At 70.7% G+C, this 113,625-nt stretch carries 104 protein-coding genes and 3 tRNA genes (1 of these 107 only partly in view); 57 read left to right on the top strand and 50 right to left on the bottom strand.

All coding sequences use genetic code 11. The features are described 5' to 3' along the window. The 8 genes from Q5762_RS21510 to rpmH all read right to left on the bottom strand — a co-directional run. On the bottom strand, positions 1-700 hold the 5' portion of the coding sequence (locus Q5762_RS21510) for a ParB/RepB/Spo0J family partition protein (RefSeq protein WP_315893808.1). Its footprint begins 410 nt before the window's first position; 700 of the gene's 1,110 nt are visible here — the first part of the coding sequence; the start codon lies at positions 698-700; its stop codon lies beyond the left edge, outside the window. Continuing rightward, entirely contained in the window at positions 697-1,773 is a 1,077-nt protein-coding gene (locus Q5762_RS21505) for a ParA family protein (RefSeq protein ID WP_315893835.1), read from the bottom strand. The genes Q5762_RS21510 and Q5762_RS21505 overlap by 4 nt, the downstream gene beginning before the upstream one ends. A 289-nt stretch (positions 1,774-2,062) precedes the next feature. Beyond that, positions 2,063-2,779, bottom strand: coding sequence for a 16S rRNA (guanine(527)-N(7))-methyltransferase RsmG (gene rsmG, locus Q5762_RS21500; RefSeq protein ID WP_315893807.1), 717 nt, complete (start codon positions 2,777-2,779; stop codon positions 2,063-2,065). A gap of 115 nt (positions 2,780-2,894) precedes the next feature. Further along, entirely contained in the window at positions 2,895-3,410 is a 516-nt protein-coding gene (locus tag Q5762_RS21495; protein ID WP_315893806.1) for a R3H domain-containing nucleic acid-binding protein, read from the bottom strand. Between the two features lie 13 nt (positions 3,411-3,423). Continuing rightward, positions 3,424-4,767 carry a membrane protein insertase YidC gene (gene yidC / locus Q5762_RS21490; protein ID WP_315893805.1) on the bottom strand — a complete coding sequence of 448 codons (1,344 nt, stop codon included), beginning with the start codon at positions 4,765-4,767 and terminating at the stop codon, positions 3,424-3,426. Between the two features lie 3 nt (positions 4,768-4,770). Further along, positions 4,771-5,097, bottom strand: a complete 327-nt coding sequence (gene yidD / locus Q5762_RS21485) for a membrane protein insertion efficiency factor YidD (protein WP_315893804.1) — start codon at positions 5,095-5,097, stop codon at positions 4,771-4,773. Next, positions 5,094-5,465: a ribonuclease P protein component gene (rnpA, locus tag Q5762_RS21480; RefSeq protein ID WP_315893803.1), complete on the bottom strand. Its 372-nt coding sequence runs from the start codon at positions 5,463-5,465 to the stop codon at positions 5,094-5,096. The genes yidD and rnpA overlap by 4 nt, the downstream gene beginning before the upstream one ends. Positions 5,466-5,486: 21 nt before the next feature. Next, positions 5,487-5,624 carry a 50S ribosomal protein L34 gene (gene rpmH / locus Q5762_RS21475; protein WP_060891143.1) on the bottom strand — a complete coding sequence of 46 codons (138 nt, stop codon included), beginning with the start codon at positions 5,622-5,624 and terminating at the stop codon, positions 5,487-5,489. A 382-nt stretch (positions 5,625-6,006) separates the two neighbouring features. Between rpmH and dnaA the strand changes: the two genes are divergently transcribed. From dnaA to Q5762_RS21415, 12 genes are all read left to right on the top strand, one after another. Then, the gene (dnaA, locus tag Q5762_RS21470; protein ID WP_315893802.1) at positions 6,007-7,803 is read left to right on the top strand and encodes a chromosomal replication initiator protein DnaA; all 1,797 of its coding nucleotides are present in this window, start codon (positions 6,007-6,009) and stop codon (positions 7,801-7,803) included. A gap of 945 nt (positions 7,804-8,748) precedes the next feature. After that, on the top strand, positions 8,749-9,879 hold the full coding sequence (dnaN, locus tag Q5762_RS21465) for a DNA polymerase III subunit beta (RefSeq protein ID WP_315893801.1): 1,131 nt from the start codon (positions 8,749-8,751) through the stop codon (positions 9,877-9,879). A gap of 184 nt (positions 9,880-10,063) precedes the next feature. After that, on the top strand, positions 10,064-10,942 hold the full coding sequence (gnd, locus tag Q5762_RS21460; protein WP_315893800.1) for a phosphogluconate dehydrogenase (NAD(+)-dependent, decarboxylating): 879 nt from the start codon (positions 10,064-10,066) through the stop codon (positions 10,940-10,942). A gap of 55 nt (positions 10,943-10,997) precedes the next feature. Then, entirely contained in the window at positions 10,998-12,119 is a 1,122-nt protein-coding gene (gene recF, locus Q5762_RS21455; protein WP_315893799.1) for a DNA replication/repair protein RecF, read from the top strand. A 4-nt stretch (positions 12,120-12,123) separates the two neighbouring features. Further along, positions 12,124-12,678 carry a DciA family protein gene (locus tag Q5762_RS21450; RefSeq protein ID WP_315893798.1) on the top strand — a complete coding sequence of 185 codons (555 nt, stop codon included), beginning with the start codon at positions 12,124-12,126 and terminating at the stop codon, positions 12,676-12,678. A gap of 434 nt (positions 12,679-13,112) precedes the next feature. Beyond that, positions 13,113-15,158 (top strand): DNA topoisomerase (ATP-hydrolyzing) subunit B, encoded by a 2,046-nt coding sequence (gene gyrB, locus Q5762_RS21445; protein ID WP_315893797.1) that lies wholly within the window; start codon positions 13,113-13,115, stop codon positions 15,156-15,158. A 41-nt stretch (positions 15,159-15,199) separates the two neighbouring features. Next, on the top strand, positions 15,200-17,821 hold the full coding sequence (gene gyrA / locus Q5762_RS21440; protein ID WP_315893796.1) for a DNA gyrase subunit A: 2,622 nt from the start codon (positions 15,200-15,202) through the stop codon (positions 17,819-17,821). A gap of 105 nt (positions 17,822-17,926) precedes the next feature. Then, positions 17,927-18,544 (top strand): DUF3566 domain-containing protein, encoded by a 618-nt coding sequence (locus Q5762_RS21435; protein ID WP_315893795.1) that lies wholly within the window; start codon positions 17,927-17,929, stop codon positions 18,542-18,544. Between the two features lie 107 nt (positions 18,545-18,651). Then, positions 18,652-18,725 (top strand) — tRNA-Ile (locus tag Q5762_RS21430). 145 nt (positions 18,726-18,870) lie between these two features. Continuing rightward, complete coding sequence (locus Q5762_RS21425) at positions 18,871-19,005, top strand: DLW-39 family protein (RefSeq protein ID WP_003958712.1); 135 nt, start codon at positions 18,871-18,873, stop codon at positions 19,003-19,005. Between the two features lie 214 nt (positions 19,006-19,219). Further along, on the top strand, positions 19,220-21,169 hold the full coding sequence (locus Q5762_RS21420) for a VWA domain-containing protein (protein WP_399495221.1): 1,950 nt from the start codon (positions 19,220-19,222) through the stop codon (positions 21,167-21,169). Between the two features lie 41 nt (positions 21,170-21,210). Continuing rightward, positions 21,211-22,584 (top strand): hypothetical protein, encoded by a 1,374-nt coding sequence (locus tag Q5762_RS21415; RefSeq protein WP_399495224.1) that lies wholly within the window; start codon positions 21,211-21,213, stop codon positions 22,582-22,584. A 16-nt stretch (positions 22,585-22,600) separates the two neighbouring features. Here Q5762_RS21415 and Q5762_RS21410 read toward each other — a convergent pair whose 3' ends face one another. Together Q5762_RS21410 and Q5762_RS21405 are read right to left on the bottom strand one after the other, a co-directional pair. Then, positions 22,601-23,890, bottom strand: a complete 1,290-nt coding sequence (locus Q5762_RS21410) for a serine/threonine-protein kinase (protein WP_315893793.1) — start codon at positions 23,888-23,890, stop codon at positions 22,601-22,603. Between the two features lie 67 nt (positions 23,891-23,957). After that, positions 23,958-24,506, bottom strand: a complete 549-nt coding sequence (locus tag Q5762_RS21405; protein ID WP_315893792.1) for a DNA-binding protein — start codon at positions 24,504-24,506, stop codon at positions 23,958-23,960. 130 nt (positions 24,507-24,636) lie between these two features. Here Q5762_RS21405 and Q5762_RS21400 point away from each other — a divergent pair. Together Q5762_RS21400 and Q5762_RS21395 are read left to right on the top strand one after the other, a co-directional pair. Continuing rightward, positions 24,637-24,709: transfer RNA gene (locus Q5762_RS21400), tRNA-Ala, on the top strand. Between the two features lie 357 nt (positions 24,710-25,066). Further along, positions 25,067-25,447, top strand: coding sequence for a DUF6344 domain-containing protein (locus Q5762_RS21395; RefSeq protein WP_315893791.1), 381 nt, complete (start codon positions 25,067-25,069; stop codon positions 25,445-25,447). A 159-nt stretch (positions 25,448-25,606) separates the two neighbouring features. Here the strand turns inward: Q5762_RS21395 and Q5762_RS21390 are convergent, their stop codons facing one another. After that, a complete protein-coding gene (locus Q5762_RS21390; protein ID WP_315893790.1) occupies positions 25,607-26,377 on the bottom strand; it encodes a DUF5324 family protein in 771 nt (256 codons plus the stop codon). Positions 26,378-26,554: 177 nt separating this feature from the next. On the opposite strand from Q5762_RS21390, the gene Q5762_RS21385 reads away from it, so the two are divergent. Continuing rightward, positions 26,555-27,082 carry a peptidylprolyl isomerase gene (locus Q5762_RS21385; RefSeq protein WP_315893789.1) on the top strand — a complete coding sequence of 176 codons (528 nt, stop codon included), beginning with the start codon at positions 26,555-26,557 and terminating at the stop codon, positions 27,080-27,082. A gap of 209 nt (positions 27,083-27,291) precedes the next feature. After that, positions 27,292-28,158, top strand: a complete 867-nt coding sequence (locus tag Q5762_RS21380; protein WP_315893788.1) for a rhomboid family intramembrane serine protease — start codon at positions 27,292-27,294, stop codon at positions 28,156-28,158. Between the two features lie 253 nt (positions 28,159-28,411). Here the strand turns inward: Q5762_RS21380 and crgA are convergent, their stop codons facing one another. Next, positions 28,412-28,666: a cell division protein CrgA gene (crgA, locus tag Q5762_RS21375; protein WP_315893787.1), complete on the bottom strand. Its 255-nt coding sequence runs from the start codon at positions 28,664-28,666 to the stop codon at positions 28,412-28,414. 151 nt (positions 28,667-28,817) lie between these two features. Between crgA and Q5762_RS21370 the strand changes: the two genes are divergently transcribed. From Q5762_RS21370 to Q5762_RS21345, 6 genes are read left to right on the top strand one after another with little or no spacing between them, the layout of a single operon-like run. Further along, positions 28,818-29,585 carry a DUF881 domain-containing protein gene (locus tag Q5762_RS21370; protein ID WP_315893786.1) on the top strand — a complete coding sequence of 256 codons (768 nt, stop codon included), beginning with the start codon at positions 28,818-28,820 and terminating at the stop codon, positions 29,583-29,585. A 42-nt stretch (positions 29,586-29,627) separates the two neighbouring features. Continuing rightward, positions 29,628-30,299 carry a class E sortase gene (locus Q5762_RS21365; protein ID WP_315893785.1) on the top strand — a complete coding sequence of 224 codons (672 nt, stop codon included), beginning with the start codon at positions 29,628-29,630 and terminating at the stop codon, positions 30,297-30,299. 55 nt (positions 30,300-30,354) lie between these two features. Next, positions 30,355-30,525, top strand: coding sequence for a hypothetical protein (locus Q5762_RS21360; RefSeq protein ID WP_315893836.1), 171 nt, complete (start codon positions 30,355-30,357; stop codon positions 30,523-30,525). Continuing rightward, entirely contained in the window at positions 30,522-31,160 is a 639-nt protein-coding gene (locus Q5762_RS21355) for an aminodeoxychorismate/anthranilate synthase component II (RefSeq protein WP_315893784.1), read from the top strand. Before Q5762_RS21360 ends, Q5762_RS21355 begins: the two co-directional genes overlap by 4 nt. Next, positions 31,157-32,332 carry a class E sortase gene (locus Q5762_RS21350; protein WP_315893783.1) on the top strand — a complete coding sequence of 392 codons (1,176 nt, stop codon included), beginning with the start codon at positions 31,157-31,159 and terminating at the stop codon, positions 32,330-32,332. The genes Q5762_RS21355 and Q5762_RS21350 overlap by 4 nt, the downstream gene beginning before the upstream one ends. A gap of 45 nt (positions 32,333-32,377) precedes the next feature. Further along, a complete protein-coding gene (locus tag Q5762_RS21345; RefSeq protein WP_315893782.1) occupies positions 32,378-33,052 on the top strand; it encodes a class E sortase in 675 nt (224 codons plus the stop codon). Positions 33,053-33,158: 106 nt separating this feature from the next. Here the strand turns inward: Q5762_RS21345 and Q5762_RS21340 are convergent, their stop codons facing one another. From Q5762_RS21340 to Q5762_RS21305, 8 genes are all read right to left on the bottom strand, one after another. Beyond that, positions 33,159-33,542: a restriction endonuclease gene (locus Q5762_RS21340; protein ID WP_315893781.1), complete on the bottom strand. Its 384-nt coding sequence runs from the start codon at positions 33,540-33,542 to the stop codon at positions 33,159-33,161. Then, a complete protein-coding gene (locus Q5762_RS21335) occupies positions 33,521-34,171 on the bottom strand; it encodes a restriction endonuclease (protein WP_315893780.1) in 651 nt (216 codons plus the stop codon). The genes Q5762_RS21340 and Q5762_RS21335 overlap by 22 nt, the downstream gene beginning before the upstream one ends. A 180-nt stretch (positions 34,172-34,351) precedes the next feature. Next, positions 34,352-36,370 (bottom strand): Stk1 family PASTA domain-containing Ser/Thr kinase, encoded by a 2,019-nt coding sequence (gene pknB / locus Q5762_RS21330; protein ID WP_315893779.1) that lies wholly within the window; start codon positions 36,368-36,370, stop codon positions 34,352-34,354. Positions 36,371-36,523: 153 nt separating this feature from the next. Continuing rightward, positions 36,524-37,990: a penicillin-binding transpeptidase domain-containing protein gene (locus Q5762_RS21325; RefSeq protein WP_315893778.1), complete on the bottom strand. Its 1,467-nt coding sequence runs from the start codon at positions 37,988-37,990 to the stop codon at positions 36,524-36,526. Then, positions 37,987-39,396: an FtsW/RodA/SpoVE family cell cycle protein gene (locus Q5762_RS21320; RefSeq protein WP_315893777.1), complete on the bottom strand. Its 1,410-nt coding sequence runs from the start codon at positions 39,394-39,396 to the stop codon at positions 37,987-37,989. The genes Q5762_RS21325 and Q5762_RS21320 overlap by 4 nt, the downstream gene beginning before the upstream one ends. Positions 39,397-39,422: 26 nt before the next feature. Next, on the bottom strand, positions 39,423-40,934 hold the full coding sequence (locus tag Q5762_RS21315) for a Stp1/IreP family PP2C-type Ser/Thr phosphatase (protein ID WP_315893776.1): 1,512 nt from the start codon (positions 40,932-40,934) through the stop codon (positions 39,423-39,425). Positions 40,935-41,110: 176 nt separating this feature from the next. Continuing rightward, positions 41,111-41,632 (bottom strand): FHA domain-containing protein, encoded by a 522-nt coding sequence (locus Q5762_RS21310; protein ID WP_315893775.1) that lies wholly within the window; start codon positions 41,630-41,632, stop codon positions 41,111-41,113. Between the two features lie 10 nt (positions 41,633-41,642). Next, complete coding sequence (locus Q5762_RS21305) at positions 41,643-42,530, bottom strand: DUF3662 and FHA domain-containing protein (RefSeq protein ID WP_315893774.1); 888 nt, start codon at positions 42,528-42,530, stop codon at positions 41,643-41,645. A gap of 487 nt (positions 42,531-43,017) precedes the next feature. Here Q5762_RS21305 and Q5762_RS21300 point away from each other — a divergent pair. The 3 genes from Q5762_RS21300 to Q5762_RS21290 all read left to right on the top strand — a co-directional run bounded on the left by Q5762_RS21300 (position 43,018) and on the right by Q5762_RS21290 (position 45,681). Continuing rightward, positions 43,018-43,104 (top strand) — tRNA-Leu (locus Q5762_RS21300). Positions 43,105-43,239: 135 nt separating this feature from the next. Then, a complete protein-coding gene (locus Q5762_RS21295) occupies positions 43,240-44,982 on the top strand; it encodes a sensor histidine kinase (RefSeq protein ID WP_399495220.1) in 1,743 nt (580 codons plus the stop codon). Positions 44,983-45,021: 39 nt separating this feature from the next. Beyond that, a complete protein-coding gene (locus Q5762_RS21290) occupies positions 45,022-45,681 on the top strand; it encodes a response regulator transcription factor (RefSeq protein ID WP_315893773.1) in 660 nt (219 codons plus the stop codon). A 54-nt stretch (positions 45,682-45,735) separates the two neighbouring features. Here Q5762_RS21290 and Q5762_RS21285 read toward each other — a convergent pair whose 3' ends face one another. Then, positions 45,736-46,218 (bottom strand): MarR family winged helix-turn-helix transcriptional regulator, encoded by a 483-nt coding sequence (locus Q5762_RS21285; RefSeq protein WP_315893772.1) that lies wholly within the window; start codon positions 46,216-46,218, stop codon positions 45,736-45,738. Positions 46,219-46,422: 204 nt separating this feature from the next. Between Q5762_RS21285 and Q5762_RS21280 the strand changes: the two genes are divergently transcribed. The 4 genes from Q5762_RS21280 (at position 46,423) to Q5762_RS21265 (ending at position 50,543) form a co-directional block, all read left to right on the top strand. After that, positions 46,423-47,427: a hypothetical protein gene (locus tag Q5762_RS21280; RefSeq protein WP_399495223.1), complete on the top strand. Its 1,005-nt coding sequence runs from the start codon at positions 46,423-46,425 to the stop codon at positions 47,425-47,427. 114 nt (positions 47,428-47,541) lie between these two features. After that, the gene (locus tag Q5762_RS21275) at positions 47,542-48,990 is read left to right on the top strand and encodes a DUF2252 domain-containing protein (protein WP_315893770.1); all 1,449 of its coding nucleotides are present in this window, start codon (positions 47,542-47,544) and stop codon (positions 48,988-48,990) included. A 308-nt stretch (positions 48,991-49,298) separates the two neighbouring features. Continuing rightward, the gene (locus Q5762_RS21270; protein WP_315893832.1) at positions 49,299-50,138 is read left to right on the top strand and encodes a hypothetical protein; all 840 of its coding nucleotides are present in this window, start codon (positions 49,299-49,301) and stop codon (positions 50,136-50,138) included. Between the two features lie 60 nt (positions 50,139-50,198). Further along, complete coding sequence (locus Q5762_RS21265; protein ID WP_315893769.1) at positions 50,199-50,543, top strand: rhodanese-like domain-containing protein; 345 nt, start codon at positions 50,199-50,201, stop codon at positions 50,541-50,543. A 36-nt stretch (positions 50,544-50,579) separates the two neighbouring features. Here Q5762_RS21265 and Q5762_RS21260 read toward each other — a convergent pair whose 3' ends face one another. From Q5762_RS21260 to paaA, 6 genes are all read right to left on the bottom strand, one after another. Then, positions 50,580-51,713 (bottom strand): acyl-CoA dehydrogenase family protein, encoded by a 1,134-nt coding sequence (locus Q5762_RS21260; RefSeq protein ID WP_315893831.1) that lies wholly within the window; start codon positions 51,711-51,713, stop codon positions 50,580-50,582. A gap of 89 nt (positions 51,714-51,802) precedes the next feature. Continuing rightward, entirely contained in the window at positions 51,803-52,891 is a 1,089-nt protein-coding gene (locus tag Q5762_RS21255; RefSeq protein WP_315893768.1) for a 2Fe-2S iron-sulfur cluster-binding protein, read from the bottom strand. Next, complete coding sequence (gene paaD / locus Q5762_RS21250; RefSeq protein ID WP_399495219.1) at positions 52,892-53,425, bottom strand: 1,2-phenylacetyl-CoA epoxidase subunit PaaD; 534 nt, start codon at positions 53,423-53,425, stop codon at positions 52,892-52,894. Continuing rightward, positions 53,419-54,138 carry a 1,2-phenylacetyl-CoA epoxidase subunit PaaC gene (gene paaC, locus Q5762_RS21245; RefSeq protein ID WP_315893829.1) on the bottom strand — a complete coding sequence of 240 codons (720 nt, stop codon included), beginning with the start codon at positions 54,136-54,138 and terminating at the stop codon, positions 53,419-53,421. The genes paaD and paaC overlap by 7 nt, the downstream gene beginning before the upstream one ends. Before the next feature lie 35 nt (positions 54,139-54,173). Further along, complete coding sequence (gene paaB, locus Q5762_RS21240; RefSeq protein ID WP_315893767.1) at positions 54,174-54,461, bottom strand: 1,2-phenylacetyl-CoA epoxidase subunit PaaB; 288 nt, start codon at positions 54,459-54,461, stop codon at positions 54,174-54,176. After that, entirely contained in the window at positions 54,458-55,522 is a 1,065-nt protein-coding gene (gene paaA / locus Q5762_RS21235) for a 1,2-phenylacetyl-CoA epoxidase subunit PaaA (RefSeq protein ID WP_315893766.1), read from the bottom strand. Before paaA ends, paaB begins: the two co-directional genes overlap by 4 nt. A gap of 113 nt (positions 55,523-55,635) precedes the next feature. Between paaA and Q5762_RS21230 the strand changes: the two genes are divergently transcribed. From Q5762_RS21230 to Q5762_RS21220, 3 genes are read left to right on the top strand one after another with little or no spacing between them, the layout of a single operon-like run. Further along, the gene (locus tag Q5762_RS21230) at positions 55,636-56,412 is read left to right on the top strand and encodes a DUF5819 family protein (protein WP_315893765.1); all 777 of its coding nucleotides are present in this window, start codon (positions 55,636-55,638) and stop codon (positions 56,410-56,412) included. Further along, positions 56,409-57,665, top strand: a complete 1,257-nt coding sequence (locus Q5762_RS21225; RefSeq protein ID WP_399495218.1) for an HTTM domain-containing protein — start codon at positions 56,409-56,411, stop codon at positions 57,663-57,665. Before Q5762_RS21230 ends, Q5762_RS21225 begins: the two co-directional genes overlap by 4 nt. Continuing rightward, on the top strand, positions 57,662-58,315 hold the full coding sequence (locus Q5762_RS21220) for a TrmH family RNA methyltransferase (RefSeq protein ID WP_315893764.1): 654 nt from the start codon (positions 57,662-57,664) through the stop codon (positions 58,313-58,315). The genes Q5762_RS21225 and Q5762_RS21220 overlap by 4 nt, the downstream gene beginning before the upstream one ends. 57 nt (positions 58,316-58,372) lie before the next feature. Here the strand turns inward: Q5762_RS21220 and paaN are convergent, their stop codons facing one another. Further along, entirely contained in the window at positions 58,373-60,067 is a 1,695-nt protein-coding gene (gene paaN / locus Q5762_RS21215; protein ID WP_315893763.1) for a phenylacetic acid degradation protein PaaN, read from the bottom strand. Positions 60,068-60,256: 189 nt separating this feature from the next. Here paaN and Q5762_RS21210 point away from each other — a divergent pair, with 189 nt between their 5' ends. Together Q5762_RS21210 and Q5762_RS21205 are read left to right on the top strand one after the other, a co-directional pair. Further along, complete coding sequence (locus Q5762_RS21210) at positions 60,257-61,909, top strand: 3-hydroxyacyl-CoA dehydrogenase (protein ID WP_315893762.1); 1,653 nt, start codon at positions 60,257-60,259, stop codon at positions 61,907-61,909. After that, positions 61,906-62,499, top strand: coding sequence for a TetR/AcrR family transcriptional regulator (locus Q5762_RS21205; RefSeq protein WP_315893761.1), 594 nt, complete (start codon positions 61,906-61,908; stop codon positions 62,497-62,499). Before Q5762_RS21210 ends, Q5762_RS21205 begins: the two co-directional genes overlap by 4 nt. A 33-nt stretch (positions 62,500-62,532) precedes the next feature. Here Q5762_RS21205 and Q5762_RS21200 read toward each other — a convergent pair whose 3' ends face one another. Beyond that, on the bottom strand, positions 62,533-63,057 hold the full coding sequence (locus tag Q5762_RS21200) for an Lrp/AsnC family transcriptional regulator (RefSeq protein WP_399495217.1): 525 nt from the start codon (positions 63,055-63,057) through the stop codon (positions 62,533-62,535). A 178-nt stretch (positions 63,058-63,235) separates the two neighbouring features. Here Q5762_RS21200 and pdhA (Q5762_RS21195) point away from each other — a divergent pair, with 178 nt between their 5' ends. From pdhA (Q5762_RS21195) to Q5762_RS21165, 7 genes are all read left to right on the top strand, one after another. Beyond that, positions 63,236-64,396 (top strand): pyruvate dehydrogenase (acetyl-transferring) E1 component subunit alpha, encoded by a 1,161-nt coding sequence (gene pdhA / locus Q5762_RS21195; RefSeq protein WP_315893760.1) that lies wholly within the window; start codon positions 63,236-63,238, stop codon positions 64,394-64,396. Beyond that, positions 64,396-65,421, top strand: coding sequence for an alpha-ketoacid dehydrogenase subunit beta (locus Q5762_RS21190; protein WP_315893759.1), 1,026 nt, complete (start codon positions 64,396-64,398; stop codon positions 65,419-65,421). Before pdhA (Q5762_RS21195) ends, Q5762_RS21190 begins: the two co-directional genes overlap by 1 nt. After that, positions 65,421-66,797 carry a dihydrolipoamide acetyltransferase family protein gene (locus tag Q5762_RS21185; protein ID WP_315893758.1) on the top strand — a complete coding sequence of 459 codons (1,377 nt, stop codon included), beginning with the start codon at positions 65,421-65,423 and terminating at the stop codon, positions 66,795-66,797. The genes Q5762_RS21190 and Q5762_RS21185 overlap by 1 nt, the downstream gene beginning before the upstream one ends. A 326-nt stretch (positions 66,798-67,123) precedes the next feature. Next, a complete protein-coding gene (locus Q5762_RS21180; protein ID WP_315893757.1) occupies positions 67,124-68,050 on the top strand; it encodes an NTP transferase domain-containing protein in 927 nt (308 codons plus the stop codon). After that, positions 68,047-69,486, top strand: coding sequence for a molybdopterin molybdotransferase MoeA (locus Q5762_RS21175; protein WP_315893756.1), 1,440 nt, complete (start codon positions 68,047-68,049; stop codon positions 69,484-69,486). Before Q5762_RS21180 ends, Q5762_RS21175 begins: the two co-directional genes overlap by 4 nt. Positions 69,487-69,490: 4 nt before the next feature. Further along, positions 69,491-70,549, top strand: a complete 1,059-nt coding sequence (locus tag Q5762_RS21170) for a potassium channel family protein (RefSeq protein WP_315893826.1) — start codon at positions 69,491-69,493, stop codon at positions 70,547-70,549. A gap of 10 nt (positions 70,550-70,559) precedes the next feature. Continuing rightward, positions 70,560-71,549, top strand: coding sequence for an NAD(P)H-quinone oxidoreductase (locus Q5762_RS21165; RefSeq protein WP_315893755.1), 990 nt, complete (start codon positions 70,560-70,562; stop codon positions 71,547-71,549). A 179-nt stretch (positions 71,550-71,728) separates the two neighbouring features. Here Q5762_RS21165 and Q5762_RS21160 read toward each other — a convergent pair whose 3' ends face one another. The 4 genes from Q5762_RS21160 to Q5762_RS21145 form a co-directional block, all read right to left on the bottom strand. Continuing rightward, positions 71,729-72,274: a bacterial proteasome activator family protein gene (locus Q5762_RS21160; RefSeq protein ID WP_315893754.1), complete on the bottom strand. Its 546-nt coding sequence runs from the start codon at positions 72,272-72,274 to the stop codon at positions 71,729-71,731. Between the two features lie 101 nt (positions 72,275-72,375). After that, complete coding sequence (locus Q5762_RS21155) at positions 72,376-75,243, bottom strand: FtsX-like permease family protein (protein WP_315893753.1); 2,868 nt, start codon at positions 75,241-75,243, stop codon at positions 72,376-72,378. Further along, positions 75,240-75,974 (bottom strand): ABC transporter ATP-binding protein, encoded by a 735-nt coding sequence (locus Q5762_RS21150; RefSeq protein ID WP_315893752.1) that lies wholly within the window; start codon positions 75,972-75,974, stop codon positions 75,240-75,242. Before Q5762_RS21150 ends, Q5762_RS21155 begins: the two co-directional genes overlap by 4 nt. A gap of 166 nt (positions 75,975-76,140) precedes the next feature. After that, complete coding sequence (locus Q5762_RS21145) at positions 76,141-76,788, bottom strand: PadR family transcriptional regulator (protein WP_315893751.1); 648 nt, start codon at positions 76,786-76,788, stop codon at positions 76,141-76,143. Positions 76,789-76,963: 175 nt separating this feature from the next. Between Q5762_RS21145 and Q5762_RS21140 the strand changes: the two genes are divergently transcribed. Then, complete coding sequence (locus Q5762_RS21140; protein WP_315893750.1) at positions 76,964-77,653, top strand: hypothetical protein; 690 nt, start codon at positions 76,964-76,966, stop codon at positions 77,651-77,653. 116 nt (positions 77,654-77,769) lie between these two features. On the opposite strand, the gene Q5762_RS21135 is transcribed toward Q5762_RS21140, so the two are convergent. Next, positions 77,770-79,419, bottom strand: coding sequence for a protein kinase domain-containing protein (locus tag Q5762_RS21135; protein WP_315893749.1), 1,650 nt, complete (start codon positions 79,417-79,419; stop codon positions 77,770-77,772). Positions 79,420-79,702: 283 nt separating this feature from the next. Between Q5762_RS21135 and Q5762_RS21130 the strand changes: the two genes are divergently transcribed. Further along, a complete protein-coding gene (locus Q5762_RS21130; protein WP_315893748.1) occupies positions 79,703-81,289 on the top strand; it encodes a protein kinase domain-containing protein in 1,587 nt (528 codons plus the stop codon). Between the two features lie 12 nt (positions 81,290-81,301). Here the strand turns inward: Q5762_RS21130 and Q5762_RS21125 are convergent, their stop codons facing one another. From Q5762_RS21125 to Q5762_RS21115, 3 genes are all read right to left on the bottom strand, one after another. After that, on the bottom strand, positions 81,302-82,318 hold the full coding sequence (locus tag Q5762_RS21125; RefSeq protein ID WP_315893747.1) for a phosphotransferase: 1,017 nt from the start codon (positions 82,316-82,318) through the stop codon (positions 81,302-81,304). A gap of 15 nt (positions 82,319-82,333) precedes the next feature. Continuing rightward, positions 82,334-82,795, bottom strand: coding sequence for a pyridoxamine 5'-phosphate oxidase family protein (locus Q5762_RS21120; RefSeq protein WP_315893746.1), 462 nt, complete (start codon positions 82,793-82,795; stop codon positions 82,334-82,336). 108 nt (positions 82,796-82,903) lie between these two features. Next, positions 82,904-83,572, bottom strand: a complete 669-nt coding sequence (locus Q5762_RS21115) for a response regulator transcription factor (RefSeq protein WP_315893745.1) — start codon at positions 83,570-83,572, stop codon at positions 82,904-82,906. Positions 83,573-83,909: 337 nt separating this feature from the next. On the opposite strand from Q5762_RS21115, the gene pdhA (Q5762_RS21110) reads away from it, so the two are divergent. From pdhA (Q5762_RS21110) to Q5762_RS21100, 3 genes are read left to right on the top strand one after another with little or no spacing between them, the layout of a single operon-like run. Beyond that, entirely contained in the window at positions 83,910-85,085 is a 1,176-nt protein-coding gene (gene pdhA, locus Q5762_RS21110; protein ID WP_315893744.1) for a pyruvate dehydrogenase (acetyl-transferring) E1 component subunit alpha, read from the top strand. A 2-nt stretch (positions 85,086-85,087) separates the two neighbouring features. Beyond that, positions 85,088-86,068, top strand: coding sequence for an alpha-ketoacid dehydrogenase subunit beta (locus tag Q5762_RS21105; RefSeq protein ID WP_315893743.1), 981 nt, complete (start codon positions 85,088-85,090; stop codon positions 86,066-86,068). A gap of 40 nt (positions 86,069-86,108) precedes the next feature. Further along, positions 86,109-87,518, top strand: coding sequence for a dihydrolipoamide acetyltransferase family protein (locus Q5762_RS21100; protein ID WP_315893825.1), 1,410 nt, complete (start codon positions 86,109-86,111; stop codon positions 87,516-87,518). Between the two features lie 110 nt (positions 87,519-87,628). Here Q5762_RS21100 and Q5762_RS21095 read toward each other — a convergent pair whose 3' ends face one another. Further along, the gene (locus Q5762_RS21095; protein ID WP_315893742.1) at positions 87,629-88,018 is read right to left on the bottom strand and encodes a VOC family protein; all 390 of its coding nucleotides are present in this window, start codon (positions 88,016-88,018) and stop codon (positions 87,629-87,631) included. Positions 88,019-88,071: 53 nt separating this feature from the next. Beyond that, on the bottom strand, positions 88,072-88,917 hold the full coding sequence (locus Q5762_RS21090) for an NAD(P)H-binding protein (RefSeq protein WP_315893741.1): 846 nt from the start codon (positions 88,915-88,917) through the stop codon (positions 88,072-88,074). A gap of 153 nt (positions 88,918-89,070) precedes the next feature. On the opposite strand from Q5762_RS21090, the gene Q5762_RS21085 reads away from it, so the two are divergent. Further along, a complete protein-coding gene (locus Q5762_RS21085; RefSeq protein ID WP_399495222.1) occupies positions 89,071-89,448 on the top strand; it encodes a winged helix-turn-helix transcriptional regulator in 378 nt (125 codons plus the stop codon). On the opposite strand, the gene Q5762_RS21080 is transcribed toward Q5762_RS21085, so the two are convergent. Then, positions 89,424-89,663, bottom strand: coding sequence for a helix-turn-helix domain-containing protein (locus tag Q5762_RS21080; RefSeq protein ID WP_315893740.1), 240 nt, complete (start codon positions 89,661-89,663; stop codon positions 89,424-89,426). The two genes, Q5762_RS21085 and Q5762_RS21080, sit on opposite strands and share 25 nt — an antisense overlap. Positions 89,664-89,890: 227 nt before the next feature. On the opposite strand from Q5762_RS21080, the gene Q5762_RS21075 reads away from it, so the two are divergent. From Q5762_RS21075 to Q5762_RS21065, 3 genes are all read left to right on the top strand, one after another. Beyond that, on the top strand, positions 89,891-90,343 hold the full coding sequence (locus Q5762_RS21075; RefSeq protein WP_315893739.1) for a hypothetical protein: 453 nt from the start codon (positions 89,891-89,893) through the stop codon (positions 90,341-90,343). 79 nt (positions 90,344-90,422) lie between these two features. Then, positions 90,423-91,064, top strand: a complete 642-nt coding sequence (locus Q5762_RS21070; RefSeq protein ID WP_315893738.1) for a GntR family transcriptional regulator — start codon at positions 90,423-90,425, stop codon at positions 91,062-91,064. Continuing rightward, positions 91,061-92,440: an MFS transporter gene (locus Q5762_RS21065; protein WP_315893737.1), complete on the top strand. Its 1,380-nt coding sequence runs from the start codon at positions 91,061-91,063 to the stop codon at positions 92,438-92,440. The genes Q5762_RS21070 and Q5762_RS21065 overlap by 4 nt, the downstream gene beginning before the upstream one ends. Positions 92,441-92,461: 21 nt before the next feature. Here Q5762_RS21065 and Q5762_RS21060 read toward each other — a convergent pair whose 3' ends face one another. Then, positions 92,462-93,286, bottom strand: a complete 825-nt coding sequence (locus tag Q5762_RS21060; protein ID WP_315893736.1) for a maleylpyruvate isomerase family mycothiol-dependent enzyme — start codon at positions 93,284-93,286, stop codon at positions 92,462-92,464. 179 nt (positions 93,287-93,465) lie between these two features. Between Q5762_RS21060 and Q5762_RS21055 the strand changes: the two genes are divergently transcribed. After that, positions 93,466-94,245 (top strand): carbon-nitrogen family hydrolase, encoded by a 780-nt coding sequence (locus Q5762_RS21055; RefSeq protein WP_315893735.1) that lies wholly within the window; start codon positions 93,466-93,468, stop codon positions 94,243-94,245. 22 nt (positions 94,246-94,267) lie between these two features. Here the strand turns inward: Q5762_RS21055 and Q5762_RS21050 are convergent, their stop codons facing one another. Next, on the bottom strand, positions 94,268-94,759 hold the full coding sequence (locus Q5762_RS21050) for an LURP-one-related family protein (RefSeq protein WP_315893734.1): 492 nt from the start codon (positions 94,757-94,759) through the stop codon (positions 94,268-94,270). A 133-nt stretch (positions 94,760-94,892) separates the two neighbouring features. Further along, positions 94,893-96,434, bottom strand: a complete 1,542-nt coding sequence (locus tag Q5762_RS21045) for a choice-of-anchor I family protein (protein ID WP_315893733.1) — start codon at positions 96,432-96,434, stop codon at positions 94,893-94,895. Positions 96,435-96,541: 107 nt separating this feature from the next. Between Q5762_RS21045 and Q5762_RS21040 the strand changes: the two genes are divergently transcribed. Further along, positions 96,542-98,392, top strand: a complete 1,851-nt coding sequence (locus tag Q5762_RS21040) for an NHL domain-containing thioredoxin family protein (protein ID WP_315893732.1) — start codon at positions 96,542-96,544, stop codon at positions 98,390-98,392. 18 nt (positions 98,393-98,410) lie between these two features. Here Q5762_RS21040 and Q5762_RS21035 read toward each other — a convergent pair whose 3' ends face one another. From Q5762_RS21035 to Q5762_RS21025, 3 genes are all read right to left on the bottom strand, one after another. Next, positions 98,411-98,743, bottom strand: coding sequence for a hypothetical protein (locus tag Q5762_RS21035; RefSeq protein WP_315893731.1), 333 nt, complete (start codon positions 98,741-98,743; stop codon positions 98,411-98,413). Positions 98,744-98,805: 62 nt separating this feature from the next. Then, a complete protein-coding gene (locus Q5762_RS21030) occupies positions 98,806-100,095 on the bottom strand; it encodes a M18 family aminopeptidase (protein ID WP_315893730.1) in 1,290 nt (429 codons plus the stop codon). Positions 100,096-100,269: 174 nt separating this feature from the next. Further along, positions 100,270-102,099 (bottom strand): acyl-CoA dehydrogenase, encoded by a 1,830-nt coding sequence (locus tag Q5762_RS21025; protein WP_315893729.1) that lies wholly within the window; start codon positions 102,097-102,099, stop codon positions 100,270-100,272. A gap of 777 nt (positions 102,100-102,876) precedes the next feature. Here Q5762_RS21025 and Q5762_RS21020 point away from each other — a divergent pair. From Q5762_RS21020 to Q5762_RS21010, 3 genes are all read left to right on the top strand, one after another. After that, positions 102,877-103,395: an SseB family protein gene (locus tag Q5762_RS21020; protein WP_315893823.1), complete on the top strand. Its 519-nt coding sequence runs from the start codon at positions 102,877-102,879 to the stop codon at positions 103,393-103,395. A 113-nt stretch (positions 103,396-103,508) separates the two neighbouring features. Continuing rightward, a complete protein-coding gene (locus Q5762_RS21015) occupies positions 103,509-104,471 on the top strand; it encodes a pirin family protein (RefSeq protein ID WP_315893728.1) in 963 nt (320 codons plus the stop codon). Positions 104,472-104,624: 153 nt separating this feature from the next. Continuing rightward, positions 104,625-105,689 (top strand): AI-2E family transporter, encoded by a 1,065-nt coding sequence (locus Q5762_RS21010; RefSeq protein WP_315893727.1) that lies wholly within the window; start codon positions 104,625-104,627, stop codon positions 105,687-105,689. Positions 105,690-105,751: 62 nt separating this feature from the next. Here the strand turns inward: Q5762_RS21010 and Q5762_RS21005 are convergent, their stop codons facing one another. Further along, the gene (locus Q5762_RS21005) at positions 105,752-106,570 is read right to left on the bottom strand and encodes an MBL fold metallo-hydrolase (protein WP_315893726.1); all 819 of its coding nucleotides are present in this window, start codon (positions 106,568-106,570) and stop codon (positions 105,752-105,754) included. 181 nt (positions 106,571-106,751) lie between these two features. After that, entirely contained in the window at positions 106,752-108,878 is a 2,127-nt protein-coding gene (locus Q5762_RS21000) for a SpoIIE family protein phosphatase (RefSeq protein WP_315893725.1), read from the bottom strand. Between the two features lie 184 nt (positions 108,879-109,062). On the opposite strand from Q5762_RS21000, the gene aspS reads away from it, so the two are divergent. Further along, positions 109,063-110,925, top strand: coding sequence for an aspartate--tRNA ligase (gene aspS / locus Q5762_RS20995; protein ID WP_315893724.1), 1,863 nt, complete (start codon positions 109,063-109,065; stop codon positions 110,923-110,925). A 234-nt stretch (positions 110,926-111,159) separates the two neighbouring features. On the opposite strand, the gene Q5762_RS20990 is transcribed toward aspS, so the two are convergent. Together Q5762_RS20990 and Q5762_RS20985 are read right to left on the bottom strand one after the other, a co-directional pair. Next, entirely contained in the window at positions 111,160-112,005 is an 846-nt protein-coding gene (locus tag Q5762_RS20990) for a helix-turn-helix domain-containing protein (protein WP_315893723.1), read from the bottom strand. Between the two features lie 292 nt (positions 112,006-112,297). Then, entirely contained in the window at positions 112,298-112,471 is a 174-nt protein-coding gene (locus Q5762_RS20985; RefSeq protein ID WP_399495216.1) for a hypothetical protein, read from the bottom strand. Positions 112,472-112,591: 120 nt separating this feature from the next. Here Q5762_RS20985 and Q5762_RS20980 point away from each other — a divergent pair, with 120 nt between their 5' ends. Beyond that, a complete protein-coding gene (locus Q5762_RS20980) occupies positions 112,592-112,792 on the top strand; it encodes a DUF397 domain-containing protein (protein ID WP_315893722.1) in 201 nt (66 codons plus the stop codon). Positions 112,793-113,625 lie beyond the last annotated feature (833 nt).

Genomic DNA, 113,625 nt, shown 5'->3' with positions numbered 1-113,625 from the left:
GCCGCTGGACCGGCGGGGAGAGACGCAGCAGACGCAGCGTGTTGGAGACCTGCGGACGTGACCGTCCGATCCGGTCGGCCAGCTGGTCATGGGTGCAGTTGAAGTCCTTGAGGAGCTGGTCGTAGGCCGCAGCCTCCTCCAGCGGGTTCAGCTGCGCCCGGTGGAGGTTCTCCAGGAGCGCGTCCAGGAGAAGCTTGTCGTCCTCCGTGGCCCGGACGATCGCGGGGATGCGCTCCAGGCCGGCCTCACGGCAGGCCCGCCAGCGGCGCTCACCCATGATCAGTTCATAGCGCTCGGCTGCCAGCTGCCGTACGACGACGGGCTGCAGCAGACCGACCTCCTTGATGGAGGTGACCAGCTCCGCCAGAGCGTCCTCGTCGAAGACCTCACGCGGCTGCCGCGGGTTGGGCGTGATGAAGTCCAGCGGCAGCTCGGCGAAGTGCGCACCGGCCGGAGACTCGGTCTCCACCACCACCTCGGCCTCGACCACCGGCACCACGGAGTCCGGGGACTGCGGGCTCTGCGGAAGGGTCGCCACCTTCGCGGCGGCCACCCCTCGGTCCGACGACAGCGCCGGGATGGCCCCGGGCGAGGCGGACCCCGCCCCCACACCGACGGCGGGTGCTGCCTGTCGCTCCTGGGGAGCAGCCGGGATCAGCGCACCGAGCCCACGCCCCAATCCCCTACGTCGCTCGCTCACTGGATCCCCTCCGACATGCTGTGCTGGCTGTTCTGGTGGCCCACAGGGCCGTGCTGCGGGTCGTAGTGGATACCGACGCCCCGCAGTGCGATCTCCCGGGCCGCCTCCAGATACGACAGCGAACCGCTGGAACCCGGGTCGTACGTGAGGACCGTCTGTCCGTAGCTCGGCGCCTCCGAGATCCGCACGGACCTCGGGATGCTCGTCCGCAGGACCTCCTCGACGAAGTGGCTGCGCACCTCGTCGGCGACCTGCGAGGCAAGCCTCGTCCGGCCGTCGTACATGGTGAGCAGGATCGTCGAGACATGGAGCGCGGGGTTCAGGTGCCCGCGCACCAGGTCGACGTTCCGCAGGAGCTGGCCCAGGCCCTCCAGCGCGTAATACTCGCACTGGATCGGAATCAGCACCTCGGCGCCTGCCACCATGGCGTTGACCGTGAGCAGTCCCAGCGAGGGCGGGCAGTCGATCAGGATGTAGTCCAGGGGCTGCTCATACGCCTGGATCGCTCGCTGGAGCCGGCTCTCCCGCGCCACCAGGGACACGAGCTCGATCTCCGCACCGGCGAGATCGATGGTGGCCGGAGCACAGAAGAGGCCTTCGACATCCCGGACGGGCTGCACCACGTCGGAGAGCGGCTTGCTCTCCACGAGGACGTCATAGATCGAAGGAACTTCGGCGTGGTGGTCGATACCGAGGGCCGTCGAGGCGTTGCCCTGCGGGTCGAGGTCGATGACCAGGACACGGGCACCGTGCAGCGCCAGGGAAGCAGCAAGATTGACCGTCGTGGTCGTCTTGCCCACTCCGCCCTTCTGATTCGCCACCACCATCACGCGTGTCTGGGCAGGCCGGGGAAGACCCTCGCCGGCACGCCCCAGCGTCTCTACTGCCAGCTGGGCAGCACGACCAATGGGGGTGTCGTCCATCGGGGGCGGTGTTTCACGTGAAACATCCTCCCCCGCCGATTCGGTTCGGGGACCGGGGACCGGATCGGTCATCGGTCCCGCGATGTTGGCGTCGGACCGCAAGGATTCACTCTCCTCGGCTTCAGGCTCGCGATGAACAGAGCCTGCCATGCTTTCGGGGTCGTGAACCAGCGAGGCCCGTGGTTCTGTGGATGAATCCACCTCTGTGGACAATCCCGTCCCCCTCGCGAGGGGTTTCGTGAGGGGTTTGCGGTCCCTGGGCGCGGCAGCCGCGCGACCGCGGCTGATGATCCCCTGCAGCAGTGAGCGACGTTTCACGTGAAACACGATGCACTCGCCGCCGACCCAGGACCGCTCGACACTCCGAAATACGTACGTATGGCAGCTTTTACGGATCAATTACGCAGCGTTGACAGCTCACCCGCGCCGCGTTGACGGCTCAGCGACGGCGGTGGGCCCGGCTGGGGCGGGCGGCCTTGGCCCGCTTTGCGGCGAACCTCACACCACCCGGGCTCTCACCGACCTCCACCCGGACGACAGTCGACAGCGGATCCACGATGCCCTCACCGACCTGGAGCACGGAGGTCTCCACCACACCGAGCTTGGAGAGCGCGGCGCGTGCGCCGTCGATCTCCTCCGCGGCCGTGTCTCCCTTGAGCGCCAGCATCTCGCCGTAGGGACGCAGCAGCGGTACGCCCCAGCCGGCCAGCCGGTCCAGCGGCGCCACGGCGCGCGCCGTCACGACGTGCACCGGAGGGAGCTTGCCGAGCATCTCCTCGGCACGGCCACGGACCACGGTCACATGGTCCAGGCCCAGCAGCTCCACGACCTCCTGGAGGAAGTTCGTCCGGCGCAGCAGCGGCTCCAGGAGGGTGATCTTCAGATCCCGGCGCACCAGGGCCAGCGGGATACCCGGCAGCCCGGCCCCTGAGCCGACGTCGCACACGGTGACGCCCTCGGGCACCACCTCGGAGAGCACGGCACAGTTCAACAGGTGCCGCTCCCACAGACGGGGAACCTCACGCGGGCCGATCAGCCCACGCTTCACGCCCGCGTCCGCGAGGAGCTCCGCGTACCGGACGGCCTCCGGGAAGTACTCGCCGAAAACCGTCCGCGCCTGTTCGGGCGCAGGGGGGAGCTCCGCTGCCTCCGTCACGGGAACCGTCCTTCCGCACCGCACCCGTGGGTGCGCGCACACTGTGGTGGCTGACTATCAGGCTGACAAGATCGGCCCCGCCTGCGAGCAGACGGGGCCGACACTGCGAGAGAGGTCAGGCAGGGAGTACGACGACGAAGCGCTGCGGCTCCTCGCCCTCGGACTCGCTGCGCAGACCGGCGGCGGCAACCGCGTCGTGCACGACCTTGCGCTCGAACGGCGTCATCGGGTCCAGCTTGACCGGGGCACCGGTCGACTTCACGTCGGACGCGGCCTTGGCACCGATCTCGGCGAGCTCGGTGCGCTTCTGGGCGCGGAAACCGTCGATGTCGAGCATCAGCCGGCTGCGGTCACCGGTCTCCCGGTGCACGGCCAGCCGGGTCAGTTCCTGGAGCGCCTCCAGCACCTCGCCGTCGCGGCCGACAAGCTTCTGCAGGTCACGGCTGCTCGAGTCGCTGACGATCGAGACCGCTGCCCGGTCGGCCTCGACGTCCATGTCGATGTCGCCGTCGAGGTCGGCGATGTCGAGCAGACCTTCGAGGTAGTCGGCCGCGATCTCACCCTCCTGCTCCAGGCGGGTCAGGGTGTCGCCACCCTCGGCGGCGGCCGCGGAGGTGGTGCCTTCCGTCACGGATGGACTCCTTCTACTTCTTGGACGACGGGTGCTTCGGGCGCTGCTGGCCCTTGCGCTGACCGGACTTGCCCTGGCCGGACTTGGCCTGGCGGGAACCCCCGGAGTTGGCCCTCGGCCGCGCGGGCTTGTCGCCCTGCTCCGAATCCTTGGCCTCTTCCTTGGCCTCGCCCTGCGGCTTCTTCTCCAGCGAGGTGGTGGGCTTCTCACCGGACTCGTCGGTGTCCGAGGTGTCGCCGGTGTCGGCGGAGTCCTCGGCGCTCTTGGCCGCTGAGTGCTGGGCCGCGGCGTGGCGCTTCGCCTTGGTCTGGCGCTTGGGCTGCTGACGCTTGGCGGCGGCGCCGCCCTCCACCTCGGCGGCGACGGTGTCGCTCTTGATCACGGTGCCGTCGGCCTGGGCGGCGAAGCCGGCCTTGGCCAGGCCCGAGAAGAAGCGGCGCTCGTTCTCGTTACGGTCCGCGCCCTTGGCGACGATGGCCTTGACCACGTTCTTCCGGCGGCGGCCGCGGACCTCGTCGTGCGACCCGACGCTCTTCAGCAGGCGCTGGAGGTAGGCGTCCTGGGCCTTGCTGCCCGGGGTGGGGTTCTGGCTGATCACGTACATCTGCTGGCCCATGGTCCACACGTTGGTGGTCAGCCAGTAGACGAGGACACCGACGGGGAAGTTGATGCCCATGACGGCGAAGATCAGCGGGAAGATGTACATGAGCATCTTCTGCTGCTGCATGTACGGCGTCTTCACCGAGAGGTCGACGTTCTTCATCATCAGCTGGCGCTGCGTGTAGAACTGCGAGGCCGACATCATGACGATCATGATCGCGGTCACGATGCGGACCGACGTGATCGAGGCGTCGAGAGCGGCGACCTCGGCGGCGCTGTCCGTGAACGTGGACGCCAGCGGGGCACCGAAGATGTGCGCCTGACGGGCGCTGTCGAGCAGCGACTGGTTGATGACACCGATCGTCTTGCCCTCGGCGATGCTGGAGAGCACCGAGTACAGGGCGAAGAAGAACGGCGACTGCGCCAGGATGGGAAGGCACGAGGAGAGCGGGTTGGTGCCCGTCTCCTTGTACAGCTTCATCATCTCTTCGGACTGACGCTGCTTGTCGCTCTTGTAGCGCTCCTGGATCGCCTTCATCTTCGGCTGGAGCGCCTGCATGTTCCGCGTCGACTTGATCTGCTTCACGAAGAGCGGGATCAGACAGATGCGGATCAGGACCACGAGGGACACGATCGACAGGCCCCAGGCCCAGCCCGTGTCAGGGCCGAAAATCTCCCCGTACAGCTTGTGGAACTGGACGATCACCCATGAGACAGGTGTGGTGATGAAGCTGAAAAAATTGGCAATCGTGTCCACTAATCAGGCTCCTTGAGCATTGGGCGGGGTCTCTGCGGCCGGGCTCGTCTCGGCGGGGGACCCGCCCTTGTCGCCGCGCAGGGCGTTCCGCAGCAGTTCATGCCAGCGCGGACGCTTGCGCGGAGGAACGTGGTCCACGCCGCCGGGCGACCACGGGTTGCACCGCAGAATGCGCCAGGCGGTCAGGGCAGTGCCCTTGATCGCGCCATGCCGGTCGATGGCCGTGAATCCATAGTGGGAACACGACGGGTAGTACCGGCAGACGGGCCCGAGAAGCGGGCTGATCGTCCACTGGTACAGCTTGATGAGAGCCAGCAGCGGGTACTTCATCGCGCGCCCCCTCCCAGGAGCCGCTGAAGAGCGGCGTCAAGGTCTCGGGCCAGCTGTGCGTGATCGGCGTCACCGGCTCCGGGCAACGCCCGTACGACCACCAGGCTACCGGGGGGCAGCTCGGACAGTCGTTCGCGGACGAGATGGCGCAGTCGTCGCTTCACCTGGTTGCGTACGACGGCACCGCCCACGGCCTTGCTCACGACGAAACCCGCACGCGTCGGGGAAGCGCTCTCCCCAGGCGCGTGCGGGTCCGGTGCACCGCTGTGTAGGTGGACGACGAGGAGCGGGCGACCGGCCCGGCGCCCTCGGCGTACCGCGGTTGCGAAGTCCTCGCGCCGCCTCAGCCGATTCTCGGTAGGCAGCACGTCATGACCTGTTTAAGCGGATCAGGCGGACAGGCTCGAACGACCCTTGGAACGGCGGTTCGCCAGGATGGCGCGACCGGCGCGCGTACGCATCCGCAGGCGGAAGCCGTGGGTCTTGGCGCGACGACGGTTGTTCGGCTGGAAGGTGCGCTTGCTCACTCGGGGGCTCCAGAAATGATTCGTAGATGGCGGGACATCGCCTGGCTGTCACCGTGCGCCCACGAGTAGCTCGCAATACGCCCGAGTGCACCGCTACACGATCACTGACCGTGATCTTTGCCCATCGGAGGCAGGCGGCAGCAGCCATCGACAACTCGACCACGTTACGGTACGCGCGGCTACGCCATCCGGTCAAACCGACCGATCACCAGGGTCCATTGTGCACAGGCTGTGGACAACGACTTGAACGAGGTCAGCTGCCACGACTACCGTGGCTGGACTCCTAAAACTTTTTTCCGTTCTGTCCTTACCTGTCCTGACGGACTTCGACCAACCGTCCCGAGAACCACACATTCGTGGGACCTGCGAGGAAGCGTGCCCTGTGGCTGACGTACCTGCCGATCTTGCCGCAGTGTGGCCACGCGTGCTCGAGCAACTCCTCGGCGAAGGCCAGCAGGGCATCGAGCCCAAGGACAAGCAGTGGATCGAGCGCTGCCAGCCTCTCGCACTGGTGGCCGACACCGCACTGCTCGCCGTACCCAACGAGTGGGGCAAGCGCGTCCTCGAAGGGCGCCTGGCCCCGCTCATCAGCGAGACCCTCAGCCATGAGTGCGGCCGCCCGATCCGGATCGCGATCACCGTCGACGACTCCGTCGGCGAGCCGACCCCGCCCGCCCCCCCGGTGCAGCAGCAGCCCCGCTACGACGAGCGGCCGCCGGCGGACTCGTACGACAAGTACGACGGCTACGGCCACCGGCCCCTGCCGGACGACGGCATGCCCACCGCGCGCCCCGCGTACCCGGACTACCAGCAGCAGCGCCCCGACCCGGGCGCCTGGCCGCGCAGCCAGGACGACCTCTCCTGGCAGCAGCCGCGCCTCGGGTCCTTCCAGGAGCGCGACCCGTACACCGGCCCGCGTCCGCAGCAGCCCCAGCAGCCCCGCTACGACGAGCGCCCGTCGGCCTACGACCAGCCGCAGCGGCCGGAACGGGCCGAGCTGCCCGACCCGCCGCGGCCGGGCCCCGGTCACGGTCCCCGCCCCGGCGGTCCTGGCGGACCCGGAGGACACGGCGGTCCCATGCCGGGTCACACCGGCGGCGGCACCGGCCCGGCCTCCGGGCAGGGGTCCGGCGCGCCCGGCGAGCAGCACGCGCGCCTGAACCCCAAGTACCTCTTCGACACCTTCGTCATCGGTTCCTCGAACCGGTTCGCGCACGCCGCCGCCGTCGCGGTGGCCGAGGCGCCGGCCAAGGCGTACAACCCACTCTTCATCTACGGGGAGTCGGGCCTCGGCAAGACGCATCTGCTGCACGCCATCGGGCACTACGCGCGGAGCCTCTACCCCGGCACGCGCGTGCGGTACGTGAGCTCGGAGGAGTTCACCAACGAGTTCATCAACTCCATCCGCGACGGCAAGGGCGACACCTTCCGCAAGCGCTACCGCGATGTGGACATCCTGCTCGTCGACGACATCCAGTTCCTCGCGAGCAAGGAGTCGACGCAGGAGGAGTTCTTCCACACCTTCAACACGCTCCACAACGCGAACAAGCAGATCGTGCTCTCCTCGGACCGGCCGCCCAAGCAGCTGATGACCCTGGAGGACCGGCTCCGCAACCGCTTCGAGTGGGGTCTGACCACCGATGTGCAGCCGCCCGAGCTGGAGACGCGGATTGCGATCCTCCGGAAGAAGGCGGTGCAGGAGCAGCTCAACGCCCCGCCGGAGGTACTGGAGTTCATCGCCTCCCGCATCTCGCGGAACATCCGTGAGCTGGAGGGCGCGCTGATCCGCGTGACGGCCTTCGCGAGCCTCAACCGGCAGCCGGTGGACCTCGGCCTGACCGAGATCGTCCTCAAGGACCTGATCCCCGGCGGCGAGGACTCGGCACCGGAGATCACCGCGCCGGCGATCATGGCGGCCACCGCCGACTACTTCGGCCTGACGGTCGAGGACCTCTGCGGATCCTCGCGCAGTCGCGTCCTGGTGACGGCCCGGCAGATCGCCATGTACCTGTGCCGCGAGCTCACCGACCTGTCCCTGCCGAAGATCGGCGCGCAGTTCGGCGGCCGCGACCACACGACCGTGATGCACGCGGACCGGAAGATCCGCGCGCTGATGGCCGAGCGCCGCTCCATCTACAACCAGGTCACCGAGCTCACCAACCGCATCAAGAACGGCTGACGGGCTCACTCAGCACCGCACGAAGGGCGCTCCGGGACACCTCCCCGGGGCGCCCTTCGCCGTCTGCGGGCGGGGATGTGCCTGGAGCGGGTCTTGAGCGGGTCTTGAGCGGGTTACGGGGCGCTCCGGGCGGGCTTCCTGGGGGGCCATGGCCGCCTTCCGGGGCGGCCTTGGACGTCCTTCCGGGCTGCCGGCGGCGTCGTCCACACGCCTGTGCGCGGCGGGGCTGTTCGATTACGGCGCCGCAGTAGCGCGTTCTCCACAGATTGGGGGATGATCTTCCGTCCACAGGGTGGGGAATCTCGAGTTATCCGGATCGCATCCACAGGTGGGCCGGGCCAGAGATCGACATCCCAGGTCAGAGGGGTGTGGATTTGTTGGCAACCTTGATCCACAGGTTGTGGATGAAATTTTCGTCCACAGGGCGCCCCGCATGTTGTCCACCGGCAACCCACAGGGCGCGGTCCGTTGCCCACAAGTTCTCCACACCCCTGTCCACTGTTCGGCAACGAAACGCCCGGCGTCACCGCGTCGAGTGAAAGCGGTCACACCAAGGGGGACGGTTGGGCTGTGGGGAACGTGGGTAAAGCTGGGGACAGCGCTGGGGAGAAGTCCCCTTGGCCTGTGCATCGGGTGTGCAGAACTTTCGGGTGTCCACAGAAACCCTGAGTTGTCCACCGGGTCCACCCACAGGGGCAGTGGACAAAAAACAGCTGCTGACCTGCGCAGATGGCGTTATCCACGGTTTCCACAGGCCCTACTACTACTGCCACATAGAGTTAGCCCGGAATCCGCTTCGAAGTGGGTCCTGTGCACAACTCGGGGCCGGAGCCTTCTCGAGCTCTTGTCGCGACTTGACCCCGAGCCGCACCGAGTGTCGGTGGCGTACGTCAGACTGGTTCCCGCAGTCGACGAAGAGCCAGCAACAAGCAGGAGGCGGTTCCGGTGAAGATCCGGGTGGAGCGCGATGTACTCGCGGAGGCGGTGGCCTGGGTGGCCCGCAGCCTCCCGGCCCGTCCGCCGGCGCCCGTACTCGCGGGCCTTCTGCTGAAGGCCGAGGACGGCGCGCTGAGCTTCTCGAGCTTCGACTACGAGGTCTCGGCCCGTGTCTCCGTCGAGGCGGAGGTCGAGGAGGACGGCACCGTCCTGGTCTCCGGCCGCCTGCTCGCCGACATCTGCCGCGCCCTGCCCAACCGCCCCGTCGAGATTTCCACAGACGGTGTACGGGCGACCGTGGTCTGCGGCTCCTCCCGCTTCACCCTCCACACCCTGCCTGTGGAGGAGTACCCGGCCCTGCCGGAGATGCCCACCGCGACCGGCACCGTGCCCGGTGAGGTCTTCGCCTCCGCCGCCGCGCAGGTCGCCATCGCCGCCGGCCGTGACGACACGCTGCCGGTGCTCACCGGTGTGCGCATCGAGATCGAGGGCGACACGGTCACCCTGGCCTCCACCGACCGCTACCGCTTCGCGGTCCGCGAGTTCCTGTGGAAGCCGGAGTCCCCCGACGCCTCCGCGGTCGCCCTGGTGCCCGCGAAGACGCTGCTGGACACCGCCAAGGCGCTCACCAGCGGCGACACGGTCACCCTGGCGCTCTCGGGCTCAGGCAAGGGCGAGGGCCTGATCGGCTTCGAGGGCGCGGGCCGCCGCACCACGACCCGGCTGCTCGAAGGCGACCTGCCGAAGTACCGGACGCTCTTCCCCACCGAGTTCAACTCGATCGCGGTGATCGAGACCGCCCCGTTCGTCGAGGCCGTCAAGCGTGTGGCCCTGGTGGCCGAGCGCAACACCCCGGTGCGGCTCAGCTTCGAGCAGGGCGTGCTGATCCTGGAGGCCGGCTCCAGCGACGACGCACAGGCTGTGGAGCGCGTGGACGCGCAGCTGGACGGCGACGACATCTCGATCGCCTTCAACCCGACGTTCCTGCTGGACGGCCTGAGCGCGATCGACTCCCCGGTCGCCCAGCTCTCCTTCACCACCTCCACCAAGCCCGCGCTGCTGAGCGGCAGGCCGGCCGTGGACGCGGAGGCGGACGAGGCGTACAAGTACTTGATCATGCCGGTGAGGCTCAGCGGCTGACGCCCGGGGTTCCTGCCGGGGGTCCGGGGGTCGCCCCCCGGGAAGACGCAGTATGCCGGTGAGGCTCTCTGGATGACCCGTCGGAGCAGGCGTCGGCTGAGCGGCCGACCCCACAGGTGTGCAACCGGGCCCGGGCGTAGGCTCGGACCCGGGTACACCGCACACGACGCTTAAGGAATCTCTGATGGAGCTCGGTCTCGTCGGTCTCGGCAAGATGGGCGGCAACATGCGTGAGCGCATCCGCCGCGCAGGCCACACCGTCATCGGATACGACCGCAACCCGGACCTCGCCGATGTCCACAGCCTGGAAGAGCTTGTGGGCAAGCTGAAGGGTCCGCGCGTCGTGTGGGTCATGGTTCCGGCCGGTGCCGCGACCCAGTCCACCGTCGACGAGCTCGCGAACCTGCTCTCCCCCGGCGACATCGTCGTGGACGGCGGCAACTCCCGCTGGACCGACGACGAGAAGCACGCCGAGGAGCTCGCCGCCAAGGGCATCGGCTTCGTCGACTGCGGAGTCTCCGGCGGTGTGTGGGGCCTGGAGAACGGCTACGCGCTGATGTACGGCGGCTCCGCCGAGGACGTCGCGAAGGTCCAGCCGATCTTCGACGCGCTCAAGCCCGAGGGTGAGTTCGGCTCGGTCCACGCGGGCAAGGTCGGCGCCGGCCACTTCGCCAAGATGGTTCACAACGGCATCGAGTACGCGATGATGCAGGCGTACGCCGAGGGCTGGGAGCTCCTGGAGAAGGTCGACTCCGTCACCGACGTGCGTGAGGTCTTCCGCTCCTGGCAGGAGGGCACGGTCATCCGTTCCTGGCTGCTGGACCTGGCGGTCAACGCGCTGGACGAGGACGAGCATCTGGACCAGCTGCGCGGGTTCGCCGCGGACTCCGGCGAGGGCCGGTGGACCGTCGAGGCCGCCATCGACAACGCCGTGCCGCTGCCCGCGATCACCGCCTCGCTGTTCGCGCGGTTCGCGTCGCGCCAGGACGACTCCCCGCAGATGAAGATGATCGCCGCGCTGCGCAACCAGTTCGGTGGCCACGCGGTCGAGTCCAAGAAGTAATCCACAGGCTGTGCACCCCACGGTGCACGGCAGCCGGGGGAAGGTCGGCGCCACCATGCATGTCACGCATCTCTCGCTGGCCGACTTCCGCTCCTACGCCCGGGTCGAGGTCCCGCTCGATCCGGGCGTCACCGCGTTCGTGGGCGCCAACGGCCAGGGCAAGACCAATCTGGTCGAGGCCGTCGGCTATCTCGCCACCCTCGGCAGCCACCGCGTCGCCTCCGACGCGCCGCTGGTCCGGATGGGGGCGGACCGGGCGATCATCCGCGCCGCCGTCACCCAGGGCGAGCGTTCCCAGCTGGTCGAGCTGGAGCTGAACCCGGGGCGGGCCAACCGCGCCCGTATCAACAGGTCCTCGCAGGTCAAACCCCGTGACGTGCTGGGAATCGTACGGACCGTGCTGTTCGCGCCCGAGGACCTGGCCCTGGTGAAGGGCGACCCCGGCGAGCGCCGGTGCTTCCTCGACGAACTGATCACGGCGCGCGCGCCGCGCATGGCGGGTGTGCGCTCCGACTACGAGCGGGTGCTCAAGCAGCGCAACACGCTGCTGAAGTCCGCGGCGATGGCGCGACGGCACGGCGGGCGTGGCATGGACCTGTCGACGTTGGACGTCTGGGACCAGCATCTGGCGCGCGCGGGTGCGGAGCTGCTCGCGCAGCGGCTGGATCTGATCGGTGTGCTGCAGCCGCTGGCCGACAAGGCGTACGAGCAGCTGGCGCCGGGCGGCGGACCGATTCTGCTGGAGTACCGGCCGTCCGCGCCGGGCCCCGGGCAGACGCGCGAGGAGCTGTACGAGCAGCTGATCGCCGCGCTGGCGGAGGTGCGCAAGCAGGAGATCGAGCGCGGGGTGACCCTGGTCGGGCCGCACCGGGACGAGCTGCTGCTCAAGCTGGGCGACCTGCCGGCGAAGGGGTACGCGAGTCACGGGGAGTCCTGGTCGTACGCGCTGGCGCTGCGGCTGGCCTCGTACGACCTGCTGCGGGCGGAGGGCAACGAGCCGGTTCTGGTCCTCGACGACGTCTTCGCCGAGCTGGACGCGCGGCGCCGGGAACGGCTCGCGGAGCTGGTGGCGCCCGGTGAGCAGGTGCTCGTGACGGCGGCGGTGGACGACGACGTGCCGGGGGTGCTCGCGGGGGTTCGGTACGAGGTCGCCGGGGGTTCGGTGGAGAGGCTGTGAGGTTGTGACCCAGAACGAAGCCGGTCCCGGCGACCCCGCCCCCAAGGCGCCCGAGCCCTCGGGCGTGGACCTCGCCCGGGTCGCGCTGCGCGCCGCCAAGGAGCAGGCGAAGGCGCGGGGCGCGGCCGCCCAGCAGAAGAAGCAGGCGCGGCGGGGCGGCGGCCTGCGGTCGGGCGCGCACGCCGACGGGCGGGACCCGATCGGTCTCGGCGCCGCGATCAACCGGCTCATCACCGAGCGCGGCTGGGAGACGCCGGCGGCGGTGGGCGGCGTCATGGGGCGCTGGCCGCAGATCGTGGGCGAGGACCTGGCGAAGCACTGCGTGCCGCTGAAGTACGACGACGAGCCGGAGCAGCGGGTACTGACGGTTCAGTGCGATTCGACGGCCTGGGCGACGCAGCTGAGGTTGTTGGCGCCGCGGTTGGTCGCGCGGCTGAACGAGGACCTTGGGCACGGGACGGTGCGGGTGATCAAGGTCCTGGGGCCCGGGGGGCCGCGGAAGGGGTACGGGCCGTTGCGGGCGCCGGGGTCTGTGGGGCCCGGGGACACGTACGGCTGACGCTGCCTGTGGGCTGAGGGCGCGCCCCGGGGTGCCGTGGTGCGGGCCTGGCCAGGGGTGCCCTGAGCCGTGAGGGCCGGGCACCGGTTGTGCGGGCGCCCGTGGGTGCCGTGGTGCGGGGCCCTGGCGCGGGGAGCGGCGTTCGTGGGCTGTGCCCACCCGTTCCGCCCTGCGGAACGATTGCCCACAGCGCGGTGCGGGCCGTTGCCCACAACGGGTCACAGCCCGAAGCGCTAGGTGGCCGTCAGGGGCGTTTGGGGGGCCTGCCTGGATATGGGGAGTCGTCTCGCTCCCGCTCAGGGCGGCACATGCGGACTCAGGTACCGGCAAACCCCCATTCATGTCGGCGCTACCGGTAGACTGGTGGACAATCCCGCCACCCTGCGGAACAAGTCGAACGACGCAGCCGCTCCCGTATGCCCGGAGAACGGCTTGTGCTGTGCCAGAAAGGGCGCTTCGTGGCCGATTCCGGCAACCCCAACGAGAACACTCCGTCCGCCAACGCTGCGTCGTACGACGCCAGCGCGATCACCGTCCTCGAGGGTCTGGACGCGGTCCGCAAGCGACCCGGCATGTACATCGGCTCGACCGGTGAGCGCGGACTCCACCACCTCGTGCAGGAGGTCGTCGACAACTCCGTCGACGAGGCCCTCGCCGGGCACGCGGACACGATCGACGTCACGATCCTGGCCGACGGCGGCGTGCGCGTCGTCGACAACGGTCGCGGTATCCCGGTCGACATGCACCCCGTGGAGAAGAAGCCGGCCGTCGAGGTCGTGCTGACGGTCCTGCACGCGGGCGGCAAGTTCGGCGGCGGTGGCTACGCCGTGTCCGGCGGTCTCCACGGCGTGGGTGTGTCCGTGGTCAACGCGCTGTCCACCAAGGTCTCCGTGGACATCAAGCGGGACGGCTACCGCTGGACGCAGGACTACAAGCTCGGTGTGCCGACCGCGCCCCTCGCCAAGCACGAGGAGGTCTCGGACTCCGGCACGACCGTGACGTTCTGGGCCGACCCGGACGTCTTCGAGACCACCGAGTACTCCTTCGAGACGCTCGCGCGCCGTTTCCAGGAGATGGCCTTCCTCAACAAGGGCCTCACCCTGACGCTGACGGACGAGCGCGAGTCCGCGAAGGCCACGGTCGGCGCCGACGACCCGGACGCGGAGGCCGCCGAGCCGGCCGCGCGCACGGTGCAGTACCACTACGAGGGCGGCATCGTCGACTTCGTGAAGTACCTCAACTCGCGCAAGGGTGAGCTGATCCACCCGACCGTCATCGACGTCGAGGCCGAGGACAAGGAGCGGATGCTCTCGGTCGAGATCGCGATGCAGTGGAACTCGCAGTACAGCGAGGGCGTGTACTCGTTCGCGAACACGATCCACACCCACGAGGGCGGCACGCACGAAGAGGGTTTCCGCGCCGCGCTGACGGGCCTGGTGAACCGCTACGCCCGCGACAAGAAGCTGCTGCGCGAGAAGGACGACAACCTCACGGGTGAGGACATCCGCGAGGGTCTGACGGCGATCATCTCGGTCAAGCTGGGCGAGCCGCAGTTCGAGGGCCAGACGAAGACCAAGCTGGGCAACACGGAGGCCAAGACCTTCGTGCAGAAGATCGTCCACGAGCACCTCAACGACTGGTTCGACCGTAACCCCGTCGAGGCCGCGGACATCATCCGTAAGTCGATCCAGGCGGCCACCGCGCGCGTGGCGGCCCGCAAGGCGCGTGACCTGACCCGCCGCAAGGGTCTGCTCGAGTCGGCGTCCCTGCCGGGCAAGCTGAGCGACTGCCAGTCGAACGACCCCACCAAGTGCGAGATCTTCATCGTCGAGGGTGACTCCGCCGGTGGTTCGGCGAAGTCCGGCCGTAACCCGATGTACCAGGCCATCCTGCCGATCCGCGGCAAGATCCTGAACGTCGAGAAGGCCCGGATCGACAAGATCCTGCAGAACACCGAGGTCCAGGCGCTGATCTCGGCCTTCGGCACCGGAGTCCACGAGGACTTCGACATCGAGAAGCTCCGCTATCACAAGATCATCCTGATGGCGGACGCCGACGTCGACGGCCAGCACATCAACACCCTGCTGCTGACCTTCCTCTTCCGCTTCATGCGTCCGCTGGTCGAGGCCGGTCACGTCTACCTCTCGCGCCCGCCGCTCTACAAGATCAAGTGGGGCCGGGACGACTTCGAGTACGCGTACTCGGACCGTGAGCGCGACGCGCTGGTCGAGCTGGGCAAGCAGAACGGCAAGCGGATCAGGGAAGACTCGATCCAGCGCTTCAAGGGTCTGGGCGAGATGAACGCCGAGGAGCTGCGCGTCACCACCATGGACCAGGACCACCGTGTCCTCGGCCAGGTGACCCTGGACGACGCGGCCCAGGCGGACGACCTGTTCTCGGTGCTGATGGGTGAGGACGTCGAGGCCCGGCGCTCGTTCATCCAGCGCAACGCCAAGGACGTTCGCTTCCTCGACATCTGAGTCGGTCTCAGCTGACCGTACGAAAGGACTGACGACCAGCAATGGCCGACGAGAACCCCCCTGTGACCACTGACGACGAAGAGATGCAGGTGCTGCGGATCGAGCCCGTCGGGCTCGAGACCGAGATGCAGCGCTCGTACCTCGACTACGCGATGTCCGTCATCGTGTCGCGTGCGCTGCCCGACGTCCGGGACGGCCTCAAGCCCGTCCACCGGCGCGTGCTGTACGCGATGTACGACGGCGGCTACCGGCCCGAGAAGGGCTTCTACAAGTGCGCCCGCGTCGTCGGTGACGTCATGGGTACGTACCACCCGCACGGCGACTCCTCCATCTACGACGCGCTCGTCCGCCTCGCCCAGCCCTGGTCGATGCGGATGCCGCTGGTGGACTCCAACGGCAACTTCGGTTCCCCGGGCAACGACCCGGCCGCCGCCATGCGGTACACCGAGTGCAAGATGATGCCGCTGGCCATGGAGATGCTCCGGGACATCGACGAGGAGACCGTCGACTTCCAGGACAACTACGACGGCCGGAACCAGGAGCCGACGGTCCTGCCGGCGCGCTTCCCGAACCTGCTGGTCAACGGCTCCGCCGGCATCGCCGTCGGTATGGCGACCAACATCCCGCCGCACAACCTGCGCGAGGTCGCGGCCGGTGCCCAGTGGGCGCTGGAGCACCCCGAGGCCACGCACGAGGAGCTGCTCGACGCGCTCATCGAGCGGATCAAGGGCCCGGACTTCCCGACCGGCGCGCTGGTCGTCGGCCGTAAGGGCATCGAGGAGGCGTACCGCACCGGTCGCGGCTCCATCACGATGCGCGCGGTCGTCGAGGTCGAGGAGATCCAGAACCGCCAGTGCCTGGTGGTCACGGAGCTGCCGTACCAGACCAATCCGGACAACCTCGCGCAGAAGATCGCCGACCTGGTGAAGGACGGCAAGATCGGCGGCATCGCCGACGTCCGCGACGAGACCTCGTCCCGGACCGGCCAGCGCCTCGTCATCGTGCTCAAGCGCGACGCCGTCGCCAAGGTCGTGCTCAACAACCTGTACAAGCACACCGACCTGCAGACGAACTTCGGCGCGAACATGCTGGCGCTCGTCGACGGTGTGCCGCGCACGCTCTCGCTGGACGCGTTCATCCGCCACTGGGTGACGCACCAGATCGAGGTCATCGTGCGCCGGACCCGCTTCCGGCTGCGCAAGGCCGAGGAGCGCGCCCACATCCTGCGCGGTCTGCTCAAGGCGCTCGACGCGATCGACGAGGTCATCGCGCTGATCCGGCGCAGCGACACGGTCGAGGTCGCGCGCGAGGGCCTGATGGGCCTGCTGCAGATCGACGAGATCCAGGCCAACGCCATCCTCGAGATGCAGCTGCGCCGACTCGCCGCCCTGGAGCGCCAGAAGATCGTCGCCGAGCACGACGAACTCCAGGCCAAGATCAACGAGTACAACGCGATCCTCGCCTCCGAGGAGCGGCAGCGGCAGATCGTCAGCGAGGAGCTGGCGCTGATCGTCGACAAGTTCGGCGACGACCGCCGTTCCAAGCTGGTGCCCTTCGACGGTGACATGTCCATCGAGGACCTGATCGCCGAGGAGGACATCGTCGTCACGATCACGCGTGGCGGCTATGTGAAGCGGACCAAGACCGAGGACTACCGCTCGCAGAAGCGCGGCGGCAAGGGCGTGCGCGGCACGAAGCTGAAGCAGGACGACATCGTCGACCACTTCTTCGTCTCCACCACCCACCACTGGCTGCTCTTCTTCACCAACAAGGGCCGGGTCTACCGGGCGAAGGCGTACGAACTGCCGGACGCCGGCCGGGACGCCCGCGGCCAGCACGTCGCCAACCTGCTGGCCTTCCAGCCGGACGAGCAGATCGCCGAGATCCTCGCGATCCGCGACTACGAGGCCGCGCCGTACCTGGTGCTCGCCACCAAGGGCGGTCTGGTCAAGAAGACCGCGCTAAAGGACTACGACTCCCCGCGCGCGGGCGGCGTCATCGCCATCAACCTCCGGGAGACGGAGGCCGGCGGCGACGACGAGCTGATCGGCGCCGAGCTGGTCTCGGCGGAGGACGATCTGCTGCTCATCAGCAAGAAGGCGCAGTCGATCCGGTTCACCGCGACGGACGACGCGCTGCGTCCGATGGGACGAGCCACGTCCGGCGTCAAGGGGATGAGTTTCCGCGAGGGCGACGAGCTGCTCTCGATGAATGTCGTCCGGCCGGGTACGTTCGTCTTCACCGCCACCGACGGTGGGTACGCGAAGCGGACCAACGTCGACGAATACCGCGTTCAGGGTCGCGGTGGCCTCGGAATCAAGGCCGCCAAGATCGTGGAGGACCGCGGTTCGCTCGTGGGGGCGCTGGTGGTCGAGGAGACGGATGAGATCCTCGCCATCACGCTGTCCGGCGGTGTGATTCGTACGCGAGTCAACGAAGTCAGGGAGACCGGCCGTGACACCATGGGCGTCCAGCTGATCAACCTGGGGAAGCGGGATGCCGTCGTCGGCATCGCGCGGAACGCCGAGGCGGGCAGCGAGGCCGAAGAGGTCGTCGAGGCCGACGCCGAGGCCGAGATCGGCGAAGGCGTCGAGGTCGCGACCGCGGCCGAGGCCGAGGGAGCCGAGGGCAACGAGTCCTCGGCCGGGGAGCACGAGGAGTAGAGCGTGAGTGGAGCCACGGGCGCCGATTCGGCGGCTGCCGGAGCTTCTGCTGGTGCTGGAGCGAACGGTGCCCGTGGCTCCGCCACGGACTCCCAGGGGGTTGCGGTGTCGGACAGCCGAGGGCAGGGGCCCTCGTACGAGACGTACAACGGGCCGCTGCCCGGCGAGCGCGCGGGTGCGCAGCAGCCGAGCGGGCCCTACCACCCGCCGCAGGCGTACGGCGCTCAGGCGCCGGCCGCCGGCCCGGCGGGCGGTCCGGCGGGTCCGGCGGGCGGTGTGGCCGGTGTCGGCGGTGTTGGGCAGAGCACGGGTGCCGTGCGTCGGCCGCGCACCGGGGCGCGTACCACGCCCCGTACGCGCAAGGCGCGGCTGCGGGTGGCGAAGGCCGACCCGTGGTCGGTCATGAAGGTGAGCTTCCTGCTCTCCATCGCGCTCGGCATCTGCACGATCGTGGCGGCTTCGGTGCTGTGGATGGTCATGGACGCCATGGGCGTCTTCTCGACCGTCGGCGGCACGATCAGCGAGGCGACGGGCTCGAACGAGTCCAACGGCTTCGATCTGCAGTCGTTCCTGTCGCTGCCGCGGGTCCTGATGTTCACCTCGGTGATCGCCGTGATCGACGTGGTGCTCATGACCGCGCTGGCGACGCTGGGCGCGTTCATCTACAACCTGTCGGCCGGTTTCGTGGGCGGTGTGGAGCTCACGCTGGCCGAGGACGAGTGACCTGCGGAAGGCCTGTGGGGGGCCGGTAGGAACCGATTTTGGGACTGGCCCCCACGTGCGCTAATCTTCAGGAGTCAGCGCGCGGGACACACTCCGCAGAGCGCGGCGGGGCTATAGCTCAGTTGGTTAGAGCGCATCCCTGATAAGGATGAGGCCACAGGTTCAAATCCTGTTAGCCCCACATCGAAGATCGGCCCGGACGGTTCACCCGTTCGGGCCGATTGCTTTTGGTGGGACCTGCCCGGCCTAGGTCACCGATCGGTATCGGTCGGTGTGTAGAGTGGGCGTCAGAAGTCTCCTACGTCAACGAAAGACGAGGTCGCGCGGTGAAGAAGCTTCTCCTGGTCGCACTGGCCGCCATCGGCGGGCTCCTCGTGTACCGCCAGATCCAGGCGGATCGCGCCGAGCAGGATCTGTGGACGGAGGCGACCGACTCCGTGCCCGCAGGTTCGGGTGTCTGAGTCGCAGATTGTCTGAGGGCGAAGCCCCGGCCGCGTTCGAGCGGCCGGGGCTTCGCGCTGTCCTGACCCCTGTCCTGGGCGCTGTCCTGACCACTGTCCTGAGGCTTCCGGGTGTGCTGTTTCAGGACCGTGACGCCACCCCTCTTGAGTTCGCTTGAGCAAATCACTAAGTTGCGAGAGCAAAGTTGAGTGATCGCGGTCAAGGGGGCGGGGCGTGAGCGTGCTGAGCGTGCTGAGAGTGCGACGAGTGGCGGCCGGGTGGGTGGTCGGGGCGTTGCCCGCCCTACTGCTCGCGCCGGCACAGGGAGCGGCCGCTGCCGACGGGGCGGGCCCGGGCGGCGGCAGCCTGGTGATGGTGCTCGACTCCTCCGGTTCCATGGGCGACGACGACGGTTCGGGCCGTACGCGGATGGAATCGGCCCGTACGGCCGTCGGCACCGTCGTCGACGGCCTCCCCGACGGTCATCCCACCGGCCTTCGGGTCTACGGCGCCGACCGGCCCCGGGGCTGCACGGACACCCGGCTCGTCCGCCCGGTCGCGCCGCTGGACCGGGCGGGGATCAAGTCCGCCGTGGCGGCCCTGAAACCCACCGGGGACACCCCCATCGGCCTCTCCCTCCAGAAGGCCGCCCAGGACCTTCCCCGGGCCGCCGGCGGGACGATCGGGACCCGCACGATCCTGCTCATCTCCGACGGCGAGGACAACTGCGGTGACCCCGCGCCCTGTGAGGTGGCCGCGCGGCTCGCCAAGGGCGGGATCGGCCTGCGGATCGACACGGTCGGCTTCCAGGTGAAGGGCGCCGCGCGCGGGCAGCTGGAGTGCATCGCCGAGGCGGGCAACGGCCGTTACTACGACGCGCCCGACGCCGACGCGCTGGCCCGGCAGCTCCAGCGGGCCGCGCAGCTCTCCGCCGACGGCTACCGGCTGCGCGGCGAACGGATCGCCGGTACGCCGACGAGCGACCGGGCGCCCGCGCTCGTACCGGGGCAGTACCTGGACTCCATCGGGCCCGGTGAGCGGCGGTACTACGCGGCCGACCTGGACGACGTCTCCACGGTGGACTTCGCGGCGACGGCCGTGCCGCAGCCCGGCGCGGCCGTCGACACCGTCGACGCGCTGGCCACCCGCCTCGTGTACGCCTCCGCCGGCGGCGAGGGCAGCTGCGCGACCAGCAGCGAGATGTTCCACCAGAACGAGGGCGCCGTGCCGCTGACCTCCGCCGTCGCCCGCGTCCCGACCGAGAAGCGGTACTCGACCTGCGACAAGGCGGGCCGCTACTGGTTCGTGGTCGAGCGCAGGAGCAAGCCCGATTCCGACGCGGCCCGCTGGCCGCTGGAGCTGGTCCTCGGCGTCGAGACACCGCTGCCGGCCGGAACGACCCCGGCGCAGTCCCAGCCGGAGTACGGCGCCGGCGGCAAGGACGCCGTCCTGCCCACCGGCGACCCGAAGGACGTCCGGGGCGGGACCGGCTTCAACGACGCCCGGGAGCTGGGGCGCGGCGTCTGGCGGGACCGTCTGCTGCCCTCCCAGACGCTCTGGTACAAGGTGCCGGTGGGCTGGGGACAGCAGCTGCGCTACGGCGTCGAGTTCGCCAACGAGCCGACCGGCGAGGGCTCTTCGTCGACGATCTCGTACGGCGGTACGCAGGTCTACACGCCCGCCCGGCACCCCGTGGGCGGCGGTACGGGCGAGTTCAGCTCCCGGACCTCGTACACCGGGCGGCCCGCCGCGCTCGGCATGGGGACGGTGCCGGTCGCCTGGACCAACCGGTACGAGAGCCACCCCGACGTCGTACCCGTGCACACCACGGGCGGTTTCTACATCGCCGTCACCCTGGGCGCGCAGGCGGCGGAGATCGCGGAGAACCCGCGGATCGCGATGGTGCTGCGGATCGCGGTCATCGGCGAGGAACTGTCGGGGCCCGCACACGGCGCGGCGTCGGTGGCGGCGGCCGGAAACCCCGACAAGCGGGGCGAATCGTCCGTGGCCGCAGACAGCGGTGGGACGGGCGGGGCAGGATGGACCGTCACCGAGGCCGCCGCGGCGGGTGGTGCGGCTGTCGTGCTGATCGCGGGGGTGGTGTTCCTCGTGCGGCGCGTACGGGGCGGGGCACAGGGCGGGGCACGGGGCGGGACAGCGACGGACACGAGGAGAGGCGCGTGAAGACGCAGCGCGTGAGGGTTCGAACGGGCATTGGCCGGGGCATGGGCTCGGGCCGGGGCCTGGCGGCGGCGCTGGGCGCGACGGTGTGCGCGGCCGTGTTCACGGCCGCGGTGCTGCCCGGCACGGCGTGGGCGGCCGGTGAGAACCCGTACGGGTTCGACGATGACGCCCAGCAGGTCAAGGGCGCCGCCTCCAGCCTGGACGCACGGCAGTTGAAGGCGGGTCAGAGCTACCGGGACGCCATCAAGAAGGACGGCAAGCTCTACTACCGGGTCGACCTCGACGACAGGCAGAACGCGTACGTCTCGGTGGTCGCCGTACCGAAGCCCGGCGGCAAGGCGGAGTACGGCGACGGCATCAAGGTGACCCTGCAGGACGGCTCCGGCACGCAGTGCGGCTACCAGGACTCCTCGTTCGAGTCGGCCACGTTCACCCGGCCCATCACCGCGTACGCCCACCGCACGATCGAGCCGGACAGCTCCTCCTGCCAGCAGGCGGGCGCGTACTACGTCCTCGTCGAGCGGACCACGAAGGCCGTCTCCACCCCCGACGACTGGGACCTGGAGATCCGGTACGTCCCCGAGCCGGGCGTGAAGAAGACCGGCCCCACCGAACTGCCCGAGAACTGGCCCTCCTCCTCGCCCCCGCCGCCGGCCGGCGGGCCGCAGAAGCGCCAGGGCGGTACGGGCTTCCACGACGCCACCTCACTGCGGCAGGGCGAGTGGCGCGCCGACATCAAGCCCGGGCAGACCCTGTTCTACCGGGTGCCCGTCGACTGGGGGCAGCAGGTCTTCGCCACGGCGGAGCTCGGCAGCAGCCCGACCGGCGCCACCGGCTACGTCCCCAACGCGCTGGTGCTCTCGCTCGACAACCCGGCCCGCGGCCACGTCGACCAGAACACCGTCAGCTACGACGGCAAGCCGGCGACGCTGGCGCTCGACCCGCACCGGCCGGTCGCCTTCGAGAACCGTTACTCCTCCAACAGCTACACCAACGCCCTGCGGTTCGCGGGCTGGTACTACCTGTCGGCCACGCTCAGCCCCGAGATCGTCAAGGAGTACGGGGACAAGCCGGTGCCGCTGACCCTGCGGGTGAACGTGACCGGCACGGCGAAGCCGGGACCCGCGTACGACGGTGACGCAGGCCCCTTCAAGGTGACCGCCGACGACCGGGACGCGGCCGCCAGCGGTGCGAGCGGGGCCGAGGCGGGGACGGACGACAGCATGGTCCTGGTCGCGGCGGCCGGCATCGGCGCCGGAACGGTGCTGGTCGTCGGGCTCGGCGTGTGGACCCTCGCGGGGCGGCGACAGGCGGCCCGCGAGGCGGAGCCGGCGGTACCGCCGGGCAGTTCGCCGGGCGGTCCGGGGGGTCCGCCGGGCGGTCCGCCGCAGTTCGGGCCGCCGACGGGCTGGTAGCGGGGGCCGCTGCCGGTCAGGCCTGGGTGAGCGCCCAGATGCCGACGGCGAAGCAGATCAGCGCGACGAACAGGACCGGGATCGCCACCTTCGGGGGCGGTCCCGGTCGCCTTGCCGGGGCCGAGGCCGAGGCCGGGGCGGATGGCGCAGCCTGGGCGGGAACCTGTCCGGCCTGAGCGGTGTACTGCCGAGTGGAAGCCGGTGGGTACGACACCCCGGCCGTGGGCGCCTGGGCCAAGCCCTGCGGCGGCGTGGAGGCGGCGACGACCGGCTGCGGGGGCGGCGGGGGCAGGTGGAAGCTGCCCGTCTCGGAAGGGCTCGGAACCGGCTGCTGGGGCTGTGGCGGTACGTCCACGGGGACGGCCGGAGCCTGTGGGGCCGTGTCCTGCGGAGCCGGGGCCGGGGCCGGGGCCTTCGGGGCCGGGGTCTCCGGGCCGTTCGGGCCGAAGCCGGCGGGCAGCGGGCCGATCTGGTCGAAGACCTCGACCGGCTCCTCGCCAGGCCGCGGCTCGGGCAGCATCTCGACCGCCGTGGTCAGCGCCTTGCGCACACCCGTGGCCGTCTTGAAGCGGGCCTGCGGGTCGGGCTGGAGCAGGCCGGCGAGGATCTGCCACAGCGGCTCGGGGATCCCCTCCGGGGCCCCGGGCGTCCCGTGCGTCATGAAGTACTCGATCAGCGCGCGGGAGTCCGGCTTCTGGCCCCGGAGCAGATAGAGCGCCACCAGACCGACCGCGAAGAGGTCGGCCGGGAAGTCCGGCTCCGCGCCGAGCATCTGCTCGGGCGCGAAGTAACCGGGCGTCCCCACCACGTAGTTGGTCTCCGTCAGGCGGGGCTCGCCCTTGCGCATGGAGATGCCGAAATCGGACAGCCGCAGATGCGGCCGCCCGGTTCCGGTGACGTCGAGCAGGATGTTCGCCGGCTTGATGTCGCGGTGCACGACCCCCTCCGCGTGCACCGCGGCAAGTCCGGAGAGCAGCTGGTCCAACAGGGTGCAGACGAAGCGCGGCGGCAGCGGCCCGTAGTCGCCGATGACGTGCGCCAGCGACCCGCCGGCCACCAGATCCATGGTGAACAGGACCTTGTCGTCGTCCGCGGCCCAGCTGGCCGGGGCGAGGACATGCGGGTGGTCGATCCGGAGCGCCTGCTCCCGCACGAAGCGGAGCAGCGTGTGGGCGTCGCTCTGCTGGAGCACCTTGGCCGCCACATAGCGGCGGCGCCGGTGGTCCCAAGCACGCCAGACCGCGCCTACGCCACCCCGTCCGATCGGGTCGATCAGCTCGTACCGACCAGCGAAGACCTCACCCATTGCGCTGCGCCCGCTCCCCGTCGTTCCTCGTCGGTCCGGCCGTGGCTGCCGGACCGGCTGCTCCGCGTCAGTTCTGGTGCGACTCGTAGTGGGCGACCGCGTCCGCGGTGCGTCCGGCGCCGTACACCCGGAGGAACTCTGCCAGTTCCGGGTGGGCGGGGGCGAGAGAGTCGGCCGCATCGATGATGTCGCCGGCCGCCGCTACGGAGCGCAACAGCGACTGGATCTCGCGGACCACCCGGCGGACGGTCGGCGCGCCCGAGCTGGTGGTGGTCTGGGCGGTGCCGGTGAGCACCGAGCCGCCCTGGGACTTCTTGATCACGTCCATGCGGTCGGTGGCCTCGGCAGCGCTGATGCTGCCGTCGGCGACCTGACCCGCGAGCTCCTGCAGGGCCTGGACGCGCTGGACGACGGCCGGGTTGCCGATCTTGGCCCGCTGGCCGCTCATCAATTGGGAGAGCATGGGTGCGGACAGGCCGAGCACAGCCGCGAGTCGGGCCTGATTCAGGCCGAGGTCGTCGATCAGCCGACGGAAGAGCGCCCCCAGCGGCTCTCCGTACCAACTGCGCTGAAGCTCCCGGGCTCTAGCCGTGGCTTCTTGCTGCACTGCGTCCATTACTTCTCCCCATCCCTTAGGTTCGCCACTGCGAACCCACGATCAGCATCTTACGGAGCGTGGTCGTCCACCGGGAGTCCCAATCCTTTTGCGGGAATGAGGGGGTGACCCGGTACTCTGTTCTCGTTCCGGGGCCTTAGCTCAGTTGGTAGAGCGCTGTCTTTGCATGGCAGATGTCAGGGGTTCGACTCCCCTAGGCTCCACCGGACAAGAGCCCCTCCGACCTGCGGAAACGCAGGCCGGAGGGGCTCTTTGTGTGTTCCGGGGTGCCGGGGCGGCACGGCCGAGTCCCGCCCGCGCTGCCACCCGGGTGGGGCGCTGCTGGTGATCCGGGGACTCACCGGGCCCGCGGTGCGCCGGGTCGGCCCGCGCGCAGGCTCCCGTCCCGCGGCGCGCATTGGGCCGGACGTGTGGTGTTCATCGGAAGAACTGCGCGGTGGCGGCGTCGCTCCGGGAAATCCGGATCCGCGTCCCCATCATGAGGAAGGTACGAAAAGCGCGCAATCCGAAATGAACCATCCGAGAACATCACAGAAGCAACGTCACGAAAGTGAGGGGCCATGGCCACCGCCAAGGTCAAGCAGTTCTGGACCGCCTTCATCTCCGTACTCTTCGCCCTGCTCGCCTCCGTCGGCCTGGCGTCCACCGCCACCGCCGCGCAGGCTCCCGCCGTCCAGCAGCCGGAGGAGCCGGCCGCCGCGTCCGCCGCCGCCACCGGAGCGCGTGCCGCCACCGTCTCCGTACCGGCACAACGGGCGGCGTACCAGTGGCCCACCACGGTCCGCGAGCGCTCGCTGCCGCCCACGATCAAGCAGCGCATCGGCGCCGAGGCGCACAACTCCTCGCCCTCCGTACGCCACCTGCGCGCCGACGCCCCGACCGAGACCGCGCTCACGGACCAGACGGAGCTGTCGGACCTGGCGCTCGCCGCGGCGGCGTAGGGCGCGGGGAGTCGAGTCGCTTCACTCCTCCCCACGTCCACCGCCATCGCGGAACGTCATCGCGGTCCGTACGTCATCGCGGTCCGTACGTCATGGCGGTCCGTACGTCATGGCAGTACGCCCTCGCAGTACGCCGTCCGAACGCGGAGGCACCCACGGTCAGCGACGCTCGTCGCGATCCGTGTCCACCTCGGTTTCGGATTCGGCCTCGGTCGTGGCTTCGGCCTCCTTGGCCTCCACCTCGGGATCGAGAGCACCACTGCCGTCGACGGACGACAGCGGCGAGGTCCGGGACGACGGTTCCGAAACGGCCTCATCGACCTCGGTAGGAGCGGGCGGTTCGACCAGCCAGTCCGGGTTGGCCTGCTTGTCCCACCACTTCCACGCACAGAAGACGCCGGCGGCCACCACGCCCAGGACCGCGAGTCCCGCGGCGACACGTCCGGCCTTGGCACGACGCTCGTGCTTGCGCACGAGCTTCTCGATCTCCTTCGGTGTCACCTGTCCGCGCAGCGCGGCCCAGGCGGCCACCGAGCGTGATCCGGCCTCGTCCAGAACGGGACCGGTAGCCGCGACCGCCTGCTCGACACGCGGCACGGTGTAGTCGGCCGCCTGACGGGCGGCCTTGCGGGTCACCCGCGCGGCGCGATGCGCGGCGTCGTCGACCCGCGGCGGTACATGCGGTGCGACATGGCAGTCGTACTGCACACGAGCTTGCTTACGGGCCTGCTGAGCGGCCTGTGAGACCTTCGGCGCGAGCCGGACCCGTGCCTCGTGCGCATAGCGCGCGGCCTGGTCCTTGGCCGTGCCGGCATACTGCGCGGCCTGCTCCTTGGCCGTGTCTGCATAGGGCGCCACCACTTCCGCGGCGTGCAGCACGCTGTCCTTGGCCGAATCGGTCGCGGCGCGCACGCTGTCCATCCGGGTCACGGGATCCTCCTACTCGGTGGCGGTGTCGGTTTTTCGCCTTTCCACCCTTTTCGAAATCATGCCTGCCCGATCGCGGTCCGGCATGCGGGGCGGGCATCCGGGGCATGGCCACGACTCTTCCGTGCGAGGATGCGATGCGCGTCAGCGGAGAACAGTGGGACTTACGGAAGGCGGACCGTGGCCGAGCAGCTCTACGCCACCCTCAGGACCAGCCAGGGCGACATCGAGATTCGGCTGCTGCCGAACCACGCCCCGAAGACGGTCAGGAACTTCACCGAACTCGCCCAGGGTGAGCGGGAGTGGACGAACCCGACCACCGGCAAGGTCGCCGCGGACCGGCTGTACGACGGCACCGTCTTCCACCGGGTCATCGAGGGCTTCATGATCCAGGGCGGGGACCCGCTGGGGAACGGCACGGGCGGGCCGGGCTACGAGTTCGCCGACGAGTTCCACCCCGAGCTCTTCTTCGACCGCCCCTACCTGCTGGCCATGGCCAACGCGGGACCGGGCACCAACGGCTCCCAGTTCTTCATCACGGTCGGCGCCACGACCTGGCTGAACCGCAAGCACACGATCTTCGGCGAGGTCGCCGGCGCGGAGAGCAGGAAGGTCGTCGACGCGATCGCGGCGGCGCCGGTCAACCCGAACACCAAGCGGCCGCTGAACGACATCGTCCTGGAGTCGGTCGTCGTCGAGACCCGCTGACCGGGGTCGAGACCTGCTGACCCGGGGTCGAGACCCGCTGACCGGGGGCCGAGACCTGCTGACCCGGGGCCGAGACCCGCTGACCGGGCGGCCCGTTCCGTACAGCCCGTCCGCACAGCCCGTTCCGTAAGGGAACCTTTCCGCCCCGCCCGTCCGTATCAGGAAGGCGGGGCGCTGCCTCGTCGCCCCATCTCCTCGGGAGGGACTCCATGGAGCCGCAGTCCGGCCCGCCGCGCTGTTACCGCCATCCGGACGTCGAGACAGGCATCCGCTGCACCCGCTGCGACAAGCCGATCTGCCCCCAGTGCATGATCTCGGCGTCCGTCGGCTTCCAGTGCCCGGACTGTGTACGGAACGGCTCCGGCACCGGCCACGCGCCCGACGCCAACCAGCCTCGTACGCTCGCCGGCGGCCGGGTCGCGTCGGACGGGCGCCTCGTCACCAAGATCCTCATCGCGATCAACCTCGCCCTCTTCATCGCCGTCCAGGTGGCCGGCGACCGGCTCGTGGACGAGCTGACGCTGATCGGTTACGCCTTCAGCCCGCCGCTCGGCGAGGTGGTGGGGGTCGCGGACGGTGAGTGGTACCGGCTGCTGACCTCGACCGTCCTCCACCAGGAGGTCGCCCACTTCGTCTTCAACATGCTGGGACTCTGGGTCATCGGCGGCATCGTCGAACCGGAGCTCGGCCGGATCCGGTTCGCCACGCTCTGTCTGCTCTCCGGACTGTCCGGCTCCGCCCTCGCCTATGTGGTGGCCGCGCCGAACCAGGCCTCGCTGGGCGCCTCGGGCGTCGTCTTCGGGCTGATCGGCGCCTGGGCGGTGCTCACCCGGCGGCAGCGGTACGACATGAGACCGGTGGCCCTCTTCGTCGCCCTGTCGCTGCTGCTGACCTTCACCAGGCCCGGGATCTCCTGGGAGGCGCACATCGGCGGTCTCGTCGGCGGCGCCCTGGTGGCCTACGGACTCCTGCACGCGCCGAAGGCCCGGCGGAATCTCGTCCAGTACGGCGCCTGTGGACTGGTGCTCCTGATCGATCTGGGCATGGTCCTGGCCCGCTCGGCCACGCTCACGTAAAGCTTTCCCCAGAGTTATCCACAGTGCGTGGTGGATCTTGTGCACCTCGTGCGGAACGACTCCGCCCCTCGCTCCTGAGCTGGGCTTTCCCAGCGGGAGCGAGGGGCGGGGTGGGTGCGGGGCGACGGTGCCGCGGTCACACCGGCGTCAACCTACCCTGGAGTTATCCACAGATCGTCGTAAGTTATCCAGTGCTGTGCACAACGCTGTGGATAAGTGATGGGCAAGGCTTGACGGGCGCTGTGGGCGCCCGCTACTTCCACTGTGTGGAGACGCCGAACCCGGCCGCGATGAAGCCGAAGCCCACCACGATGTTCCAGTTGTTGAGGGACTTCACCGGCAGCGAGCCGTCGGTGACGTAGAAGACGACGATCCACACGAGCCCGATGAGGAACAGCGCCAGCATCAGCGGTGCCACCCAGCTGCGGTTGGTCAGCTTGATGTTGGTGGCCTGCTTGGCGGGCGGGGGCGTGAAGTCGGCCTTCTTGCGGATACGTGACTTCGGCACGAGGGACTCTCCTGTCGATGCGCTGCGTGACCGCGCAGGGAACTGTGGCTGGCGCCGGGGTGGGACGGCTGGGTGACGTAGGAGGACCACTGCGTCCCCCGGGCGTCCGTTAGCGTAGTGCTTCCACGGCACCGAAGGGGATCAGGGTACGTTGAGCAATTCTGCCGACTCTTCCCCCGGGCCGGGCCGACCCTCCAGGTGGCGCCCCGTCCGGGTGCTGACAGCTGCCGTTTTCGCGCTGGCCGGGCTGATCTTCGTGACCAGCTTCAACACCGCCAAGGGCACCAACATCCGGACCGACGCCTCCCTGCTCAGGCTCTCCGACCTGATCCAGGAGCGCAGCCACAAGAACGCCGGTCTGGACGAGTCCACCGCCGCCCTGCGCGACCAGGTCGACGCCCTCGCCGCCCGCGACGACGGCTCCACGAGCGCCGAGGACGCGCGGCTGCGCGCCCTGGAGACGGCCGCCGGGACCACCGAGACGTCCGGGGCGGGCCTGACGGTCACCCTCAACGACGCCCCGCCGAACGCCCAGGCCGCCCCCGGCTACCCCGAGCCGCAGGCCAACGACCTCGTCATCCACCAGCAGGACCTCCAGGCGGTCGTGAACGCGCTCTGGCAGGGTGGCGCCCAGGGCATCAAGGTCATGGACCAGCGGCTCATCTCGACCAGCGCCGTGCGCTGTGTGGGCAACACCCTGATCCTCCAGGGCCGCGTCTACTCGCCCCCGTACAAGATCACCGCCGTGGGGGACCGGGGGAAGCTGGCCAAGGCGCTCGCCGACTCGCCGGCCTTGGAGAACTACCAGCTGTACGTGAAGGCCTACGGCCTCGGCTGGAAAGTGGACGAGCACAAGGCGGTGACTCTTCCCGGCTACTCGGGCACAGTGGATCTCCAATACGCGAAGCCGGTGAGCTGACGGGGCCGACGGAGCTGACGGAGCTGACGCCTGGGGGTTCGGATGCGGCTGATCGTCAGGACGTTCAGCGAGCTGTGCATCACCGTCGGGGCCGTGATCGTCCTCTTCGTCGTGTACGTCGTGTACTGGACCGGCGTCCAGGCGCAGAGCGCGACGGCCGGGCAGATCGACACCCTGGAACGGGACTGGGTGGACCGGCCGGTGGCCGACACCACCGCGGCTCCGCCGGCCCCCGAGCCGTACACGACCGGCCGGGGCATCGCCGTCATGTACATCCCCCGGCTCGGCAGGGACTGGGAGTGGCCCGTCCTGGAGGGCACGGCCCCCGACGTCCTGAAGAAGGGCCTCGGCCACTACCCCGCCACCGCCCGCCTGGGCGAGACCGGCAACTTCTCCGTGGCGGGCCACCGGCGGACGTACGGAGATCCGTTCAAGGACTTCCCCCGGCTGCGGCCGGGTGACGCGGTCGTCCTCACCGACGGCACGACCTGGTTCACGTACCGCATCGAGCGCGCCCCGTACCGGACCGTCCCCACCGACGTCGGCGTGGTCGACCCCGTGCCGCGCAAGTCCGGCTTCGACGGTCCGGGCCGCTATCTGACCCTCACCACCTGCGAGCCGGAGTGGGGCAGCAGCCACCGGCTGATCGCCTGGGCGCACCTCGACGCCACCCAGCCTGTGACGGACGGCAAGCCGCCGGCTTTGGCAGGGTGACCCCTCGACGATCCTTCGCCCCGTACTCTGGTCCCCGTACCGATCGGAAGGGGCAGTGAACGTCATGTACGGCTGGATCTGGCGGCATCTGCCGGGCAACGCGTGGGTCCGGGGCGTCATCTCGCTCGCGCTGGTCCTGGGGGTCGTGTACGCCCTCTTCCAGTACGTGTTCCCCTGGGCGGAGCCGCTGCTTCCGTTCAACAATGTGACGGTGGACGGCCAGTGAGCGCGCGGATTCTCGTCGTCGACAACTACGACAGCTTCGTCTTCAACCTCGTCCAGTACCTCTACCAGCTCGGCGCCGAGTGCGAGGTGCTGCGCAACGACGAGGTCGAGCTGAGCCACGCCCAGGACGGCTTCGACGGCGTCCTGCTCTCGCCCGGCCCGGGCGCGCCCGAACAGGCCGGTGTCTGCATCGACATGGTGCGCCACTGCGCCGCGACCGGGGTGCCGGTCTTCGGGGTCTGCCTGGGCATGCAGTCGATGGCCGTGGCGTACGGCGGTGTCGTCGACCGCGCCCCCGAGCTGCTGCACGGCAAGACCTCGCTCGTCACGCACGAGGGCCAGGGCGTCTTCGCGGGCCTGCCGTCGCCGTTCACGGCGACGCGGTACCACTCGCTGGCCGCCGAGCCCGCGGCGCTGCCCGCGGAGCTGGAGGTCACGGCCCGCACGGAGGACGGCATCATCATGGGCCTGCGCCACCGCGAACGGGACGTCGAGGGTGTGCAGTTCCACCCCGAGTCGGTGCTCACGGAGCACGGCCACCTGATGCTCGCCAACTGGCTGGAGCGGTGCGGCGACAAGGGGGCGGTGGGCCGGTCGGCGGGGCTCGCGCCGGTGGTGGGCAAGGCTGTCGCGTGACGGCGGGGTCGCCGTGGTTCCGGGCGACGAACCAGCCGGACGGGGAGCAGGAGTCTGTTCCGCCGCAGGCGGAGGCGATACCGGGGTACGAGCAGCCGGGGTATGAGCAGCCCGGGTACGAGGAGACGGCGGCGTACCCGTACCAGCAGGAGTACGCGTACGAGCCGATACCGGAGCCCGGGCTCTCGGAGGCCGTACCGGTCCCCGAGAGCCCGTACGAGGCGTCTGAGCCCTACGAGGCCCCCTACGAGGCCCCGTACGAGCCTCGGGACGAGACGATGGCCCTGCGGTCCGTGGAGCCGTCCGGGACGGCGGAGACGCCCGTGGCGCCGCTTGCGGGCCCCGGCAGGGCCGAACGCCGGCGGGCCGCCAAGGGCAAGGGGAGAGGCGGCCGCCGTGGAGGCCCGCCGTCCGCGGCGGACGCGGACGCCTCCGGAAGCTCCGTGACCGCCGCCGCGCCGATGTCCCGCGTCGAGGCCCGGCGTGCGGCGCGCGCCGCGAAGGACAGCGTCGGTGTCGTCGCCAGCCGGGTCGTGGGCGAGCTGTTCATCACCTTCGGCGTCGTGATGCTGCTGTTCGTCGCGTACCAGGTGTGGTGGACGAACGTACGGGCCGATCAGCAGGCGAACCAGGCCAAGGGGCAGATCGAGGACGCCTGGTCCAAGGGCCGCGCACCGGGCGCGTTCGAGCCCGGAGAGGGCTTCGCGATCATGTATATCCCCAAGCTGGACGTCGTCGTCCCCGTCGCCGAGGGCATCAGCAAGCCCAAGGTCCTGGACCGGGGCATGGTGGGCCACTACAGCGAGGGCAGCCTGAAGACGGCGATGCCCGGCGACAAGCAGGGCAACTTCGCGGTGGCCGGACACCGCAACACGCACGGCGAACCGTTCCGGTACATCAACCAGTTGACGCCCGGGGACCCGATCGTCGTCGAGACCCAGGACGCCTACTACACGTACGAGATGGCGAGCATCCTGCCGCAGACGGCGCCGTCGAACGTCTCGGTGATCGATCCGGTGCCGAAGCAGTCCGGCTTCAAGGAGCCCGGGCGCTACATCACACTGACGACCTGTACGCCCGAATTCACCAGTACGTACCGCATGATCGTGTGGGGCAAGATGGTCGAGGAACGCCCGCGCAGCAAGGGGAAACCGGACGCGCTCGTAGGCTGAGTCCCTACGGAACTCACGACCCACACCTCAGGACGGGACGACGCAGTGGCACGTGCGCGCAAATGGATCGCCGGAGTCGTCAGTGTCTTCGGTGAACTCCTCATCACCGCGGGCCTGGTGCTCGGCCTCTTCGTCGTCTACTCGCTGTGGTGGACGAACGTCCTGGCCGACCGGGCCGCCGACAAGGAGGGCGACCAGGTCCGCGACCGCTGGGCGTCCGGCCCCGGCGCCCTGGACACAAAGGACGGCATCGGCTTCCTGCACGTCCCGAAGATGGGCGACGGCGAGATACTCGTCAAGAAGGGCACCGACAGCAAGACGCTGAACAACGGTGTCGCCGGCTACTACCTCGACCCGATCAAGTCGGCCCTCCCGCAGGACAAGCAGGGCAACTTCACGCTCGCGGCGCACCGCGACGGGCACGGTGCGAAGTTCCACAACATCCACAAGTTGAAGAACGGCGACTCGATCGTCTTCGAGTCGAAGGACACCTGGTACGTCTACAAGGTCTACAAGACTCTCCCCGAGACGACGAAGTTCAACGTGGACGTCCTCCAGCCGGTCCCGAAGGAATCGGGCAAGTCGAAGCCGGGCCGCTACATCACGCTGACGACGTGCACACCGATGTACACGTCGGACTTCCGGTACATCGTGTGGGGCGAGCTGGTCCGCACGGAGAAGGTGGACGGGGCGCGGACGCCACCGGCGGAGCTGGGGTGACTGACTGTAACTGAGCTCCTTTAAGGAGCTCAGTCTGAGGTCCTAAAATGACCGAGGCCCGAAGCCGCAACTTCTCCTTGCGACTTCGGGCCTTGTCGTGGCTCGACTACAGGAGGACCGGAAGCGCCACCCCGGCGCTCCACTTCTCCAGGGCCGCGCGGTCCACGACGGTCACCCCGTGCTCGTCGGCGATGGCCCGGGCGTCCGGGCTGAAGGTCGTCGAGGCGACGAAGAGGGCCAGATCGGCCTGGTGCTGGACGAACGAGGCCCCGAGGAACTTCTGCATCTCGGCGCTCCACACGGGCCGGTAGGGCGCGAAGTTCTTGCACTGCACGACGATCCGGCGGCCGTCGGCGGTCTGCCCGGTGATGTCCACACCCCGGTCTCCGGGCCCGCCGTGGACGACGATGTCGGTACAGCCGTCGCGCCGCAGCAGGATGGCGACGTGGTGCTCGAACTCGCGCCAGTTCATGCCGTCGATGGACGCCATGATCCCGGTGTAGGGACGGGGGCCCTGGGGGGGGCGTGGTCGGAGAGTTTGCGCTCGATCCTCTCGACGTCCTGGCGGAGGGAGATGAGTTCTCGCCGGTGCTCACCCGCCGTCTCGATGAGGGCGTTGAACATCGGAACGACGGTCTTGCCGAGGATGTGGGTGATGCGCTCGTCGATCTGGTCAGACAGTGACGCACTGCCACTCTCCGTCGAGTTATCCACAGGCTCCCGCGTGCGTGCCATGTACTCCATGTCGAGGAGGTACCTACGCACCTGACGTGCGACTTCGCTGTCCCGGAGCAGCATGGCGACGTTGAGTACGGTCTGCCGCGAGAACAAGGCGAGCGACGGAGCCTGTGACGGAATGTAACTGAGTTCCTTGAAGGAACTCAGTTCTGTACCTGTCAAAACGCGATAGCCGTTGGCTTCCAACTCGTCTCGATGGTCTGCAATGAGCGAGCGAATCGCGGTGATGCCCACTGCGAAGTACGCCGCGACCATCGCCGTCGTCACATGCATGCCGTCCGGCAGCAGTGACAGCGCCTTGACCCTGTCCAGAACCTCGGTCCGTTCGGCGACGCCCGCGCGCATCGCCCTCGACTCCAGCAACACCACTTCGTTGATCACGTTTCTGCCCCTCCTGGGAGATCGTCGGGGCAAGGCAGGGTCCCCACCCCACCCTGCCAACGAGTCGGGACATATGAAGACACGATCGGATATCGAGAGCTTGTGCCACAGGTCCGCATATGCACGGAGCCCCGGCATCCAGGAGGATGCCGGGGCTCCGTGTGTGGCGCGTCGGTGCGGCTAGTCGAAGAAGCCGCCGCCGCCGTCGTTCCCGCCGTTGTTTCCGCCGCCGCCCGCCGTGTAGACGATGACCGTCTGCCCGGCGGTGACCGGGCTGTTCTCCGCCGGGTTCGTGCCGAGGACCGTCGCGTCGTTCTTGTCCGAGCCCTGCTGCTGCACCACCAGGCCCAGGGCCTCGAGCTGCTGCTTCACTTCCTCGAACTTCTTGCCCGCGAGGCCGGCCGGGATCGTCGTCTGCGTCTGCTGCGGGCCCTTCGAGACCCTCAGCGTGATCTGGACGTCCTTCGGCTGGCTGGTGTTGCCGTTCGGGGTCATCCCGAGGACCGTGCCGGCCGGCTGCTGCGAGTCCTCGTCCTGGCGGCCGACGTTCTCGAAGCCGAGCGTCTTCAGGTCCTGGATGGCCTGGTCGACGTTACGGCCGGTGACGTCCGGGAGCTGCGACTTCTCCTGCTTGGCCACCGTGATCGTGACCTCGGAGTTCTGCTCCGCCTTGGCGCCGCCCTTCGGGCTCTGCTCCAGGACCGTGCCCGGGTCCTCCTGGGACTCCTCCTGCTTGACGACGACCTTGAAGCCCTTGTCCTTGAGCAGCTGCTCCGCGCTGTCCTGGGACTTCTCCAGCACGTCCGGGACCTCGATCTGCGGCGCGCCCTCGGAGACGACCACCGAGATCGTCTCGCCGATGGCCATCTTCGAGGTGTTGTCCGCCGCGGGCGTCTGCTTGCAGATTTTGCCCTTCGGCTGGTCGCACCGCTCGGAGCCCGACTGGGCGACCTTCACCTGGGCGTTCGTCGCGATGCCTTCGGCCTCCTGGAGGGTGTGACCCACCATGGAGGGGATCGTCACCTCCTGCGGAGTCTCCTCTGTGTTGAAGATCGAGCGGCCGATGAGGATCGCGCCGACCAGCACCAGGATGCCCGCGAGGGCCAGCAGGATCGTCGAGGTGTTCGACTTCTTCTGGCGGCGGCGGTCCGGGCGGTCGTCGTAGCCGTAGCCGCCGTCGTCCGGGTTGATCGGCGGGAGCATGGAGGTCTGGCCGGCCGGGTCGGTCTGGCGCAGGGCGGTTGTCGGCTGGTCGTCCGGGGCGTAGCCGCCGTAGCCGTTGCCGTAACCGCCGCCGTACGCCGCCGCGCCCATCGCGGCCGCTGCCGCGACGGGCTGGCCGTCGAGGCAGGCCTCGATGTCGGCGCGCATCTCGTCGGCGGACTGGTAGCGGTAGTCGGGGTCCTTGACCAGTGCCTTCAGGACGATGGCGTCCATCGAGGGCGTGATCTCGGGGTCGAAGTTGCTGGGCGCCTGGGGTTCTTCCCGTACGTGCTGGTACGCGACCGCGACCGGGGAGTCGCCGATGAACGGCGGCCGGACGGTCAGCAGCTCGTAGAGCAGGCAGCCGGTGGAGTACAGGTCGGAGCGGGCGTCGACCTGCTCGCCCTTGGCCTGCTCCGGGGAGAGGTACTGGGCGGTGCCGATGACCGCGGCGGTCTGTGTCATGGTCATGCCCGCGTCGCCCATGGCGCGCGCGATGCCGAAGTCCATGACCTTGACCTGGCCGGTGCGCGTCAGCATGACGTTCGCCGGCTTGATGTCGCGGTGCACGATGCCGGCCCGGTGCGAGTACTCCAGCGCCTGGAGGATGCCGACCGTCATCTCGAGCGTGCGCTCGGGCAGCAGCTTGCGCCCGGAGTGCAGCAGCTCGCGAAGGGTCGAGCCGTCGACGTACTCCATCACGATGTACGGGATGGAGACCCCGGAGCCTCCGCCGGAGCCGTTGTCGTACACCATGTCTTCGCCGGTGTCGTAGACAGCGACGATCGCCGGGTGGTTGAGCGAGGCGGCCGACTGGGCCTCACGGCGGAACCGGGCCTGGAAGGACGGGTCGCGGGCGAGGTCGGCCCGCAGCGTCTTCACGGCGACGGTGCGGCCGAGCCGGGTGTCGTGGGCGAGGTAGACCTCTGCCATGCCACCACGGCCGAGCACCGAGCCCAGCTCGTACCGGCCGCCGAGGCGACGCGGCTCTTCCATAACTGATCCAGCCCTCTCCGTCTGTCCCGACCGCACCCGTGTGTGGTCCGGCGGTGTGCTGTTCGCGCAAAGGCTACCGGCCACGGGAGGGCGATCCGCCCGTGACCGCCACCTGATACCTGACCGGTACCTGGCCGGTGCCAGGCCGCAAGGTCAGCTCTTGCTCTTCACTACCGCCTTCATCACGGCCTTGGCGATCGGGGCGGCGAGGCCGCCACCGGAGATGTCCTCGCGGCTCGTTCCTTCGGAGTCCTCGACGATGACGGCGACGGCGACCGGGGAGCCCTGGTCGGTCTTGGCGTAGGAGATGAACCAGGCGTAGGGACGCTTGGCGTTCTTCTCGCCGTGCTGGGCGGTACCCGTTTTGCCGCCGACCTTCACGCCGTCCATGTTCAGGTCGGCCTTGCGGCCGGTGCCGTTCTCGACGACGTTCTCCATCATCTGCTGGAGCTTCTGCGCGTTCTCCTGGGAGACCGGGCGGCTCATCTCCTCGGGCTCGTTCTGCTTGATCACGTCGACGTTCGGGGACTCGAGTTTGTCGATCATGTACGGCTTCATCAGCTTGCCGTCGTTGGCGATCGCGGCCGTGACCATGGCCATCTGGAGCGGCGTGGTCGCGGTGTTGAACTGGCCGATGGAGGAGAGCGCGTTTCCGCCGCGGTCGGCCTTCTTGTCGTAGACGGAGGCGGCGGAGCGGACCGGGGTGAACTGCTCGGCGTTGAAACCGAACTTCTCGGCCGTCTCGACCATCTTGTCCCGGCCGACGTCGTCGCCGAGCTTGGCGAAGACGGAGTTGCAGGAGACTTCCAGCGCCTTCTTCAGGCTGACGTTCTCACACCCGCCCTGCTGGTTGATCATGTTCTGACTGGAGAGCGGGATCTTGTACGGCTCCGGCGTGTCCGTCGGCGCGTTGATGTCGGTGACCTTGCCGTTCTCCAGCGCGGCGGCCGCCGTGACGACCTTGAAGACGGAGCCGGGCGGGTAGATCTCGCGCAGCGCGCGGTTGAGCTTCGGCTTGCTCTTGTCCTTCTCCAGGCCGACCCAGGCATTCTCGTCCTTGGCCGAGTAGCCGGCGAAGGTCGAGGGGTCGTACGAGGGGGTGGAGGCGAGCGCGAGGATCTTGCCCGTCCCCGGCTCGATGGCGACGACCGCGCCCGTCTTCTTGCCGAGGCCCTCGAAGGCGGCCTTCTGGGCGGCGCCGTTCAGCGTCGTGACGACGTTGCCGCCCTTCTTCTTCTCTCCCGTGAACATCGACAGGGTGCGGTCGAAGAAGAGCCGGTCGTCGTTGCCGGTGAGGACGCCGTCCTCGATCTTCTCGATCTGGTTGGCGTCGTACGCCTGCGAGGCGTACCCGGTCACCGGCGCCCACATCGGGCCGTCGGTGTACGTGCGCTTGAAGCGGTAGTACGGGTCCTGGGAGTCGACCGAGCGCGTGATCGGCTTGCCGTCCACGATGATGTTGCCGCGCTCGTTGGCGTACCGCTCGATCTGCACCCGCTTGTTGCGCGGGTGCGCGTTCAGCTCGTCGGCGCGGACGTACTGCAGCCAGTTGTCCCGGATCAGCAGGGCGAGGACCAGCAGGCCGCAGAAGATCGCGACCCGGCGCAGGGGCTTGTTCACGGACGGACCACCTGGGTCATCTCGGCGTCGGGGGACGGTGCGGGGGCGGGTGCCGGGCGGCGGGCGGTGTCACTGATCCGGATCAGGATGCCGATCAGGGCCCAGTTGGCGATCACGGACGAACCGCCGTACGCGAGGAACGGCATCGTCATACCGGTCAGCGGGATGAGCCCCATCACACCGCCGGCGACGACGAAAATCTGCAGCGCGAACGCGCCCGAGAGGCCCATGGCGAGCAGCTTGCCGAACGGGTCCCGGGCGGCGAGGGAGGTGCGGACACCGCGCTCGATGATCAGGCCGTACAGCAGCAGGAAGGCCATGACGCCGGTCAGACCCAGCTCCTCGCCGACGGTGGCGAAGATGAAGTCGGAGTTGGCGGCGAAGCCGATCAGGTCGGAGTTGCCCTGGCCGAGGCCGGTACCGAGGATTCCGCCGGAGCCGAAGGACATCAGCACCTGGGACATCTGGTCGCAGGCGGGGACTTCGGTGGCGCAGGCGAAGGGGTCGGCCCAGGCATCGACACGGGCCTGGACGTGGCCGGCGAAGGAGGCGACACCGACAGCGCCGGCGACGGACATCAGCAGACCCATGACGATCCAGCTGGTCCGCTCCGTCGCCACGTACAGCATGATCACGAACATGCCGAAGAACAGCAGCGACGTGCCGAGGTCGTTCTCGAAGATCAGGATGAGGAGGCTGACGGCCCAGATCGTCAGGATCGGGCCGAGGTCACGGCCGCGGGGCAGGTAGAGGCCCATGAAGCGGCGGCTGGCCAGGGCCAGTGCGTCGCGTTTCACCATGAGGTAGCCGGAGAAGAAGACCGCCAGGACGATCTTGGCGAACTCACCGGGCTGGATGGAGAAGCCGCCGACGCGGATCCAGATCTTGGCGCCGAAGACGTCCGCGCCGAGGCCCGGGACCAGCGGCAGCAGCAGGAGGACGAGCGCCGCGACCATCGAGATGTACGTGTAGCGCTGCAGGACCCGGTGGTCCTTCAGGAGCAGCAGCACGCCGACGAACATCGCGATGGCGATCGCCGAGTACAGCATCTGGTTCGGGGCGTCGGGGCTGAAGGTCTTGTACCGGGCGATGATGCGCGGCGACTGGTCCAGGCGCCAGATCAGCACCAGACCCATCCCGTTCAGCAGCGTCGCCAGCGGCAGCAGCAGCGGGTCGGCGTACGGCGCGAACTTGCGTACGACGAGGTGCGCGACGGCGGCGAGCAGGCCGAGGCCGAGGCCGTAGCCGAGCATGCCGGAGGGCACCTCGCCGTCGATCGCCAGGCCGACGTTGAGGTACGCGAAGACCGGGATGACGACGGCGAACCCGAGCAGTGCCAGCTCGGTGTTGCGGCGGCTCGGCGCCTCGATCGCGCCGATGGTGGTCGTGTTGGTGACAACGCTCATGGTGGTGAAAGGCCCCCTACGGGTGCTTACTGCTTGCCGCAGTTCGAGGCCAGCTTCTGCTCGTCCTCCGTGAGGGTGGGGCCCGGGGAGGGAGCGGCTGTGGTGGGCTTGGAGTCGGTCGGGGTCGATCCGTCGGCGGGCGGCTTGCTCGCCTGGTCGGCAGCCTTCTCGGCGGCCTCGCGGCGCTGCTCGGTCTTCTTGCAGGCCGAGGCCTGCGCGGCGAGCTCCGCGACCTTCGTCTCGGCCTTGCCGAGGCTGCCGCCGGCGATGGTCTCCTCGACCTGCTTCCGCTGGTATTCCGGAAGGTACTTGAGTTCGATCGCCGGGTAGTCGTTCTCCACGTCGGAGAGCGAGACCCACGCCAGGTCCTGGCTGATGCCCCGGTAGAGCGCGACGTGCTGGTCCTTGGCGCCGACGTAGTACTGCGTCTGCGTCCAGCGGTAGCCGCCGTACAGACCGCCGCCGACCACGCCGACCGCCAGGGCCAGGAAGAAGATCCGCTTCAGCCACTTCAGGCCGGTGCGGGGCTTCTCGAACTTCTCGTACTTGTCGAAGTCCTCGTCCGTGTACTGCCCGAACGAGCCCTGCTGCGGCATCCCGCCGTAGCCGTGGTCGTCGCCGCTGCCGGGCGGGCCGAAGCCCTGCGGCTGCTGCCCGCCGGAGGGCTGCTGGTGCGGTCCGGTGCGGCCGAGCCCGGAGGCCCGGCCGGCCGGCGTCTGCATCGCCCCGCCGTCGGACTGCTGCACCTGGTTCTCGGCGACCGCCCCGACGATGACGGGGGTGTCGCTGAGCTGCCCGGCGAGGGTGTCCCCGCCGTCGACGTCGAGGACGTCGGCGACGATCACCGTGATGTTGTCCGGGCCGCCGCCGCGCAGCGCGAGCTGGATCAGCTCCTGCACGGTCTCCTGCGGGCCCTGGTAGCTGGCGAGGGTGTCCTCCATCGTCTGGTGGGAGACGACTCCGGACAGCCCGTCGGAACAGATCAGATAGCGGTCGCCGGCCCGGACCTCACGGATCGACAGATCCGGCTCGACGTGGTCGCCGCTGCCGAGCGCGCGCATCAGGAGCGAGCGCTGCGGGTGGGTCGTGGCCTCTTCCTCGGTGATCCGGCCCTCGTCGACGAGCCGCTGCACCCAGGTGTGGTCCTGCGTGATCTGCGTCAGCACCCCGTCGCGCAGCAGGTACGCGCGGGAGTCGCCGACATGCACGAGACCGAGCCGCTGGCCCGTCCACAGCAGGGCGGTGAGCGTGGTGCCCATGCCCTCCAGCTGGGGGTCCTCCTCGACCATCAGCCGCAGCTGGTCGTTGGCGCGCTGCACCGCGGCACCGAGCGAGGTGAGGATGTCCGAGCTGGGCACGTCGTCGTCGAGGGTGACGAGGGTGGAGATCACCTCGGAGGAGGCGACCTCACCGGCGGCCTGGCCGCCCATGCCGTCGGCGATGGCGAGCAGCCGCGGGCCGGCGTAGCCGGAGTCCTCGTTGCCCTCGCGGATCATGCCCTTGTGCGACCCGGCGGCGAAGCGCAGTGACAGGCTCATGCGCACCTGCCCTGTCGACGCCGCCTCGGGGTACAGCCGGTCTCGAGCCACACTGCCCACCCTCCGGTCGGGAGCCCGTGCCGGTACGCGGCACGGTCCTGACGGTCCGCCGCGCGGTCCGTCGTGGGGACCGCCTCGGCCCGCTCGCTCCGCTCGCACTCATACATGACGTAGCACTACTTCCGCAGCTCGATGACGGTCTTGCCGATGCGGATCGGCGCGCCCAGCGGAATCGGTGTGGCGGTGGTGAGTCGGGTCCGGTCGAGATACGTGCCGTTGGTGGACCCGAGATCCTCGACGATCCACTGGCCGTCCCGGTCCGGGTAGATCCTTGCGTGCCTGCTGGACGCGTAGTCGTCGTCCAGCACGATCGTCGAGTCGTGGGCGCGGCCCAGCGTGACGGTCTGCCCCTGCAGGGCGACCGTCGTGCCGGTCAGCGTCCCCTCGGAGACGACGAGCTTCGTCGGGGCGCCGCGGCGCTGACGGCCGCCGCCCCCGCTCTGCTGTCCACGCTGCTGCGGCGGCGAGGCCGCCTGGCGTGCGTTCTGCTGCGGCCGGGCGTCCTGGCGGCGCGAACCGCGCTGCGTGACACGCGTGCCGAACAGGTCGCTGCGAATGACCTGGACGGCCACGATCACGAACAGCCACAGAACGGCCAGGAAACCCAACCGCATGACCGTCAGGGTCAGCTCTGACATTGCCCCCGCTTCACCCTTCGGCTTGCCGGTAAACGATGGTGGTACTACCCACGACGATCCGCGAGCCGTCGCGGAGCGTAGCGCGGGTGGTGTGCTGCCCGTCCACCACGATGCCGTTGGTGGATCCGAGATCCTGGATCGTCGAGGGCGTTCCGGTCCGGATCTCGCAGTGCCGGCGGGAGACGCCGGGATCGTCGATCCTCACGTCCGCGTCGGTGCTGCGGCCAAGGACCAGGGTCGGGCGGGAGATCTGATGGCGGGTGCCGTTGATCTCGATCCACCGGCGCACCTGGGCGCCGGAGGCAGGCATGGGGCCGGGGCCGCCGGCCGTGGGACGGCCGGCGGCGGGCGCCTGGCCGGGTGCGTGGCCGGGCTGGCCCGGGGCCTGGCCGGGGCGCTGCGCGCCGCCGGCGCCCGGCGGCGGGGCCGCGGGCATCGGGGGGGCGCCGACCGGAGGGTAGCCGTAGCCGCCCGGCGCGTGACCCTGCTGAGGGCCGGCGGCGGAGGACTGCTGCTGTGACGAACTCGATGCCAGGGTGCGGCTGCGCACCCGGTACAGACCGGTGTCGAGGTCGTCGGCCTTCTCCAGGTGGACCTTGATCGGGCCCATGAAGGTGTACCGCTGCTGCTTCGCGTAGTCCCGGACCAGGCCGGCGAGCTCGTCGCCGAGCTGACCCGAGTACGGGCTGAGGCGCTCGAAGTCCGGCGTGCTCAGATCGACGATGAAGTCGTTGGGGACGACGGTCCGCTCGCGGTTCCAGATCGTCGCGTTGTTGTCGCACTCGCGCTGGAGAGCGCCCGCGATCTCGACGGGCTGGACCTCGGACTTGAAGACCTTGGCGAAGGTGCCGTTGACCAGACCTTCGAGCCGCTGTTCGAAACGCTTCAGGACTCCCATGGGGCACCTCCTCCGTCGTTGTCGTCCTGGTACTGCTTACTGATCGTATCCACGCGTCGGGAAATCGGCTGGTTCCCCTTCTCTGCCCTGTGGACGAGTGTCACCTCTCACAGGCCTTCCCCACGGATCGTAGAGGCGGACTCTGGACAGTGTCCCGCACCCGGGGAGCGAGCAGGAGGAGTGGGGCGCGACGGCGGGGGTGGTCCGTCCTGTTCCTCCCGTTACCCGTGGGGTCGTTCGTCTCCATTTCTCCGTCTCTTCGCCTCTGCCGGCGTCTCTTCCGCCGGCTCCGCCGACGTCTCCTCCGGCGTCCCTCCTTCTGTCCTTGTGGTCTCCGTCTCCACCTCTGTTCCTGTCCCTTCCTGTCCCTGTTCGCTCGGGGCGGGGGCCAAACAACGGATGTGAATCCACGGTCTGCGACGTGCTAATCTTCAGATGTCGCCAGGCGCTCACACCGAAAGGTGAGGGAGCCCGGGGCACACCCAATGCGCGGGTGGCGGAATAGGCAGACGCGCTGGATTCAGGTTCCAGTGCCCGCAAGGGCGTGGGGGTTCAACTCCCCCCTCGCGCACCAGACGGAAGCCCCGTAGGTCATCGACCTACGGGGCTTCCGCGTTGTCGACCAGATGTGAGACTCGCGACGTTCGTCGTGGTGGGGTGCGACTAAAGAGAGCGGCGGGTGGGGCGGGCCGCTGCCTAGGGTGCGGGCGTGGACGCGACTTCGAAGATCAGGGCCGGGATCGGCGCGGGGTGGGACTGGTTCGCGGTGCCCTCGATGTGGTCGCGGCGCAGGACCGCCGGCGAGCTGGTGCTCGCCGTCGTGCTGGGACTGCTCGCCGCCGGCACCGAGGAACTGCTCGGCGGCGAGGGGTGGCGGCTCGCGGCCGTCGCCTCGGCGGCCGCCGTGCTCTCGCTGCTGCGCCGGCGGCTGCCCGTGGCTGTGCTCATCGTCACGGGAGGCCTCGCACCCGTCGTGCCGGGCTTCATCGTGCTGTTGATCCTCGTCGGCTGGTCGTCGGGGCGGTACATCGCCGGGGCCGGGCGGGCGCTCATCGCCTACACCGCCGCGTACGTACTGAACACCGCGGCGAGCCTGGTCGAGACGTGGGACCTGCACCGGATGCTGACCGTCGTCTTCATGTCCACGCTCTACTTCCTGGCGACGACCCTCGCCCCCGGCCTCGCCAACCGGTACTGGACACAGCGCAGGACCCTGCTGCACGCCCTGCAGGAGGGCAACGCCCAGCTGCTGCGTGAACGCGCGATGGTGGTCCGGCAGGCGCGGCTCATGGAGCGGCAGCGGATCGCCCAGGACATGCACGACAGCCTCGGGCACCAGCTCGCCCTCATGGCGGTCCACACCGGCGCCCTGGAGGTCGACCGCGAGCTGACCGACCGCCAGCGGGAGGCGGTGGGCGTGCTCCGCAACGCCTCGGTGACCGCGATGCACGAGCTGCGGGAGGTCGTCGGCATCCTGCGTGACGGCAGCGGGGTGGGGACGGAGACCGCGGCCCTGCCGGCGGGGGCCGGCGACGCCTCGGGGCGGGCGGCGCGGGGGGCCGCCGGTATCGAGGGGCTCGTCGAGGCGGCGCGCGCCGCCGGGAACCGGGTGGAGCTGCGGCGGCGCGGGGAGCACCGGCCGCTGCCGCCGGCCGCCGACCACGCCGCGTACCGGATCGTGCAGGAGGCGCTGACGAACGCCTACAAGCACGCGCCGGGTGCGCCCATCGGCGTGGAGGTGCGGTACGAGCCGGACTCCCTGGTCGTGGAGATCGTCAACGCGGCGGCCGGGGAGTCGCCGGGAGACGTGGTGAGCGGGGGGCAGGGGCTGACCGGGCTGCACGAGCGGGCCCGGCTCGTCGGCGGCATCGTCCACGCGGGGCCGGTGGACGGCGGCGGGTTCCGGGTCGCCGGGATGCTGCCGTACGGGGTGGTGGAAGCAGCGCCTTTGGTCGATGCCGCGGACGACTTCCGGCAGCAGTCGCCGAAGTTCCCGGTGGGCCACCGTGGGGCGGTCCCGGTCGGGCAGGCCGACTGGACGTTCATGGAACGGGAGCTGGCGATGGCGATGCGCGGGGACAGGGTCACGGGCGGCGGGGTCGCGCTGGGATGCGGGATCGCGTTCGCGGCAGTGGTGCTGCTCCTGGTGGCGGGGGGCTTCGGCCTCTACTTCCTGGTCGGTGCCATGGAGAAGGGCATGATCGAGCCGGCCGAGTACGACGCGATATCGGTCGGATCGGCCGAGCAGGAGGTCCGCGACCAGCTGCCGTCCGGCGACACCATCACCACCACGGGACTGCACGGCAAGGGGCCGGCGGAGCCCGAGGGGGCGAAGTGCCTGGTGCTGATGTCCTCCGAGATGGGGGAGGGCCTGGAGACGGAGCCCGTTTTCCGGTTCTGCTTCAAGGACGGCAAGCTGGTCGAGAAGAAGTCGTACGAGGTCACGCGCTAGCGCTGACCCGCCCGAACCGGTAGCCGTGGGGGAGTAGCTGTGGCAGGGCAGCGCATCAGGGTCGTGATCGCCGATGACGAGCCGCTGATCAGGGCCGGGATCCGGATGATCCTCACCTCGGACGAGGACATCCAGGTCGTCGCGGAGGCGGCGAACGGCCGGGAGGCGATCGAGCGGGTGCGGGCGCACGCCGCCGACGTGGTGCTGCTCGACATCCAGATGCCGGTGCTCGACGGGCTGTCCGCGCTGCCGGAACTGCGTCGGGCGGCGCCCTCGACGCGGGTGATCGTGCTGACGACGTTCGGCGAGCGGGAGAACGTGCTGCGGGCCCTGGAGCACGGGGGCGCCGGATTCCTGCTGAAGGACACGGCGCCCGCCGAGCTGATCCGCGCGGTGCGGGCAGCGGCGGCGGGTGACGCGTATCTCTCGCCCGCAGCCACCCGTCACGTGGTGGAGCAGCTGGCCTCGGGCCGTGAGGTCGCGCGAGCCGAGCAGGCCAGGGGGCGGGTGGCGGCGCTCAGCGAGAAGGAGCGCGAGGTGCTCGCCCTGCTCGGCGAGGGGCTTTCCAACGCGGACGCCGGACGGCGCCTGCACATGAGCGAGGCCACCGTGAAGACGTACGTCAGTCGGATCCTGGCGAAGCTGGGGTGCGAGAACCGGGTGCAGGCGGCGCTGCTGGCGCGCGACGCCGGACTCTAGGCCTGCCCGGGCGGGATGGCGGCCCGGGGGCCTTGCGGTCCGCGGCCTGCGGCGCTAGGCCTGCTCTGTCGGGGCGGGCGGCGGGGAGTCCGGGAAGCCTGCCGTGCCGGCGGCGTTGTAGCGGAGCAGGTAGGCGGCGAACCGGGCGAGGTCGTCGGCCGACCAGTCCTTGAGGCGCTCCTGGTAGGCGGCGCGACGGCTCGCCTGGGTGGCGGCGAGGACGCGGGTGCCCGCGTCCGTGGGGTGCAGGACCTGGACCCGGTGGTCCTCCGGATCGGGCCTGCGCTCGACCAGGCCGAGCTTCTCCAGGCCGCCGATCTGCCGGCTGACCGTCGACTTGTCCAGCAGGTAGTGGGCGGCGAGGTCGGTGGCCCGGCACCCGTGCTGGTCGTCGATATGAGCGAGCAGTGTGTACGACACGAGCGGCAGATCGGGGTGGAGCCGGGCCGCCGCGGCGCGGGCGCGGCGGGCGAAGGCCGTCAGCTCCCGCTGGATGGTGTCGACGGAGACTTCGCGCGGGCCGTCGCCGTCGGTCATGGTGCGCTCCCTCGGGTGACCGGTGGTGTGGGGTGTGGTCCCGGTTGGCTCACCACCAGTTCAGTTGTAGAGTACAACGGTTCTTTAGTTGTAAAAGCCAACCATGGAGGCTCTGCTGTGTCTGCCGTGTCCGCACAGGCAACCGGAACGGCGTCGGCGGGTGCGCTGCGGCACGTGCTCGGGCATCTGCTCACCCCCCTGCTGATGTGCGTCGGCATGGGACTCGCCTACCTCGGCGCCTTCCACGCCCCCCACCCCCACGACCTGCGCGTCGACGTCGTCGGCTCCGGACCCACCACCCAGGTCCTCGCCCAGACCCTCCACGACAAGGGCGCCGGCGCCCTCGACGTCCGCACCGTCCCCGACCGGGAGACGGCCGTCGCCGCGCTGCGCGAGCAGCACTCCTTCGGCGCCTACATCCCCGGCACCCACCCCGAACTGCTCGTCGCCACCGCCTCCTCCGACACCAGCGCCATGGCCGTCGAGAAGGTCTTCACCAAGGTCGCGGCCGGACAGGACGCGCCCCTCAAGGTCACCGACGTCGCCCCCGTCTCGGACGGCGACCCCACCGGGCAGGGCGTCTTCTTCCTCCTGGTCGCGCTCAGCATCGGCTCGTACGCGTCCGTCGCCGTCATCGGCGGCGCCGGCGCCGTTCTGCCCCTGCGCGTCCGCGCCCTGCTCGCCGCCGGAATGTCCCTCGTCGTCAGCCTCGTCGGCACCGTCTTCGCCGGGCCGATGTTCCACCTCGTCGACCACGGACTCGGCGGAGTCTGGGCGATGTCCTGGCTCTACTCGGCCGGCATCCTGCTCATCGGCGTCGGACTCCACACCTTCCTGCGCCGCTGGACCACCCTCGGCGTGATGGTCCTGTTCGTCATGCTCAACTTCACCAGCTCCGGCGGGATCTACCGTCCCGAACTGCAGCCCGGCCTCTTCGGCGCCCTGCACGCGTTCTGGAACGGCGCCGGCTTCGTCGAGGGAGTCCGCAGCCACGTCTACTTCGACGGCCACGCGCTCGGCAGACACCTCCTGGTCCTCGCCCTGTGGTTCCTCGCCGGAACTGCCGTCATGGTGTGCGCGAGCCTTGCCGAGGCGCGCCGTCACCCGACCGCCGCCGTACCGGCCGAGCCGACGGCATCGAAGCCGGAGGCCGAGGCTGCGGCTGAGCAGGAACTCGAGCAGGAAACGGAAGAGGCCGTCGGGGTCTGAACGTTGTCCACAGGCCGTTGTCCACAGGGGAAGACGGGCCGCCGAACCCGGCGTACCGTCATCCCAGTTGATGTTGGACGGGACAGAACAGCACGAATCGGGGGAGGACGTCCCATGGGCGAGGTCCGAGCAGCGGTACCGGGACAGCGAGACACGGAGAGCGGGCGCGTTCCACACGTGCCCGGATTCGCCCGGCGAGCCGCCGCGGGAGTCACCGACTCCCCGAAGGAACAAGGCAAGTCCCTGCGGACGCGCGTCCCGCGCGCCGCCCACGACACCCTCGTCCCCGCAGCCGACCGGCCCGACGCCGTCCGCGCTGTCGAGGAGTCCAGCCGCGACCGCGTTCCGGAACTGGCACCCATCCGCGTCGGACGCATGGCAGCGAGCCCCTTCGCGTTCCTGCGCGGCTCCGCCGGGCTCATGGCCCACGACCTGACCGGCTCCCCCGTCACCGGCGTCGCCGCCCAGATATGCGGCGACGCGCACGCCGCCAACTTCGGCCTCTACGGAGACGCCCGCGGCCGGCTCGTCATCGACCTCAACGACTTCGACGAGACCGTCGTCGGCCCCTGGGAATGGGACCTCAAGCGACTCGTCACCTCCCTGGTGCTCGCCGGCCGGGAAGTGGGCGCGAGCGAGGACACCTGCCGCGCCGCCGCGTTCGACACCGTCGGCGCCTACCGGCGGACCATGCGCCTGCTGGCCAAGCTCCCCGCACTCGACGCCTGGAACGCGATAGCCGACGAGGAGCTCGTCTCCCACACCGACGCCCGCGACCTGATCGGCACCCTCGAACGGGTCTCCGCCAAGGCACGGAACAACACCAGCGCACGCTTCGCCGCCAAATCGACCGAGTCCGTCACCGACGCCGACGGAGGAGGCCGACGGTTCGTGGCCGCGCCGCCCGTCCTGCGGCGCGTACCGGACGAGGAGGCGGCCGCCGTCGCCGCGGCCCTCGGCCGCTACCTGGACACCGTCTCGGAGGACCGGCTGCCGCTGCTCGCGCGGTACGCCGTCCACGACGTCGCCTTCCGCGTCGTCGGCACCGGCAGCGTCGGCACCCGCTCGTACGTGGTGCTGCTGCTCGACCACCGGGGCGAGCCGCTCGTCCTCCAGGTGAAGGAGGCACGGCCCACCGCGCTGCTCCCCCACCTTCCGGCCGTCGGCTTCACCGTCCCGGACGCGGGGCACGAGGGGCGGCGCGTGGTGCTCGGGCAGAAGCGGATGCAGGTCGTCAGCGACATCCTGCTCGGCTGGACCACCGTGCAGGGACGACCGTTCCAGGTGCGCCAGTTCCGCAACCGCAAGGGCAGCGTCGACCCGGCCGCGCTCACCCCCGACCAGGTCGACGACTACGGCCGCATGACCGGCGCCCTGCTGGCCCGCGCCCACGCCCACAGCGCCGACCCGCGCCTGATAGCGGGCTACTGCGGCAAGAGCGAGGAGCTCGATGAGGCCGTCGCGTCCTTCGCCGTCGCCTACGCCGACGTCACCACGGCAGACCACGCCGACCTGGTGACGGCGGTACGCAACGGCCGGATAGCGGCCGAGCTCGGAGTGTGACGGCCCAGACCTGCCCGCACACGGGGCAGCCACGGGCCACGGGGAGACCGGGGGACGGGGGCGGGGGGAGGGAGGGGGGAGGGCCCCCCGGGGGATCGTAGGCTGGTGGGGTGACGGACCGGAGCGAGGACGTGGGCGTGGACCAGGACGTGGACCCGGGCGCGGGCACGGGAACCAGCGCGGGCGCCGGCGACGGCACCGACAGCAGCGCGGGCACGAGTGCCGCCGTGGGCGCTGACGCCCCTGCCACGGGCGCGGGCGCCGGCGACGCTGCGAGCGCGGGCGCCGACGACGGCACTGGTGCCGGCGTGGGCGCCGGGAACGCGGCGAGTGCCGGGGAGGGTGCTGGTGGTGGGGCGGAGCGGCCTGAGGCTCGGTTGGAGCGGGCCGTGCGGGTGGCCGAGCAGGCGCTGATCGAGTTCGAGATCGCGGTGGAGACCTTCCGCGTCGAGGTCGACAATTTCTCCCGGCTGCACCACCAGAAGCTCGGGCCGATGTACGCGCGGCTCGACGAGCTGGACGCGCTGATCGCCGAGGCGCGCGCGGCCCGGACCGGGGATCCGGAGGATCTGCGGCGGGCGCAGGAGGCGCGGGCCGTCGTGATGCCGATGCCCGGCGTCGAGGAGCTCTTCCACGACTGGATCGACTCCGACGGGCTCTCCCCCGAGGCCGCGGCCATGCTGACCGAGCAGCCCGTGCAGCCGCCCAAGCGGGTCCGGCCCGGCGAGGAGGCCCGGAAGCTGTACCGGGAGCTGGCCCGGCAGGCTCACCCGGACCTGGCGCGTGAAGAGGACGAGCGCAAGCGCCGCGAGGAGTTCATCACCCGCGTGAACGCGGCCTATGCCCGTGGTGACGTCGCGCTGCTGCGCGAGCTGTCCGCCGAGTGGGCGGCCGGCCCGGTGCCCGAGCCGGAGCGGCTCAGCGAGAGCGAGGAGCTGTACGCGCGGCTGGAGTGGCTCTCGCAGCGCAAGGAGCTGCTGACCCTGGTCGCGCGGGAGCTGGAGGAGAGTGCGATCGGGGCGATGCTGCGGATGGCGCCCGACGACCCCGACCAGCTTCTGGAGGAGATCGCCGAGCAGCTGCTCGCGCAGGTCTCCGAGCGGGAGTCCGAGCTGGCCGCGTTGGCACGGCCGGTGCAGGAGCAGTAGGTGCAGTAGGTTTCTTAGGGCTCGATCCTCGAGCCGTTCGTACGAGAGAAGGCCTGTCCCATGAACTTCGCCCCGCTCCCCTCGGTGGACGTGGCTTCCGTGCCGGCCGACGCCCTGGTGCTGGACGTCCGCGAGGACGACGAGTGGACGGCCGGTCACGCCGAGGGTGCGCTGCACGTGCCGATGAGCGGCTTCGTGGCGCGCTTCGGTGAGGTGACCGAGGCCGTGGCCGACGGGCGTCGGGCGTATGTGATGTGCCGGGTCGGTGGCCGGTCTGCGCAGGTCACGCAGTATCTGGTGCAGCAGGGGATCGACGCGGTGAACGTCGACGGCGGCATGATCGCCTGGGACGCGGCCGGACGGCCTGTGGTGTCGGAGTCCGGCACCCCGGGTTTTGTGGCCTGATCCCTTACTGACCCCGGGGCGCGGTCCTGGCTCTGATCAGCCGAGCGGGTGGGCGGCCAGGAGGTCGCCCAGGGCTTCTTCGTGGGCCGCGGCGGGGCCGAGGGCGAGTTCGATCTGTTTGGCCCAGGCGTGGTAGCGGTGCAGCGGGTAGTCGGTGTCTGCGCCGAAGCCGCCGTGCAGGTGCTGGGCCGTCTGCACCACGCGCCGTACGCCTTCCGAGGCCCAGATCTTGGCGACGGCGATGTCGGCGGCGGGCGGCAGCGGGCCGCCCGCTCCGGTGCTGATGCGCCAGGCGGCCTGCCAGAGGGTGACTTCCATGGCGCGCAGGTCGATGTAGCGGTCGGCGGCCTGGACGGCGACGGCCTGGAAGGTGGCCACGGGGTGGCCGAACTGTTCGCGTTTGCCGGTGTATTGGCTCGTCATGGTGAGGACGTTCTCGGCCAGGCCGAGGGCCAGGGCGCAGGTGCCGGTGGCGAGGACGCCGCGGAGCCAGTCCCAGGCGCCGTCGGTGTCGATGACGTCGGCGCTGTCGAGCCGTACGGATTCCAGGTGGAGTTCGGCGAGGAGTTCGCCGCTGGTGGAGAACTGTGCGGCCAGGGTGAGGCCGGGGTGGGTGCGCGGGAGCAGGGCGAGGACGGCCTGTCCTTCGGCGGTGTGGGCGGGGACGGCGATCCGGTCGGCGCCGTGGGCCCAGGGGACGGCGCTCTGGAGGCCGTCGAGGACCCAGTCGGTGCCGTCGCGGTGGGCGGTGACGGCGAGTTCGGCGGGGTCGTGGCCCGTGCGGCCGTTGGCGGCGGCGGTGAGGACGAGTTCGCCGCGGCCGACGCGGGGGAGGAGTTCCGCGGCGGTGCGCGGGTCGGCGTACCGTTCGACGGTCATGGCGACCGCGCTGGTCTCCAGGAGGGGGACGCGGGCGAGGACGCGGGCGGATTCGCGCAGGACGAGGCAGAGGGCGATGGTGTCGAGGCCGGCGCCGCCGTGTTCGGGTGCGAGGACGAGGCCGAGCAGGTCGGCGGTGGCGAGGCGGGACCAGAGCGGGCGGTCGAAGTCGTCGGCGACGGCTCCGGGGGTGAGCGCGGGGCTCGGTACGGAGTCGGGTGCGACGCCGGAGAAGACCGCCTTGGCCGCCTCGACGGCCGCCTGCTGTTCCTCGGTGAAGGTGAAGTCCACGGCCATGCCCTCCCGTTGCCTGTCTGACGGATCGTCAAGATAGAACAGGTTCTAGGGGAAGGGAATGGCCGCGCGTGGGGACGGTGCGGTCAGCGGTCGAAGTCCAGCTCCACCTCGGGGGTGGCGGGGCGGGACTGGCAGGCCAGGACGTAGCCGGCCTCGGTCTCCTCCGGTTCCAGCGCGAAGTTGCGGTCCATGCGCACCTCGCCGTCGACGAGGAAGGCGCGGCAGGTGCCGCACACGCCGCCCTTGCAGGCGTACGGGGCGTCGGCGCGGGCGCGGAGCACCGTTTCGAGGAGCGTCTCGCCTTCCTGCACGGGCCAGTTGCCGGAGCGGCCGTGGAGGGTGGCGGTGAGTGTGGCGTGCACGGGGGCGTCGGTCCGGGGCGCGGGGGCGGGGGCCGACCCGTCGTCTACGTGGAAGATCTCCTGGTGGATCCGGGAGCGGTCGACGCCGAGGCCGCGCAGGGCGCGTTCGGCGGCTGTGACGAGCCCGAAGGGTCCGCACAGGAACCAGCCGTCGATGTCGTCGACGGGCAGCAGCGCGGGGAGCAGGCCGGTGAGGCGCTCCTGGTCGAGGCGCCCGGACGGCAGGCCCGCCTGCTGCTCTTCGCGGGAGAGCGCGGTGACGAGCTGGAAGCGGTCGGGGAAGCGGTCCTTGAGGTCGGCGACGTCGTCCAGGAACATCGTGGAGGAGGCGGTGCGGTCGCTGCGGATGAGGCAGAACCGGGCGTCTGGTTCCGCGGCGAGGAGGGTTGCCGCCATGGACAGGACGGGTGTGATGCCGCTGCCGCCGACGACGGCGGCGAAGTGGCCGGGGCGGGGCGTGAGCGTGAAGCGTCCCATCGGTTCCATGACGTCGACGGTGTCGCCGACGGCCAGTTCCTTCAGGGCGTAGGTGGAGAACTCGCCGCCGTCGACCAGCCGGATGCCGACGCGCAGGACGGGGTCCTGGCCGGTGGGGGTGGCCGGCGCGCAGATCGAGTACGTACGGCGGATCTCCTCGCCGTCCTGTGCGGTGCGGCGCAGGGCGAGGTGCTGGCCGGGGGTGTGGCGGTAGGCGTCGCGCAGCTCGGCCGGGACGGCGAAGGTGACGGCCACCGAGTCGTCCGTGAGCTGCTCGACCTCGCTCACCCGGAGCGGATGGAACCCGGCCCGTCCGGAGCCTGAGGACTGCATCTACAACTCCTTGAAGTGGTCGAACGGTTCGCGGCAGACCGTGCAGCGGCGCAGCGCCTTGCAGGCGGTGGAGGAGAACCGGCTGAGCAGTTCGGTCTCGGTGGAGCCGCAGTTCGGGCAGCGGATCGCGAGGGTGAGGGGGACGGGGCCGCCGGCCGGGCCCTGAGGGCGGGGCGGGGCGATGCCGAACTCGGCGAGTTTGCGCCGTCCTTCGTCGCTGATGTCGTCGGTGGACCAGGCGGGTGCGAGGACCGTGACGACGGAGACGTCGGGGACGCCGTGTTCGTGCAGGGCGTGCTCGATGTCCGAGGACATCGCCTCGATCGCGGGGCAGCCGGTGTACGTCGGGGTCAGCTCGACCTCGACGCGGCCGGGGCCGAGGATCTGGACGCCGCGCAGGACGCCGAGCTCTCCGAGGGTGAGGACGGGCAGCTCGGGGTCGGGTACGGCGCCGGCGATCCGGCTCAGTTCCCGCTCCAGGGCGGTCATCTCGCGGTCGGCCAGGTCGGCCAGGTCGGTCGTGGTGGTCACCATGACGCCCCCGGGTGGCTGCGGTGCAGGTGCTGCATTTCGGCGAGCATCCGCCCGAAGGGCTCGGTGTGCAGGCCCTGTCGGCCGGCTCCGGCGCGCCAGCCGCCGGTGTGCGGGCCGTCGGGGACGGTGAGGGTGGCCCGTTCGAGGACGGTCGTGATCGAGTCGAGCCAGGCGGCCCGCAGGGCCTCGTGGTCCACGTCGAGGCCCGCGACGGGCTGGAACAGCTCGCCGGTGTAGCGCCAGAGGGCGTCGCAGGCGCGCTGCATGCGCTCGTGGCTCTCGGGGGTGCCGTCGCCGAGGCGGAGGGTCCAGTGCTCGGCGTGGTCCTGGTGGTACGCGACTTCCTTGACGGCCTTCGCCGCGAGTCCGCTCAGGGGGCCGTCGCCGGCCGCCAGCTGTCCGTGGAGGAGTCGCTGGTAGGTGGAGAAGTAGAGCTGGCGGGCGATGGTGTGGGCGAAGTCGCCGTTGGGCTGCTCGACGAGCTGGGTGTTGCGGAAGGCGCGTTCCTCGCGGAGGTAGGCGAGTTCGTCCTCGTCCCCGACGAGGGAGAGCAGGACGCGGGCCTGGCCGAGCAGGTCGAGCGCGATGTTCGCGAGGGCGACCTCCTCCTCCAGGACGGGCGCGTCGCCCGCCCACTCCCCCAGCCGGTGGGAGAGTACGAGGGCGTCGTCGCCGAGGGCCAGGGCGGCTTCGGTGATCCCGGCGCCGGACATGGTGGTGTCGGACATGGTGGTGTCGGTGGTCTCGCTCACAGGTGCTTCACCCCCTCGGGGATCTCGTAGAAGGTCGGGTGGCGGTAGGGCTTGTCCGCCGACGGCTCGAAGAACGGGTCCTTCTCGTCGGGCGAGGAGGCGGTGATCGCCGCGGACGGCACCACCCAGATCGAGACGCCTTCGCTACGGCGGGTGTACAGGTCGCGGGCGTTGCGCAGCGCCATCTCGGCGTCCGGCGCGTGCAGGCTGCCGGCGTGGGTGTGGGACAGTCCGCGGCGCGAGCGCACGAACACCTCCCACAGGGGCCATCCGTCGGTGGTCATGCCCGTGCCTCCCCGTGCGTGTCCCGCGCTGCCGCGGGCGTGTGCTTGTCGGCGTATGCCGCCGCTGCTTCTCTGACCCAGGCCCCGTCCTCGTGGGCCCGGCGGCGCCGGTCGAGCCGCTGCTCGTTGCAGGGGCCGTTGCCCTTCAGGACGTCCTGGAACTCGGCCCAGTCGATGGCGCCGAAGTCGTGGTGTCCGCGCTCCTCGTTCCACCGCAGGTCGGGGTCCGGGAGGGTGAGTCCGAGGGCCTCGGCCTGGGGGACGGCGATGTCCACGAACCGCTGGCGCAGCTCGTCGTTGGAGTGGCGCTTGATCTTCCAGGCCATGGACTGGGCGGAGTGCGCCGACGCGTCGTCCGGCGGGCCGAACATCATCAGCGAGGGCCACCACCAGCGGTTCACCGCGTCCTGCGCCATGGCGTGCTGCTCCTCGGTGCCCTGGGAGAGGGCGAGGAGCGCTTCGTACCCCTGGCGCTGGTGGAAGGACTCCTCCTTGCAGACGCGGACCATCGCGCGGGCGTACGGACCGTACGAGCAGCGGCAGAGCGGGACCTGGTTGGTGATGGCGGCGCCGTCCACGAGCCAGCCGATCGCGCCGACGTCGGCCCAGGTCAGCGTGGGGTAGTTGAAGATCGAGGAGTACTTCTGGCGGCCGGAGTGGAGCTTGTCGAGCAGCTCGTCGCGGCTGGTGCCGAGGGTCTCCGCCGCGCTGTACAGATAGAGCCCGTGGCCCGCCTCGTCCTGGACCTTGGCCATGAGGATCGCCTTGCGGCGCAGCGAGGGCGCGCGGGTGATCCAGTTGGCCTCCGGCTGCATGCCGATGATCTCGGAGTGGGCGTGCTGGGCCATCTGGCGGACGAGGGAGGCCCGGTACGCGTCGGGCATCCAGTCGCGCGGTTCGATGCGCTCGTCGGCGGCGACGGCGGCGTCGAACACCGCCTCGTAGGCCGCCTGCGCCGCTGCCTCGGCTGCCGCGGCGGCCGTGTCCGGCGCGCTCTGCGCGGCCGCCCGCGCGTCCTGTGCGTCCGCGGTCACTGCGGTCGCTGCCGTCCCTGCGGTCATCGCACTCCCTACCGACCGATCGTTCGGTTGAATGACTTCAATGGTCGGTCGGCGGCCCGTATGGTGTCAACCCTGTGGATGACCGAGGGCGTACGGATCGGGATCGGGGCGGGATGGCAGCGCACGACGACGCGGACGTACGCGAGGCGCATTCCTCGCCCGAACCGGGGCCCGCACCGGGGCCCGGACCGGCGCCACGCGCGGACACGCCCCGACGCGTCCACGGCGCCGGGATCGCCACGCTCTCCTTCCCGTACCAGGTCGCGGCGGCCGTGGCCCTCGCCGGCGTGACGGTCTTCGCCGGTGTCCACCTCGCGATGGTGTTCCTGCACGTCGCGCCCTCGAACACGCTGACCAAGCAGCACGGCGCGGCTGTGGACGAATGGATCTATCCCGAGTTCGAGCAGAACTGGAAGCTGTTCGCCCCCAACCCGCTCCAGCAGAACGTCGCCGTCCAGGTCCGCGCCGAGATCGCGGGTTCGGGCGGCGCCCCGAGCCGCACCACCGGCTGGATCGATCTGACCGCGCAGGACGCGGAGGCGATCCGCGGCAGCCTCGTGCCCAGCCACACCGAACAGAACGAGCTCCGCCGGGCGTGGGACTTCTATCTCAACTCCCACACCGAGGACCATCGGCCCAACGGTCTGCGCGGCCGCCTCTCCGAGGAGTACGTCCGCCGGATCGTCATGCTCCGTCTCGACGGCGAGAACCTCGGCGGCACGGTGGAGCGGATCCAGCTCCGCTCCACCACCCGCGCCGTTCCCGCCCCGCCGTGGAGCACCGAGAAGACGAACACGGACCCCGTCCACCGGGAGCTTCCGTGGTGGAAGGTGAGCGCCGCCGATCTGCCGGGCGGGGCGCGGGACGACCGCACGGAGGCAGGCCGGTGAACCGATCATCCACACCCCCGGGGCCCGGGAACGCCGTCTCCGCGCCCCGCGAGCCGTTCGACCGTCGGCTCGCGCGGGGCATCCAGCGGGTCACCGCCTCCGCCCTCGGCCCATACCAGACGGCGATCGTCCGCATCGGCTTCTCGCTCACCTGGCTGCTCTTCCTGCTGCGCGAGCTGCCACGCCGCCATGAGCTGTACGGCCCCGACAGCCCCTGGGCGTGGGAGATGGGCCGGCAGCTGATCGCGCAGAACGACGCGTTCACGGTGCTGATGTGGTCGGACAGCGCGCTCTGGTTCGAGATCGTCTACGCGCTCGCCGTGCTCTCCGCCGTTCTGCTGCTGCTCGGCTGGCACACCCGTGCCCTGTCGGTGGTCTTCATGGTCGGCGTGCTGTCCCTGCAGAATCGCTCCGTCTTCGTGGGCGACGGCGGGGACAACGTCGTCCACCTCGCCGCGATCTACCTCGTCCTGACCCGCTGCGGTCAGGTCTGGTCCCTGGACGCCCGCCGGGCCGCCCGCGAGGCCCGGGCGGCGGAGGCCGGGCAGGCGCCGGGGCGGGACGTCGTCGGGCCGCTGCTGTGGACGGTGCTCGGCGGCCTGCTGCTCGCCGCCACGTACTTCTCCGACACCAACGGCTCGGCCTGGCTGCTGGTGATGCTGTGGGTGCTGTGGCTCGGGCAGGGGCTGTGGTGGCTGGTGTGCCGCTACGCGCCGGGCGAGCCGCGCACCCTCCTGGACGTCCTCGCCAACCTCACGCACAACGCCGCCCTCGTCGTGATCATGGCCGAGGTCTGTCTGATCTACGCGACGGCCGGCTGGTACAAGATCCAGGGTTCGCGCTGGCAGGACGGCACCGCGCTCTACTACCCGCTCCAGCTGGACTACTTCTCGCCCTGGCCCGCCCTGTCCGACCTGCTGGCCTCCAGCGGCGTGATGGTGATGGTGCTGACCTACGGCACCGTGCTGATCCAGGTCGCCTTCCCCTTCGCCCTGCTCAACCGGAAGGCCAAGAACGTCCTGCTGGTCGCGATGATGCTGGAGCACGCCGGCATCGCCGTCCTCCTCGGTCTCCCGCTCTTCTCGCTCGCGATGATCTCCGCCGACGCGGTGTTCCTGCCGACGGCGTTCCTGCTGTGGCTGGGCACGCGGGTGGGGCGCGGCAGGGACCGGCTGCTGGGCCGACCGCGCGGTGCGCTGCCCGACCAGCGCCGTACGGGTGAGGAGGCCGCCCCCCGTACCCTCGTGGGGTGAGCACCGCTGAACAGTCCGAGCCGATCCAGTACGACGAGGGGTACGCCCCCGAGGTCGGTGTCGGGCCGCATCCGCTGCCCTGGCCGGACGGCGAGCGCTACGACCCGGAGCTGCTGGCCGGCGGGGACCGGCGCAATGTCGTCGACCGCTACCGGTACTGGACGCGGGAGGCGATCGTCGCCGACCTGGACTCCCGGCGGCACGACTTCCATGTCGCGGTCGAGAACTGGGGCCACGACTTCAACATCGGGTCGGTGGTGCGGACCGCCAACGCCTTCCTGGCGAAGGAGATCCACATCGTCGGTCGGCGGCGCTGGAACCGGCGCGGGGCGATGGTCACCGACCGCTACCAGCATGTGCGCCACCACCCGGACACCGAGTCGCTGACGGCGTGGGCGGCGGCCGAGGGGCTGCCGATCATCGGCATCGACAACCTGCCGGGCGCGGTGCCGCTGGAGCGGACCGTGCTGCCGCGCCGCTGTGTGCTGCTCTTCGGCCAGGAGGGGCCGGGCCTCACGGAGGAGGCCCGGAACCACGCGGAGATGGTCTGCTCGATCGCCCAGTTCGGTTCGACCCGTTCGATCAACGCGGGCGCCGCCGCGGCGGTCGCGATGCACGCGTGGGTGCAGCGGTACGCCGAGGTCTCCTAGCTCACCCCTGAGCCCTGGGTCTCGCGGAGCCCCGTAGGGCCCCGCGAGCGCCGTGGGTCAGGCCTGGCGGCGGACCTCCACCACCCGGAAGCGGTTGGCGACGAACGCTCCGTCGCACAGGGCCGCGTTCGCCGCCGGGTTGCCGCCGGAGCCGTGGAAGTCGGAGAACGCCGCCGTCTGGTTGACGTACACCCCGCCCGTCAGGTTCAGCGAGAGCTGGGCCGACTCCTCCAGGCAGACCTCCTCGACGGCGCGCTCGGTCTCGGCCGAGGTGGTGTACGCCCCGACCGTCATCGCGCCCTTCTCGCGGACCGTGCGCCGCAGCAGCTCCAGCGCGTCGGCCGTCGAGTCGACGGAGACGGCGAAGGAGACCGGGCCGAAGCACTCGGAGAAGTACGCCGCGTCCGCGTCCGGCTTGGAGCCGTCCAGCTTGACGATGACCGGCGTACGGACGACGGCGTCCGGGAAGTCAGGGTTCGCCACCTCGCGGGAGGCCAGCGCCACCTCGCCGAGGCTCGCGGCCGCCTCCAGGCGGGCCTTCACGTCCGGGTTGACCAGGGCGCCGAGCAGCGCGTTCGCCCGGGCGTCGTCGCCGAGGAGACCGCCGACGGCCGCCGACAGATCGGCGACCACCTCGTCGTACGACTTGGGGCCCGCGTCGGTGGTGATGCCGTCGCGGGGGATCAGCAGGTTCTGCGGGGTGGTGCACATCTGGCCGCTGTACAGCGAGAGCGAGAACGCCAGGTTGGAGAGCATCCCCTTGTAGTCGTCGGTGGAGTCGACGACCACCGTGTTGACGCCGGCCTTCTCCGTGTAGACCTGCGCCTGGCGGGCGTTGGCCTCCAGCCAGTCGCCGAAGGCGGTGGAGCCGGTGTAGTCGATGATCCGGATCTCGGGGCGGACGGCCAGGGTCTTGGCGATGCCCTCGCCGGGCCGCTCGACGGCCAGCGCGACCAGGTTCGGGTCGAAGCCGGACTCGGCGAGGACCTCGCGGGCGACCCGGACGGTGAGCGCCAGCGGGAGGACGGCGCGCGGGTGCGGCTTGACCAGGACCGGGTTGCCGGTGGCGAGGGAGGCGAAGAGGCCCGGGTAGCCGTTCCAGGTCGGGAAGGTGTTGCAGCCGACGACGAGCGCGATGCCGCGCGCGACGGGGGTGAACGCCTTCGTCAGCTCCAGCGGGTCCCGCTTGCCCTGCGGCTTGGACCAGTCGGCGCCGCCCGGGGTGCGGGTCTGCTCCGCGTACGCGTACGCCACCGCCTCCAGGCCGCGGTCCTGGGCGTGCGGGCCGCCCGCCTGGAACGCCATCATGAAGGCCTGGCCGCTGGTGTGCATGACGGCGTGCGCGAACTCGTGGGTGCGGGCGGAGATCCGGGCGAGGATCTCCACGCAGACCAGGGCGCGGACCTCGGGGCCGGCGTCGCGCCAGGCGGCCATGCCGGCGCGCATCGCGGGCAGCAGGACGTCGATGTCGGCGTGCGGGTACTCGATGCCGAGCGCCGGGCCGTACGGCGAGGTCTCCTCGCCGGTCCAGCCGTCCGTGCCGGGCTGGTCCAGCTCGAAGCGGGTGTCCAGCAGGGCCTTGTACGCCTCGAGACCGGCGGCGGCGTCCAGCGAGCCGTTCTCACCGTAGGCCTTGGGGTGCTCGGGGTGGGGCGACCAGTAGGCACGGGTGCGGATGGTGTCGAGTGCCTGGTCGAGTGTGGACCGGTGCTTCTCGGCCAGAGCGTCGGTGGTCAGCTGAGCGGCGGCCATGGCGGGACCAACTCCTCGTCGAGCTAGATCGGTTCGGCGCGCGTGACGCTGCGCGGAGCCCTCCACGGCGGATGGCCGCGGAAGACGGGTGGGCAGGGACGAGCGGACAGAGTTAGAGTAACCGAACGATCGGTCGGGACAAGGGGGTCTGTCGAAGCTGTGGACAACTCATCGGGGAGGATCAGTCGTATGACCGCCAATGTGAGCGACCCGGCGTCGGACGCCACCCCGGCCACGGCCCCGGATTCCGGTGCCGACGCCCTCGACCGGAGCCGTACCGTCGCCGTCGTCGGCACGGGGACCATGGGCCAGGGGATCGCGCAGGTCGCGCTGGTCGCCGGGCATCCCGTACGGCTCTACGACAGCGCCCCCGGCCGGGCCGAGGAGGCCGTGGCCGCGCTCGCCGCCCGCCTGGACCGGCTGGTGCAGAAGGGGCGCATGGACGCGGCCGGACGCGACGCCGCCGTGGCGCGGCTGCACGCCGCCCGCGAGCTGACGGAACTGGCCGACGCCGCGCTGGTCGTCGAGGCGATCGTCGAGCAGCTCCCGGTCAAGCAGCGGCTCTTCGCCGAGCTGGAGAAGATCGTCGGCGACGACACCCTGCTCGCCACCAACACCTCCTCCCTCTCCGTCACCGCGATCGCCGGAGGCCTGCGGCTGCCCGGCCGGTTCGTCGGACTGCACTTCTTCAACCCGGCTCCGCTGCTGCCGCTCGTCGAGGTCGTCAGCGGCTTCGCCACCGACGACTCGGCCGCCACGCGCGCGTACGAGACCGCGAAGAGCTGGGGCAAGACCCCGGTGCGCTGCGCCGACACCCCCGGCTTCATCGTCAACCGGATCGCCCGGCCCTTCTACGCCGAGGCGCTGCGGGTGTACGAGGAGGGCGCGGCCGACCCCGCCACCATCGACGCCGCCCTGCGTGAGAGCGGCGGCTTCCGGATGGGCCCGTTCGAGTTGACCGACCTCATCGGCCAGGACGTCAACGAGTCCGTCACCCGGTCCGTCTGGGATTCCTTCTTCCAGGACCCGAAGTTCACCCCGTCGCTCGCGCAGCGACGCCTGGTCGAGTCGGCGCGGCTCGGCCGAAAGTCGGGGCACGGCTGGTTCCCGTACGGGGAGGGCGTGACGGCCCCCGAGCCGCACACCGCGCCGCCCGCCGAGCCGCCGGCGTCGGTCACGGTCCAGGGCGACCTGTACCAGGCGCGGGCGCTGGTGGGGCTGTTCGAGGAGTCCGGGATCGCCGTCGAGCGCGCCGACGACGCCGTGCCCGGCTACCCGGGCTGGATCGAGCTGCCCAGCGGGACCCGGCTCTTCCTCGCCGACGGGACGGCCGCCGACGACGCCGAGATGCCGGTCGTCCACATCGACCTGGCGCTGGACTTCGCCACCTGTGAGCGGATCGTCCTCGCGCCCGCGGCCACCGTGGAGGACGCCGCCCTGAAGGAGGCGATCGGCCTTTTCCAGGCGGCCGGCAAGAAGGTCAGCGTCGTCCGTGACATCCCCGGCATGATCGTCGCCCGTACGGTCGCGATGCTCGCCGACTTCGCCTTCGACGCCGCCACGCGCGCGGTGGCGGACGCCGACGACATCGACACCGCGATGCGGCTCGGCGTGAACTACCCGCGCGGGCCGCTCGCCTGGGCCGGGGAGCTGGGCGCGGGCTGGGTCCTGGAGACCCTCTCCAACCTCCACGAGGAGTATCCGACGGGCCGCTACGCCCCGTCGCAGGCGCTGCGCCGCCGCGTCGCCGCGGAACAGGCGGCGGCCGACCGGCGGGACCGGGACGCCGACACGGCCGGCCGGCGGGACTTGGACACGGCCGGCGAGGAGGCTCTGGCATGACGACCGCGAAGCGGGACACGTACACGCCCGAGACGCTGCTCTCCGTCGCCGTGGGGGTCTTCAACGAGCGCGGTTACGACGGCACGTCGATGGAGCACCTCTCCAAGGCCGCCGGGATCTCCAAGTCCTCGATCTACCACCATGTCGCGGGCAAGGAGGAGCTGCTGCGCAGGGCTGTCAGCCGCGCGCTCGACGGGCTCTTCGGGATCCTCGACGAGCCGGACGCCGGGCGTGGGCGGGCCATCGAGCGGGTCGAGTACGTCACCCGGCGCACCGTCGAGGTGCTGATAGCCGAGCTGCCGTACGTGACGCTGCTGCTGCGGGTCCGGGGCAACACGGACACCGAGCGCTGGGCGATGGAGCGGCGCCGGGAGTTCGACCACAGGGTGGCCGACCTGCTGAAGGCCGCGGTGGCCGACGGCGACCTGCGCGCCGATGTGGACATCAAGCTCGCCACCCGGCTGCTCTTCGGCATGATCAACTCGCTGGTGGAGTGGTACCGGCCGCTGCCGGGCGCCCAGGCGGAGGGGCAGCAGCTCGCCGACACCGTCGCCCACCTCGCCTTCGACGGGCTGCGGACGGCCCGCTGAGGCCCGTCCGCGGGTGCCTCTCGGTCCGGACCGTCAGTGGTCCGGATCGAGGTCCGTCTCCTCGAAGACCAGCAGGGTGCGGGTGGACAGGACCTCCGGAATCGACTGGAGCTTGGTCAGCACCAGCTCGCGCAGCGTCCTGTTGTCCGGCGTGTGCACCAGCAGGAGCACGTCGAAGTCCCCGCTGACCAGCGCGATGTGCGCGGCGCCCGGCAGTGCCTGGAGCTGCTCGCGCACGGTCCGCCAGGAGTTCTGCACGATCTTGAGCGTGATGTACGCCGAGGCGCCGTGCCCCGCGCGCTCGTGGTTGACCCGGGCGCTGAAGCCGCGGATCACGCCGTCGTCGATCAGCCGGTTGATCCGCGCGTAGGCGTTGGCCCGGGAGACGTGGACCCGTTCGGCCACGGAGCGTATCGAGGCGCGACCGTCCGTCTGCAGGATGCGCAGGATGTCCCGGTCGATCGCGTCGAGCGGACGGGCCGGCGGGCCCTGCTGTGCTCCGGCCGGGCTCTGGGGCAGTGCCTGTTCCCAGCCGTCGGCCATTTGTTCATCCGCCATGTCCCCCCACCTCTCATTCATGGACGACATGTCTCCATCCCAGGCTGTGGAGAACCGATTGTCCACAGGCTGAGGGTGCCTGTAGCCAAAATGCCTCCACGACCGAACAATCGGTAGGTGAGGCGCGCCACATTTCGCGCCACCCGCCTTCGGGTCTTATGCCCGCTCCCACGAGGAGGTGGACTCGTTGCAACAGCGCAGTTCGACAGTCCAAGAGCCGCCCGGTGCCCCGACCGCCTACCGGCCCACCCCGCCGCCGGCGTGGAAGCCGCGGATCGACCCCGCGCCGCTGCTGCCCGACGCCGAGCCCTTCCGCGTCCTCGGCACGGACGCGGTCACCAAGACCGACCCCGAGCTGCTGCGGCGGCTCTACGCCGAGCTGGTCCGCGGCCGCCGATACAACGCGCAGGCCACGGCGCTCACCAAGCAGGGCCGACTGGCCGTGTACCCGTCGACCACCGGGCAGGAGGCCGCCGAGGTCGCGGCCGCGCTGGCCCTGGAGGAGCGGGACTGGCTCTTCCCCTCGTACCGCGACACGCTCGCGGCCGTCGCCCGCGGCCTGGACCCGGTGCAGGCGCTGACGCTGCTGCGCGGCGACTGGCACACCGGGTACGACCCGCGCGAGCACCGCGTGGCGCCGCTCTCCACGCCGCTCGCCACCCAGCTCCCGCACGCGGTGGGCCTCGCCCACGCGGCCCGGCTCAAGGGCGACGACGTGGTCGCCCTCGCCATGGTCGGCGACGGCGGCACCAGCGAGGGCGACTTCCACGAGGCGCTGAACTTCGCGGCCGTCTGGCAGGCCCCGGTGGTCTTCCTCGTGCAGAACAACGGCTTCGCGATCTCCGTGCCGCTCGCCAAGCAGACCGCCGCCCCCTCGCTGGCCCACAAGGCCGTCGGGTACGGCATGCCGGGCCGGCTCGTCGACGGAAACGACGCCGTCGCCGTCCACCAGGTGCTGACCGAGGCCGTGGCACGCGCGCGGCGGGGTGGCGGACCGACCCTGGTCGAGGCCATCACGTACCGGATCGACGCCCACACCAACGCCGACGACGCGACCCGCTACCGCGGGGACAGCGAGGTCGAGGCCTGGCGGGCGCACGACCCGATCCTGCTCCTGGAGCGGGATCTGACAGAGCGTGGTCTGCTCGACGAGGACGGCAGGCGGGCGGCGGCCGAGGCCGCCGAGACCATGGCGGCGCAGCTGCGCGAGCGGATGAACGCCGAACCGGTCCTGGATCCGATGGATCTGTTCGCGCACGTCTACGCCGAGCAGACGGCACAACTGCGCGAGCAGGCGGCGCAGCTGCGGGCCGAGCTCGACGCCGAGAGCGAGGCGTGATGACCACCGCGCAGAAGACGGCCGAGAAGACCGCGGCCAAGCCCGCCACCATGGCGCAGGCGCTTCAGCGGGCCATGCGCGACGCGATGGCCGAGGACCCGACCGTCCATGTGATGGGCGAGGACGTCGGCACGCTCGGCGGCGTCTTCCGGGTCACGGACGGCCTCGCCAAGGAGTTCGGCGAGGACCGCTGCACGGACACCCCGCTCGCCGAGGCCGGCATCCTCGGCACGGCCGTCGGCATGGCGATGTACGGGCTGCGGCCGGTCGTCGAGATGCAGTTCGACGCCTTCGCCTACCCGGCGTTCGAGCAGCTGATCAGCCACGTCTCCCGGATGCGGAACCGCACGCGGGGCGCGATGCCGATGCCGCTGGTGATCCGCGTGCCGTACGGCGGCGGGATCGGCGGCGTGGAGCACCACAGCGACTCCTCCGAGGCGTACTACATGGCGACGCCGGGTCTCCATGTCGTCACCCCGGCCACGGTCGAGGACGCGTACGGGCTGCTGCGGGCGGCGATCGCCTCCGACGACCCGGTCGTCTTCCTGGAGCCCAAGCGGCTCTACTGGTCGAAGTCCGACTGGCGGCCCGAGGCGCCGACGCCCGTGGAGCCGATCGGCAAGGCCGTGGTGCGGCGGACCGGCCGCAGCGCGACGCTGATCACGTACGGGCCGTCCGTGCCGGTCTGCCTGGAGGCGGCGGAGGCCGCTCGGGGCGAGGGCTGGGACCTGGAGGTGGTCGATCTGCGCTCGCTGGTGCCGTTCGACGACGAGACGGTCTGCGCGTCGGTGCGGCGCACCGGACGGGCGGTCGTCGTGCACGAGTCGGCCGGGTTCGGCGGGCCGGGCGGCGAGATCGCCGCGCGGGTGACCGAGCGCTGCTTCCACCACCTGGAGGCGCCGGTCCTGCGGGTCGCGGGCTTCGACATCCCGTACCCGCCGCCGATGCTGGAGCGGCACCACCTGCCGGGCGTGGACCGGGTCCTGGACGCGGTGGCGCGGCTGCAGTGGGAGGCGGGGAACTGATGGCGCAGGTCCTTGAGTTCAAGCTGCCCGACCTCGGCGAGGGGCTCACCGAGGCGGAGATCGTGCGCTGGCTGGTGAACGTCGGCGACGTCGTCGCCATCGACCAGCCGGTCGTGGAGGTCGAGACCGCCAAGGCGATGGTGGAGGTGCCCTGCCCCTACGGGGGTGTGGTGACCGCCCGCTTCGGCGAGGAGGGCACGGAACTGCCGGTCGGCTCGCCGCTGTTGACGGTCGCGGTCGGCGGCACGGCGGAGTCGGCAGAATCGGCGGCGGCATCGGTGTCCGCGGAGGCGGCGGCCGCCGAGTCCTCGGAGTACTCCGGGAACGTGCTCGTCGGGTACGGCACGGCCGGACCGGCGGCCAGACGGCGTCGGGTGCGGCACGAGAGCCCCGCGGGCCGGGCGCCGGCTCAGGCCCCGGCCCCGGCCCCGGTTCTGGCACCGGCGGCCTCTGCCCCGGCGTCCGTCCCCGCTCCGGCGGTCGCCGACGGGCCCGTGCCCGTGATCTCGCCGCTCGTGCGGAAGCTCGCCCGGGACAAGGGGCTCGATCTGCGCGAGGTGCGAGGGTCGGGACCGGACGGGCTGATCCTGCGGGCGGACGTGGAGTCGGCCCTGGCCGCCGCTGTGACGGTCGCCGCCGCCCCGGCTCCTGCCGCGCGCGCCGCGACTGCGGTGGGCGTCGTGGCCGCCGGTGAGAGGATTCCGCTGCGCGGGATCCGGGGCGCCGTCGCCGACAAGCTCTCCCGCAGCCGTACGGAGATCCCCGACGCGACCTGCTGGGTCGACGCCGACGCGACCGCGCTCATGGCGGCGCGGGCGGCGATGAACGCGGCCGGCGGACCGAAGGTCTCGCTGCTCGCGTTGCTCGCCCGGATCTGCACCCACGCGCTCGCCCGCCATCCGGAGCTCAACTCCACGGTGGACATGGCGGCGCGGGAGATCGTCCGGCTGCCGTCCGTGCACCTCGGGTTCGCTGCGCAGACCGAGCGCGGTCTCGTCGTCCCGGTGGTCCGGGACGCGGGCACGCGGACGACGGAGTCGCTGACGGCGGAGTTCGCGCGGCTGACGGAGTCGGCGCGGCAGGGGACGCTGACGCCGGGGGACCTGACCGGCGGCACGTTCACGCTGAACAACTACGGGGTGTTCGGGGTCGACGGCTCCACGCCGATCATCAACCACCCGGAGGCGGCGATGCTCGGGGTGGGCCGGATCATCCCCAAGCCGTGGGTGCACGAAGGGGAACTGGCGGTCCGCCAGGTCGTCCAGCTGTCGCTGACCTTCGACCACCGGGTCTGCGACGGAGGCACGGCGGGCGGCTTCCTCCGCTACGTCGCCGACTGCGTGGAACACCCCGCGGTCCTGCTCCGCACGCTCTGAGCGGCGGGGGCGGCGGGGGCGGCCCGGGCGGCCCGGGCGACCGGGGTCGCCCGGGGTCGGGAGGGGTTGCCGCCGGGCGCGTCGGCCTGGCAGGTGCCCTCGGGGTCGGCCCCGTAGCCCCGTCCACGGCGCCCTGTCCCCATAGCCCGTCCAACCCGGCCTCGCCCGACTGCCCGACTGCGTCCGCCCCGACCGCGCCATGCCCGCCGTGCCCGCCCGGCGGTCGTCGCGGGCAGGGTGCGGCGCGGCCTCGCTCAGGCATCGCCCTGTCTTCCTCCGTGAGACGGCAGGGGTCTGTCGGGGCGGGTGCGGCCCATACTGCTGGGGTGACGACCTTGTATGACGCCGTCGTGCTCGCCGGCGGGGCCGCGAAGCGGCTGGGTGGCGCGGACAAACCCGGAGTACGGGTCGGCGGACGGGCGCTGCTCGACCGCGTGCTCGCCGGGTGCCGGGGCGCCGGGCGCACCGTGGTCGTCGGCGGGCGGCGGGCGACCGTGCGGCCCGTCGCGTGGGCCCGGGAGGAGCCGCCCGGCGGGGGACCGCTGGCCGCGCTCGACGCCGGGGTGCGCGAGGTCGGGGCCGACGCGGTGCTCGTCCTCTCCGCCGACCTGCCGTTCCTCGACGCGGGGACCGGCCGACGGCTCCTCGACGCCCTGACCGCCGCGCCCGACGCCGACGCGGCCCTCCTCGTCGACGCCGACGGCCGCGACCAGCCGCTCGTCGCCGCCTACCGCACCGAGGCGCTCCGCCGTGAGCTTGCTCTCCTCACCGCCGCGCACGGCACCCTCTCCGGTCTGCCGCTGCGTCTGCTCACCCAGGGACTGCGGATCGTCCGGGTCACCGCAGGGCCCCTCGCCTCCTTCGACTGCGACACCTGGGAGGACATCGCCACGGCCCGGGCCCGGATCAGGGAGCATGGGAACGTGCTGGACGAATGGATCACCGCAGTCAAGGACGAGCTGGGCATCGAGATCGACGTCGACACCGGCGTCCTGCTCGATCTGGCCCGGGACGCCGCCCACGGGGTGGCGCGCCCCGCCGCGCCGCTGACCACGTTCCTGGTCGGGTACGCGGCGGCGCAGGCCGCCGCCCAGGCCGGTGGCGACGGCGGACTCGAGGCCGTCGCCGAGGCAGCCCGCAAGGCCGCCGCCCTCGCCAACCGCTGGGCCGCCGAAGCCGAAGCCGATGCCGAAGCCGCCAAGTCCGTCGAGGCCGCCAAGTCCGCCGAGGCGGAGCGGGACACGGCCGGATGACGCCCCACGACGGCGGTGACGACGGTGTCGACGAGGTGATCGCCCTCGTCGCGCCGCAGCGTGGCGAGGAGCCCCGGTCCGCCCCCGCCACCGGCCCCGCCCCGGCCCACGCCCGCGCCCCCACACCCGACTCCGCCCACGCCGAGCCCCACCGTGCCACCCCCTGGCCCGCCGCCCGCGCCGTCGCCGCCCGCGCCGGGGCCACCGTGGGGGCCGCGCGCGAACCCCTCCGTACGCCGCTCGGCCAGGCCCTGGGCCAGGTGCTCGCCGAGCCGCTCCGCGCGCTCACCGATCTGCCGTCCTTCGACACCTCGGCCATGGACGGCTGGGCGGTCGCCGGACCCGGCCCCTGGGAGATCCGCGCGGACGGCACCGTCCTCGCCGGACACGCCCCCGCCGCCCCGCTGGACGACGGCGCCGCCGTACGGATCGCCACCGGCGCCCGCGTTCCGCACGAGGCCACGGCGGTCATCCGCAGCGAGCACGCCCGCACCGCCGCGAGCGGCCATCTGCACGCCCTCCGCGGGGTCGTACAGGGCCAGGACATCCGTCCCCGGGGCCAGGAGTGCCGCGCCGGTGACCGGCTGCTGCCCGCCGGGACCCCGGTGACCCCCGCCGTCCTCGGCCTGGCCGCCGCGGCCGGCTACGACGAGCTGCCGACCCGGGCCCGGCCCCGCGTCGAGGTCCTCGTCCTCGGCGACGAGCTGCTGACCGCCGGACTCCCCCACGACGGCCTGATCCGGGACGCGCTCGGCCCCATGCTCGCCCCCTGGCTGAACGCGCTGGGCGCCGAGGTGCTCGCCACCCGGCGGATCGGCGACGACGCCGACGCCCTCGCGGCGGCCGTCACCGGCTCCCCCGCCGACCTGGTGATCACCACCGGAGGTACGGCCGCCGGCCCCGTCGACCACGTCCACCCCGTGCTCGCCAAGGCGGGCGCGACCCTGCTCGTCGACGGGGTGAAGGTCCGCCCCGGCCACCCGATGCTGCTCGCGCGCCTCGACGCCGACCGCCATCTCGTCGGGCTGCCCGGCAACCCCCTGGCCGCCGTCTCGGGCCTGCTCACCCTGGCCGAGCCGCTGCTCCGCGCCCTCGCGGGCGCCCCGGAAGCCCCGGACGCGCCGCCGTACCGGGTACCCGTGGCGGACGAGGTGCAGGGCCATCCGTACGACACCCGGCTCGTCCCGGTCGTCCACCGGGGCGACGGGGTCGTCCCCCTGCGCTACCACGGTCCCGCGATGCTCCGGGGGATCGCGGCGGCGGACGGGATGGCCGTCGTCCCGCCCGGCGGTGCCCGCCCAGGCGACGCCCTGGAGATCATCGACCTCCCGTGGCCAGGCTCCTGGCCAGGCCCGTGGCCAGGCACATACGGCCACGCCCCGGCAGACACCCAAGCGCGGAAGGAGGGTGTTTCACGTGAAACTTCCCAGCCGTGACGTCATGGCACGCGAAGCGGACGAGAAGGTCTCCCCCTCCCGGGTCCGGATGCCCCGCCGTGTCGTCGAGAAGCCCATGCGGCAGGTCACCAAGCGCCTGTTGATGGCCCTGGGCGTCCTGGCCCTGACGACGGTCATCGTCTACATCGACCGCGACGGCTACCACGACAACGCCAACAACACCCTCGACTTCCTCGACTGCGCCTACTACGCGACCGTCACCCTCTCCACCACGGGTTACGGCGACATCGTCCCGTACAGCGACTCGGCGCGGCTCGTGAACATCCTGCTCGTCACGCCCCTGCGCGTGCTGTTCCTGATCATCCTGGTCGGTACCACTCTCGAGGTCCTCACGGAGCGGACCCGGGAGGAGTGGCGGCTGAACCGCTGGAGGTCCACCTTGCGTGACCACACCGTCGTCGTCGGCTTCGGCACCAAGGGCCGTTCCGCGATCCAGACGCTCTGCGCGACCGGGCTGCGCAAGGACCAGATCGTCATCGTCGACCCCTCCACCAAGGTGATCGAGACGGCGAACTCGGACGGATTCGTCGGCGTGGTCGGCGACGCGACCCGTAGCGATGTGCTGATCCGTGCCGAGGTGCAGAAGGCCCGTCAGATCGTCATCGCCACCCAGCGCGACGACACCGCCGTCCTGGTGGCGCTCACCGCCCGGCAGCTCAACAGGGGCGCGAAGATCGTCGCCGCCGTACGCGAGGAGGAGAACGCGCCGCTGCTGCGCCAGTCCGGCGCGGACGCCGTGATCACCAGCGCCAGCGCGGCCGGCCGGCTGCTCGGGCTCTCCGTGCTCAGCCCCAGCGCCGGCACGGTGATGGAGGACCTGATCCAGCAGGGCACGGGCCTCGACCTGGTCGAGCGGCCGGTCATAAAGGCCGAGGTGGGCAAGAACGTACGGGAGACCGAGGACCTGGTGGTCAGCGTGTTGCGCGGGCACCGGCTGCTCGGTTACGACGATCCGCATGCCAGCCCGCTGCAGTTGACGGACCGTGTGATCACCATCGTGCGCGCGGCGCCCGTCACCCCGCTGTCGACGCCTCCGGAGTAGCCTCGCCGCCATGCATGCGATCACGATTCCGGAACCCGGCGGCCCCGAGGCCCTCGTCTGGGCCGAGGTGCCCGATCCCGTGCCCGCCGAGGGCGAGGTCCTCGTCGAGGTGGTGGCGAGCGCCGTCAACCGTGCCGATCTGCTCCAGCGCCAGGGCTTCTACGACCCGCCCCCGGGCACGTCCCCGTACCCCGGTCTCGAATGTTCGGGCCGGATCGCGGCCCTGGGTCCGGGGGTGTCCGGCTGGTCGGTCGGCCAGGAGGTGTGCGCGCTGCTGGTGGGCGGCGGGTACGCGGAGAAGGTCGTCGTACCCGTCGGCCAGCTGCTGCCTGTACCGGAGGGCATGGACCTTGTGACGGCCGCGGCGCTGCCCGAGGTGACCTGCACGGTCTGGTCGAATGTCTTCATGGTCGCCCATCTGCGCCCCGGCGAGACGCTGTTGGTGCACGGTGGCGCCAGCGGCATCGGCACGATGGCGATCCAGCTCGCCAAGGCGGTCGGTGCGAAGGTCGCGGTCACCGCCGGCGGACCGGAGAAGCTCGCACGCTGCGCCGAGCTGGGCGCGGACATCCTGATCGACTACCGCGAGCAGGACTTCGTCGAGGAGCTGCGCAAGGCCACGGACGGCGCCGGTGCGGACGTGATCCTGGACATCGTCGGAGCGAAGTACCTGGAACGCAATGTGAAGGCGCTCGCGGTCAACGGCCGGCTGGCCGTGATCGGTCTGCAGGGCGGCGTGAAGGGCGAGTTGAACCTCGCCGCCCTGCTGTCCAAGCGGGCCGCGATCACGGCGACCACGCTGCGGGCCCGGCCGCTGCACGAGAAGGCGGCCATCGTCGCGGCGGTGCGCGAGCACGTCTGGCCGCTGATCGCCTCCGGCGCGGTACGCGCGGTGATCGACCGTACGGTGGAGATGCCGGACGCCGCGGAGGCGCACCGGGCCCTCGACTCGGGATCCCACGTCGGCAAGGTCCTGCTGCTGGCGCCCAAGCCCGCCTGAACACACGGCCGAGCACCCGCTTGAGCACGCTGCCGAGCGCTCGGCCGGGCCAAAGGCGAGCACTCGGCCGGGCACAAGGCAGTGCAGACAGCCGAGTACACGCGAGGGCCCGGCACACCGTGGGTGTGCCGGGCCCTCGCGCCACGACGGGAACTCACCGGGAGGCGAGCCCAAGAGCCTTACAGGTACGGGCCCGAACGGATCGCGTGGCCCCGGCCGTTGTCGTCGTCATCGTCGACCGGCGCGCCCGGGGGCAGCGCTCGCCGCATCTGCTCCAGCTGGGCCCGGGCCGCCATCTGCTGGGCGAACAGCGCCGTCTGGATGCCGTGGAAGAGGCCTTCGAGCCAGCCCACCAACTGGGCCTGCGCGATCCGCAGTTCCGCCTCGGACGGGATCGCCTCGTCGGTGAACGGCAGGGAGAGCCGCTCCAGTTCCTCGACCAGCTCGGGCGCGAGCCCGTCCTCCAGCTCCTTCACGGAGCTCGCGTGGATGTCCTTGAGCCTGACCCGGCTCGCCTCGTCGAGGGGAGCCGCGCGTACTTCCTCCAGGAGCTGCTTGATCATGCTGCCGATCCGCATGACCTTCGCCGGCTGCTCGACCATTTCCGTCACCGGGACCTCGCGGGATTCGTCGTCACCCTGAGCGCCGCCGAGTGCCATCCCGTCCTGTCCCACGATGAGGACCTGGGGAGTCTCCTGCGACCGTTCATTCCTCGGCATCTCCATGCCGCCATTCTCTCGCACACGTGCCTCACCAGACGGTGTGCCCCTGGAGAAGGGTGATCCACCCTTCTCCAGGGGCACCAAAAGGGGCCGAGCCCGCCCGGTCAGGCCGCTTCGCGGCGGGCCAGCGCCCCGCGCGAGCGGGTCACCAGGGCCGCGAGGAGCGCGGCGCCCACCGGTACGGCGATCAGCATCGCCGCGAGCGTCTCCCAGGGGACGACGATCGGGACGTACGGCGTGTCCAGCGACATGCCCCAGCCCTGGTCGAGCGCCTCCTGGTAGAAGCGCAGCTCCTGGCGTTCCTCGGTGAGCCGCAGCCCCATCGCCGGGAGCACACCGGCCACCGACCCGAGGATCACGCCCATCGCGGCGACCACCCCGCACTGGAAGCCGCTGAGCGTGCGGCGGACCCGCTCGGGCGCGCCGACGGCGGCCAGCGTCTTCAGGTCGGCCTCGGCGTCGGCCTGGGCGAGGCCGGTGGCGATGCCCGCGGCGCCGATGGTGACGAGGCCGGCGAAGACGGTCAGCGCGAGGAGCACGATGCTCGTGTCGCTGACGAATCCTTCCTCCACGTGGAGCGCGACATCGCTGCCGATCTTGGCGATCTCGCCGTCGAGCTTCTGCCGCTGCTCTTCGCTGGGCATCGCGTCGGTGGAGAAGAACGAGCCGAGCGGCGCCGTGGCGAAGCCGGCGGCCTTGGCGGCCTCCGGGCTGATGAGCGCCCGCACCCCGTAGGCGGACTGCCCGGTCACCAGGTGCGCGGGCAGGGCCTTGACCTCACCGGGGACCGGCTTGCCCGCCTCGTCGGCCTCCATCGCCTTCTTGTTGTCGGTGATCAGCTTGAGGTTGACCTTGCCGGCCTTGTCGATCGGCGCCTTGGCGAAGGAGACGACCTTTCCCTCGGCGAGGGCCTTCTGCGCGCCCGCGTCCGTGATCCCGAGGACCTTCAGGACCGAGGCGTCACCGACCAGCAGGCCACCCTCGACGAAGGCGCCGCCGGGCAGATCACCGCCGCTCTCCTCCGTGCAGCGCCAGTCCTTGGCGAGCTTGCGCCGCTGCTCCTTGGTGAACTTCTCGGAGGGGTCGGAGCCGTCGGCGGTGGTGGCCCACAGCGGGCACTCGTTGGCCTTCGGGATCTGGACCTGGATGTTTCCGCAGCCCGGGCTGTCGCTGTACGGGGCACAGCCCGGCTTGCCGACCAGGATGCGCTCGACGTCCGCGCGGGAGTCGACGGGCAGCAGCCGTTGTACGGCGTCACGCACCTGCGGGACGTCCCGGCCGCCCTCCTCGATCACGAGCGCGGAGACCGCGCCGTGCGGCAGCTTCGCCTCGTAGCCGGCCGCGCTCTGGGCCTCGAGGCTGGCCGCGTAGGTGGCGACGGCGACCGTTCCCGCGACCGCGGCGAGCACGGCGGCGACGGCGGGTGCCGTACGGCCCCGGTTGCGCACCGCGTCCCGCAGCGCGAGGCGCGGCGAGAGCGGGAGCCAGCGGCCGATGCGGCCGAAGAGGCCCACCAGGGCCGGTGTCATGGCGACCACGCCCAGCTCGGCGAGGGCGCTGCCCGCGGCGACGATGACGAACTGGTCCGAGACCATCGAACCGTAGAGCGCGATCGCGCCGCCCAGGAGCACGGCGCCCAGGCCGATCAGCGGCAGCACACGGCTGCTGCGGCGGACACCGCGACGGCCGGTGAGCGAGGCGAGGACGGTCTGCCGGGACGCGGTGACGGCCGGCACGATCGCGGCCAGCAGACCGGTCAGCACGGCCAGGAAGGCGATGCCGAGCAGCTCCAGCGGGCGGACGTCGAAGGAGCCGAACCGCTGGCCCATCGCGTCTTCCAGGAGCGGCTGGAGCGCGAACGTCAGGATCAGCGCGAGCACGGTGCCGACGACGGCCGCCGCGACGCCGACGACGAGGCCGCCGCTCAGGACGATGGCGCGGATGTGGTGGCGGTCGCCGCCGTTGGCGCCGACCAGACCGAGCTGACGGCGCGAGCGGCGGGCGCCGACGGCGAACGCGGGCCCGGCCAGGAGGCAGATTTCCAGCATCGCGAGGCCGACGACCGTGCCGGCGGCCGCGAGCTCGGCGGCCTGGGCGCCCGCGCTGTCCTCGAAGCTGCCCCAGCCCTCCTTCTGGTAGAGCGGCACATCCGCCTTGGCGGGCGGGTCCAGAAGGACCGCGCGCGAGGTGACGGTGACGCCCTTTGTGTTGATCTTCTGGACGGTGTTCCACGTGAAACCACCGGCGGCCTTCACCAGGTACGTGGTGGAGGGCACGTCCGAGCCCATGCCGTTCTTCGCGAGCACCTTGGCGTACGACTCCAGGAACGCGCCGGGCAGGGCGTTGATCTGGACGGCGCTCAGATCGTTGGGGAGCTCGTACGAGCCGACGATCCGGAACGTCCGGTCATCACCGCGCGCGGAGAGGGTGGAGCCGATGGACAGCCCGCTGGTCTCCAGGAAGTGCTCGGTCGCGGCGACCTCGTCGGTCTTCTCCGGGAAGCGGCCCTCCCGGAGGGTCATGATCCCCCGGGCGATCGGGTCGCCGGCCTTCAGCTCACGGACCTCGCTCTGGAGCAGCCCGTGGGCGGTGGTCAGCTTGGCGCTGCCGGAACTGTCGGTGAGGACCGTGGAGCCGGCCGGGAAGGTCTTGGTGACATCGGTCCGACCGGTCGGCCAGGCCTTGTCCCCGTAGTCCTCGGCCGGCACGTTCATGTCGCCGCTCGGATCCTGGAGGATCGGCACGCCGCCCACATGGGTGTCGGCGAACCGGGCGTCGGCGGCGCCGATCGTCCGGCTCAGGCTCTCCTCGGTGGAGAGTTCAGAACTGCGCAGGGTCAGATCCGCGGCGCTCACGCCGAGGATGGGCAGGGCGAGCATCGCGAGGACGAGGAAGCTGCGTCCCTTGGAGCGCCAGGCGTCGCGGCGCGCGATCCGGACCGCGGCCCGCCATGAGTGGAGCCACTTGTTCACCGCTCGGCCGCCTGGCCGGTGAGGAGCGAGTCGGCCTCGCTGCGCACGGTCTGGTCGACGACGGCGCCGTCCCGCAGGAAGACGACCCGGTCGGCCCAGGCGGCGAACCGCGGCTCGTGGGTGACGAGCACGCCCGCGGCCCCGGCGTCGCACCGGGCGCGCAGCAGGGCGAGGACGGACTCGCCGGTCTCGGAGTCCAGGGCGCCGGTGGGCTCGTCGGCGAGGACGAGGCGCCGGTCGCCGACCAGCGCGCGGGCGATGGCGACACGCTGCTGCTGGCCGCCGGACATCTCGTCGGGGAAGCGGTCGGCGAGGTGGCCGAGCTCCATCTCCTCCAGCGCGGCCACGGCCTCGACACGGGCCTTACGGGCGGAGGTGCCGTCCAGCTCGCGGGGCAGGGCGACGTTCTCGGCGGCGGTCAGCGCCGGTATGAGGTTGTAGTCCTGGAAGACGTACCCGATGCTGCGGCGGCGCAGGGCCGCGAGGGCCTTGCGTCCGGCGGTGGTGATGTCGGTGTTCTCGACGATCACCCGCCCGGAGGTGGGGATGTCGAGGCCGCCCGCGATGGTCAGCAGGGTCGACTTGCCCGAGCCGGACGGGCCCATGACGGCGACGAGTTCACCGGGGTAGACCGCGAGGTCGATGCCGCGCAGGGCGTGCACCTCGGTGGCGCCGGAGCCATGCACGCGGGTCAGGTTCTGGAGTTGCAGCACGGGCTGCGCTGTGGACATGAGGGGTCCCCCTTGGACGTACGGACGCGGATGGCGCCCCCGTACGGAGCGGATGGAGAGGTGGTGCGGGAAAGGTGCGGGAGCGTTCGGGGAGGTGAGTGAACGCTCGGGATGGTGCGGAACGCTCGGGCAGCTGCGGGAGCGTTCGGGGAGGAGGTGTGCGAGGTCAGCGCCGCCGCGCCGGGCGCGCTTCCTCGGCGGTCGGCGCGGACGCGGCCGGTGATGCCTGCGGCGCCTCCGGCGGCTGTGGGTCCCCCGCTCCGACGGCGGACATCGAGAGCCGGATCAGCCGGGCCTCGCAGTGGTCCAGCCAGCGGGCCTCGGCCTCGGTCTGGAAGATCAGCTGCTCCAGGACGAGGAGCCAGGCGACATCGTCACGCTCCCGGGACTCGCCGCTCTCGAGCGCGGCGAGGGCCTGGGCCTTGAGCCGGGTGTAGTCCTGCATCGCCTTCACGGTGTGCCGGCGCTGCGACTGGATGACGGCCCGGATGTCGACGCCGGGCGCTCCGACGGCCATGGCGAGCTTGATGGCGAGCTCGTCGCGGGCCGGGCTGGTGCGGTCCACGGGCTTCTCGAACCAGTTCCGCAGCTCTTCGCGACCGTCGTCGGTGATCGAGTAGAGCGCGTGACCGGCCTCGTCCTCGCCGTCCTGGGCGACCATGCCGTCCCGTTCGAGACGGTTGAGGGTCGTGTAGACCTGGCCGACATTGAGGGGCCAGGTGGAGCCCGTGCGGGACTCGAACTCCGTACGGAGCTGCGAGCCGTAGCGAGGCCCGCGTTCGAGGAGGGCGAGAAGCCCGTGGCGGATCGACATACTCAGTATGTATACCGAGTAAGTCGGCGCCGACAAGCGACCTGAGACGGAGCTTCCGCATCCGACTCAAGGGGGACACGGGGAGCGCGCGGCGGGACCGGAACCTCAGCGGCGCCGCATCCGGAGGCCGAGAAAGCCGATCCCGAGGCCCATCAGGGCGAGCCCGGCTCCCAGTGTGAGCACGGGAATCTGCCGGTCAGCGGCGGTGGCGGCGGTACGGGAGCCGAGCCGGGGCGCGGCGGCGGGCACGGTCGCGGGCGACGAAGCGGAGGGCGTGGCGTCCTCCTCCGGTACCGCTTCGAGTGCCTCGTCCGCCGTCTCCGAGTCCTCGGGCGGATCTTCGGGCCGCTCCTCGACTGTTTCCGTTCTGGTACGCGACGGGTCGTCCGCCGGGTCGCGCGGCTCTCGTGGCGAGGCGGGCCGGCCCGGCCGCTCGCGGCCCTCCCCGGCGGGACGCCCGGCCAGCGAGCCGGACGGGCTGGGTCCGGGTGCCGCGGAGGCCGAACCGGACGCCGGGGCCGAAGCCGGCCCCGAAGCGGAAGCCGAGGCGGAGGGCGCGGCGGACGGTCCGGAGGCGCCGGGGGTGCCTGTTGGTCGCCCGTGCGGGGCGGACGGAGAAGCGGAGGCGGAGCCGGACGGGGAGCGGGGCGGCGTGCTCTTCGAGGCCGACGGGACCGGCTTCGACGGCGCGGCCGTCCTGTTCGAGGCCGAGGCCGAGGCCGAACCAGCCGGTGCCGGCGGCCGTTCGTACCCGTACGCCATCGGTACGGCGCCGAACAGCAGCCAGCACGCCACCACGGGGCCGAGCGCCCGCGTCCGCAGTGCCCGCGTCCGCGTGCCGCGGAGTCCTGGAGTCACCGGGTGACCCCCTCCCGTACCGAGCCGCCGAGGTATCCAACTCAGCGTCACATGACGGGACAATTCCGGCATCCGGGCGCCCGCGCAGGGATGACGCCCACCGGAGAGGGACTACGGAAGGGTCTACTGACCCGGGTTGCCGGTCGAGATCTCCAGGGTGAACTCGGCGTCGTCCTTCGAAGCGTCCTCACCGGCCGGCGGGTACTGGCTGAGCACCGTGCCCTCGCCGTACGTCGCCTCGTCCACCGGGGTCTGCTTCGTGAGCTTCCAGCCAGCGGCCTGGATGCAGGCCTGGACCGACTGGAAGTTCTTGTAGCGGAAGTCGGGGATCTCGAACTTCGACGGGTCGTCGCTCGACTCCCGCGGCTCGGTGCACTTCTTCACGTCGATGGTCTTGGTCAGGTCGGGACCCTTGTACCCCGGCGCGGCCGACTGGCTCTGGCTCGGGTCGCCGCCCCCGCCGTTCGCCGGGTCGTCCTTCTTGTTCAGGGTGATCGCGGTGATCACACCGGCGGTCACGAGCAGCGCGGCGACCGCCGCACCCACGATCATCGGCACGTTCCGCCGCGACCCGCCGGAGGTGCCGACGGAGCCGCCGGACGTCGGGGGCTGCGGCGCCATGGAGTACGGCCCGGGGACAGGCGTCTGGTACATCGGGGCCGGCGGCGGGGTCTGCACCTGCTGCGGGTACCCGTACGAGGGCGCGGGGGCCGGCGTCGGCGGACCGTACGGACCCGGCTGCGGCATCGGCTGCGGTGTCGGCGGACCGTACGGGTGCTGGACACCGTGCGTCGACGGCGGCGGCGTCTGGCCGACCGGCGGGAAGACCGCCGAGCCGACGCCCGCGCCGCTGCTGACCGGACCGCCCGCCACGATCACCGGCGCGCTCGTCTGCCCCGCCGAAAGAACCCGCAGGCACTCGTCCTGCATCGCGGAGGCGCTCGGGAACCGCTCGTTCGGGTTCTTCTTCAGCGCGCGGGCGACGAGCGCGTCCATCGCCGGGGTCACCGAGCGGTTGATGGACGACGGCGCGACCGGCTCCTCCTGCACATGCGCGTACGCGATGGCCAGCGGCGAGTCCGCGTCGAACGGCAGCCGGCCGGTGAGCAGCTGGAACAGCATGATGCCGACCGAGTACAGGTCGGAGCGGGCGTCCACCGCGCGGCCGAGGGCCTGCTCGGGGGAGAGGTACTGCGGCGTGCCGACGACCATGCCGGTCTGCGTCATCGAGGTGACACCGGACTGCATGGCGCGCGCGATGCCGAAGTCCATCACCTTGACCACGCCGCGCTTGGTCATCATCACGTTGCCGGGCTTGATGTCCCGGTGGACCAGGCCCATCTCGTGGCTGGTGTCCAGGGCGGCGAGGACGTCGGCGGTCACCTTGAGCGCCCTGTCCGCCGGCATCGCGCCGAACTGCCGTACGTCGGCGGCGAGGGCCGAGCCGAGCGGCTGGCCCTCCACGTACTCCATGACGATGTACGGCATGACGGCGCCGTCGAGGGTGTCCTCGCCGGTGTCGAAGACCGAGACGATGTTCGTGTGCGAAAGCTTCGCGACCGCCTGCGCCTCGCGCCGGAACCGCTCGCGGAACGACTGTTCCCGGCCGAGTTCCGTGTGCAGGGTTTTGATGGCGACCTGCCGGTCCAGGGCGCTGTCGTACGCCAGGTAGACGGAGGCCATGCCGCCTTCGCCGAGCAGGTCGCGAAGCTGGTATCGGCCGTTCGCTACCGAACCGCCCGCATAGCGGCCCTGGGCGCCGTCCTGGCTCATTCGTGCTCCCCCTACGCGCGCGTGGCGGCGCTGATCGTGAATTTCCTGGCCAAGTCTGCCGCAGGGCACCGACACGTCAAGCCGGGTGCCCGTTCCGTGACCCTCCGCGCAAGAAGCGTCTCGGAAGCGTTACACGAACCGGCCGGAATTTGCATCGGCGTACATACGGGGGGTTGGATGGCCGGTCCACTCGGACCGTGTTGTCGGACGAAGCCTGTAGCGTGACGCGGAACGGCTCCACACGACAGACGCACACACGACAGACAGACGACGGCGAGGACTGATGGCACCCGAATCCGAAGCAGGCGGCGGCGGCCTGTCGGGCGCTGCCGCGGAGTCCTGGGGCGTCGGCGGTGTGGTCGGTGACGGACGGTACCGGCTCACGCACCGCCTCGGTCGCGGTGGCATGGCCGAGGTGTTCGCCGCCGAGGACGTCCGCCTCGGACGGACCGTCGCCGTGAAGCTGCTCCGCTCCGACCTCGCCGAGGACCCGGTCTCCAAGGCCCGCTTCACGCGCGAGGCGCAGTCGGTCGCCGGCCTCAACCACCACGCGATCGTGGCGGTGTACGACTCCGGTGAGGACGTCGTCGCCGGCCAGTTCGTGCCGTACATCGTGATGGAGCTGGTCGAGGGCCGCACCATCCGTGACCTGCTGATCAGCGCCGAGGCGCCGGGCCCCGAGCAGGCCCTGATCATCGTCTCCGGTGTCCTTGAGGCGCTCGCGTACTCGCACCAGCACGGCATCGTGCACCGGGACATCAAGCCGGCCAACGTCATCATCACGCACGGTGGTGCGGTGAAGGTGATGGACTTCGGCATCGCGCGCGCCCTGCACGGCGCGCAGTCGACGATGACCCAGACCGGCATGGTCATGGGCACGCCGCAGTACCTCTCCCCCGAGCAGGCCCTCGGCAAGGCCGTGGACCACCGCTCCGACCTGTACGCCACCGGCTGTCTGCTGTACGAACTGCTCGCGCTGCGGCCTCCGTTCACCGGCGAGACCCCGCTCTCGGTCGTGTACCAGCACGTCCAGGACGCCCCGGTCCCGCCGTCCGACGTGGCTCACGCCTCGCCGCCGGAGCTGGACGGGCTGGTGATGCGCTCGCTGGCGAAGGACCCGGACGACCGGTTCCAGAGCGCCGAGGAGATGCGCGGCCTCATCCAGTACAGCCTGCAGATGCTCCAGCAGGCGGGCGGTCACACCGGCACGTGGAACACGGGCCCGGTGGAGATGCACGAGGGCGGTCATACCCCGGTCGGCGGCGTCGCGGCGACGACGGCGATGGGGCACCCGATGCACCACGAGACCGCGCAGGGCCCGATCCTGCCGCCGATGAACCCGAACGACGGCGGATACGACGGCGGCGGTCACGGCGGTTACGGCCAGGACGGCGGCTACGGCCACCACAAGGGCGGCGGCAAGGGCGGGCGCGGCAAGGTGCTGCTGTTCCTGTCGCTCGCGATGATCGCGATCGTGGCGGGTGTCGTGTACGCGCTCGACAAGGCGGCCGACACGGGCGGCGACAAGCCGACGACGCCGATCACCAACTCGCCGACCCCGTCCTCGGAGACGCCGACGCCGTCGCAGGAGCCGAGCCAGGAGACGCACGAGCCGGACACGTCGACGGGCGGCGGCAACGAGCAGCCGTGGACCCCGTCGCCCACTCCGAAGACGACCCCGCCGACGATGCCGCAGACGACCCCGCCGACCACCCAGCCGACGCCGACCGACGACGGTTCGGACGACGGGGGCAACACCGGCGAGCCGACGGACGAGCCGACCGACACCCCGACCGACGACACCACGGACCCGCCGACGACCATCCAGGGGAACACCGGGCAGCCCACGGGCCCCGGCACCACCCCCTGACGGACCCGTCCGTCACCCCGCGAAAGCGTCGCGTACCGCCTCGTACTCGCGGGTCCACCACACCGCCAGGGCCGACGCCGCAGGAAACTGCGGGTCGGCCCTTCGGTCGTGGAGCCGGTAGCGCCAGCGCAGTATCCAGAAGTCGTTGAGCCGCTCCCACCACACCCGGTGCACCGCCGACGCCAGCTCCGCCGCGTCCGCGCCCGCCGCCCGCCGGTAGGCCCGCGCGTACGCCCGTACCTTCTCCAGGGCCAGCTCGCCCGCCGGCCGTACGAAGAAGATGGCGGCGGCCCTGACGGCCTCCTCGGCCCGGGGCTGGACGCCGAGGCGGTCCCAGTCGACGATCGCGGCCGGTTCGGCGCCCCGGTAGAGCAGGTTCAGCGGGTGGAAGTCGCCGTGCACCCAGCCGGCCGAGGCGGCGCGCGGCGGGCGGCGGTGGGCGTGCTCGGCGAGCAGCCCCCGGCGTTCCAGCAGGCGGTGTTCGGCAAGTGCGTCGAAGCCGGTACGGGGCCGGTGGGCGCGGGCGAGGCGGAGGAGCTCGTCGATGACACGGAGGGTGTCCTCGGGGCGGGCGCTCTCGTGCCCGTCGCCGGGCGGCGGGGACTCCATGACCTGCTCCAGGCAGGTGTGGACGTGCCCGAGGAGGGCTCCCAGTCGCTGCGAGCCGCCCGTGGAGAGCTGGGCGCCGTCGCGGTGGCGGCCGTCGATCCAGGGGTGCAGGGCGTAGCAGCGGCCGCCGATGACGGCGACGGTGCGGCCGGCCGAGTCGGCGAGCGGCGGGGCGACGGGCAGGCCGAGGGCGTGCAGGCGCTGGGTCGCGCGGTGCTGCCGGCTGATGGTGTCCCGGTCGGCGGTCGGGGCGTCGAGGTGCTGCTTGAGGAAGTAGGCGCCGCGGGTGGTGGAGAGGCGGTAGCCGCGGTTGAGGAGGCCCTGGGTGACGGGTTCGCAGGAGAGCGGCTCGCCGGCCTCGCGGTAGCGGCGCAGCAGGGCGCCGACGGGCGGAGCGAGGGTTTCAGATGAGCGCGGCACTCGCCAGATGTTAGATCACGCTACGTGCTGGAGATGTCGCTCGCTGGTGCCGCTGGTGCTCCTGCTGCCACAGGTGCCGCTGGTGTCACTGGTGTAGTCGAGCTGGTGCACCGTCACGAACTGGGGCTCGATGCGCAGGTAGACCGCGTCGAAGGGTTCGTCGTCGACGACCTGGGGGGCGGGGCCGAAGGCGGCGAGCTGCTCCTCGGTCGGTTCGACGACCTCCGCGGTGCCGGTGAACTGCACGGACCAGAGGTTCTCGGCGCCGGAGTTGAAGTTGTCCGCGCCGTAGGCGACGACGCTCCCGGCGCAGGCCCGGTGGTAGCCGAGGCCGCGGTGCATGCGGATCAGGACGCCGCCGTCGACCACGATGTGCCGGGCGGGGGCGACGAACGGCATCGCGCGCATGCTCGTCGCCACCCGGCCGTACGAGACGCGGTTCAGCAGCTCGATGGCGCGGATCTCCTCGGTGGACATGGCTTCCACTCTCCGCCACCGCCGCCGTACCGGAACAGGGGCCCCTGCCCCGCTCCGCCCGGGACGTAGGTCCCGAATCGGGCCGGTGCCGCCCCTCGGGCCTCGGCCTCAGTGCTGTCGCTCGGCCTCGGCCTGCATCCGGGCCACGTACGCCGCGGCCTGGGAACGGCGCTCCATGCCCAGCTTCGACAGCAGGCTGGAGACGTAGTTCTTGATGGTCTTCTCCGCCAGGTGGAGCCGCTCGCCGATGGCCCGGTTGGTCAGGCCCTCGCCGATCAGATCCAGGATCTTGCGTTCCTGCTCCGTCAGGTTGGCGAGCCTGTCGTCACCCTTCGGACTGTTTCCGTCCCGCAGCCGTTCCAGGACGCGTGCGGTCGCGACCGGATCGAGCAGGGACTTTCCGGCCGCAACGTCCCGCACCGCCGAAAGGAGTTCGTTTCCGCGGATGGCCTTGAGGACATAACCCGAGGCCCCGGCCATGATCGCGTCGAAAAGCGCCTCGTCGTCGGCGTACGAGGTGAGCATCAGGCACTTCATGTCTTCGTTCTGCGAACGCACCTCGCGGCAGACCTCGACACCGCTGCCGTCCGGCAGCCGCACGTCGAGCACGGCCACGTCGGGCCGTGTCGCGGGGATTCGGACCAGGGCGTCCGCCGCCGTGCCCGCCTCCCCGACCACCTCGATGTCGTCCTCCACGGAGAGCAGCTCGTGGACGCCGCGCCGGACGACTTCATGGTCGTCCAGCAGAAATACCCGGATTTTTCCATCTTCGCGCACGCGGTCAGTCTCACATATTGGCTCTTCCCGTGCCCGGGGTGCGCGGGATAACGTGCCCGTGTTCCGGCGGCCTGCGAGGCTGTTGCCAGCGCGCTGACCAGCTACTGTTCCCGCTTTTCTCGATTTACTTGGAAATCCAAGCAAAATCGCAGGTCAAATGGGGTTTCGCAGTAATGCGAAGCAGTGGGTAACGTGCCTATGACAGGGCGCTCGCCGGGGCACCTGTCACGCCTGACCCGGCCGAGTCGCACCCACCCCGTGCGCGCGTCCGGACAAGGCGAGCCGCACTGGCCTTTCCCGGCAACCCCGGGGGCCGGACCGACGGAGGAGTACGCACGTGACCGTGGAGAGCACTGCCGCGCGCAAGACGACGCGACGCAGCAGCGGCGCCAAGCGCGCAGCCGGCGCCGGCGCCGCCGCGAGCGCCAAGAAGTCCCAGGCTTCCGAGCCCGAGCTGGTTCAGCTGCTGACCCCCGAGGGTGAGCGCGTCCAGCATCCCGAGTACGACATCGACCTGAGCGCCGACGAGCTGCGCGGCCTGTACCGGGACATGGTCCTCACCCGCCGCTTCGACGCCGAGGCCACCTCGCTGCAGCGTCAGGGCGAGCTGGGCCTGTGGGCCTCGCTGCTCGGCCAGGAGGCCGCGCAGATCGGCTCCGCCCGCGCGCTGCGCGACGACGACTATGTCTTCCCGACCTACCGGGAACACGGCGTCGCCTGGTGCCGCGGGGTCGACCCGGCGAACCTGCTGGGCATGTTCCGCGGTGTGAACCACGGCGGCTGGGACCCCAGCACCAACAACTTCCACCTGTACACGATCGTCATCGGCTCGCAGACCCTGCACGCCACCGGCTACGCCATGGGCGTCGCCAAGGACGGCGCGGACTCCGCCGTCATCGCGTACTTCGGTGACGGCGCGTCCAGTCAGGGTGACGTCGCCGAGTCGTTCACGTTCTCCGCGGTCTACAACGCCCCCGTCGTGTTCTTCTGCCAGAACAACCAGTGGGCGATCTCCGAGCCCACCGAGAAGCAGATGCGCGTCCCGCTCTACCAGCGCGCGCAGGGCTTCGGCTTCCCCGGCGTCCGGGTCGACGGCAACGACGTCCTCGCCTGCCTGGCCGTGACCCGCTCCGCCCTGGAGCGCGCCCGCCGCGGCGAGGGCCCGACGCTGGTCGAGGCGTTCACGTACCGCATGGGTGCCCACACCACCTCCGACGACCCGACCAAGTACCGCGCCGACGAGGAGCGCGAGGCCTGGGAGGCGAAGGACCCGATCCTGCGGCTCAAGGCGTACCTGGAGCGCGAGGGCCACGCCGACGCGGCGTTCTTCGAGTCCCTGGAGGCGGAGAGCGAGACGCTCGGCAAGCGGGTCCGCGAGGCCGTGCGCTCCATGCCCGACCCGGATCACATGGCGATCTTCGAGAATGTCTACGCCGACGGGCACGCGCTCGTCGACGAGGAGCGCGCGCAGTTCGCCGCCTACCAGGCGTCCTTCGCCGAGGAGGGCAACTAACCATGGCCGTACAGAAGCTTCCCCTGGCCAAGGCGATCAACGAGTCGCTCCGCACGGCCCTCGAGAACGACCCCAAGGTCCTCATCATGGGCGAGGACGTCGGCAAGCTCGGCGGCGTCTTCCGGGTCACCGACGGTCTGCAGAAGGACTTCGGCGAGGACCGGGTCATCGACACCCCGCTCGCCGAGTCCGGCATCGTCGGCACCGCGATCGGTCTGGCCCTGCGCGGCTACCGGCCCGTCGTGGAGATCCAGTTCGACGGTTTCGTCTTCCCCGCGTACGACCAGATCGTCACCCAGCTCGCCAAGATGCACGCCCGCGCGCTGGGCAAGATCAAGATGCCGGTCGTCATCCGGATCCCGTACGGCGGTGGCATCGGCGCGGTCGAGCACCACTCGGAGTCCCCCGAGGCGCTCTTCGCGCATGTCGCCGGCCTGAAGGTCGTCTCGCCGTCCACGTCGTCGGACGCGTACTGGATGCTCCAGCAGGCCATCCAGAGCGACGACCCGGTCATCTTCTTCGAGCCCAAGCGCCGCTACTGGGACAAGAGCGAGGTCGACACCGAGGCCATCCCGGGCGAGCTGCACAAGGCCCGGGTCGCCCGCGAGGGCGCGGACCTCACGCTCGCCGCGTACGGCCCGATGGTGAAGGTCTGCCTGGAGGCCGCCGCGGCCGCCCAGGAGGAGGGCAAGTCGATCGAGGTCCTGGACCTGCGCTCGATGTCCCCGATCGACTTCGACACGATCCAGACCTCGGTCGAGAAGACCCGCCGCCTGGTCGTGGTCCACGAGGCCCCGGTCTTCTACGGCTCGGGCGCGGAGATCGCCGCCCGGATCACCGAGCGCTGCTTCTACCACCTGGAGGCACCCGTCCTGCGGGTCGGCGGCTACCACGCGCCGTACCCGCCGGCGCGCCTGGAGGAGGAGTACCTGCCCGGTCTGGACCGCGTGCTCGACGCCGTCGACCGCTCGCTGGCGTACTGACGGGCTGGAGGAGAGCATCGTGACGATCCGCGAATTCAAGATGCCCGACGTGGGCGAGGGCCTCACCGAGGCCGAGATCCTCAAGTGGTACGTCCAGCCGGGCGACACGGTCGCCGACGGCCAGGTCGTGTGCGAGGTCGAGACGGCGAAGGCGGCCGTCGAGCTGCCGATCCCGTTCGACGGCACGGTCCATGAGCTGCGCTTCGCCGAGGGCACGACGGTCGACGTCGGCCAGGTCATCATCTCGGTGAACGTGGGCGGGGGGGCGCCGGCTCCGACGGAGGCTGTGGCCGAGGCCCCGGCTCCCGCAGTGGCGGCCCCCGCCGAGGAGGAGGCCGAGGAGGCCGAGCCGCAGGGCCGGCAGCCGGTTCTGGTCGGTTACGGAGTGGCCGCGACCTCGACCAAGCGCCGTGCCCGCAAGGGCTCGGCGGTGCCCGCGCAGGCCGCCACCGCGATCCAGGGCGAGCTCAACGGCCACGGCGGTACGAGCGGCACGGGCACGGCTACGGCTACCGCCACGGCCGGCCGTCCGCTGGCCAAGCCGCCGGTACGGAAGCTGGCCAAGGACCTGGGTGTGGACCTGACGGCGGTCATCCCGACCGGCCCGGACGGGATCATCACCCGCGAGGACGTCCACGCTGCGGCGGCCCCCGCCCCGGCCGTCGAGGCCCCGGCGCCCACCGCCCCGGCCCCGGCTCCGGTGTCCGCACCCGCTGCGCCCGCCCCCGCGGCCGTGGTGTCCACGGACGCCCGGGAGACGCGTACCCCCATCAAGGGCGTACGGAAGGCCACGGCGGCGGCGATGGTCGGCTCGGCCTTCACCGCGCCGCACGTCACCGAGTTCATCACCTTCGACATCACGCGCACGATGAAGCTGGTCGAAGAGCTCAAGTCCGACAAGGACATGGCGGGTCTGCGGGTCAACCCGCTGCTTCTCATCGCCAAGGCCGTCCTGGTCGCCGCCCGGCGCAACCCGGAGATCAACACGGCCTGGGACGAGGCGAACCAGGAGATCGTGCTCAAGCACTACGTCAACCTGGGCATCGCCGCGGCCACCCCGCGCGGTCTGATCGTGCCGAACATCAAGGACGCGCACGCCCAGACCCTGCCGGAGCTGTCGAAGTCCCTCAGCGAGCTGGTCGCCACCGCCCGCGAGGGCAAGACGACCCCGGCGGCCATGCAGGGCGGCACGTTCACCATCACGAACGTCGGCGTCTTCGGCGTCGACACCGGTACGCCCATCCTGAACCCGGGTGAGTCCGCGATCCTCGCGGTCGGCGCGATCAAGCTCCAGCCCTGGGTCCACAAGGGCAAGGTGAAGCCGCGTCAGGTGACCACGCTGGCCCTCTCCTTCGACCATCGCGTGGTCGACGGCGAGCTGGGCTCCAAGTTCCTGGCGGACGTCGCCGCGATCCTGGAACAGCCGAAGAGGCTCATCACCTGGGCGTGATGGTCACGCTGATTTGTTTCACGTGAAACGCCCGACCGGGCTCCCCGGTCGGGCGTTTTCGCACCTCGAACTCAGCCCAGAAAGTCGAACTCAGCCCAGAAAAGGGATGGTCAGTCGAGACAGAACTCGTTGCCCTCGATGTCCTGCATCCCGAGGCACGATTCGTTGTTCTCATCGGCAAGCAGCAGTTGCCCACGTGTTGCGCCGAGCGCGACCAACCGTGCGCATTCGGCCTCAAGCGTGGCCACGCGCTCGTCACCCACGAGTCCGGTGCCGACCCGCACATCGAGATGCACCCGATTCTTGGCGACCTTGCCTTCGGGAACGCGCTGAAAGTACAGGCGCGGGCCCGCACCTGAGGGGTCAACGGCTACCGACCATGAACCCTGCTCCTCGGCAGGCGGCGGTACGACGTACCCCAATACCTCGCACCAGAAGCGGGCGACGCGCTCAGGATCCGCGCAGTCGAAGGTGACCTGGAACTCCCTGATCGATGACATCGGCGCACCCTAACAAGGGGGGCTCCGCCTTCAAAGGGGGTTTCGGCCCCCGCCTACCGGAACGCGCCCACGTAACGCTGTGCCCAGTCCGCGAAGGTGCGGGGTGCGCGCCCCAGGACCTGCTCGACGTCCGGGCTGATGCGCTGCTCGGCCGGATTGGGCTCGCCGAGGATCGTCAGCGTCGTCTCGACCACCGGCTCCGGCAGGAACCCCAGCATCTGCGCCCGGGCCTCCTCCCGGGTCTGCTCCGTGAACCGCACGGGTTCGCCGAGCGCGTCGGCGATCGCCGACGCCCGCTCCCTGGGCGTGGAGAGCTCCGGGCCGGTCAGCTCGTAGATCCGCCCCGCGTGGCCGTTCTCCCGCAGCGTCACCGCGCCGACCTCGGCGATGTCGTCCGGGTCGATGACCGGCAGGCCGGTCCCGGCGAACGGTGCGGCGATCTCCCTGCGCGTACGGACCGACTCGACCCAGGCGAAGGCGTTGGAGGCGAAGCCGCCGGGCCGCAGGATCGTCCAGTCCAGGCCCGACTCCCGGACGGCGTCCTCGATGGCGCGTCCGGTGTCCCCGTGGGAGGCCGAGTCGGGCCGGGTCGCGACGCCCTGGGAGGACAGCAGCACGACCCGTCGGACGCCGCCGGTCTTCGCGGCGTCGAGGATGGCGTGCGGATCCAGCAGATGGGCGCTGGCACCGCCGCTCTGCAGGAACAGCGCGTCGGCGCCGTCGAGGACGGGCCGCAGACTCTCCGCGTCGATCAGATCCGACCGCTCGGCACGGACGCCCGGCGGCACGTCCGCGTCCGTGATGCCCCTGGACGTCGCGGTGACCTGCGCACCCGCCGCCGCGAGCACCTGTACGAGCGATCGGCCGACGTTGCCCGTCGCCCCCGTCACAACAATCACGATGAACTCCCCTGTCAGGTCTTCTTGTTGACGTCGGGAACGCTAACAGCCTCGGTATAGTAGGTACCTAGAGGAAAGTGACTACCCGAGAGTGACAGGGAGACGCGCATGGCGGTCGAGACGACGGCTACGGCGATGGCTACGGCTACGGCGATGGCGACGGCAGCCGCCGGGACCGATCCGGAACTGGCCTGCCCTGTCTCCCCGGTGGTGGACATCGTCTTCAGCCGGTGGACGACGCCGATCCTCTGGTCCCTCCACGCCCACGGCCGGCTGCGGTTCGTGGAGCTGGAGCGGTCGATCCCCCGCATCACGCCGAAGGTGCTGACCCAGCGGCTGCGGCAGCTGGAGCGCGACGGCCTGGTCGTCCGTACGTACCACCCGGAGGTGCCGCCCCGGGTCGAGTACGAGATCAGCGACCTGGGCCGCAGCCTCGCCCCGCTCTTCGCGCACCTCGCCGAATGGGCCGCCGGCAATCTGGGGAAGGTCGACGAGGCCCGCCAGGCCTACGACGCCGATCCGACCCGCTGACGCGGGCCTCCGCCCGCCGCGCGTCTCGGGACGGCCTGGAGGCCGAGGGCGAAGCCGAGCGCGAAGCGGCTGGTGCAGCCGTACTCCTGCATGAGCTGCCGCACCCGTCGCTGGACGGTGCGTTTGCTCAGGGCAAGTGTGCGCGAGATGCGTTCGTCGCTCCATCCCCGTACCAGCAACGCGACGATGTACTGATGGTCCACGGTGTCCTGCACGCCTCGTCTCCTCCTGCTTTCGCAGCCCCCCGGGTCTTGGCGATTGCGGCCACGGTAACCGCTTCCATGTGCCGTTCTGTACAGGTTCTTTCGGCCATCTGTCCGAATCAGGCGTGACTGGCGGGAAGACGACAGGTTGCCCACGGTTGACCCCCGGGGTCCGCGAGTTCGCCGTTAGCGTTCGGGATCGCAAGGAAGTTCCACCCAATCGTTGACGGAGGAAGACCTTGAAGATTCGATTCGCCGCACTCGCCGCCGTAGCCGGACTCTCCGGTGCCCTCGCCCTCTCCGCCCCCGCGCAGGCCGCACGGGGCGCGGAGGCCGACGTGCAGGTGGCGCAGCCCGCCGGGGTCTCGGCGCTGGCCGACTACACGCTCTGCGCGACGATCTACACCAACGGCACGGCCGCCGGCCGGGGCTGTTTCTCCTCGTACGGCGACAAGTTCACGATGGACGACTACAAGTCGGACGGCCTGCGAGTCGTCGCCGAGTGGTACACGGACTACGGGCGCAGCGGCGAGTGCCACTACACCGCGGGTGCCGACGCCGACCCGGGCGTGTGCAACTACGACATGCGCGAGGACGGTCGCGTGAACTTCCGTGTGGCGGTGCGCAACGGATCCGACGCCGCCAACTCGGCGGCGACCAGCTGGTCCGGCTACGTGCCGATCGGCGGCTGACCTCGTCCTGTGGCCACAGGCCCGTCCGTATCGCGGACGGGTCTGTCTGTTGCACCTCTGTTGTATCTATGCTGTGCGCATGCCATCAGCGCCCCCAGCCGCCGACCGCGTCTACATGCACGTCAAGCAGGCCGTTCTCGACCGTCGGTACGAGGGAGGGACGCTGCTCACGGAGGGCGAACTCGCCCAGGCCGTCGGGGTGTCCCGGACCCCCGTGCGGGAGGCGCTGCTCAAGCTGGAGATGGAAGGGCTGCTCAAGCTCTACCCCAAGAAGGGCGCCCTCGTCCTCGCCGTCTCCGCGCAGGAGATCGCCGACGTCGTCGAGACCCGGCTGCTCGTCGAGGAATTCGCCGTCCGCCGGGCCGTCCCCGCGTCCGCCGCGCTCGTCGAGCGGCTGGCGGAGCTCCTGGAGGAGCAGAAGCGGCGGGCCGAGGCCGGGGACCTCGCCGAGGTCGCCGTCACCGACCGCTCCTTCCACGCCGAGATCGTCAAGCACGCCGGCAACCAGATCCTCGCCCGCCTCTACGACCAGCTGCGCGACCGCCAACTGCGGATGGGCGTCGCCGTGATGCAGTCCCAGCCGGACCGGATCGCCAAGAACATCACCGAGCACGCCGAGATCCTGGAGCGGATCAGGGCCGGTGACGCGGAGGGTGCGGCGCACTGCGTCCGCCAGCACCTGAGCTGGGTCAAGGTCCTGGTCCGGGGTGACGCCAGGTGAGCCGCGACGGACAGGGCCGTAACGGAGGCGGACGTAACGAATCCGGCCGCAGCGGAAGCGGCCGCAGCGGATCCGGTTCCGGTTCCGCGGTCACCCTCCCCGGTGACCCGCCCGGCGGCCGGCGTGCCGCCCTCGTCTGGGGCGTCGGGGTCGCCGTCTACTTCGTCGCCGTGATCTTCCGTACGTCGCTCGGCGTCGCCGGACTCGACGCCGCCGACCGCTTCGACGTCAACGCCTCGGCCCTCTCCACCTTCTCCATCCTCCAACTCCTCGTCTACGCCGGCATGCAGATACCCGTCGGCCTCATGGTCGACCGGCTCGGCACCAAGAAGGTGCTGACCCTCGGCGTCGTCCTCTTCACCATCGGCCAGCTGGGCTTCGCGCTCGCCCCCTCGTACGGCATGGCCCTCGCCGCCCGCGCCCTGCTCGGCTGCGGCGACGCGATGACCTTCATCAGCGTGCTGCGGCTCGGCACCCGCTGGTTCCCCGCCCGGCGCGGGCCCTTCATCGCCCAGGTCGCGGCGCTCTTCGGGATGGCCGGCAATCTCGTCTCGACCATCTTCATCGCCCGCGCCCTGCACGACCTGGGCTGGACGACCACGTTCGTCGGCAGCTCGATCGCGGGCGTCGTCGTCCTCGTCCTGCTGCTGCTCTTCCTCAAGGACCACCCCGAGGGCCACGAACCGCCGCCCGTGCCGCACGCCGGGGCCGCGTTCGTCCGCCGTCAGATCGCCGAGTCCTGGCGGGAGCCGGGCACCCGGCTCGGGATGTGGGTGCACTTCACGACCCAGTTCCCGGCGATGGTGTTCCTGCTGCTCTGGGGGCTGCCGTTCCTGGTCGAGGCCCAGGGCCTCTCCCAGGGCGTCGCCGGTGAGCTGCTGACGCTTGTGGTGCTCTCCAACATGGTGGTGGGGCTCGCGTACGGGCAGATCATCGCCCGGCACCACACCGCCAGGGCCCCGCTCGCCCTCGGTACGGTCACGGCGACCGCGCTGGTGTGGGGCGCCACCCTCGCGTACCCCGCCGACCGGGCGCCGATGTGGCTGCTCATCACACTGTGCGCGGTCCTCGGTGCCTGCGGGCCCGCCTCGATGATCGGCTTCGACTTCGCCCGCCCGGCCAACCCGCCCGAGCGTCAGGGCACCGCCTCCGGAATCGTCAACATGGGTGGTTTCACCGCCTCGATGACGACGCTCCTCGCGATCGGCGTCCTCCTCGACGCGACCGGCGACAACTACCGGATCGCGTTCGCGTCGGTCTTCGTCCTGGAGGCGCTGGGCGTCGTCCAGATCCTGCGCCTGAAGTCGCGTACGGCACGCAGAGAGAAGGAACGCCTGGTCGCGAGTCGGGTCGAGGCCGTTCACGTACCGGCGTGAGTCCCGGACGGGGGGCTTGCCTCAGGGCGTGACGGCGAAGTTGTCCAGGATGGCCTGGGCCAGCTCCGTGTCGCCCTCGATCTTGATCCGGTCGGCGACCGCCGCCGGCCGGATCCGGCCGCAGGCGAGCCGTACGTACGTCTCCCAGTCCAGCGCCAGCGTCACCGCGGGCCCCAGCGACGGCGCCCCGTCGACCGAGCCGCGGCCCTCCGCGTCCACCCGTACCGTCCGCAGGAACTCCACCGGCCCGTGCACATCGAGCACGACCGCCGAGTTCGCCGGTGCGCCCGCGTCCTTCGCGACGACCTTGGCCAGCGCGAGGAGCAGGTTGTCCCGGACCACCAGGGCGCCGGGGGAGTCCAGGTTGCCGGGCTTCCCGAGCGCGACGCGCAGGTCCTGCTCGTGCACCCAGACGTCGAAGGCGCGCATCCGGTAGGCCACTTCGAGGGTCTGCTCGGCGCCGAGGGGCGCGCGCATCAGATGGTCGGGCCCGCGGTTCTCGTTGCGCAGCTGACGGGCGCGGCGGATCAGGATGTACTCCAGCTCCGAGGTCATCTCGGGACCGGTGTGGTGCCGCCGCACATCGACCTGCATCTCCATGTAGCGGGCGAACTCACCGCGTACGTGGTAGAGATCGCGCGGCAGCGAGTGGATGGGGCGCGGGTCGCCCAGCATCTCGCACTCCATGCCGATCACATGGGACACGATGTCGCGCACCGACCAGCCCGGGCACGGTGTCGCGCGGTTCCATTCGCCTTCCACGAGCGGCTGCACCAGCTCGGATATCGCTTCGATGGAGTGGGTCCAGGCGTCGGCGTAGGTCTGGAGGCTGGGATGGACGGTCACGGGACCCCTCGGCGGTTCTGCGGTGCACGGGCTGACGATCGAGCGGACAGGCGGGCTGGAGACAAGACTGCGTGGGAGGCTCGGACGCTAAGTTACGCTGCCCGAAGGCACCCCGGCAGTGGTTTCGTGTGACGATCGTAGGCCCGTGTTGACGGCTCGAATGCCAGGACGGTGGTAGTGTGCGCGCCTCCCTCATCCAGATCGCAGTAGACCCGGACGAACCGGTCGTTTCGCGCCGCGCGCGCGTGGCGGAGCTCGTACGGGCCGAGCGCGGCGCCGCGGACCTCGTGGTCCTGCCGGAGCTGTGGCCGACGGGCGCCTTCGCGTACGAGTCCTTCGCGGCGGAGTCGGAACCGCTGCGCGGCCCCACGTACGAGGCGATGGCGGCGGCCGCGCGCGACGCGGGGGTCTGGCTGCACGCGGGCTCGATCGTGGAGGCGGAGGGCGGGGAGCTCTTCAACACCTCGCTCGTCTTCTCCCCGACCGGGGATCTGGCGGCCCGGTACCGGAAGATCCACCGCTTCGGCTTCGACAAGGGCGAGGCCGTGATGATGGCGGCGGGCGACGACCTGGTGACGTTCGCCCTGCCGGACCTGGACCTCACGGTGGGGCTCGGTACCTGCTACGACCTGCGCTTCCCGGAGCTCTTCCGGGGCCTGGTGGACGCGGGCGCGCAGGCGTTCGTCGTCCCGGCCGGCTGGCCGGCCCGCCGCCGCGCCCACTGGACGCTGCTCGCCCAGGCGCGGGCGGTCGAGAACCAGGCGTACATGCTGGCCTGCGGCACGGCCGGCACCCACGCGGGCGTGGAACAGGCCGGGCACTCGATCGTGGTGGACCCGTGGGGCGAGGTCCTGGCGGAGGCGGGCCCGGGCGAGGAGATCCTGCGGGTGGAGCTGGACCCGGCGAAGGTGACGACGACGAGGGAGCAGTTCCCGGCGCTGAAGGACCGGGTGTTGTAGGGGCGGTGCTGTAGAGGCGGGCTCAGTCCTCGCGCTCACGCTCGGCCATCCGGATCACGCACACCGCGACGGCGATGAGCAGGGCGCTGTCGGTGTCCTCGCGGACGACGTTCACGGCGTACGTGTCCCGCACGCGGAACCACTGCCGGGAGATGTGGGCGAGGAGCTCGCCGTCGTACTCGACCGTGAACTCCCGGTCCAGGATCCGGCCGCTGACGTCCAGTTCGGTCCCCTCGACCAGGGTGACCCGGTAGTGGTTGCGGAGCAGCGACAGCCGCTTCCTGCGGATGGTGGCGAGCGGCCGGTCGTCCCGCTCGATCGTCATCGCGTCCCGCAGGCTGAACATCTTCTGCCGCAGTGTGACCAGGACCTGCCCGATCGGATCCTTCAACTCCAGGGTGTCGCGCAGCCGCAGGGCCTTGCCGTCGACGAGGAAGGCGTGCCGCCCGTTCTCGTCCTCGATCCAGTAGTCGTCGCCGATCGCGAAGAGTTTGTCCCGTACGAGATATTTCATGGCGGGATGCGTTCCCCGCGGGGCGCCGGTTCACGCCAGGAGCCTCCCGCCCGGGCGAGGACAGGAGGCTCCTGGCATCACGGAACCACGGCATCAAGCAATCACGGCATCAAGGCGTCACGGCATCAAGCCGTCAGCGCGTGATCGTGTAGAACGAGGTCGTCCCCGTGCCCTCGTTCGCGACCGCCAGCATCGGGCGGTGCGTGGGGCTCTGCCAGGCCGGTACGAACTCCAGGCCCTCGGGCGACTCGTCGCCCGCCGTGCGGACCCAGTTCTGGAAGCGCGGCTTCCGCGGGTCGCTGATGTCGAAGACCATCACACCGTTGGTGCGCTCGATCGCGACGAAGGCCATCAGCTTGCCGTCGATCTCGCCGATGGTCAGACCCTCCGGCTCCGGGCCCTTGTTGTCGCTGCGCTTGTCGAAGTCGCCCTCGCCCTCGGCGTTGAAGTTCGCCGGGTCGATCTCGGCGGTCAGCCGCTCCAGCAGGTCGCCGCTGTCGTAGACCAGGCGCCCGTCCTCGTCGCGGATGGAGAAGGAGCGCCCGCCGTAGACGCGCACCGGGTCACCGGCGTTGGCCGGCCGCAGGACGTTCAGCCGGCCCATCTCGGTCTCGGCGAGCAGGGAGCGGTCGAAGCCGGCGGGCAGCAGCGCCGGGTCGAGGTCGGCCAGGCGGATGCCGTCGACGTACTTGGTGGCACCCTTGCCGTACTCGCGCTCGTCGCCCTCGTTGGCGACGACGTAGTAGCCGCGGCCGCGGTGCTCGAAGGCGGCGACGGAGTCCGGCATGTAGACACCCTGGAGCGGGCGCGGCTCGATCCTGATGGCGCCGTCGCGGTCGGAGGTGTCCAGGCCGTTGCCGGGCTTGGAGTGGTCCTTGAAGCCGAGGCCGTCGATCGAGGTGACGCGGGCGGAGCGCAGGTCGACGGTGGCGACCGCGTTGTTCTCCTGGAGGGTGACGAACGCGGTGCGGCCGTCCCTGGAGACCGAGATGTACTCCGGCTCCAGGTCCTGGGCGACCGTGGCGCCCGGGCCGCTGGTCCGCACCGAGGCGTCCAGGCGACGGTCGTCGAAGGCCCGGAAGTCGGCGGTGCGCACGGTGGCGCGGGCGACGCCCCGGTCCAGGGAGACGATGCTGACGCTGCCCTCGGGGTCGGCCTGGCCCGGCTGGTAGCCGACGGGCTCGCCCTCGTTGGCGACGAGCAGGCTGCGGCCGTCACCGGTGAAGGTCACCATGTCCGGGCTGTACCCGGCGGTGACCACCTTGACCACGGTGCCGTCGGCGCGCATCAGGACGACCTTGCCGAGCTCGCCGGCGTCCGCCGACTCGACGGCGGCGGCGATCAGCCCGTGCCGGGCGTCCACGCTGGTGACCGCGCCGGTGCCGTAGGCCGACAGATCGACGGACGTGATCTTCACCGGCCTCGCCGGGTCACGGACGTCGAGGATGTCGAGAGCCAGGCCGTCGGCCGTGGTGACGTACGCGCGCCGGGTGATCCAGTCGTACGCGACGATCTCGGCCTTCTCACCGGCGTACGTACCCAGGTGGGCCAGGTTCACCGGCCGGTCGCCGGAAGATCCGTGGGCCGACGCCGGGGCGGAGCCGAGGAGGGCCAGGGAGGCGGTGAGCGCGAGGGACGCGGCGTACACGCGTCTGAAGCGCGTGGATGTGTTCATGAGGAGGATGCTCGGTAGAGGGCGTGAACGGGGCGTGGCCGAGGGATTGCGGGAGGCCTCGCCATACGTGTGATCCGGTGTTCGTACCCGGATGGCACCCTTGAACCATGAACGATGCCGTCCCGGCGCCCACCCCCGCGCCCGTGCCCGCGCCCACAGCCACGCCCACAGCCACGCCCACCGCCACGCCCCGTCGCCGTGCCCGTGTCCGTGCCCCCGAGCTGGTCGGGAAGGGGGGCTGGATCAACACCGGCGGCAAGGACCTGACGCTCGCCGACTTCCGGGGTCGCGTATTGATCTTGGATTTCTGGACCTTCTGCTGCATCAACTGCCTGCACGTCCTCGACGAGCTCCGTGAGCTGGAGGAGAAGCACCGGGACACGCTGGTGATCGTCGGGGTGCACTCGCCGAAGTTCGTGCACGAGGCCGAGCACCAGGCCGTCGTGGACGCCGTCGAGCGGTACGAGGTGCACCACCCCGTTCTCGACGATCCCGAGCTGGTGACCTGGAAGCAGTACGCCGTACGGGCCTGGCCGACGCTCGTCGTCATCGATCCCGAGGGGTACGTCGTTGCCCAGCACGCGGGTGAGGGGCATGCCAACGCGATCCGGACGCTCGTCGAGGAGCTGGAGGCCGAGCACGAGGCCAAGGGGACGCTGCGGCGCGGGGACGGGCCGTACGTGCCGCCGGAGCCGGTCGCGACCGACGTGCGCTTCCCCGGCAAGGCCGTCCTGCTCCCCACCGGCAACTTCCTCGTCTCCGACACCACCCGTCACCAGCTCGTCGAGCTGGAGCCGGACGGGGAGACCGTGGTGCGGCGGATCGGGGACGGTGAGTTCCGCGAGCCGCAGGGGCTCGCGCTGCTCCCCGACGGCAAGGTCGTCGTCGCCGACACCGTGAACCACGCCCTGCGTACGTACGACCCCGCGACCGGTGTCATCGAGCGGATCGCGGGCACCGGCAAGCAGTGGTGGCAGGGGTCGCCGACCTCCGGGCCCGCACTCGACGTGGACCTCTCCTCGCCGTGGGACGTGGCCTGGTGGCAGGGCAAGGTGTGGATCGCCATGGCCGGTGTCCACCAGGTGTGGACGTACGACCCCGAGACGGGGACGGTCGGGGTCGCGGCCGGTACGACCAACGAAGGGCTGGTCGACGGGCCCGCCGACGAGGCCTGGTTCGCGCAGCCCTCGGGGCTCGCGGCCACCGCGGACCGGCTGTGGATCGCCGACTCCGAGACGAGTGCCGTCCGCTGGATCGACACCGACGGCACCGTCCGCACCGCCGTCGGCACCGGGCTCTTCGACTTCGGCCACCGCGACGGCGCCGCCGGCCAGGCGCTGCTCCAGCACCCCCTCGGCGTCACCGCGCTCCCCGACGGGTCCGTCGCGATCTCCGACACGTACAACCACGCCCTGCGCCGCTTCGACCCGGCGAGCGGCGAGGTGACGACGCTCGCGACCGATCTGCGCGAGCCGAGCGACGCCGTCCTCGTCGGCGACGAGATCGTGGTCGTCGAGTCGGCCCGGCACCGGCTGACCCGGCTGCGGCTGCCCGAGGAGGCGGTCAAGGTCGAGGCGGTCGCCCACCGCACGCAGCGCGAGGCCACCGAGGTCGCGCCCGGCCGGCTCCGCCTCGACGTCGTCTTCCAGGCGCCGACGGGGCAGAAGCTGGACGAGCGCTACGGCCCCTCCACCCGGCTCCTCGTCTCCTCGACCCCGCCCGAGCTGCTGCTCGGCGGCGAGGGCACCGGTACGGATCTCTTCCGCGAGCTGGAGCTGAACCCGGAGGTCACGGAGGGCGTCCTGCACGTCTCCGCGATGGCCGCGTCCTGCGACGACGACCCGGCCAACGAGTACCCGGCCTGCCATGTCCACCAGCAGGACTGGGGCGTTCCGGTGAAGCTGACGGAGGGCGGCGCGGCCCGCCTCCCGCTGATCCTCGCCGGCATGGACGGCTAGTTCCCCGCGCACGATCCGCTAGCGCACGATCCCCTGGTTCCGCGACGGCCGCCCGGCCGCCCCGTCCAGACAACCGGCCACCCACGCCCCCGGGTCGTGGGTGGCCGGCGTGCCGCCCAGGCCCGTCCGCTCCATCTCCGCGCACTCCCCGTCGCGCAGCTCGCGGAACTTCGCGATCCGGACGGCCGTCAGATAGCCGCCCTCGTACGCGATGTCCGTGCCCCACGGCGGCCGTTCGTCGTACCGGTCGATGAGCCCCCACGCGACTCCCGTGCCGAACAGCGCGAAGGCGACGACCCCCACGACCAACTTCCCCCGTGACGGCCCCGCCTGGACCTTCTGACGCTCCATGAGTCGGACGGTGTCAGGAGGGGCCTTTCGCAGATGTTTCCCCCGCGGGAGGATCAGGAGGCTCAGCCCTCCAGGAACGCCACCAGCGCGTTCGCCAGCAGGTACGGGTCGTCCGCGCCGCAGAGTTCGCGGGCGCTGTGCATCGACAGGCAGGCCACGCCGATGTCGACCGTGCTGATGCCGTGCCGGGCCGCCGTGATCGGGCCGATCGTCGTGCCGCACGGCATGTCGTTGTTGGAGACGAACGACTGCCACGGCACGCCCGCCTTCTCGCAGGCCGCCGCGAACACCGCCCGGCCGCTGCCGTCCGTGGCGTACCGCTGGTTGACGTTCACCTTGAGGATCGGGCCGCCGTTGGGGCGCGGGTGGTGCGTCGGGTCGTGGCGCTCCGCGTAGTTGGGGTGGACCGCGTGGCCGACGTCGGAGGAGAGGCAGATCGAGGCCGCGAAGGCGCGGGCGCGGTCCTCGTAGGCGCCGCCCCGGGCGTAGACCGAGCGCTCCAGGACGTTGCCGAGCAGGGGCCCCTGGGCGCCGGTGTCGGCCTCGGAGCCGTTCTCCTCGTGGTCGAAGGCGGCCAGCACCGGGATGTACGGGAGGTCCGCGCGGCTCGCGACGGCGGCCAGGGCGGCCACGCCCGCGTGCACCGAGATCAGGTTGTCCATCCGGGGGCCCGCGACGAGTTCGCGGTCGCGGCCCAGGTAGGCGGGGGCCTCGATGGCGTGGACCATCAGGTCCCAGCCGCCGACGTCCTCGGCGTCGAGGCCCGCCTCCTCGGCCACGAAGCGGATGAGGTCGCCCTCGTGGACCTCGCCGAGGCCCCAGATCGGCTGCATGTGGCGCTGCCGTTCGAGCTTGAGCCCGTCGTTGGCCTGGCGGTCGAGGTGGATGGCGAGCTGCGGGACGCGCAGCACGGCGCGGTCGACGTTCACCAGGTGGTGGCTGCCGTCCCGCAGGGTGAGCCGGCCGGCGAGGCCGAGATCGCGGTCGAGCCAGGTGTTGAGCAGCGTCCCGCCGTAGACCTCGACGGCGACCTGGCGCCAGCCGCGCGCGCCCATGTCGGGCTGCGGCTTCACGCGCAGGTTGGGGGAGTCGGTGTGGGCGCCGACGATCCGGTACGGGGTGTGGGGGGCCGCGCCCTCCGGTACGTACCAGGCGATGAGCGCGCCGCCGCGGATGACGTACTTGCCGCCGGTCGTCCCGTCCCAGGCGGCGGTCTCCTCGACCTGCCGGAAGCCGGTCTTCTCAAGCCGCTCGGCGGCGTTGGCCACGGCGTGGTACGGCGAGGGGGAGGCCGCCAGGAAGGTCATGAGGTCGTCGGTGTGGCCGCGGTCGAAGCGGGCGGTGCTCGTCATGGGTTCACCATACGCACGCCCCGGAATGCGGCGGCGGGGCCCTGAAAGACGGAATGGAACGTTACTGCGCGGGATATCCCGTCTCGCCCAGAAAAACGGAACGGCCCGCTCCCCTCCCCGGGAACGAGCCGTTCGTCAGCAGACCAGGCGCGTACTGGTGTGTACGCGTGCGTACTAGAACGCGGCCTCGTCCAGGTCCATCAGCGAGCCGTCGACGGCCTCGGCGAGCGCGCGCTCGGCGCCGACACCCGGCAGGACGTTGGCGGCGAAGAACTTCGCGGCCGCGATCTTGCCGGCGTAGAAGGACTGGTCCTTGGCGGAGGCGCCGGCGGCCAGCTTCTCGGCGGCGACGGCCGCACCCTTCAGCAGCAGGTAGCCGACGACCACGTCGCCGGAGGCCATCAGCAGGCGGGTGGTGTTGAGACCGACCTTGTAGATGTTCCTGACGTCCTCGCCGGTGGCGGTGAGGTCGGTGATCATCGTGCCGACGATGCCCTCCAGGTCGACGGCCGCCTTGGCGAGCGCGTCGCGGGCGCCGGCCAGCTCCTCGCCGCCGGTGCCGACCGCGAGGAACTTCTTGATCTCCTCGGACAGCGCGTTCAGGGACGCGCCCTGGTCGCGGACGATCTTGCGGAAGAAGAAGTCCTGGCCCTGGATGGCCGTGGTGCCCTCGTAGAGGGTGTCGATCTTGGCGTCCCGGATGTACTGCTCGATCGGGTACTCCTGCAGGAAGCCGGAGCCGCCGAAGGTCTGGAGCGACTGCGCGAGCTGCTCGTAGCCCTTCTCGGAGCCGTAGCCCTTCACGATCGGGAGCAGCAGGTCGTTCAGGCCGACCAGCGCCTTCGCGTCCTCGCCCGCGGCCTCCTTGACCTGGATCGCGTCCTGCACGGCGGCCGTGTAGAGGACCAGCGAGCGCATGCCCTCGGCGTACGCCTTCTGCGTCATCAGCGAGCGGCGGACGTCCGGGTGGTGCGTGATGGTGACCTTGGGGGCCGCCTTGTCCATGAAGTTCGCCAGGTCGGTGCCCTGGACGCGCTCCTTGGCGTACTCCAGGGCGTTGAGGTAGCCCGTGGAGAGGGTGGAGATCGCCTTCGTGCCGACCATCATGCGGGCGAACTCGATGATGAGGAACATCTGGCGGATGCCGTCGTGCTTGTCGCCGATCAGCCAGCCCTTGGCGGGGTGCTGGTCGCCGAAGGTCATCTCGCAGGTGTTGGAGGCCTTGAGGCCCATCTTGTGCTCGACGTTCGTGGCGTAGACGCCGTTGCGCTCGCCCAGCTCGCCGGTCTCCCAGTCGAAGTGGAACTTCGGTACGAGGAAGAGGGAGAGGCCCTTGGTGCCGGGGCCGTGGCCCTCGGGGCGGGCGAGGACGTAGTGGAGGATGTTCTCCGACATGTCGTGCTCGCCGGACGTGATGAACCGCTTCACGCCCTCGATGTGCCAGGAGCCGTCGTCCTGCTGGATCGCCTTCGTGCGGCCCGCGCCGACGTCCGAGCCCGCGTCGGGCTCGGTGAGGACCATGGTGGAGCCCCACTGCTTCTCGACGGCGATCTGCGCGACCTTCTTCTGCGCGTCGTTGCCCTCGTTGTGCAGGATGCCGGCGAACGCCGGGCCGGAGGAGTACATCCAGACGGCCGGGTTCGCGCCGAGGACCAGCTCCGCGTAGGCCCAGATCAGGGAGCGCGGGGAGGTGGTGCCGCCGATCTCCTCGGGCAGGCCGAGGCGCCAGTACTCGGAGTCCATGAAGGCGTCGTACGACTTCTTGAAGCTCGCCGGGACGGGCGCGGTGTTGGTCTCGGGGTCGAAGACCGGGGGGTTCCGGTCGGCGTCGGCGAAGGACTCCGCGAGCTCGTTCTCGGAGAGGCGGGTCAGCTCCTCCAGGACGCTCTTGGCGGTCTCGACGTCCATCTCCTCGAACGGACCGGTGCCGTACACCTTGTCGCGCCCGAGGACCTCGAAGAGGTTGAACTCGATGTCGCGGAGATTCGACTTGTAGTGCCCCATGGCGACGGCTCCGTAAGGATCGGGGAGGCAGGTTCCTCTTACACGTACCAGCGAGTACCGGCGAGTAGCCAATGCTCTCTCCGATGATGCTACCCACCGGTAATAAGAGCAACCCCTATCGGGTGAACTGTGACGTCAATCGCCGCCGTCAAGGTGCCCCAAGGGCTTGCCGGTGAAGGGGTGAAGATCCTCGACGGACCGGGTGCAAGCCGTAACCGTCCGGCTGCGGTCTGTGATCGAGAGTCCGTCGTGATCTCGGCGGGTGGCCACTCCCCTTTTTCTCCTTCGGAGGACCAGCCCATGTCGCGTCCGTCCGCGCGCCTCGGCGCCCTCTTCGCCGGCGCCCTGCTCGCCCTGACCACCGCCGCGTCCGGCGCGCCGGCTTCCGCGGCCGATCCCGCGTACTTCGAGTTCACGGACATCACCCGGGAGACCTTCGTCGTCCAGCTCACCGACGAGGAGAAGATCGCCCATGCGCGGCGCGTGCTGAGCGGCGAGGAGCAGGAGAGGGTCCACCTCGTCGGCCGGATCCTCAAGAGGCAGGCCCCGTACAACCCGCACCGGAGCTTCCACTACGACCCGGCGACGGTGGACTTCTTCGACGTCGCGATCGAGGTCTGCGACTCCACGATCCCGTACCTGGAGGACCACCTCGACGAGGCGGGCGGACCCTTCCTGCCCGGCCTCGTCCGGTGTCCCTGGACCTCGAAGCTGACCCGCGAGATCGCGTCCAGCCAGGGGTCCTGCCGGGGCGGCGCGCTCGATAGTCTTGGCCCCATGTACGGCTACGAGCAGAATCCGGGTGCCCAGCAGCAGTACCCGCCGCCTCCGCAGCAGCAGTACGCCCCGCCGCAGGACATGCAGGGCGGAATGCCGGGCGGCGGGATGCAGGGCGGCGGGTACGGGCAGCAGCAGGCCCCCCTCTACCCCGAGCCGTCGCCGCCCTCGCTCGCCGACGCCGTACGGGCCTTCACGACCGGTTCCCTGTCGGCGGAGGACTTCCAGCAGGTCTTCGCGGGCTCGAAGGTCTACTGCCCGCGGGGCGACAACCCCGGCTTCCTGGCGCTGCACAACACCCAGCAGCCGGTCATCCCGATGTTCACGTCGCTCAAGGAGCTGCGGCGGTACGCGGGCAAGGAGTCGAAGTACTTCGTGATCACCGGCGCCGAGGTGATCGACCTGCTGCCGACCGGCTACGGCTTCGTCCTCGACATGGAGGGCGACCACCGGATGGTCTTCGACGCCAAGGCCGTGGAGCAGATGGTGGACTTCGCGATGCGCCGGATGTACGGCTGACGGACGCTGGTAGGTGGGAGAGCGCCCGGGAGGAATTCCTCCCGGGCGCTTCGTGTTCTGGGTGGCAGGAAGTTCATTGTTCAACTAAAGTGGTCGCACAAGGAGGTCCCGCCATGCCCGCTGTGACTGTCGAGAACCCGCTCACCCTGCCGCGCGTAGCCGCCCCGGCCGACGCCGTCTCCCGCCCCGTGCTCGCCGTGACCACGGCCCCGTCCGGATTCGAGGGCGAGGGTTTCCCGGTGCGCCGCGCGTTCGCCGGGATCAACTACCAGTACCTCGACCCGTTCATCATGATGGACCAGATGGGAGAGGTGGAGTACGCCCCCGGTGAGCCCAAGGGCACCCCGTGGCACCCCCACCGCGGCTTCGAGACCGTCACGTACATCATCGACGGCACCTTCGACCACCAGGACTCCAACGGCGGTGGCGGCACCATCACCAACGGCGACACCCAGTGGATGACCGCCGGCTCCGGACTCCTCCACATCGAGGCCCCGCCGGAGTCCCTCGTGCTCAGCGGCGGACTCTTCCACGGGCTCCAGCTGTGGGTGAACCTGCCGGCCTCCGACAAGATGATGGCCCCGCGCTACCAGGACATCCGCGGCGGCCAGGTGCAGCTGCTGACCTCCCCGGACGGCGGCGCGCTGGTCCGCGTCATCGCGGGCGAGCTCGACGGCCACGCCGGGCCCGGCATCACGCACACCCCGATCACGATGATCCACGCGACCGTCCGGCCGGGCGCCGAGGTGACCCTGCCGTGGCGCGAGGACTTCAACGGCCTCGTCTACGTCCTCGCCGGCCGCGGCACGGCGGGCGAGGAGCGCAGGCCGGTCCACATGGGCCAGACCGCGGTCTTCGGCAAGGGCGGCGCGCTCACGGTCCGGGCGGACGAGAAGCAGGACGGGCACACGCCCGACCTGGAGGTCGTCGTCCTCGGCGGCCGGCCGATCCGCGAGCCGATGGCGCACTACGGCCCGTTCGTCATGAACACCCAGGCCGAACTCCGCCAGGCCTTCGAGGACTTCCAGGCGGGCCGGCTGGGGACGATCCCGGCGGTGCACGGGATGGGCGAGTAGCGGTCACAGCTGTACGGGTACGGGGTCGGGGCACGCGCCCCGACCCCGTACCCGTATCCCTGACGCCCGGCCCCTCCCCGCCCCTGACGGAGCGTCACCCGTCCGGCCTCGTAGCGCAGGACGCCACGGCGAGCGGCGTGGTCCGGTGGACGGGTGCAGACGCAGAGGCCTCTCCTTCCCGAAGCCGCCCGGCGGACCGCCGCCTGGTGCGCCGTGTTTCTGCTGGTCGCCGGGGTGGCCGCGGTCGGGATCTGGCTGTGCGTGGTGTTCCAGACGGCCGTCACACCCGTCCTGCTCGCGATCCTCGGCACCGCGCTGCTCGGCCCGCTCTACCGGCGTCTGCTGAAGATGAAGGTGCGGCAGTCGCTCGCCGCCGGGCTGACGGTCCTCGCCGTGATCGCGTTCGTCGGCGGCGCCACGTACATCGTGGTCGTCGCGCTCATCGAGACCGGTGACCAGATCATCGCCTCGCTGCGGCAGGCCGCCGTCGACATCGCCGATCATCTCGGCGCGGCCGGGACCTCGATCGACGACCTCGCCAAGAACGCGAAGGCGCTGCTGGAGAAGTTCGGCGGGACCGCCGCCTCCGGGGTGATCTCGGGGCTGAGCGTCGTCGCTCAGGTGGCCGCCATGGCCGTCCTCGCCCTCCTGCTGATCTTCTTCTTCCTCAAGGACTCCGACAAGGCCGCCGAGGCCCTGCGCTCGCTCGCCCCCCGCTCGACCGGTGACACGCTGGAGGCCATGGGCCGCCGCGCCTTCGAGGCCGTCGAGGGCTTCATGCGCGGCACGACCGTCGTCGCCCTCGTCGACGCCGTCCTGATCACCGTCGGGCTGCTGATCCTTCGGGTCCCCGGGGCCGTCGGCCTCGGCGCGCTCGTCTTCGTCACCGCGTACATCCCGTACCTCGGCGCCTTCCTCTCCGGGGCCGTCGCCGTCCTCGTGGCTCTCGCCGACCGGGGGTTCGTCATCGCGCTCTGGGTCCTGGGCGTGGTGCTGGCCGTCCAGGTCATCGAGGGCAACGTCCTCCAGCCCGCCATCCAGAGCCGTACCGTCCAGATGCACCCGGCCGTCGTCATGCTCGCCATCACGGCCGGGGCGTCCGTCGCCGGGATCCTGGGCATGCTGCTCGCCGTACCCGTCACGGCCGCCGCCTTCGGGGTGATCGGCGAGCTGCGCGGCCGGTACGGGACGCAGGAGGAAGCCGCTCCGGAGGCCTAGGGCCTGTCCGGCGGCTCATGGCCGGGTCCGCGACCCTGATCCGCCGGACAGGCCCTGGTGGCTCACGTCGCCGCCGGCATGCCGCCCGGTTCGAAGGACGCCAGCATCTGTTCCAGGGCCGCCTGGTCCGGGCCCACGAAGGGGTCCGAGTCCGGCGCCATCGTGATCGTCTCGAGCATCAGGTCCGTCATCCGCACGGCGGGCGGCAGATGCGTGCTGAGCACGATCTCCGGGTTCATCTCCCGCAGCGGCTCGATCGTCGCCCGGTACTTCGCCGGGTCCACGAGGTGTATCCACGGACTGTCGATGGTCGCCCAGAGCAGCTGCGTACGCCGCAGCTCCTCCGGCTTGAGGTCGTTCGCGTGGCCGCTCTCGGCGAGTTCCGCCGTCGGCATCGGCCCGCCGAAGCAGTCGGAACTGAAGCAGATCCGGGTCTTCTCGTCGTAGAACCCGACGGTCACCGGGTTGTCGAAGAGCGGCGGCCGGAAGGCGTCGAGCGTGCGGTCGCCGACGTCCATGGACTGGCCGGGGTTGAGGAAGTACACGCGGTTCATCGGCAGCGGGCGTTCGGTGCTCATGATCCCGGCGCCGCCGAAGGTGGTGACGACCTTCGCCTCGGGCGCCGCGGCGAGCAGGTCGAAGATCCCGCCCGTGTGGTCCCTGTCGGGGTGCGTCAGCCAGATCCAGCGGACGTCGTCGAGGTCGATCACCGTGGAGAGCGTGGCGAGGAAGTCGCGTTCGGAGAGGGAGAGCCCGGTGTCGACGACGACCGGTTCCTTGGCGGTGAGGACGTACGCGTTGACGGGGATGTGACCGACCCCCGGCACTTCGAGGCTGTCGGCCAGGACGGTGGTGTCGCTTCCTACCTTGTGGATGTCCATGTCGTGCTGCTCCGTGGTCCCCCCCGGCGGCGGCGCCGTACGACACCAGTCTGCCGCGCGGGCGCACGCCTCGCGCGCCGTGCCCGTACGAGCCGTGCTGCGGCCCCAAGCCTGACGGCCCACGGTCCTGAGGCCCCACGGGCCACGCCCTACGGCTTCTCCGACGCCGTCGGCCCACGGCCTACGGCTTCTCCGACGCCGGCTCGTTCAGCTCGAACCAGATCGACTTTCCCTCGCCCCGCGGGTCCACGCCCCACGCGTGCGCCAGCATCTCCATCAGCACCAGACCGCGCCCCGACGAGGCCATCTCCCCCGGGTGCCGCTTGTGCGGCAGCTCGTCGCTGGCGTCGGAGACCTCCACCCGCATGCGCCGGCGGGCATCGACGGAGCAGGTCACCTCGGCGACGAGGAGCGCGTCGCCGTCCGTGTGGATGAGGACGTTGGTGACCATCTCGGAGACCATCAGGACCGCCGAGTCGATCTGGTCCTCGTCCGTCCAGTCGTGCAGCAGCTGGCGCATGTGCTGACGGGCCGCCGCGATCCGTTCCGGCTCCGCCTGCGCGATCGTCATCATCGTGCGGCGCGGGGCCTGGCGGGCGGTCGGGCCCTGGCGGGAGAGCAGCAGGATCGCGATGTCGTCCTCGCGGCGGTCCGCGAGCGGCCCGATCGTGTGGTGCGAGCCGGGGCCGTGGACGGCCTCCACGAGGCTGTCGGCCAGGTCCTCCAGGCTGTCCCCGTCGTGCCCTTCGAGCAGCGCCCGGATACGTTCCCAGCCGCTGTCGAGGTCGTGGCCGCCGGTCTCCAGGAGCCCGTCGGTGCACATCATCAGGGTCTCGCCGGGTTCCAGGGTGAACCGGGTCGTCGGGTAGTCGGTGTCGGGGTCGATGCCGAGGGGCAGCCCGCCGGCCGTGGGGCGCAGGAGAACCGTTCCGTCGGTCATCCGCACCGCCGGGTCGGGGTGCCCGGCCCGCGCGATGTCCACGATGCCGGTGACCGGGTCGATCTCCAGGTAGAGGCAGGTGGCGAAGCGCGGCCCGCTGTCCGGACGATCCCCGTCCGCACCCCCGTCACCGCTCTCCCCGGCATGGGTCTCGTGCGTGTCCCCGTTGGTGATCCCGTACAGGAAGCGGGAGGCGCGGGAGAGGACGGCGTCGGGCCGGTGGCCCTCGGAGGCGTACGCGCGCAGGGCGATCCGGAGCTGGCCCATCAGCCCGGCGGCGCGCACGTCGTGGCCCTGGACGTCGCCGATGACAAGGGCGATGCGGCCGCCGGGCAGCTGGATCATGTCGTACCAGTCGCCGCCGACCTGGAGCCCGCCGCCGGTCGGGACGTACCGGGCGGCGACGTGCAGCCCCGGGATGCCCGGGCCGAGGACGGGCATCATCGTGCGCTGGAGTCCGAGCGACAGCTCGCGCTCGGACTCGGCGACCCCGGCCCGGGCGAGTGCCTGGGCGAGCATCCGGGCGACGGTGGTGAGGACGGAGCGCTCGTCGGGGGTGAAGGCGACGGGGTGCTTGAAGGCGGCCATCCAGGCGCCCATGGTGCGGCCCGCGACGATGAGCGGGAGGTACGCCCAGGACTGCCTGCCGAAACGTTGCGCCAGGGGCCAGGTCACCGGGAAGCGTCGCAGGTACTCGTCCGGCGTCGGCAGGTAGATCGCCCGCCCGGTCCGTACGACCTCGGCCGCCGGGTAGTCGGTGTCCACCGACATCGACGTGAAGGGGCCCTCGTCGCCCGCGTTGTGCCCGTGGTGGCCGATGATCGTCAGCCGTTCGCCGGCCACCCCGAAGACGGCGAGCCCGTCCGGCGAGAAGCCCGGCATGGAGAGGGAGGCGGCGACGCGGAGCACCTCGGCGGTCGACCGGGCCTCGGCGAGCGCCCGGCCGGCGTCGAGCAGGAACGCCTCGCGGGACCGCCGCCAGTCGCCGGTGATCGGCGTACGGGCGGCGGTGCCGGGCTGCGGCTCGGCGACCTCCTGGAGGGTGCCGACGAGCTGGTAGTCGTCGCCCTCCATGAGCGGCTTGGACCTGCTCCGTACGGTACGGATCACCCGTCCGTGGCCGTCCATGATCCGGAGCCGGGCCTCGGCGAGGGTCCCTTCGGCGACCGCGAGGTTCACGACCCCGTCGATCTCGTTCCAGTCGACGGGATGAAACCGGGAGCGTACGGCCGCTTCCGTGAGCTGTGCCGGTTCGGCGGGCAGCCCGAGGAGCCGGGCGGCCTCGGCGTCGAGGGTGACGAACCCGGATGCGTTGTCCCAGCGCCACAGGCCGGTCGCGATCGCGGCCAGGACGTCCTCGGTGCGCATTGCCCCACTTTATGAATATCGGACTGCAGGTCGCCACTGAGCGTATTCGAAATGCGATCTTGGGTCGCCCGGTAGGCTGGGACGGGCTCTGCCGTCACGACTCGTCACGACCGACCGTCATGACGGTCACGGCGGCGCGCACCCCCTCTTGTTCCCGTAGATCCCGAAGACTGGATGAACGACGATGCATCGGTACAGGTCCCACACCTGCGGCGAGCTCCGCGCCTCTGACGTCGGCACCGACGTCCGGCTGAGCGGCTGGCTGCACAATCGGCGCGACCTGGGCGGCATCCTCTTCATCGATCTGCGCGACCACTACGGCATCACGCAGCTCGTCGCCCGGCCCGGCACCGCCGCCGCCGAGGTGCTCGACAAGCTGACGAAGGAGACCGTCGTCCGCGTGGACGGCAAGGTCGTCTCGCGTGGCGCGGAGAACGTCAACCCGGAGCTGCCGACCGGCGAGATCGAGATCGAGGCCGCCACGGTCGAGGTCCTCGGCGCGGCGAAGCAGATCCCGTTCACCGTCAACACGGACGACGGCGTGAACGAGGAGCGGCGCCTGGAGTACCGCTTCCTCGACCTGCGCCGCGAGCGCATGCACCGCAACATCATGCTGCGGTCGGCCGTCATCGCCTCCATCCGTTCGAAGATGGTGGCCCTCGGCTTCAACGAGATGGCGACCCCGATCCTCGCCGCGACCTCTCCCGAGGGCGCCCGCGACTTCGTCGTCCCGTCCCGCCTGAACCCGGGCAAGTTCTACGCGCTGCCGCAGGCGCCGCAGCAGTTCAAGCAGCTGCTGATGATCTCCGGCTTCGACCGCTACTTCCAGATCGCGCCGTGCTTCCGCGACGAGGACGCGCGTGCGGACCGTTCGCCGGGCGAGTTCTACCAGCTCGACGTCGAGATGAGCTTCGTCGAGCAGGAGGACGTCTTCCAGCCGATCGAGAAGCTCATGACGGAGATCTTCGAGGAGTTCGGCGGCGGGCGTCATGTGACCTCCCCCTTCCCGAGGATCCCGTTCCGCGAGTCGATGCTGAAGTACGGCAACGACAAGCCGGACCTGCGTACGTCCCTCGAACTCGTCGACATCTCGGACGTCTTCGAGGCGTCGGAGTTCAAGGCCTTCGCCGGCAAGCACGTGCGTGCGCTGGCGGTGCCGAACACGGGTGACCAGCCGCGGAAGTTCTTCGACGCGCTGGGCGACTTCGCGGTCTCGCTGGGCGCGAAGGGCCTGGCGTGGGTGCGCGTGGGCGAGGTCCCCCTCAGCCTTGACGGCGAGGGAGGTGCCCCCATCGCTCTCACGGGCCCGATCGCCAAGTTCCTCACCGAGGAGAACGTCAAGGTCCTCACCGAGCGCCTCGGCCTGGAGCCGGGCCACGCGATCTTCTTCGGCGCGGGCGAGTTCGACGAGGTCTCCAAGATCATGGGCCCGGTCCGGGTCGAGGCCGCGAAGCGCGCCGGCCAGTTCGAGGAGAACGTCTTCCGCTTCGCGTGGATCGTGGACTTCCCGATGTACGAGAAGGACGAGGAGACCGGCAAGATCGACTTCTCGCACAACCCGTTCTCGATGCCGCAGGGCGGCCTTGAGGCCCTGGAGACCCAGGACCCGCTGGACGTCCTCGGCTGGCAGTACGACATCGTCTGCAACGGCATCGAGCTGTCCTCGGGCGCGATCCGGAACCACGAGCCCGAGATCATGTTCAAGGCCTTCGAGATCGCGGGCTACTCGCGCGAGACGGTCGAGCACGAGTTCGCGGGCATGCTCCGCGCCTTCGAGTACGGCGCCCCGCCGCACGGCGGCATCGCCCCGGGCGTGGACCGCATCGTGATGCTCCTGGCCGACGAGCCGAACATCCGCGAGACGATCGCCTTCCCCCTGAACGGCAACGCCCAGGACCTCCTGATGGGCGCCCCGACGGAACTGGACGAGTCCCGCCTGCGCGAGCTGAACATCCAGCTCCGCAAGCCGGTCGAGTCGAAGATCGTGGAAAAGCCGACGGACGACCGCCCGATCACGGACGCGGTCCACCCGGACGCGGCGCGGTAACGGCATACGCGTGAACGAAGGGCCCGGAACCGTACGACGGTTCCGGGCCCTTCGGCCTGTGCCGGGGGCTATTCGTTCCGGATGACCTCTACGGCGGAGGCGGCGGTGACTGCACGAAGGGAAGGCAGCACGTGAGGTCCTGTCGTGTGCGGAGAACGTCCTCAAAGCGGTCGGGGCGGGGCAGTCCGCTTCATCTTGTCGGTAGCGCTTCGGCGGTGTCGATGTTTGCGAGCTTCACACCGCTGACGTGCATGCCCCGCAGGTGCCGGGTTCGGGGCCACGGAAGGCGCGGTCGCAGTGGTCGCAGTTCTGGAGTGGATGGACGACGCTCGGGACGATGCGGAACGGCGGCAGGGGCGGGAGTTCGGCCGCGAGGCGGTGGGCCAGGAGGGCGGCCGGGCGGTGCAGGGGTTCCGGCGGCAGGTCGGCGGTCAGGGCGCGGTGGACGGCCTCGGGGGTGAGTTCGCGTTCGAGCCAGGCGGCGACGCCCGGGGCGAGGTGTTCGGCGTCCGTGGCGGAGAGCAGCAGGCGGGGATCTTCGCGGCGGAGGCCGGCGAGGACTCCGATGGCGGTCCGGAGCAGGTCGGGGGCCGGGTACGCGGGCTGCGGTACGGCGGGCAGGGCGCGGCGGCGCGGTGGCTTGTCGGCGGCCCGCCGGGGCGGAGGTTGGGGCCTCGGCTCGTCGTCGCCTGTCCGGTCCGTGCGGCCGGGCTGGTTGCAGGAGACCGTACGGGTGACCATGCGGCCCTCATCGGTACGGACGCGGGTCCGACGCAGATAGCCGTGGGCCTCCAGCTCGCGCAGGGCGGCGGCGATCCGGGTCTTCCCCTCGGGGAAGCGGGCGGCGAGGGTTCCGATGTCGATCTGGGCGCCGCTGGGGAGGGACTGGATGTGGGCGGCCAGCCCGATGGCGATCAGCGACAACTCGTCATGCTGGGCGAGGTGGTTGCCGATCACCGTGAAGCGGGTGGTGTGGCGGGTGTTGTCGTGGATGACGCCACCAGAGCGCCGGTAGGGGTGGTTTTTCCCGCCGTTACGGGACTGGGCGTGCGGGCGCACGCTAGTGTTCTGGCTATCCATCGGGAAGCGTCTTCTTCCTTGATGGTCAGGCCCTCGCACTGGGATTGCCGTCCCGGCGGGGGCCGACGCATGTCAGCGGTGATGTGGTGTGTCGCGCTGAGCGTAGATCAAGCAACCCGTCCCAAAGCCAGCCGAGTTGGTGTTTTTCACTCAACTGAGTGAGTCCGGCCTGCGGGGGAGGAGGGGTGGGGCTTGGTCCGGTTTCTTTCTCATTGTGGTCGTCCTTGGGGAGACCGCCCGCCCCACCGACATCCACGTTCACGGCCTTCGGTGACTGAGCCTTCTCCTCAGGTCAGGGGCGCGGCAGGTCGAGTTCGACCCGCCCGGACTCGGCGACGACGGCCGGAGGCCTCAGGCGCGGTAGGTCGTCTCCCCGGGTATCGGTGACCTCGATACGGAGGGTCTCCGCATGGGCGACGAGCCTGAGACGGAAGTCCCGGCCGGCGACCGGGGACAGCAGGGGCATTGAAGTGACGTACGAGTGACTGGAGTTGGATAGCCTGCTTCCGGTTTACGTCACTGAGCGTGGCCAGATTCAGCGTGCGACCTTCTCCTGATGCGGCGCCCGGCGTACACGCTCGACTAGGTGGAGCGCTTCCTGGCGGTGCGGATGGCGCGCAAGACGGTGTTCGAGCGGGATCCCGCACTGGAACTCGGCTTCGTACTGGAGGTCGAGGTCGCCGCCGCGCCCGACAGCGTCCCCGTCCGCGACTCCAAGAACCTCGGCGGCCCCCAATCCGCGCTCCCCCGCTGGGCGGGCTTCGTGTCGTACGCGTCGGGCATCTGACGCTGGCGAACCGAGAGCTTGGGCGGCCGGCGACTACGGGAATCGGTGGACGACGATCCACGTCTCCGATTCTTCCGTGGAGACTGCGCACATGACTCGGCCATCTTCCGACACCGTGAGGAACTCGGCGTTGCCGGTGCCGGGCCCGGATTCGGGACGGAAGATCGCTTCCGATGAGGTCCCGCACGTGGATCCAGCCGACTTCGTGCGCGCGTGCGACCGGAGCCAGAATACAGAAGTTGCTGCCTTTTCCGATGAGGTGATGGGCGGCAGCCTGAGTCGCCCACTCGCGATCCAGCTGTGCGGAGGCGTCGGGTAGGGAATCGCTGATGGCCACAGTGGGTCTGACTTCTTTGCCGTTTGCCGCATAGATTGCGGACATGACGTCCGGAAAGCCGTCGGGGACCTCGCGATTGAGCACCCTAAGCCCGCTGGCCTCCAGCTTCTGGGCCACTCCAGCGTTGTTCCGTCAGGGTCCCGTGTAGAAGAAAGGATGGCCCCACCTTCCTTTTTGATCTTTGGTCCCAGGGTTTCGCGTCGGGGGAGTAGATGTATCCCTGCTCGAACTTGAGACCCTCATCGCCGGTCACCTGCCATTCGGCGAGCGGTGTCTTCCCGTAGCGCACACCGGCAGACTCGAAGGTCGCCCGGCTCCGCATCAGCCCTGTGCTCGAACGGGTTCGATGCTCGCCCTTGGCGGGCACGGCCCCAGCCCCAGCGGGTCGCTCCACGTGTGTGGATTGTGGACGTACGTCGCCTAGTACTCCAGCTGTAGATCGTGATCTTCATGGCTGGATTGCGGCTTGTCGCCGGTAATGGCTGGCCTGTGATCG

The sequence above is a fragment of the Streptomyces sp. P9(2023) genome, from assembly GCF_032436795.1.
Taxonomy (GTDB): domain Bacteria; phylum Actinomycetota; class Actinomycetes; order Streptomycetales; family Streptomycetaceae; genus Streptomyces.
The sequence above is the reverse complement of the archived record's forward strand: the minus strand, read 5'-3'. Positions and strand labels throughout refer to the sequence as shown.

Coding starts and splice junctions, on each gene's coding strand:
- yidD (WP_315893804.1), bottom strand. CDS start 5,097: ATGAAGTACCCGCTGCTGGCTCTCATCAAGCTGTACCAGTGGACGATC.
- Q5762_RS21085 (WP_399495222.1), top strand. CDS start 89,071: ATGGCGACGGCAGCCGCCGGGACCGATCCGGAACTGGCCTGCCCTGTC.
- paaB (WP_315893767.1), bottom strand. CDS start 54,461: ATGACCACCGACGGATGGCCCCTGTGGGAGGTGTTCGTGCGCTCGCGC.
- gyrA (WP_315893796.1), top strand. CDS start 15,200: ATGGCCGACGAGAACCCCCCTGTGACCACTGACGACGAAGAGATGCAG.
- Q5762_RS21095 (WP_315893742.1), bottom strand. CDS start 88,018: ATGTCATCGATCAGGGAGTTCCAGGTCACCTTCGACTGCGCGGATCCT.
- Q5762_RS21275 (WP_315893770.1), top strand. CDS start 47,542: ATGGGCGAGGTCCGAGCAGCGGTACCGGGACAGCGAGACACGGAGAGC.
- aspS (WP_315893724.1), top strand. CDS start 109,063: ATGCATCGGTACAGGTCCCACACCTGCGGCGAGCTCCGCGCCTCTGAC.
- Q5762_RS21165 (WP_315893755.1), top strand. CDS start 70,560: ATGCATGCGATCACGATTCCGGAACCCGGCGGCCCCGAGGCCCTCGTC.
- Q5762_RS21415 (WP_399495224.1), top strand. CDS start 21,211: ATGGGCTCGGGCCGGGGCCTGGCGGCGGCGCTGGGCGCGACGGTGTGC.
- Q5762_RS21135 (WP_315893749.1), bottom strand. CDS start 79,419: ATGAGCCAGGACGGCGCCCAGGGCCGCTATGCGGGCGGTTCGGTAGCG.
- paaD (WP_399495219.1), bottom strand. CDS start 53,425: ATGGTGACCACCACGACCGACCTGGCCGACCTGGCCGACCGCGAGATG.
- Q5762_RS21210 (WP_315893762.1), top strand. CDS start 60,257: ATGACCGCCAATGTGAGCGACCCGGCGTCGGACGCCACCCCGGCCACG.
- Q5762_RS21205 (WP_315893761.1), top strand. CDS start 61,906: ATGACGACCGCGAAGCGGGACACGTACACGCCCGAGACGCTGCTCTCC.
- paaN (WP_315893763.1), bottom strand. CDS start 60,067: ATGGCCGCCGCTCAGCTGACCACCGACGCTCTGGCCGAGAAGCACCGG.
- Q5762_RS21265 (WP_315893769.1), top strand. CDS start 50,199: ATGAACTTCGCCCCGCTCCCCTCGGTGGACGTGGCTTCCGTGCCGGCC.
- Q5762_RS21050 (WP_315893734.1), bottom strand. CDS start 94,759: ATGAAATATCTCGTACGGGACAAACTCTTCGCGATCGGCGACGACTAC.
- Q5762_RS21015 (WP_315893728.1), top strand. CDS start 103,509: ATGCCCGCTGTGACTGTCGAGAACCCGCTCACCCTGCCGCGCGTAGCC.
- Q5762_RS21285 (WP_315893772.1), bottom strand. CDS start 46,218: ATGACCGACGGCGACGGCCCGCGCGAAGTCTCCGTCGACACCATCCAG.
- Q5762_RS21255 (WP_315893768.1), bottom strand. CDS start 52,891: ATGCAGTCCTCAGGCTCCGGACGGGCCGGGTTCCATCCGCTCCGGGTG.
- Q5762_RS21190 (WP_315893759.1), top strand. CDS start 64,396: ATGACCACCGCGCAGAAGACGGCCGAGAAGACCGCGGCCAAGCCCGCC.
- Q5762_RS21405 (WP_315893792.1), bottom strand. CDS start 24,506: ATGGACGCAGTGCAGCAAGAAGCCACGGCTAGAGCCCGGGAGCTTCAG.
- Q5762_RS21100 (WP_315893825.1), top strand. CDS start 86,109: ATGCCCGACGTGGGCGAGGGCCTCACCGAGGCCGAGATCCTCAAGTGG.
- Q5762_RS21145 (WP_315893751.1), bottom strand. CDS start 76,788: ATGTCGATCCGCCACGGGCTTCTCGCCCTCCTCGAACGCGGGCCTCGC.
- Q5762_RS21035 (WP_315893731.1), bottom strand. CDS start 98,743: ATGGAGCGTCAGAAGGTCCAGGCGGGGCCGTCACGGGGGAAGTTGGTC.
- Q5762_RS21005 (WP_315893726.1), bottom strand. CDS start 106,570: ATGGACATCCACAAGGTAGGAAGCGACACCACCGTCCTGGCCGACAGC.
- Q5762_RS20985 (WP_399495216.1), bottom strand. CDS start 112,471: ATGCCCCTGCTGTCCCCGGTCGCCGGCCGGGACTTCCGTCTCAGGCTC.
- pknB (WP_315893779.1), bottom strand. CDS start 36,370: ATGGAAGAGCCGCGTCGCCTCGGCGGCCGGTACGAGCTGGGCTCGGTG.
- Q5762_RS21340 (WP_315893781.1), bottom strand. CDS start 33,542: ATGGCGTCCATCGACGGCATGAACTGGCGCGAGTTCGAGCACCACGTC.
- Q5762_RS21395 (WP_315893791.1), top strand. CDS start 25,067: ATGGCCACCGCCAAGGTCAAGCAGTTCTGGACCGCCTTCATCTCCGTA.
- Q5762_RS21020 (WP_315893823.1), top strand. CDS start 102,877: ATGTACGGCTACGAGCAGAATCCGGGTGCCCAGCAGCAGTACCCGCCG.
- Q5762_RS21130 (WP_315893748.1), top strand. CDS start 79,703: ATGGCACCCGAATCCGAAGCAGGCGGCGGCGGCCTGTCGGGCGCTGCC.
- Q5762_RS21030 (WP_315893730.1), bottom strand. CDS start 100,095: ATGACGAGCACCGCCCGCTTCGACCGCGGCCACACCGACGACCTCATG.
- Q5762_RS21185 (WP_315893758.1), top strand. CDS start 65,421: ATGGCGCAGGTCCTTGAGTTCAAGCTGCCCGACCTCGGCGAGGGGCTC.
- gnd (WP_315893800.1), top strand. CDS start 10,064: ATGGAGCTCGGTCTCGTCGGTCTCGGCAAGATGGGCGGCAACATGCGT.
- Q5762_RS21280 (WP_399495223.1), top strand. CDS start 46,423: ATGTGCGTCGGCATGGGACTCGCCTACCTCGGCGCCTTCCACGCCCCC.
- Q5762_RS21230 (WP_315893765.1), top strand. CDS start 55,636: ATGGCAGCGCACGACGACGCGGACGTACGCGAGGCGCATTCCTCGCCC.
- Q5762_RS21040 (WP_315893732.1), top strand. CDS start 96,542: ATGAACGATGCCGTCCCGGCGCCCACCCCCGCGCCCGTGCCCGCGCCC.
- Q5762_RS21070 (WP_315893738.1), top strand. CDS start 90,423: ATGCCATCAGCGCCCCCAGCCGCCGACCGCGTCTACATGCACGTCAAG.
- Q5762_RS21120 (WP_315893746.1), bottom strand. CDS start 82,795: ATGTCCACCGAGGAGATCCGCGCCATCGAGCTGCTGAACCGCGTCTCG.
- paaA (WP_315893766.1), bottom strand. CDS start 55,522: ATGACCGCAGGGACGGCAGCGACCGCAGTGACCGCGGACGCACAGGAC.
- recF (WP_315893799.1), top strand. CDS start 10,998: ATGCATGTCACGCATCTCTCGCTGGCCGACTTCCGCTCCTACGCCCGG.
- Q5762_RS21380 (WP_315893788.1), top strand. CDS start 27,292: ATGGAGCCGCAGTCCGGCCCGCCGCGCTGTTACCGCCATCCGGACGTC.
- Q5762_RS21315 (WP_315893776.1), bottom strand. CDS start 40,934: ATGAGCCTGTCACTGCGCTTCGCCGCCGGGTCGCACAAGGGCATGATC.
- Q5762_RS21045 (WP_315893733.1), bottom strand. CDS start 96,434: ATGAACACATCCACGCGCTTCAGACGCGTGTACGCCGCGTCCCTCGCG.
- Q5762_RS21410 (WP_315893793.1), bottom strand. CDS start 23,890: ATGGGTGAGGTCTTCGCTGGTCGGTACGAGCTGATCGACCCGATCGGA.
- Q5762_RS21160 (WP_315893754.1), bottom strand. CDS start 72,274: ATGGAGATGCCGAGGAATGAACGGTCGCAGGAGACTCCCCAGGTCCTC.
- Q5762_RS21000 (WP_315893725.1), bottom strand. CDS start 108,878: ATGCGCACCGAGGACGTCCTGGCCGCGATCGCGACCGGCCTGTGGCGC.
- Q5762_RS21305 (WP_315893774.1), bottom strand. CDS start 42,530: ATGGGAGTCCTGAAGCGTTTCGAACAGCGGCTCGAAGGTCTGGTCAAC.
- Q5762_RS21310 (WP_315893775.1), bottom strand. CDS start 41,632: ATGTCAGAGCTGACCCTGACGGTCATGCGGTTGGGTTTCCTGGCCGTT.
- Q5762_RS21365 (WP_315893785.1), top strand. CDS start 29,628: ATGCGGCTGATCGTCAGGACGTTCAGCGAGCTGTGCATCACCGTCGGG.
- Q5762_RS21505 (WP_315893835.1), bottom strand. CDS start 1,773: ATGGCAGGCTCTGTTCATCGCGAGCCTGAAGCCGAGGAGAGTGAATCC.
- Q5762_RS21175 (WP_315893756.1), top strand. CDS start 68,047: ATGACGCCCCACGACGGCGGTGACGACGGTGTCGACGAGGTGATCGCC.
- Q5762_RS21150 (WP_315893752.1), bottom strand. CDS start 75,974: ATGTCCACAGCGCAGCCCGTGCTGCAACTCCAGAACCTGACCCGCGTG.
- Q5762_RS21320 (WP_315893777.1), bottom strand. CDS start 39,396: ATGAGCGTTGTCACCAACACGACCACCATCGGCGCGATCGAGGCGCCG.
- Q5762_RS21105 (WP_315893743.1), top strand. CDS start 85,088: ATGGCCGTACAGAAGCTTCCCCTGGCCAAGGCGATCAACGAGTCGCTC.
- Q5762_RS20990 (WP_315893723.1), bottom strand. CDS start 112,005: ATGGATAGCCAGAACACTAGCGTGCGCCCGCACGCCCAGTCCCGTAAC.
- Q5762_RS21170 (WP_315893826.1), top strand. CDS start 69,491: ATGGCACGCGAAGCGGACGAGAAGGTCTCCCCCTCCCGGGTCCGGATG.
- paaC (WP_315893829.1), bottom strand. CDS start 54,138: ATGTCCGGCGCCGGGATCACCGAAGCCGCCCTGGCCCTCGGCGACGAC.
- Q5762_RS21200 (WP_399495217.1), bottom strand. CDS start 63,057: ATGGCGGATGAACAAATGGCCGACGGCTGGGAACAGGCACTGCCCCAG.
- Q5762_RS21025 (WP_315893729.1), bottom strand. CDS start 102,099: ATGGGGCACTACAAGTCGAATCTCCGCGACATCGAGTTCAACCTCTTC.